Source organism: Escherichia sp. WS3063 (genome assembly GCF_046486595.1).
GTDB classification, from domain to species: domain Bacteria; phylum Pseudomonadota; class Gammaproteobacteria; order Enterobacterales; family Enterobacteriaceae; genus Escherichia; species Escherichia coli.
On the sequence record NZ_JBJQKY010000020.1, the window covers coordinates 1 to 89,147 of the forward strand.

Genomic DNA, 89,147 nt, shown 5'->3' on the forward strand with positions numbered 1-89,147 from the left:
GAGATATTCCCCTGGCCAGGCTGGGTTAGTTCAGTCATCTCCGAACATATTTTCAGCGTTTCTTCTGGTCTGGTCTTCACCGTCATTTCTCGACAGACTCTGCTCTGTAAGAGGAGTACTGCAATCCACAGACGTATGGAGACCAGATTGTTTTTCCAGTAATTCAAGCAATTTCTTTTCAACCGAAAAAGCACCTGGTATTACGCTGGAAATCACCTTATTAATATCATCCAGAGTCGTATTTTCTGTCAGTAACTCCGATATCAGCAAAGGAAGACGTTTATCTATAGCTGCAAACGCCGCACCAGTAACTAACATCGCGCGCATGAAACGTCCCCGCTCCTTCAGTTTTTCATTTGCAATGAGCTCATCTGCTATCTTATCTCCTGTCCGTTCATCCGGGAAAAGTTCAAATGAGCAGCGTCTGGATTTATTTTCATCACTCATTAGTCACACCACCTTTCATTTTTATCATTCCCATGACTAAATCAAACTGCGGGGATGAGCTCAGATAAAAGCGCTCATCAGGAACCTTAGTCAGGTTCTTCACAGCCTCGGCCACAATTTCAGCCCCACCACCAACACACATTACATGTGTATAGTCGGTGAAACGGCTGATGACATCATTAACTCGTTTAATAAGCAACTTCTGCCGTTCATTGATAACATTAATGATAGACTCACGCTGTTCAGCATTATAAATGCGACGGGAAAGGTAGTCAGGTTCATTACGGTGCACAATGATATTGTCAGCCTGGTATGAGCTCACTCTTGTATTAGCATGTACAGCCATCTGTTCCTTAACCCCGGATGTAATCAGGGACACGCCGATATTCGGATCACACCAGGTTTTTGTAATCCCTGTCATTTTGCTACGAACATGCGACACATCAAGAGTTGTACCACCGAGATCTACGATCAAAAGGGATTCATCATCCTCAAGCCCCGCAAGAACACTGAAACCAGCGGGAATACTTTCAGGAAGAACGGAAACACTGCGAATAACAAATGCATCACTCCCCTGCACCCGTACTTCACGCATCACATTTTTTTTCTTTCTTTCAATGTTTTGCTTATTTTTCTGATTGTTGGCGTCAAGGTATTCAGAGATCGGCAATGTGACGATGACATCAACAGGCTGCGCTTTCAGGCCGGTCTGCTGTAGCGCATGCTGAATGGCCACAACATTCACATCACTGTACTGATAGCGTGTTTCAGTCGTTACGACAGCATCAGCACTTAATGGATCAAATGAAAACTTCTCGCCGTCGATCTCGTAATTAGCCGGGGCAGCATCATCCAGTAAACTAAAAGACCATTCCGGTTTAAAGCTGTTAGGGCTGATTAACGTTTTCACGTCACCATCCTCCAACCAGGCAAGTTTAATGTTGGTAGAACCATCATCAATAAAGATTTTCATAACCAGTCTCCGTTGCTCATAAACAAATAGAAAAAACAAACATGCTTCATACATGCAATGTATATTCAATTATAATGAAAAAACGGTCTTTCTGAAAGGACAAATGCAACATAAAAACACGATAAATTGCATGTACATTGTACACACAACTTTAAGACCAGAGGAAATCATAGATACAAAAACATTATGAAGGTTATATGTGATACATAAATGCAATATAAAAACATCGTGGACATCATGGTTCAGGTTAGGGGAAAAGGAATGAAATGGTGAAACTGAGAGGAAAGGAAAGCGGTGACGAATCATGTCACCATAAACAGAAAGATGTCTAATGGGGACTCTTTAGGTACGTGAAGAATCCCCATAACGCATTTAAAAGACACACATCAGATACCCTTAAGATATCCGATAGTTTATTGACCTATTGCACCATCACGTTCAAGCTTCTCTCTTATAGCCTCAATAATATATGAGCTAAAATCCAGAGATGTTTTACTGGTCGCTTTAAGTTCCGCATGAGCTTCAAAATACGACAGCGGTATGGCCTTAAGATTCTTAGCCTTCGTCCTGGCAGCCACGGGACGACCTGAAACTTCCTCTGCACCTTCATTTGGCTGAGACGGGGCTGTTGCTGTTACGGCAGAAGAAGAAGTTTGTAATCTGGCAGAATCCACCAGGTTTTTCAGTTTTTCAGCCTGTGCACTAAATTTCGCTTTGCTCATGAGATAACCCAGGATGTTTGTTAGATACTTAAAAGATATCCATTAAAAGCCCAAAGGATACTATATGGATACCCAATAGACACACCTTACTGTTTGTTATTTTCAATCAGATGATTGATTTCTTCGATCAGGGCAATAACTTCCTTACCTCCTGCCGAATAGCGCCCATGAACAGACTCAGTGATTCCCATCCCAGTCTCAATGACATCCTCAAATTCTGCACGAGCAGAAATGCGGCTCTTCATCAGCTTCAGATGTTTGAACGATGGCAGGATTGCATCAAGCTTAGGGAATTTCTTCTTGTTAGGATTAACTTTACAGAGATACAGGTGAGCAGTTATATCGGTCCCCATGATAGAGCTGATTTCGTCCAGTACTCCATCAAAATGCATCAAACCAATACGTTCAGTCAGGGAGTCTTTTGAAGGGACAATAACGCAGTCTGCAAAGGCAATCGCAGTACGGGTAAGATCTGAGTCAAATCCCCCACAGTCAATAAGTAACGTCTTATCGCTGTTCTTGTAGGGAGTCATAATTTCGATTAACTCATCCACTGTTTTGGGTACTTTCACGGAAATTTCTTTTCCTTCAGGTCTCAGCCCCAGAATGATAGAAAGCCCGGTATGAGTATCCAGATCAACTGTATCAGACTTCATTTCACCAACAATGTTTACGGATGAAGTTGTCTTACCCACACCACCTTTGGGATGCGTATTAGCAATAACAGGCATAGTGTATCTCCAGAATCCACATGTAATACCCATAAAGACCCCATAAGACACCTTTCGGATATCCAAGAGGTACTCAATAGATGTTTTTTTACTCTATACCGGTCCTGCATGTCAACAGAATATGAAATACCGATAATATATCCATGAGATATCCGAAAGGGATTTAAAAAAGTCAGAGCTTATGGAATTCTTTTGAGCATAGACACCGCATCGGACTCAGGCATCGAAAACTGCACCCGGTGCCGTGCAGCCACATCCAGTGCAAACACCTTCGTGTAGACCTCCGTTGAGCTGATGGACTTATGCCCCATCAGACTCTGCAGGACCTTCAGCGGTATACCGGCATACAGCATATGCATCGCATAGGAATGGCGGAACGTATGTGGCGTGACCGGGACAGAGAACGTCACACCATCAGCGGCAGCGGCGGCAACCGCCTCCCCAATCCAGGTCCTGACCGTTCTGTCCGTCACTTCCCAGATCCGCGCTTTCTCTGTCCTGCCTGTTCGTTTATTACGCCGTTCCATGGGGATTTTCAGTGTGGCCACCATCGTCTGCAGCTGGCTGACGTACCAGGCGTCGGAGAGCGGAACCAGACGGTGAGTCTGCTGACCGGCGGGCATCCTTCCTGCCGTCCTGGCGGCTTTTTCTGTCCGCTGCTTCAGAGTGGCCAGCTGCACAAACGGATACGGAGGCGTGAGCGAAAAATCCCCCCGCGTCAGCGCCAGTGCTTCATTAATGCGCGCACCGGTGTTCCACAGTGTGGCCAGCAGCATTTTGCGGCGCAGATCCGGCACGTAATGGAGCAGGGCGCTCACTTCAGGGGCCAGCAGGTATTTTGGCAGTTCATCATGAACCATCGACATCTGGCGGAGTGCCAGCGCAGCCGGGTAATCAATGGCAACAGGTAATGTTGCCGGAGACGTTAAAAAAGAACCAGGCAGGGAAAGCAATTGTGGACCACTCATGATGTCCCCTTTATGAAATCCTCAATCTCTTGCTCGGTCTTTTTAGACTTCTTTACCATTTCGTACTCCTTTTGGAGTGTTTTACCTCTGGCTTTCAACAATACCAACCTCGTTGGCGATAGTGTATCGGAAAGGCCGTGCAGAGGGAGGCCACATAACATTCTCAGTTCTCGTGATAACCGCAGTGCTTTTACTCCCAACATAGCTGCGTTTTTATGCAAACTATATTCACCCGCTCCACCATAAGGAGTATCTTCAACAAACACATTATCTACACACACGACAGCTTCGTAGCTGAGAACAGAGAGTTCGCTGAGCCTATACATCAGGCCAGAAGGAAGGGAGCGCCAGTTACCAGATACCGGGGAATAATCGATTTCCGGTAATAAGAACTCAGCTTCTCCTCTGCCATCCTGATCGTGCTCCACAGTTGCTGTTGCTGCTGGAGCACAACGCTGCGCAAACCTCTCCAGCAGAAAAACCAGCTCCGTGGCAATAAAGAGACGTTCGCTGACCAGCTTCGCTGTTGCAGCTTCCTCCTCTCGCTGTGTTATCCGCCACTGCCCGTACCACACACCACCAAATGCAGTACCGGCAGACAAAACCGCCGTGATGATCTGCGGCCACAGGCTGGCACTATCTTTCACCACCTTCACACCTTCAGTTGCAATAAACCAGTCAGCCATGTTTTTTCCTTTGTTGAGACAGCTGCCTGCAGTGATCCTTACGCCCGGCAGAGTCAGGTTTCCGGTCTAAAACCATCTCTCCTGAAGATGGTTTCCTTACTATCCACGCCGTAATTAATGTTTTCAGTACCTGTATTATCAGAGCCAGGAATATCAACGTCAGCACCTGAGTCATTGCAGATGCATTCATAAATTGCAGAACGGCCTCCAGTAATTGCTGAGCAATTTTCATTAAAAGAGCTCTCCTTAAAAATTTTTGCATCGGGCTTCCTGCCATTGGTTGTGGATGCCGAAATTCTAAAAGAAGTCACTTGTCAGCCTTGCGGGCAAAAAAAATTTTTACTGGTCAGTAAAACGTGGTGGTCTGAAAATCCTCACTCAACTGATACCGGAAGCAACAGTCGCTCAGAGTTATTACGCATGGCAACACAACACTCTGTCAGCATGAATTATTTTCCCCTAAATAAATCATCACCTGTCAGATAATAAGCAGGCATATAACCACGCTATTAAATTACTGGATGCCCATTTCAGGCAGATCCGATTTTTTTCCTATTCATAACTTTCCGGAAGTGTACCACGCTGAGAAAATCATCATATCGCTGTTTTCCGCCCCTGCGCGGCGCATCACAGGTCAGGGAGATGACACAACATATAGTGTCATCAGCAGCTGAATTCAGCACTACATGTTGTGCTGACAGGAGGTGGCGTTGTGTGGGGGGAGAGGAAGATCCGTAACCGCCGGAAACCGGATCTGCACGACGGGAAACGGGCAAGTGATATGATAATTGAGCAATACACACAAAATCATATCAGATATGATTTTCATCATTGATGATAAAACCATATCTGATATTATCAGAAATCAGGAGCACACAAATCATGCGGGATATTATTTTTACCTGTCAGAACATTATCAGATGGAGCGTGCAGGATGGATGAAGAAAGGGTGTTTTCACTCAGCTATGAGCAACTAACCCGAATAGCGGAAAAAAATATCCGTGAATGTGGGCTGGACAACCAGAGCGCCAGGTGTATCAGTGAACTGAAGGCCTCAGCTCTGCTGTGGTTGTGGTATGAACTGGCCATTCATGGTGCGCCACAGAACAATCACGCACAGGCCCGGGAACGCATCGATACCGATTATCAGCGCCTCAAAAAACTCATCTGGTCGGAGGGTGACAGTTAATGACTCAGAGCCGCCGACCGTCGCCACTGCAGCGGAGAGTGCTGATTGTGCTGGCTGCGCTTGATGAAAAACGGCCGGGCCCCGTGCTGACGCGGGACCTGGAACGGGTGCTGGAGCGAAGCGGGGAAGCCCCGGTCTACGGGCCAAACCTGCGCGCCTCCTGCCGTCGTCTGGAGGATGCCGGCTGGCTGCGTACCCTGCGCGCCCCGAACCTGCAGCTGGCAGTGGAGCTGACGGACGCCGGCCGGGCCGTGGCACAGCCTCTGCTGCTGGCAGAACAGGACCGCCTCCGGGCAGAACAGCGTGCGGCAGAAGTCGTCGTACTGCCGCTGGTCCCGGCAGCAGGTCTGCCCGCAGACGGCACTTCTGCCACTGATCTGGCGGTGGAGCTGAACGGCATAACGTATCAGGCCTGCCGCGGGGATTTTGTGGTGCGTCTCGACGGCAGCACCTGTCTGCAGTTATGGAATAAAGAAGGCAGGGTGGTACGCCGGGAGGGCGATCCCCTGGAAGTGGCGCAGTGGCTGCAGGCCTGTCATGACGCAGGAATAGAGGTTCGCGTACAGATAAATGAAAGTGCCGCTCCGTAAGAACACGCCTGTGCACGGTTTACACATCATCCCATGGTGGCAGCCGGTTAACTTTCCTGCGCCACCAGTGGAAAGAGGCCATGCACAGTCCGAACAAAAAACCACCCGTGATACTTATAATAATGGCCTCACCTGCCACCATTCCTGACGGCCCCCAGTAGGTAAACCACATTACACATCCCCAGGAAATGCCCCATAAGCCCCCCGTCAGCACCGTGACCTGCCAGAACGGCATAAAGGGTAATGGCGGAAGCCGGATACCCAGCCGCCATAGAATACGCAGAAGAGGAGGGGCATAATTGCTCCGCCACATCTTTTTGCTGTCCATCAGGGCAATGGCCCGGGCTTTTTTCTGCTCAAAGGTCACAGGAGCACCTCCGTTCCATGATGTAAACGTGACACAGCTTATTGTTATTGATTATTATTATCATGCTGTGGTTATGTTGTCATGCATCAGTACACTGACAAAAGTGCAAAAGAAAGGAAAACTGGCAGATGAACAGAAAATATTATTTTAATAATATGTGGTGGGGATGGGTGACGGGGGGATATATGCTGTATATGTCATGGGATTATGAGTTTAAATACAGATTACTGTTCTGGTGTATTTCTCTCTGCGGAATGGTTTTGTATCCGGTTGCAAAATGGTATATTGAAGATACAGCTCTGAAATTTACCCGGCCTGATTTCTGGAACAGCGGTTTTTTTGCTGATACACCTGGAAAAATGGGGTTGCTTGCGGTTTATACGGGTACTGTTTTCATATTATCTCTTCCGTTAAGTATGATATATATTCTTTCTGTTATTATAAAAAGGCTGTCTGTAAGATAGACAGCCTGTCTTATATTTTATTTAAATACCCCAGAACTTATTCGCTTTTTCCACAAGCGATTCATCAATCAGCGCACCGGTGACAGCCATCAGTAAACCATACCCGATAATGCCTAAAGCGCTTCCGGTAAGAATACTGAAGACCAGTGCCACAAGAGCCGTTGCGGCATTGCCTGCTATGATGGTTTCTGTTTTAACAAAAAGAGGACGCCAGTTCTCTGTCCGGACAGCCTTACCAAACTCAGTGATCCAGTCAGCAAGACTTGTAAATTTTCCTGCATATCCCAGTCCCCGACTGAATCTGTTCAGATTAGACGATATATCAGACAGCTTCACAGACTCAAGGGCTGCGGCAATCGCTGCACGATCTTTTGCATTAATTTTTTTGTTAATGTCAGCCCGGTACTTTTCATACGTTTTTAATGCCTCTTCAACATTACGTATTTTCTTCCCTTTAGCCTGCCCGGCCATCTCTCTGGCTAACTGCTCAGCTTTTGCACCATATTTTTCTGAAACTGATTTCAGGAACTCTGTTGTGAAATTAATTGCGTCTTTCGTTGCCTTCAGTTCATCCTGTTTTCTTTTCTCTTCCGCTATCTTCTGATTGATGCCGGAAAGCTGGTTACGGATATTCTCTTTTTCCTTCAACAGGGCATTAAGAGCGTCATTTGCATGCTTTTGCTCATTTGTTCTGGCACTGAGGTTATTTCTCGCCGAATTTACCGCAGATTCAGCAGAGGTGATTTTATTTCTGGCATCAAGCAATCTTTGCCGTAACTTATCCCATTCAGCAACTTCAGCATTATAAATTTTCTTGTCACCTTCCACATCCTCTGTCACCACCGGATTCCGGTCATTCAGAATATTGCGTTTATAGTCCAGACCGGAATGGCTCAGAAGATAATTCAGGTTTGCACGGTTATCGATGACTGCGCTGGTTGTGATTTTTATCGTACCGGCAAATCTCGGATCACCGCTCACAACAATAGAATGATTTGTTGATGAACGCCCCGGGAATTTTTCAGGGGAAACTATCGTTTTGCCGTCAGGCGTGTTTTTCTGTTGCGTCAGCTGTTGTTCAGCTCTGGTTAATGCATTACGGGCCGTGTTAAGCGATTCCGTCACTGAACTGAGTTTATTCCGGGCCTCTGAAATGGCCCTGTCATTCCGTGTCTGCTGCCCGAGCAGACGGGCCTGTTGTGCATCAAGAACGGCAAGGGCTGCCCCGCCATTTTTTTCCAGCTCTGACAACCGGGTGTCCAGAATACCTTTTCTGCGCTCGTATTCAGCAAGCATATCAGCGGCCTTCTTGTCTGCGTTCTGCGCATCCTTCTGCCGTTTTTCAGCCTGTTCGATTAACGACCTGGCCTCCCGGGGAGATATACGAAGAGAATCAGCATCAGCAAACAGCATCCGGCTCTCTGTATGCAGCCGGAGGGCGTCATATCCGGCGATTTCAGTACGGAATCCGTATTCTCTCAGCTCTGCCTGCAGGAGTCTGAACTCCTGTCGTGTAATATCAGCGGCATCTGCGTTTCCGGCACGGAGTGTTTTCAGTGTGTTTTCATCTTTTTCCCTTGCAGCAATCGCCGCAGAGAGGCGTTTTCCGGCTTCAGTACGCTTATTCTCATTCTCTTTCTGCTGCGCGCTGAGCGTGTTTTTGTACGCTGTGATTTCCTTGTCCCTTTTTTCGATATCACTTCGGGTTGGGGAATCATCAACCCACTCGTTTCCGCCCCAGATGGTTTTGTTCCCGAAGGAACTCCATGCAGGCGGGGTACCATGAAAGACATCGACACGTGGAGGGTTTACATAAATATCAACGGCCATAATTTCATGGCCATCTGAATCATACCCCAGCGATTCTGCACCGGGATTTGTAATACGTACAGGGTCAGACATTCGGTATCTCCTTCATCCTCTGAGGAAAACAAATGAATTAACTGCTTACGCATATGGATACATATACAGTATTAATTTATTAAGGAGAAAATGGCATGTCAAGATTTGATGATAGTGATTATCATTAACATGAAGTGATGTTACACCGTTCAGAAAGCCTGCTGACGCTGTGGCAGCATCACAGTCTGGGTATTCTCTGGTGCAATACAAAAACCGGACTTTCCCGTAACAACAGACAATGTTACGGGAAAAGTTACAGAACTGAGCCACAAAATATCTCAGTACCTGAGATGCATAAAAACACCGTACATATGTTTCTTAAAAGGGGGATGATCGTTATCCAGCCATTTCGGTGGATCGGTATGCAGAACACCAATCTGCTTCATGCCGGTATGCTGCCTGGATTTTCTCGCGCAGTAATCACTGTCTTCATATCCCATCGTTTCGATGACCACTCTGGCCGTCTTTCCGTCAGGAGCCCTTGCTGTGACAATGAAATCCGGCAGTACATATTTCTTTTCACCATTAACATAAACTTCTGTATCAAACAGGGGCCTTTCCAGACTTAATTCCGGCGTACCTGGCTTTCTTTTAAGCCAGCTGGCCACATTCAGAAGAGCAGTGAGCGTGTTTCGTTCCAGTTTGCTGTCCACAGGCACCGGACATGTCAGTTGATAAAGAGCATGAGCATACCCTTCACTGCAGATGATTCTGCCATCGGCACTCCGGCAAAAAGCAAGAATAACCCAGTAAGGGGGACGTATTCCGCCCTGCGCTTCACCATTAATACTGATCCCCCGCACAGGTCTGATGACCTGAATATTACCGTTCGCCCAGTGAATTTCCACAGCATCACGACAGATGTGCTGCGCCATAAAAATCTGAAAGAACATATGCTTTCTTCTGGCAGGCCAGTGTCGTTCTGAATTCTCCAGCGTTTCCATTAACCGCTCCTGAGACCTTTCAGACATTCCTGGCCGGAAATGGATAATTTCAGATAAGGCTCTTCCCCGAATATACTCCTGCTGTAGTGTAACCTGCCGTATGGCATCAAGACACTCACGATAATTAGTCCGGATACGGGGATTAGCCAGGGAATCCAGTTTATTCAGCCCTGCATCTTCAATAAGCGACAGGAGTAAACGGCCAAGGCGCGGACGTTTCTTGCGAACGGAGGAGCGCTCACCATTATGGTAAGCAGAGCGGGCCTGCAGTCTGATAACAGAATTACTGTCATCAGGTGGTAAAAAGTTTCTGTAATTTATACGGGTGCTAACGGGATGCCGGCTTGCTCCGAAGGATGTTTCCTCTTCATTTCCGGATAACTGACGATACATGGGGCATTCAGGTGCATGCTCATGATTAAAACTGGACAGATAAAGAGTACCCGTATTGTTTTTAAGAGCAGCAAAATTCATGGCCGGCGAATCTCCCGGAATACAGTCACACTGTAACCATGCATCATACTCACGCATTTCCCGGAGAAGATCATTGGCCAGGTTATGTTGTGCCATGGTTGCTGGCCTTTTCAGTCCACAGACCGTCTTTACTGCAGTCTCTTCCTCACTGCTAAGCTCCCGAATCACTTTGCCCCGGGGATTCTTCTTTACAAGTATCATTGGCATAATGAAAGCACTCCTTATGTACATGCTTAAACAGTAAGTAAAATATACAAAGACCCCCCCATGAAACAAAGGCAGAGATGAACTGTGCGCCCCGATATCTTCTTCTGATATCCTTTCAAATGAATTGTTTTTATTTATATCATGACAACATTAAAGTGAGAGAATATATCAACCATGTTTCTGTCAGGGTTCAGTAGAATATCAATTCGACTGTCACGCCATAACTGTAACTACCTCGAGTATAAATATTCAGAGAATGGACTTATTAGCCATGAAAAATCACCTGATGGGAAATTTACTAATTTATGGATTGTGATATTATTAAAGAGTAAAACCAGCCAGCCGAGGTATTTATGGGAAAAAATCAGGAAGAAAGGAAAACTCCCGTCATTGTGGTGAAAAAACGTCGAACTTTTTCGCCACCGTCCTTATCCGAAAAAACAGATATTATCGCACCTGTATTTACTGAACAGACGGCAGAATCAGCCCCCGCCGGAATAAATTCATCTGCCGTCGAAACACATATCCCCGAAGCGCCAGCCAGGAAGAAGAAAAAGAAAAGACACCGTTTTCCACGTCCCTCCCACTGGACCCGTGAGTATACTCACGAGTGCGTGGAAAAAATAAAGGCCCTGTTTCCTCATCTTCGTGCTGAAGGTGGTGGATTTATTCCCCTGAAAATTGGCATAAGCAATGATATTTCGGCATTTCTGGCAGAACACCCGGAGACAGAACTGACCATGGACGAATGGCTCTGTGCAGTGTCCTGCATCACATCCCGCCGCGTATATCTGCAGCGGACAGCTGTCGCCGGCGTCCCACGTTATGGCCTGGATGGTCACCCCAAAGGGCAGGTCTCAGACTCTGAAGCACAGAGTGCCGGTCGCAGACTGGCGACATTAGAACAAAAGTGGCTCAGGACGCAGGCACAGCAGGAGAATATTTCTGGGCAATAAACACTCCTGATAACAGGTGGACATTACGTATCAGAAAAAATGGGAAGAGAATGTTATGTGTGATTCAGAAGCGGAGAAGATTTTATTCATCCTGAATAAACATGAACGGGCATACAGACGCCTGATCCCCGTATATATTTTTTTAGCTATAGTATTATGGATTTTACCTATTCTCCTGATTGTATACTTGTATTTCTGTATAGTTGACAATGAGTTTCTCAGAATCGGTTTCTGTATTGCATGGACAGCATACTACTTTCTTTCGCTTTTCAAGTATTTTGTAAAATACTTCTTTCCTCTCGATCGTGAAGATTTGCTTAAACTGATGGATCTCGCCAAAGATTCTCCTGATGCGAAACAGGAGCTTCTTGAGCGTCTTTTGTCCGGAAAAAGAATGACCGGGCGGGATGAAATGGATATCAAGCACATTCTAAAAACAAAGGAAGCACTTGATAACATCAGGAATTTTATTGATAAACAGCAGTTAACGAATAGTGATACTCCGAAGAAAAGCACGGTCCCAAATGAAGATAAAAAAGGCATAAGATGATGATCACAGGAAATGGAATAAACACTGTAACTGTCAATGGAAAAGTGAAACACATCACAGAACTGGATGATATAACACTTTGTTTAGAGTGGACAAAACTACGAGAGGAAAACAATCGTCTTTATGAAATTAATAACCAGGCAAACAGAGGATGGCGTGGTTTCATCCTAAGATTGATAGGGGTTAACCTGCCAGATAAAAGGACTGAGTTTACACAATGTCTCTTATTGACGCGCAATATTTCTGGTTCGGTCATGAAAAAGTAACATATTCTATGCTGGAACAGACCAATTTTGCATTCTCCGTCCAAGAGTTTGAGGGGAAAGTAGTCAGTGTTTTACGCTCAGTCAGGGAAAGTGTGCAATGATAAATGACACGAAAGGAATCGTAGTACATGGGCACCGCGATTCAATATTCAAGGAAAACACAATACAGCAATGTACTTGTACTGTTTCTATTATTATGGCGATTTCAATAAAGGCACTTGCTCGCGCTCTGTCATTTTCTGAAACTCTTCATGCTGCATTTCGATTTTCCTTCTAAGATCATAACTCGCATACCCGTTCTTTTTATGCATATCCATATCTATTTTTGTGACGAGTTCAAACCACAATGTTCGCACTCCCCATGCAGCGTTATGAAACATTTCCGCAACGGCAATAGAGTCTGTATTAACTGCTTCAGTCATGTAGTCGCTAATACGTTCAGCGGTAATTTTCGTTATTTCATCGTAATTCATTTTATCTCCTACAAGATTATTTAATGGAATGCAAAATATCTGGCGTGATAATAATGTTCCAGAATTAATATCTGCAGGCTATGTTAAGTTGTCCCCACACACAATCTACCTGTTTTCTCGTGTGTGCCACAGGCGCAATACATAAATAGTCTGGTCATTAAGTTCGTAACGGATTTCGTACTCGCCAGCAAAAATCCGTCTGACCTCCCTGGGTTCAAACTGAAACAACTGTTCTCCCATACGTGGATGAGTTAACAGAATGACTGGTGCCTGTGTCAGGGACTGTACCGTTCTGGCGGCAGCAGGTTTACTGGCCAGCACCAGAAAATCATATAACCGCGCCAAATCAGAAAGCGCCTTACTGGTCCACTTCAGTTCCATCAGCGTGGCACCGGTAACGGATTGTCAGTACTGAGGCTGTCCGCCCAGGCCTGTACAGCCTGATGGTCGATAACCTGTCCGGATGTCACATCGTCCAGGGCTTCCAGCGTCAGGCGATTACGCTCCTCCTCCTGGGCAAGCCATGCAGAAAGCGCCTGTTTGATAACCCAGCCCCGGGAGCGTTCCAGCCTGGCGGCCATCTGGTCGACTTTATCAGCCATAGGTAATGGCACATGCGCGGTAATTACTTTTGTTGCCTGTGCGGTATTGTTTTTCATTTGCATATCCGATTAGTTGTTAATCATATTTAATCATAGTGATTACTTTCAGACGGAACAAGGCAAATAATGCGCGTCAGCGCATGTAAGGCGGCATACGGTGGTTACATGTAGCACAGGTGTGAAACCGCCGAAGCCCGGCGTAAGCCGGTACGGATTGATAGATTTCACCTTACCCATCCCCAGCCCTGCCAGACCATACCCGCTTTCAGCCATGAGAGAGTTTCTGTGCGCGGTCGGAGTGGTCCCGACGAGGGTTTACCCGAAGCCGGGGCGTATCTCCGCGTTAGCGGGCCGTCAGGGCCGCTTACGAGCGTGTACTCGATACTTCCAGCCAGAACACTGACAGCCATGATGAGGTGTAGTTACAACATTCATAATTAAAAGCGATGTTGTTCCCGCCCTTTGGGCGGGGGCGGCCTCGCTTTTCAGTTATGAGGGGTGGGCACGGTGCTGCGTTTGTGTGGTGTTTTTATTCCTGATGTCTTTTTGTTGTGGTTTCAGAACGGTGAGGTTCGGGGCCCGCGCGTCAGCGTGGGAGGTGCTTTTAGATTCTGAGCGGCGCGGCCTTGGCCGCTGCAAGCGAAGGCCTCTTTGTATTTGTTCACAGTGGTCTCAGAGATAAAGATTTTCCCTGCGGCGAAGCAACGCAGGGGATTAAATAATGGGGTTAAGACTATATTGCAGGTTTGCTGTTTCAGGTTTGCAGCTTCTTAAAGTTCTTTGTTTGCGGATTTATGTGGATAACTGAAACAACGTGGCCATGTTCTGATGACTGATGCGTGGTTTTATGGGCAGATATGCCCCTCTGAGGGGATTTAAGGTGATTACTGCGGATTTTGGGCTGAGCGGAACCAGCGCCGAAAGCCCCGGAGGGGCTGGTGATGATTCAGTGCTGAGGGAATGGTGCTGTCTAGTGCGGTGGCGGGGCAGCCAGCGTCAGTTCAAGCTGACGCAACTCCCTGATGGCCATTCGCTTCAGATGGTCATCGGAACAAAAATAGGCTTCATCCGGAGGCAGACGCTTCCTGAGATACTCTGCCATCTCATGAATCTGCTGGTCGGCAGGCAGTTTCTTCAGGCGTCTGGCGCGCTTACTGGCTGCTGCTTTCGCACGACGGTGTTTCAGCGCATCCTGACTGCGCTGCAGATACCAGCGTTTTCTGGCCGCATGTACGGAGATATCTTCATCCTCACGCAGAACACCTTCCCGAATGAGCTGCTGGCGGATTTCACTTTCACGCAGTCGTTTCTGCTGCTGTTCGTGAAGTTTTACCATGTCGACGCCCAGCATCTGCCAGCCTGCCGGTGTTATCCAGACGTAACGTGGCAGACGCTGGCGGGTTTCACGGTCCCACAGGGTTTCCTCTGAAACACCCAGCACACCAAAACGTACCTGTTCGGCCAGCAAACGGGAAAGGCGGGAGACCGTCACTTCCAGTTCCGGAATAACCTTCCCCTTGCTGTCTTTCGGGCTGATTTCTCTGGCCAGACGGGAAACACTCATGCCTACGGTATGTGTGCCCGCATCACTGAAGCTGACCAGAACCGGCCAGACGGCATCGAGGAGGCGTTGTTTTTCCGGACGGAAAGCATATTTGCGACCGGCATACGTTCGTTTCTGCACGTAAAAAGGATGCAGAGACATGTGCATGCGCAGGCTCTGCTCGCCGGTCACCGGGTCCTTTTTCACCAGACGGTTGTAGGCGTGCCCGAGCTGCCCGCTCAGCGCCTTATAGCGCTCAGGACGATACCAGGACGGATTTTCGCATTTGGGTTTGGTGGAGTGCTCACCACGACGACGCTTCGTGCGCTTCCTTTCCGGTTCAACCAGGAAAGTGGTCGCCCTTCCCGCTTCATAGTCTTCCCAGAAACGGATCTGCTCTTCGGGTGCTAACTGACTCCAGTGTACTGCGTTATATGGAGTATTCTTCAGACCTGCCACAAGCTGTCGCTTATGGCGGAGCGATTGTGCCGTGTATTTATACACTGCACAGGGTTGAATCTCTGGTACGGTTTCATTATACTTTACCCGTATTCTGTGAGGCCCCCACTATCTTTCGTCGTTCCGCCAAGTTCGTAAGAAAGATAGTGGGGGTTTTCCTTTTATGGCTTCCGGAACATCTTCAGTCTTCTGACTTACTGCCCGTACATGCCATCTCTCCTGAATGCCTTATGGCGCATTCTGCCGTCCGGCTTTCGCCGCTTTGCTCCACAGAGTGCCACCCTCTGCACAGCTAATAACAGCCGAAATATACCCGCTTTACGTTAATTTGAAAAGCATTACAACGATCTCTTCTCTTCCAGTGCCTCCTCACTGATACCTCTAATAAGTTAATCTTGACCTGCGTCAAAAAAATAAAATCTATTTTTAAAAGCAGATTTTTCTGCTTTAGATCTTTCTTTTGGATTAAAAGATCGACTTTTGTCCTACTCACGATCATTTATCTTACAACCGATCTACCTAACAGAATAATATTCTGTTTTAATGCAATTAAACGATCTAAATAACCTTTAAAAAATCATTTTGTAGATCATTCGATCGTAAATAGAATGATTCTTAGATGATAAAACCATTTGTTACACAACCCGCCAATTGTGTAACAACAGCCTCTACAAGAGCATATTTGTTCATATGTTCGTCAGAACTGCGGATTGTCTGGACGAGGGTCAGACACCGTTTCGTGCATATGGACCAGCATGTTCGAACGCCACAAAGCAGAAGCATCATGCCTGGATCGCTTCGGCGCGGAGCGTTAAGTTTTGACGCTTTTTTGTATGTTTTTTAAGCTGTTAGTTGACTCGGTGCGTTATACTAAGTACCCTTTACTGGTCACAGGCAAAACTGTGATCGGGCGTAGGAACCCGCGTAGTCATCGTCGGCGCAGAAGTTAATTTCTTCATTTGGCGTCGTTTTTTGCCATACCATAAAGACAGGAACTTGTATTTCTTGTCGTCATCTATGGTAGCTCAGGCGGGGCAGGCATTAGCCTGGCCGGTTTCCGATGACGCCGGTATTCCTACCCCCGTCTGGGCTATCACCAATGAGCGTAGGAACTCGGTGATAGCGTTTTTAGTTGTCATCGGAGACCTTTGCTATGTCACCTCAACTGATACAGAAACTCCCGGCCATCACTCTGTTGGAAGGCATGTTTCCCGAGCTATCAACAAACCAGCTTAAAGTCTGCGTTTTTTACGCAATGGGTGTTCCTTACGACGCCATTGCTCAGAACTGTCGGCTTTCTCCCGAAACGGTACGAACCTACCTGAAGCGAAGCCTGAAGAATTTAAATCTGGAAGGATATGATGCACTTCGCTCTGCTGTGCTGATGCGAACTTTCGTTTTCATGATTAGCAATACAGCTAAAGAAAACGAAAAAATGTGAACAGGTGTCCCCATTAAAGGGGACACTTTCATGGAAATTGCATTTTGCACTTTACAGGCGATCCCAAATTGATAAACATAAACACCAAGCACAAGTTACTTTAATAAAGCAAATCACTTCAGACGGTGTCCCAGTTATTTGTATCTGGCTCATGCCCGATATATGGCGACCTTACTCTGAACTGACGTGCTGATGTTTTATTTCGCGTATCACAATACTGTGCCACTGTATTGCTGATATTAGTGCTTAGCCGTTCTTTATCTGTGAGTTCGCCAAATCACCGATACAGAACGTACTAGAGTCTGCTGGTTATATGCCTGTCAGAACTGCAGTTTATCCAGATATGGGCTGGACACTGCTTCAGACATATGATTTAGCATATTCGCCTGACATCGCAAAATCGTCCATCATGGATCGGTTTTGCGCGGAGCGTTGAACTTCGTGAATATAGAACACCTGAATAACCGGAACTGGTATCTTGCGCAATATAATACAGCCGGCAAAAACAGAGAATCTTTATTCTCATGGCTGAATGAGCAAAACGTCGTACCATGGACTCCATTAATAACAAGAAAGATAAGACGGGCAGACTCCAGGTGCTGTTACCGTGAAAGAATATTCGCTATTTTTCCAGGGTACTTTTTTATTCTGGCTAATTTTGACATTCACCCAGTATCAGCATTACGTCGACATAGCGCCTTCATTGATTTCGTGAAGTTTGGCGGTGAAATAAAACCCGTCAATAAAGATATTGTTGATGGATTAATGAAGATTTACCCGGACCCTGTGCTAAATCCGGGAGCCAGGGAAGAGCTGAATGCGGCTTCCAGCATATGGCTGACAAAAGCACAATATCAGTATCTCCTCAGAATGGAAAATACTCTCCAGCCTGAGTCGAGGATATCCCTGCTCCTGGAACTGGTATCAAATGCCGAACATCACGGCTTTATGGAGCGCCTTGTAAACATCCCATAGCCAGTATTTCCCGGCCTTCGGGCCGGGCTTTTTTCAATTCAAGAGAATATTCCGGAGTGAAGCCTGCACGAAGCCATCCCCACCATGGACTCCCCCTGTCTTTTGATGGAACCGTGTATTTCTTAATGGCGAAAGAAATAAAAGGCTTCACCCCAGAGTATTGATTCGTTTTATCAAAGGCCGGCCCGTGCCATCACGTGTGGCGGAGAGAACGGATACCGGTCTTCTTTTCATCTCACAGTAGGACATTCGCATGACCACGACAGAACATCCCGTGCGCCAGTTGCTCTGGTGTGCACTGAATGCCCTGAAAACGGCACAGGAAAACCACAATATAACCAGTGAAACCGGATTACGGCATTACCTGCTTGAATGGCTTTCTGGTGCCAGCAGACATCCTGAGTTCCGTAGTCTCCCTGGCGAAATCATGGCGTTAAAAGCATTGACCGAAAAAGATCGCAATATTCCCATCATCGGAACGCTGAATACGCTCTTTCTCAGCTCTGCCACTGTCGGGGAATGTCCGTTGTTTCGTTTTCGGGCTGCACTGGGTAAATTACAGAAAGCAGGCTGGCGCACATATGTCTGCCCATGGCCTGAGAGGGTGTTCAATGAATCCATTGAACGGGCCTGTTCCGGGAAACGTCATCTGCTACAACTAAGTCGCACCGAAGAGTGTTTTCTACCGACAGGCGATATGAGGGCACCAGTTACGTTGCAGCTGATCACTCCACTACACCGCAAAACTATGCAGCTTCTGGAAGCGGCAGAGTTAATATTCTCCGACGAAGGATTTCAGGTGGTGAGAGGATACGAACATCAATTCGGGATCGAACGCAGAGAAACCCTCTTTCACACCTTATTTATCGGGCTGCCCAGCCTGCCAGAAGATGTCTGGGGTGCAACACAGGAGCAGACGACTATCACATTACACTGAGGAAGAGCAATACATGAAACTCCAATATCGTATTCCATTAGCTATATATAGCGTCTGGTGCATTATAGCGATTTTGCTCTGCAAGGATGGCTTGTACCAGATGAACATATGGACGCTAGTAGAGATATTGGGGATGATAGCTCTCCCGCTGTTAGTCCGTCCGTTTTTCATTCTGCTTAGAATAATATTTAGGAAAAATAGTTTTAAAACCAAAGACATGTCTGACAATCACACAGTATGTGTTTTCCTGAGCGCACTCGCAGATACTTCCTCAAAGAAGGCGATAAAAAAACACTTCAAGCAATTACTCGAAAAGCTGCCCCCCTTATTACGCCAGAAGAAACGTATCTACATGAAATCCCATCTTCTGACTGAAGCCAGGACACAAAAGCTGATTTGCTCTCTGCGCCGAAAAGGGCTGGATGTAACAGCGGAACGAAGGGAATCCGCCATGAATAGCGTCATGTTCCGCATCCTCATCGTCAGCAGAATCTTATCTCAGTGGAAAGTGCCTCACATAAATCCCCGCTGTGGTATTGTCATTCTGACCCTGAAAAACGATTCTGGAAACAGGGAATAACAGTTATAAGAGCACCACGATTTCCGACAGGAAAACATACATGAAAATCAACGTAGATGACCCTGGCAAAAAGAGCTTCGCTCTCATTACGCCTCACGTGCGTTAATTCCCGACACACCCCGTGACCCGTCTTCGCAGCCTGTACCACCCTTTCTGCCGTTCCCGGGATTCTTTCTGTCACTACTCGCTTGTGCCGTTTTTTCGCAACCGGTACGTGCAGTTACGACGGTACAGCTGCTTCTTTTCCCGTTCCGAAAGGAGTCTTTGATGCCACAGCAACATCCCGGACGACTACAGGTACTGGTCGTCGACACGCACTGCAAACGCAAGCTGTTTTCAACGAAAACACAGACAGATCCCGATGAGCTTGCCCGACGCTTCTGCACGCCGGATAACTGCCTTGTGGTGGTACTATGCAACAACCGATTTCTGTTCCGCCTGGAACGTGCACCCGGTAGCCACTGCCGCTGGCGCAAGGGTAGCCGCTCCCGCCATCAGCACCTGCAGGACTGGCTGTCGTAAAAACAACAAAAACAAAAGACCTCGTCAAAACAGGAGGGGACCATGTCGTTTTTATTTAAATTAACCATCGCGATTTTGATTGTCTTTGCAATCCTTTTTCCGATTTTAATTTCATCAGATAACAAACTGTCCGCACTTTTTTGGAAGATACCAAAAGATTTCTGGGTTTTCCTGATTATCATGTACGGGGCAATCATCACGGTGGTGTTCATAGAAAGCAGTGAACAGGCACGTATCCGCCGCCAACAATATTTGCAACAGTACAAAATGCCAAATGAGATACATGAAAATGTGGTGATAGAAAACAGTATTATTTCAAGAGAAACAACAGATGACGAATCTGACATTAACACCCTGTACCTTGATTCATTTAAAAGTAAAAACAACTGCAAATCTTTTGAAACCAATTCAAATTTACTGGATAAAAATGGTAAGCCTGTGGAAATAATGGTGTGTGATGTTCAGGAACTGCATTTTTTCGTTCCAAAGAATTAAACAGTTAATCCCCCTTACTCTGTTATCTTAGTCGCCGGCATCAACTAACATGAAAAATAATAACGTACCATTATATCTATGGTTACTTTGGTGTACGTTTTGCCTGTACATCACTACCCCGTGGCAATACTTCCGTTATCTATACACTGACCACATATCACTATCTTATATATTATATTTCTGTATAGTGGTTATTATCTGCTTTTCCCCACTACTTTTCAGATGCGTGCTTCTTATCGTAAGGTCTGTATCTAAATACAACTTCACATTCTTTGCGAAAAAAAATGGCAGTAAAGAATCAAGCATACATCTTAGCCCCTATGCCGATACACGTTGCCCGGAGTCAATGAGGAAACACTGGGATGTGTTACTTTCTCTGATATCAAAAGCAATTAATAATGATGAAACCATTGTTATGCATTCACATCTCTTTACTCCTGCAAGAATAAATAAACTTATAAAGAGACTGGAATCTTATGGTTTGAATTTCTCTGTTATTACATGCCCACGGAAAACAAGTCTGTATGAAAGATTATCAATTCCTTTTGTATATCTCTTATTTCAGTGGTCTCTCCCGCATTTGCATTCGGACGGAATGACAGTCGTCATTCGTCCTCTCCAGCCGCCTCACACCAATTAACAAACACGTATATACGAACACGGAGTCTCCGTTATGAAAAAAAACTATCTGACACTTATACTGCCGTCATTATTGTCCGGCTGTGCCGGAATTTCCGGCAGCAATAACGTGGCACCATCAGATACGCCTGCTCTGGTTTTTGTTGACGGACAAATCAGTGAGAGTGCTGGCGTTCTGGCACTTACGCAACAACGTCTTTCTCCACCTAAAATAACTCCCCCCCCGAGAGTCAGCGTGCCAGAGACAGTAAAAACAGCACATCCAGTCAGCGAATCCCGACCGTTACCTTCACCAACAATAAGTCAGAATTTCTCCCGGTTAATCATTACAGGCAAGCCTGGTAGCGCCCCTGTAACACTATCGCCGACGGCCCGTAACCGGACCGTCAGTCAGTGGATAAAAACATTACTACCGGAAGGATGGAAATTCAGACAAGAGAATGCAGCCACGCCCAAGCTGAATACCAAACTGGTTTCATGGTCTGCCAATGATCAGTGGACCCGTTCTCTGAATCGGTTGCTGGAAGAACAACACCTATGGGGCCATCTGGACTGGGATAATAAAACGTTGACCGTCACAACATCAGCTGCTGCACCGGCACAGGACACGGCAACCACTATCTCGCCAGCAGCCATGGTAACCACATCCACTTCCCCTGAATCTCCAACAACAGCAAATAGCCAGAACAAACCACGAAATCCATTCAGAGGAAACAGCGTATCTTCGTCAACCCCCGCCGCCACCCCGACTCCAACCGGCTCCACAGTCAAGTCTATCCCGCTCATGACCGGAACGCCTGTTAAACCGGTATCTCAGGGTAAAGAGTGGCGTGCGCCGGCAGGCACCACATTAAGAGAGAACATTATCAAGTGGGCAGAAGAAACAAAATGCGAAAGCATGGCATCAACGCACTGGATGGTCATATGGCCACTTTCTGTAACCGATTACCGTCTGGATGCGCCTTTAATGTTCCGGGGATCATTTGAATCAGCCATGGAGCAGGTATTTGAGTTATATCGGACTGCGCAAAAACCTTTATACGCACAGGCTTCTCGCATGCAGTGCATCATTACAGTTTCTGATACAAGGGATGGTCGCTAATGGGATGGCTGGTCATGGCCGTCGGCCTGACCATTCTGATTATCACTGGTAGCTACCAGAATCAGAAGATGTCTGAAACCACAAACGCCCAGCAATATGCAAGTGCGTCTGTATGGGCAAGTCAGATACTGATGATTGCTAACAGAATCAATGATATCAGATACGTATCAGGCCAGCAGGACGGAGTAATTTCCTCAGATAAACTGGCTCTCCCTGTCACTCCGGACTCCCGAATTAAACATCAGTTACAACAGGGGCGTCTGTGGGTATGGATGCCTGAACAACCAGGTCTTGTTGAAACTTTGCGTTCAAAAAGTCGTGGTTCTGCACTAATAGGGATCTTCCAAAACGGGCAACTCACCTGGCTATCAGGAACTGCAACCGGTCTGACACCCCCGGCAGGCATTACTGCTGGTTCTGTCGTCTACGTTAACTAATCTGGATATATTCATGAAAAAATCACACCAGCGTTCAATGAAGCTGGCGGTGCTCCCCTGCATGATCGCCGTCGCTCTTTCCATCTCCGGATGTACTTTCAGCGAAATCAACAAAATGCAGAAAAAAGCACAGGAAGACTCAGCACATGCACGGGAAAAGGTATCAGCCCTTTCGGCCCGTAAATCGCAGGCTCTTACCTGGCTCGATAATCAATGGATAAACCCTGTTCCGGTCGCTCAGGTATCAAGAGAGAAAAAACAAACAGCTCCGGCCTGCTACATCACGCAGGCAAGAAAAGGAGAGATCACTCTGCAGGAACTGGGGCAACGTATTACTGCCGTATGCGGCATCCCTGTGATCATCACGCCTGACGCAGCCAATTCAACTCTTGAAGGAGGCGCTACCCGCCAGATGACAGGAACACTACCAGCACCAGATGAAAATGGGCGTCTACCGTTAAGCAGCCTGGGCAGCACAACAATGACTACCTCCACTCAGCCATTAACGCTGAATAACCTCATGTGGCAGGGAGATATCAATGGTCTTCTGGATCTGATGGCCAGCCGGAGTGGTCTGTACTGGCGCATGGATAATGGTCGGATTGTATTCTATCTGACTGAAACCAGAACGTATCCACTTCATATGCTGAACACCAAAACCAGCAGCAGTTCCAGTGTCAGCTCTGGCTCAACAAGCACAATGGGGGCAACAGGAGGCCAGGATAACTCAGCATCCGGTGATGCAACGTCCTCTCAGAGCACAACCGTTGGTCAGGAATACGATCTGTATGAAGACATCCGGAAAACTATTGAAGCAATGCTGACACCAGAAAAAGGCCGTTACTGGTTATCTGCATCGAGCTCAACGCTGACTGTCACTGATACTCCAGCTGTCCAGGAAGCCGTCGCACGATATGTGGACGAACAAAACAGTATTATGAACCGCCAGGTAGCCCTGAACGTACAGGTTCTGAGCGTCAGCAATACCAGAAACGAACAGTTCGGTCTGGACTGGAACCTTGTTTATAAATCGCTACATTCCGCCGGAGCAACGTTGAACAATGCAAGCGGAGATTTTACAGGCGCTACATCTGCAGGCGTATCAATTCTGGATACGGCAACAGGGAATGCCGCCAAATTCAGCGGTTCCAGTCTTCTGATTAAAGCGCTGAGTGAACAGGGCGATGTCAGTGTTGTGACTTCACAAGAAAGCACTGTCACAAACCTGACGCCGGTACCTATCCAGATGGCAGATCAGACGGTTTACGTCGCCCAGTCAGCAACAACAACGACTACGGATGTAGGAGCAACAACAACATTAACGCCGGGCATGATCACCACCGGATTCAATATGACCCTGCTGCCTTTAATTCAGAAAACGGGCAATCTCCAGTTGCAGATGAATTTTAATCTGTCAGATCCCCCAACAATCCGTAGCTTTACGTCAAAAGACGGAAACAGTTACATCGAAATGCCGTATACCAAACTGCGTTCACTGAGCCAGAAGGTCAATCTGAAAGAAGGGCAATCACTTGTCGTTACTGGTTTCGATCAGAACAATACGACGACAAGTAAAGCCGGTACGTTTACGCCAGCAAATCCATTATTTGGTGGTTCACAAACCGGGAAAAATGAACGCAGCACGCTTGTAATCATCATTACCCCGACTTTCCCGTCAGGAGGCAACAATGGCTGATGAAGATATCAACCCGGTTGTACTTCTCGCAGATCCTAAAGTAAATCATCGCGTGTGGGCAGCCTGTCTTAAATGGAGTCCTGTCGTAAAAAAACAGCGAGTCCCTTCTCATCAGAAACACAAGCCCCATGTAAAATCCAGACGGCTTACCTCTCTGAAAGTGACTGTAGGCAGCAGAAGTTCCCGTGGGAAGATCAGCCGCATTACCGGCACAGGAATACTGGCCAGGCCGGAGCGCAATCATTATTTTTCCCTTGCTCTGGCTTTCTGCTCATGGGTGAGAAATGGATACGGCGTCTTCCGGTACAGCGATAAGGAGCTTTTATTCCTTGCCTCCATTAATGGCCAGCCTGCCGTTATGGCTGATCTGTCAGGAAATGATGCTGATGTTGCTCAAAAGGTCAGTCTTTTTCTGACGATGAACGAAGAGCCCCCCGAAAAATGGCAGGTCGTATCTCCTCTGGAACATCCTGATAACTGGGAAAGTATTATTACCCGGTTATCATCAGCAGATCTCCGCCGTTGCAAACTTACTGTCGGCAATCGCAGCAAATTCACACTGCCTGCCGTACTTTTTTTAGTAGCAGCCAGCGCAGGCACTGTATTCTGGATGACTCAGCCAGAGCCGGATGTCGTACCGACGCCCGAGGAGATAGCTGCACGGGCAAGATTGCAGTTTAAAAAGCCCGATCCACCGCCAGAACTCCCGCATCCATGGGCATCACAACCTGTAATCAGTGATTTTCTGAAAGCCTGCGCGGACCTTCGAAAACCATCACCGGTCGCGCTAGAAGGCTGGAAACTTACCGGTGGAACATGTACTCCCGAGACATTCACACTGATTTACGAACGACAGCCAGGAGGAACTATTGAAGGCTTTCTGGCAAGAAGCAAAGAAATCTTTAATGTTATTCCTGACTTTAACCTTAAAGATGGTGCACGCCTGGCTTCTGTAACCCGGCCACTGCCTTCCCTGCCCCGCAGGGATGAGGCAGTCCCTACCCCCTCAGAACAACTGATGCGGGTGTTCACGTGGTTTCAGAAAAAACAGTTAACGCCGGCCATTAATGAAATAGCCATACCGGAACCATTACCAGGTAACGATGGTGAACCAGCCCCTGTTCAGAAATGGAAAGAATATCAGTTCAGTTTATCAACGCCTGTAAATCCTGATGAGTTGTTCCCTTTATTTCAGGATACCGGCGTTCGTCTGAGCAATATCCATTTTGAATTAAACGGCGGTACTTTCAGTTATTCCTCAGAAGGTCATATTTATGCGTCCAGGTAAATTACTCATTATTCCATCCATATTTTTCTTCTCCGGTTTTTCATTTGCAACAACACAACCTCTTGTCACAATAGGAGAACTTGAAGCACAACAAAACCGGAATATTCTTTTACAGGCAAAAGTTCAGGGCGCACAGCTACAGAAACAACTCGAAGAATCAGATGTTACTTCATCATCTGAAACTGTTTCAGGTTTCTCTGGTGTGACTGCCTCTTTGCCATCAGTTTCAGAGCAGCCGACATCTAAAAACAGAAAGGAATTGCCCGTTATTATGGAAATAAACGGCAAAGATAAACGTCTTAATGCCGTTCTTCGCATGGCTGATGGACGTCAGACAAGCGTCACCACTGGCAGCCAGCTTCCAGGCACATCCGTCACAGTGAAGTCGATCTCATTGTCTGGCGTCACGTTAAGTGATGGCACCACCCTTACTTTCTGAGTAACGTGATATGGATAAATATAATCTGAAGGATGCTCTCCTTTTTATATCCAGGGGAGACACCCATGAAATTCTTATAGAAACAAACCAGCGGACAAGGCCTGACGTACAAAGTAATCTCCAGGAGCTGCTAAAATTATATCCGGATATCAACCCAAAAGTAGTCTCGTTGTCGGAGTTACAGGAGGCAGGTCAGGATGAGAAAAACAGAGGCCCGAAAGAACGAATTATTCATCTGAAAGACCTTGCTGATGTCAGTGAAAGTGAGAAGAAAGTTCTATCTTATTTTGAAACTGCCAGAAAACTTGGTGCTTCAGATATTCATTTCTTAATTTCAGAGTCTATTTTCAAAGTTCGCATGAGAATATTCGGTGAACTGCAGACTGTAGATGAAGATCAACCAGCACTGGGCTATTCACTTTGCGCAACAGCCATTCTGTCAATGGCTGATGTCACTGAAACCAGTTTCTTCCCTCAAAGGGAGCAGGATGCGCGCCTGTCCCCACAATTAATGCGAAAAATAGGAATATTTGGTGCACGCTACAGTCACAGACCTACGGGAGACGGTCTGATTGCAGTTATGCGCCTGATACCCGATGACGGAGATAAAGTTCCCACGTTTAAACAACTGGGCTTTATCCCGGAACAAATCCGGTTGCTGAACATAATGCTGCGCCGCCCGGAAGGAAAAATAGTCCTGTCAGGTCCAACCGGTTCCGGTAAATCGACAACGTTACGCAGCGCCTGCCGTGTATATCTTGACGATAATCAGGGGCGACACCTGCTAACAATCGAAGATCCGCTGGAAGGACAGATACTGGGAGCAACACAGACTCCGATTATCTGCGACAAATCCGACGAAGATGCCGTCAAACTGGCATGGAGTCGGGCTATTTCATCGGCAATGCGACTTGACCCTGATGCCATCATGGAAGGGGAAATGCGCGATCTTATCTCGATGATGTCAACCACCTACGCGGCACAGACCGGGCACATAGTTCTGACGACATTACATACAAACTCAGCTCTGGGTATACCGGAGCGAATGATTACGATGGGTATGAATGCCGATCTTATTTGCGATGCGCAATTACTGATTGGGATGATCAGCCAGCGCCTTGTACCAACTCTGTGTCCCTCCTGCCGTATTCCATGGGAAAAGCGAGCACCTGAACTTAGCGACGACGAGCGTGATTACCTTGAGCGGCACTGCAATAAAGATTCACTCTGCAGTACAGATAATATCTGGTTCCGAAATCATCACGGATGCTCTGAATGTAATCACGACGTAATCATTAACGGCAGAAAGCGCGGTGAAATAGGTAAAGGCCTCACCGGCAGGACTGTAATTGCTGAGGTGATAGAACCTGATAACCGCTTATTTCAGATTCTGAAAACACGCGGCAAAGTTGCAGCACGTAAATACTGGCTGGAAAACATGAAAGGCATCAGTCGTGTAGAGCATCTTCTTCGCCGTATCAATGAAGGTCTGGTAGACCCTCTTGAAGCCGACAGAATCATCCCTCTGGACGAAGACGAGCGCCTCAGCATCGATGATGTCTAACAGGAGAACAACATGCGTGAAATGAATTTCAGTCAACGGCTGAGGCGTTTCATTGTCAGAAAAACGTTCAGCGCCCCCTACAGGGTGCAGTTTTACGAAGCCCTGCGTTTTCTGCTGGAAAATAAACAGCCATTAAAGACCGCACTGGAACAGATGCGGGATGCCTGGACAGACTTTGGACGAAAATGGCATCCCTTTGCTGAACTGGCCACAGACTGCATTGAGTCTCTTCGTGAAAACAGTGGCGAAAACTCTCTGGAATATACTCTTAGTTTATGGGTTCCTCAGGAAGAGGCCGCAGTAATCAGCGCCGGGATAAGAAGTGGTTCAATTGTGGATGCACTGCAATTCGCCACCACTCTTACAGATGCAAAAGAACAAATCCATCAGGCTATATGGCAAATGGCTATTTATCCGGTGGGATTGTTAATCATGATGACGGGGACATTATATGTTCTGAATACAGAGCTAATACCTGAACTGAGCAAAATAAGCTCCCCCGATTCATGGAGTGGTGCTCTTGGTTTTCTTTATGGATTATCTGTTTTTGTCGATAATTACGGCGCTATATGTGCCGTTCTTTTTGCAGTGATCACAGGTTTAATATCATGGTCTCTGCCAAACTGGAAAAGCCCTGACAGTGTTCGTACTTTTGCCGACAAGATAATGCCATGGAGTATTTATCAGGATATACAGGGAGCAACATTTCTCCTGAATATGGCTGCACTTCTGAAAGCCAAAATGACGACGCTCAACTCGCTAAACATTCTTCAGGAGTTTGCATCACCATGGTTAAGCACACGTCTTGACAGCATTATTTACCGCGTCCGCCAGGGGGATCATCTTGGACTGGCTTTGCGTCAGTGCGGTTATCAGTTCCCATCCAGGGAAGCAGCCAACTTCCTGTCTTTATTACAGGGAGATGGCGCAACAGAGCTAATCAGCAATTATGGTCAACGATGGCTTAGTCAAACACTTCAACGTGTAAAGAAACGGGCAAACGTGATTCGTTTAATTATGCTGATATTTCTTGTCATGTCTCTCATGTTACTGGTTTTTGCCATTATGGATATTCAGTCTATTAGTGACAACAGCATGGGTAACTTTTAAACAAAACGAGGATATTTATGTTAGTAGAAAATATTAATACCACTTTAACTGGAAATAATAAGAAGAATGAGCCTCATGATAAAGGATGGGCAATTTTGGAGCAGGGAACAATAGCGCTCGTTGTTCTTTTTGTTATAGTCGTTGTTCTGGGTAGTTTGTATGCGTTGCGTACAAGAGCCAATGTGGCAACTGAAACCGCAAATATACAAACAATTATCACAAGTGCCCAGAGCCTGCTAAAAGGTAGCGATGGATATACATTTACCAGCAGTGCCAAAATGACAGGTGCCCTCATTCAGATGGGTGTCATTCCCTCTGGGATGACCGTACAGGGCGACAAAACATCTGGTACAGCAACGCTCTATAACGCATGGGGCGGTGCTGTAACTGTTGCCCCGGCTTCAACATCAGGGTTCAACAACGGTTTTACCGTTACCTATGATAAAGTCCCACAGGATGCCTGTATCCAGATTGCCACACGAATCAGTAAAACTGGTTTAACTAACGGCATTACCCTGAACAGTACTGCTCACAGTGATGGAAAAGTCACTACTGAAGAAGCCAGTACGCAATGCAAGGCAGATAATGGCAGCACTGGTACAAACAAACTTATCTTCACCATCAATGGTTAAGGAGTTTTAATGTCAGGGGGTACAGTACCCCTCAGACTTATTTCATTAATCCTGCTTTTTTCTCTTATTCCACCCGCCCGAGCTTCATACGTAGCTCCCAAACAGATCTGGACCAACAAGTGGGACAATTGCTTTGCCGCTGCCGGCGCGCGCTATCAAATTGAACCATTATTATTGAAGGCTATTTCTGCCGGGGAATCTTCGTTGAGGCCGGGCGCAATTAATATAAATAAGGACAAAAAAACAGGTAAAGCCAGTAGCACGGATTATGGGTTGATGCAAATAAACTCAACCCATATTCCAAAGCTGATAAATATGGGCGTAATAAAAAAGTCTGAGGATTTAATTACCAAACCATGCCTTAATATCCATATAGGAAGCTGGATACTGGCAAGACATTTTCAGATATGTGGCGTCAGCTGGAATTGCCTTGGGTCATACAATGCCGGATTCCGTAAGGACAGACATGAAACAAGAGAGCAATATGCCAATAAAATATGGAGAATTTATCGTGACATGAAAGGGATATGTCTTCCCGGACAGGGAGGCAGGCAATGCAGACAATCGTAGGCATAAGTCTATCCCCTGTTTATATACTGCCATTGATGTTCACATTTTCCATTATTGGACGAACTCTGCTATTCAGAGTTCGTTATTTTTTATCTGATACGGGACATCTCTGGTATAAGACACACCCTGCTGTTCTGTCAGGAATATGGCTATACAGTATAGCTGTGGCGTTAATTATTTTATCATCATCACCACTGCTCTACCGTATTCATGCTGTCCTTATTCTTTCGTTCATACTGCAAATGGCGGTAACGGATGCACTGACAGGTTTATTACCAGGAACATTCACCCGACGTTTTTTAATTGCAGGAATGCTATCACAAATCACGACTGATATATGGTGGTTCCGCACAACAGAATTTGCCACTGCTGCAATTGTCTTATTCTGCCTTCATAAATTAGTTAACCGCCATCGTCTTAATATTGGCACTGGAGACCTGTGGCTTATTGCAGGTATTACCGCATGGTCAGGGTTATATAACGCCATATGGTGTGTGTTGCTGGGCACAGGAGGATTTGTCTTATGGCATTCAACATGGTGCATAAAAGGGCATAAAGAAGGCCCTCTGGGTCCATGGCTATGTTTTGGCCATGTCCTTTTGCTGCTGGATAATCTTTATCAACCACTATGGGTAATCTGATGAAAAAATATGACCGAGGCTGGGCATCGCTGGAAACTGGCGCGGCTTTACTGATTGTTATGCTCCTGATTGCCTGGGGAGCGGGCATATGGCAGGACTATATTCAAACAAAAGGATGGCAAACTGAAGCACGTCTTGTCAGCAACTGGACCAGTGCGGCCCGCTCTTATATAGGGAAAAACTACACGACTCTCCAGGGCAGTAGTACCACAACAACTCCTGCCGTTATCACGACAACCATGCTGAAAAATACCGGCTTTTTGTCCAGCGGGTTTACTGAGACAAACAGCGAGGGGCAGCGGTTACAGGCATATGTGGTTCGAAACGCCCAAAACCCGGAATTACTACAGGCAATGGTTGTATCCAGTGGTGGCACACCTTATCCAGTGAAAGCACTTATCCAGATGGCTAAGGATATTACCACTGGTCTTGGTGGATATATCCAGGACGGCAAAACAGCCACAGGTGCATTACGTTCCTGGTCAGTAGCTTTAAGTAATTATGGTGCCAAAAGCGGTAACGGGCATATTGCCGTATTGTTATCGACAGATGAACTTAGTGGTGCAGCTGAGGACACTGATCGTCTTTACAGATTCCAGGTCAATGGTCGCCCTGACTTAAACAAAATGCACACGGCCATTGATATGGGATCAAATAACCTGAATAACGTTGGGGCAGTAAATGCCCAGACAGGTAATTTCAGCGGCAATGTGAATGGTGTAAATGGCACTTTCAGCGGTCAGGTAAAAGGCAATAGCGGAAACTTTGACGTAAATGTCACCGCTGGCGGTGATATCAGAAGTAATAATGGTTGGTTAATTACTCGTAACAGTAAAGGCTGGCTCAATGAAACTCACGGTGGCGGATTTTATATGTCCGATGGATCATGGGTTCGAAGTGTAAACAACAAGGGCATCTATACCGGCGGTCAGGTGAAAGGCGGTACTGTTCGGGCTGATGGTCGCCTTTATACTGGTGAATACTTACAACTGGAAAGAACTGCCGTTGCTGGCGCATCATGTTCGCCTAACGGCCTTGTAGGCCGCGATAATACAGGGGCAATACTTTCGTGCCAATCCGGTACGTGGGGGACAATAGGTGGAAAACTCAAAGTTACTCAGCTTTCCACCACAGGTTATCTGGGGCAATTCGACTTCTGTGCCATTGCCAGAATGGGCAACGCAGAGGATGCCCACTACTGCCAGGTAGTTGAGAGCCCAGCAGGTTCACGCAAATGGTACAAATACGAGCATAAGACAGGTTGTATTGCGTCGTGTGTAACGCTCAATTAAGTTTGATATCCAAATACTGAAAATACCCCGGCACCACATGATGTATTTTCTGTTGGATAGGATGTTATCTGATAGGAAGTACCTGCAGGTACAGCAAAGCTGATAAAGGCTGTTTTTCCATATGCAGGGTTATTGCTGGCATTCACGCTAATTAGCGTCCCACCAACATATCCCTGCAGTCGGGATGTATTTGCACATGCACCTCCGGCAGATCCTCCATTACCTCCAGATGCATAAATAAACAATGTACTGCCCCCTGAATTCCGCCCTGAGAATGAACCTCTATGTGAACCTAAGTTTGTGTAAGAACCATTGAGCGAACCAGAAGTCTTCCACGTACCGGATTGGCACGTAGGCCAGCAGCGCCAGCAATTTAATCTCAGTTCTGACACGCGACGACATAACTACATTTTCCGGTTAAATCAGCTCTAAATGTCCCTTTATGGAAATTGTATTCATCATAAAAACCACATTTAACAATTCGATTTGCATCATAAGTTGCAACTGATCCTGCAAAGTAATTCGGCTTCCAACCTTGAGGGTTTTCTGCATTGCTCACACTCCATGAGCACTGACTGGCAGAAAATCCTGTTGGCAGCGGTATTTGCTGACCATTTGCTATACGACCAGTTATCACCGTACTACCAGAATTGCTTTTACGCCAAGTACCGGATTGGCACGTAGGCCAGTGCCAATCCGGTACCTGGGGCGCTCCTAAAATTCAATTCACAACGCAGACCTACAACATAGCTAAAAACACTCGTAATTTAAGGCTCGGGGTCCATGCATATTGCTCATGGACTTACCTGAATGGCTCACCCTTTGGTGGTTTTCAACAGGTATATTCCGACCAAAACAACGTTTGGTATGTGAGTAATTATGCTTGGGGAAATTATGAGTCTGGTGGGACCATATCAGTCACATGCCTCAATCTTCCTGGTGCTGGAGCTTAATTAAAGGGGCAACAGTAGGCATCGACATGTTCCTCATCAACACCATCACCAATACCGTACATGCGTGTTCCAGTCATAATGTATCCAGTCGGACATTGAATCGGCTTGTAATAGATCGAACCACCACTCTTACCGCCGATAAAGTGATTCATTGCTACGGATGATTTGTACCAATTACATGCTGAGTAATTAATTTTATTACCCCCTGACCACCGACCGGATTGGCACGTAGGCCAGTGCCAATCCGGTACCTGGAGAAAGGTAGGATCTGGTGAGCTTCAAATTGCTACAGCACAGGCCACAGGTTGGCGCTTTCCTGGAGCAACAGCTACTTGTCCAACTGGAAAACGTGTTACAGGTGGCGGCGGAATATGCACCTCACGAACTGGTTACATATGGCTTACCAGGTCATTCCCATCAGCCAATAACTCATGGTCGGCTGCGTGCGATACAACCGAAGATCAGAATGGTTCAATAACTGTATATGCCATTTGCCAATAAGCTATTTCAAGCAAGTAATCTTCATAAAGTAGGACGAATACTGTGTGTAGTTTTTGGCTTGCCAAGTCATCTCGCCGTTAGAGTCAGGCATGTCAATAGGAACGACTTCTGTTTCTGCCATTTCACGCCCGTCAATACGATAGGTGTTAATACACAGTTTAAACCTCCCTAAGACCTGTGTGTTTTTGGGATATAACGTAAATGTTTTTATATTCGTCCATATCGACGCTGATGATGATTTCCAGGTACCGGATTGGCACGCTTGCAGAGAATGATTGTTGGCATTATTTTTTGCCTCTTTTGAGGTTAGCATGCCGTCTCCACGCATCCGTAAAATGTCCCTGTCACGCGCACTGGATAAGTACCTGAAAACAGTTTCTGTTCACAAGAAAGGGCATCAACAGGAGTTTTACCGGAGCAATGTTATCAAGCGATATCCCATTGCCCTTCGGAATATGGACGAAATAACAACCGTTGATATTGCTACATACAGAGACGTTCGTTTAGCAGAAATCAACCCCCGAACGGGTAAACCCATTACAGGTAATACTGTACGTCTTGAACTCGCCCTTCTGTCATCTCTGTTCAATATTGCTCGTGTTGAATGGGGAACCTGTCGTACTAACCCGGTTGAACTGGTTCGCAAGCCGAAAGTATCCTCGGGACGAGATCGCCGGCTAACGTCTTCAGAAGAACGTCGCCTTTCTCGCTATTTCCGCGAAAAAAATCTGATGTTGTATGTCATTTTCCATCTTGCCCTTGAGACAGCCATGCGGCAGGGCGAAATACTGGCCTTACGTTGGGAGCACATTGATTTGCGCCACGGTGTGGCTCATTTACCTGAAACCAAAAACGGTCACTCACGGGATGTTCCTCTGTCCAGACGTGCCCGTAACTTTCTTCAGATGATGCCCGTTAATCTCCACGGCAATGTTTTTGATTACACCGCATCCGGCTTTAAAAATGCCTGGAGAATAGCCACACAACGACTTCGCATCGAGGACCTGCATTTTCACGATCTACGGCATGAAGCAATAAGCCGCTTCTTCGAACTGGGTAGCCTGAATGTAATGGAGATTGCTGCAATATCAGGACATCGTTCCATGAATATGCTGAAACGGTATACTCATCTTCGTGCATGGCAACTGGTCAGTAAGCTTGATGCCCGCCGGCGGCAGACACAAAAAGTGGCAGCATGGTTTGTGCCGTATCCTGCCCATATCACGACCATCGATGAAGAAAATGGGCAGAAAGCGCATCGTATTGAGATCGGTGATTTTGATAACCTTCACGTCACTGCCACAACGAAAGAGGAAGCAGTTCACCGCGCCAGTGAGGTTTTGTTGCGTACACTGGCCATTGCAGCACAGAAAGGCGAACGTGTCCCATCTCCCGGAGCGTTACCTGTTAACGACCCTGACTACATTATGATTTGCCCTCTGAACCCGGGCAGCACCCCGCTGTAAACATCATTCAAAACACATACAGAAAGGCGAGTTGCAACAACTCGCCAAACACATTCGATCTGCATGATCGAAATTATTCGTTTCACCAGAAAAAACACCGAAGATACAATAACCACATGAGCTGAAAAGACTTTTTCAGTCGGAGGAACAATGAGACTGAATACGACCGGTATTGCGGCCCGAATGATGCTCTCGCTGGACAAAAAAGCAATCGGCGAAAAACTCATCAACGGTCGTCAGATAAACCCGACACCTCTGCAGGTCCGTTACCCCCAAGGGGTAAGAGAAGTTCTGGGGATAATGAGCGAACAATTAGCCATATCCACCGCTGATTTAACCCGAATCCTGCTTGAGGATGCTCTTCATAATATGTTTATGCCTGCGGATAACACCACAGGAAACATAATAAGCAGAATTGAATACATCATGCTGTCGCATGATATAAATGCGCCATTACTGGCAACATTGCTGTCGCCATGGAATATCCGCTCCACGGTTATACAGGACCCGGCCAGACTTGCAGACTATCTTTCAGCTGACGCTCTCGAACATCTTGCTGAATGTTTTAATCTCAATCCGGACTGGCTGAATGGCCATGAAAACTATCCGATAGCGTTGTCCGGTGAATGGCCAGATACTGCTGATAATTTCAGAATGCTTATTAGTGATAGCAGCAACACTGAAGTTATTTTCTGGCATAGTTTCCCCTTCGCAGGAAATACGAAAAGAGAATATTGCGGGGTAATATTGAGACAGAAAAAAGAAATAAATGGCTCTGTAATATATCCGGCACTATCATTATCACCAACACTTCTGAACGATGAAAAAAGAAAATGGTTAACTGAATATACAACCAGGCAGAATACAACAATGTCTTTGCGACGCGTCACGTTGAGACCTGGCCTTGCCGGGAACCTTATTACAGGGCAAATACTACCTGTTAGCTTATTTAATACGTCTTTATTACCCTGGTAAATACCAGATAGTACCAAAGTAAAAATTACGGCACATCCGTGTCATAGCGTTGTTTTGTCTAAATTCTGATAAACAGGAAATTAAATGATGAAGAAAAATCATATTACCCGCACCATCATTGCATCTGCTGTATTATTTTCCTTTAACGCTGCAGCAGCGACGTCATATTTTGAAGCGCGTAACGATGCAATGGGTGGTACCGGGGTAGCATCTTCCCATTATGGTGTGGCACCTCTGGCAAACCCGGCTTTACTGACAAAGCACAACAGCAATGATGATTTCAGCCTTCTTCTGCCGTCTGTTGGGGCACAAGTTGCTGATCCTGATGATGTATCAAATAAAGCTGATGATGTTAAAGATGACTGGGATTTGTTTGACAGTGCTGTAGATAACCAGCATGGCGTACAACAGGCAGCGGCAAATCTTAAACATCGTCTGCAGGAATTCCGCAATATCAATGCAGATGCTCAGGTAGGTGTATCAGCTGTAGCAGCCATGGCAAATGACACTCTGCCGTTTGCCCTTATGGTCAAGTCTTACGGAACTGTCAGCGTAAACGGAAAAGTAAACGATGCAGACCTGGATTATCTGGACAAAGTTGCCAATGGAACAATTACCGACGTCGATAAGAATGCCCTGACCTCACGCGCATTCGGGCGTGCAGCTGTAATTACCGACGTCGGAATTTCATTTGCCAAAGAACTGGAAACGGCCGGACAAAAATGGTCTCTTGGCGTCACACCAAAATATCAGCGTGTGGACCTGTTTAACTACAACGTAACGGTTCGTGATTACGACAAAGACGATTTTGACGGTGACAAGTACCACAACACGAAAAACGGATTCAACGCCGATATTGGTGCTTATACAGACCTGAATGACAACTGGACTGTCGGTCTTGTTGCCCAGAACATCATTCCACGCAGTATTGATACTAAAGTCGTCAATGGCTTTAAAGAAACCTTCAAAGTTCGTCCGCAGGCAACCGCCGGTGTATCCTGGCATAATGACCTGTTTACCACTGCTCTTGACATTGATCTGACTCCTGCCAGTGGCTTCACTTCTGACAGCAAACGTCAGTTTGCAAGTGTTGGTGCTGAATTTAACGCATGGAAATGGGCGCAATTGCGTGCCGGTTATCGTCAGAACATGGCATCAAACTCCGGAAGCGCCTTCACCGCTGGCGTTGGTATCTCTCCATTTGACGTCGTACATATCGATGTTTCCGGCCTGGTAGGAACTGACCACGATTACGGTGCAATGGCACAACTTCAGTTCACTTTCTGATTACTGTCCCCGCCCCCGGCACTAAACCCGGGGGTATTTTTATATTCAGTTTAAATAACATGATGAAACCACGTTCTTCTTATTCAAAAACAGCATTCATTCTTTTATTTTCTGTTTTCCTGGTAGCGGCAGTGACAAAAGCAAAAAGCTCGCTTCCCGATATCACCCTGGAACAGGCAAAAGAAATTAATGCTGATAACACCGTTATTTTCCTTTTCCGCCATGGAGAACGTTGCGACCGTTCAGATATGCCATGCTATTCGGATAAAAGCGGAATCACTATTACCGGTACAGAGAAAGCACAGCAGGAAGGTATTAAGTTCGCAACAATCTTCAGTGAATATGATATTTACTCCAGCAATGCGGTAAGAACCATACAAACTGCAAAATTCTTCTCCGGTAAAGAACCCGTCGTTATGGACAGTTTATCAGACTGCAATAATGATCTTTATAAGACGCTTGAATCAATCGCAAGAGAATCTCATAAAAGGAACATAGTAATAATGACACATAATCATTGTTTATCATTTCTGGCCAGAGATAGGCTCGGCAAGAAATTCAAACCGGCGTACCTTGATGCCCTGATCATGCATTACGATGGTACCCGGCTCATACTTGACGGAAAATACAACAAAGAGGCATAGAGGATATTTGAATTTACATAAATTCTGATATACTCAGTAAGATACAAGAGTGTACGGGCACATGTGCCTGTCTGAATTGCAGGTTATCCGGACGAGGGCCGGGAACTGTTTCAGGGACAAGCGCCGGTACGTTCGATTCATAAATCGTCGAGTCATCCATCATGGATCGATTCGGCGCGGAGCGTTAAAGATTACGCTCATATTCGTTTTATGTCTGACGACACATCAACCAGCCAGTATCAGGAATAATCACCTTCAGTAAACTATGAGGCTATTTACCTGGCCACACTGGCATTTATTTCCGGTAACGCAAGTATAGCCGGAAACAAACATCATCCTGTCTGTACCGGAGCACCGGTATATCCCATTCTGATTTAACTGCTCAGGAATTATTATGAACCGTATTATACCTGCGGGGTGTCTTGCCGCCCTTTTTCTGGCTGGCTGCAACTCCCCTTCTCAGCATACTCCTGTTCCGCGTAACTACGGTGCTGCCTCTGATGTGGCGGTTACCCGGCACACTCAGTACACATTATGGGACAAAGGTGTATTTTCCGGCCAACTTCCGGTTTCAACGGGGTCTCATCTTCTGACAGCTAACAGCGATCGCCTTTCCTTTGACTGGGAAGGTGATGCAATTGAATTACTGAACGAACTGGCCAGAGTCAGGGGGATGCAGTTTAACTACAATGGTGTCCGCCTGCCGTTACCAGTCAACCTTCACGTCCGGGATATGACGTTTTCCAATACGTTGAGACTTATTGAAGCCCAGACAGCCTGGAGAGCAACAATCCATCAATATCCGGGCTTGTTACAGGTCAGCTTCATGCAGCCGGAGAACCGGAAAAAATGAAAGCACTCACCTCTCTCCTTTTGCCAGTAATACTGCTTACTGGTTGTTCTTCTTCCCCTACCATCTCGCCAGGTGGTGTCAATACGCCACCACCTGACATTAATGCATGGCTTAAACCACGAAGTGAAAAGCCGGATAGTCTGTCAGAAACACGCTGGAAAATGCTGACAGACGCAGGTAAAACGCTTGGATTTCGTGGTGGCAAGGCTCAGCGTTCATGGGAGCTGATTCAGGCGCTCAACGCCCGGGAAAGCACACTTAATGCCTTATACGATTTCCGGCCACTGATTAGCCCGGAAGGCTGGCTACCACCGGTTATTGATGAAGCACAGGACGTAGCTCATATCACGCCAGATCAAATCCGGACCTCTTCCCGGGTCTGGACCATCATTCGCCCTGAACGCTTTGTCAGCAATCCACCGGGCTGGCGTGACTGGCTTCTCCGGGGGCTTTCAACAACAGCCACTCCGGGTACAGAAGGCAGCGTCGTTCCAGAAGACAGCGTGCAACGAAAAGTGTGGGAAACCGCATTACGGCAGGGATGGCAGGAAGGAAGACAAAACGCCGACCTGACGCTTGAAGCCAACCAGAAAACCCTCACCCGTGATTACCGGGGCATGATGCTGTACTCACTTCTCTGGCGTCAGGGCATGATCACCCGTCCGGATGTTTCTGATCAAATGCAAACCGTTACAGGTGACGGGAAAAAACTGGTCACTGGAGATCGTGTTCGTCGCCTTAAAAATCATGCGGAATTCAATCTTCAGAAATCTCACTGGCGTCCGCTTATAGGCACTGAAGGAGGCTCCCGATGAATATTCCTGATGAGTTTGGTCTTTTTCCGTTTCAGCGTTTCACTGCAGATGAACTACGGCATTTCTTTGTCTGGTGTGCCGCACATAAAGTCAGTGATGTGGATCTGACCGGCGGGTCACCTGTATCTGTCAGTCGCTTTGGCCGACGGGTGCGTTGTTCCAGTGCAACGTTACCAACCACACTCATGTCCTCCCTGATTGATGAACTGTTCGGTCGGGAAGTCATTCCCCGCGTTCTGGCAGGCAATCCGGTTGACAGGACGATACAGATTAACGGGGATGCATCCGGGCGCTATGGTCTTAAACGCGGAGAACGCATCCGGTTACGCTCTCACCTCATTCAGGGCACATCTGGTGCGGAGGAGAAAGCAATCTCAATAACCATGCGTGTCATCCCGACAGAAATACCGGACATTCTCTCCATGAACATTGAACCAGACCTGCTTGAAGCAATGGTCTGCAAAAGCGGTCTGGGATTTGTATGTGGTGAAACCGGGTCAGGAAAATCAACGCTGTGTTCAGCACTGTACCGTTACATTATGGACAATTTCCCCGACGCCAAAATCGTGACATATGAAGACCCGGTGGAATATATCCTGGGAAATGAAAACGATCTGCTCCCACCGCATCAGGCAGAAATCGGGCGTGATGTGGTCAGTTTTGCTGCCGGACTGCGTTCTGCTGTACGACGTAATCCCGAAATTATCGGTGTTGGTGAGATCAGGGATAACGAAACCGCCGACGCAGCGGTACAGGCAGGCAACACCGGACATTACTGCCTGAGCACCATGCATACGAAATCTCCTGGTGAAACGCTGGCACGTCTTCTTGGGCTGTTTCCCCCTGTCATCAGGGATTCGATGGCCTGGGCTGTCCTGTCACTGTTGCAGTTCATTCTGGTTCAGGTTCTGGTCAGAACAAATGACGGTGGTCGTAAAGCCGTCCGGGAATATATCGTCATTAACGATGAGCTTCGCGACAATCTTTCCGGAATGCCACATGCAGAGTGGGGGCATCACATTGATGCCATAATCCGGCAGGAGAAGCGCCGTATCCGGGACCAGATTCTGGAAATGTATATCCGGAATGAAGTTGACCGAAGAGAAGCGATTCTTTTTATCCCGCCAGGGGAGTTACGGTCATGAAAAGAGAAGGTTTCTGGCGATATGCAACACCGCCAGTCAACATCCAGGGCGTACCTCTGCCGTTCACCATGATTTATCTGTTTATATGCCCCTTTCCCTCCAAAACAACCTTCTGGATTTGCACCGGCATCATTTTATTTTTCGTTATTCTCGACCGTTCAGGCTGGACTGTCAGGACGATCTGTACTCGCATTTACAGCATTCTGAGAGGGGCCATCGCCTCCGGTCGTCCATGGTGGTATCGCCACCATACGGAATCACCACGAGACTGGACTGGCCTCGATTAAATTCTGGAGTCTTTATGTCAGGTAAAAAAACTATCGTTACTCTGCTCCGGGTATCGCTACTGGCATGCCCGTTACTGTTCACGACACCATCGTTTGCAATGATCGACACGCCATCCGTGAAGGTCGGCTTTTCTCCTGAAGGAAGCGCATCCGCTCTGGTGCTTGACACAATCAACAGTGCGGAAAGCTCCATCAGGATGATGGCATATTCCTTCACCGACCCGGATGTAATGCATGCGCTGGCAAAAGCGAAAAAACGCGGAGTGGACGTCCGTATTGTTGTTGATGACAAGGGGAATACGAACCGGGCAAGTCAGGAAGCGATGAAATATATCAACCTGCTGGACATTCCTCTCCGGACTGTAGATGCCTTCCCCATCCATCACGACAAAGTCATCATTGTTGACGGAAACACGGTTGAAACCGGCTCCTATAACTTCTCTCGTGCTGCTGCACGCAAGAATTCAGAGAATGTCGTTGTGCTTAAGAATATGCCGGATGTAGCCGCACAATATCTTGAACACTGGCAGGATCGCTGGAATAAGGGTACAGACTGGAGACCCTGACAAACATTTCTCCCCCGATTTTCTATCCCCCCAGCCACCCCCGGCTTCCGGCGGTGGTTTTTTTCCGTCTTTTTTCAGGAGAAGCACTCATGCCGTCTGTATCCCGCTACCGCACCTGGCTTGCCGTGCCTGCAGATGAAATAGAAGATCTCAAAAAAGCACATCCCCCGATGAACGGGCACACGCCCGTCCTCTGGGATAAAGAGCACAAACTCTGGTTTGCCCGCCCGGGGGCGGACCTGTCCATGCTGGACCGCTGGCTGCCCCGACCGCAGGAAGTCTCCATGAACGGCAGTGATCCGGTCACCGAGTTTGCCCAGGTACTGGAAAATGCCGGACTGGTTCTGAAAGAACTGCCGGCCATGGACGGTAAAATCCACCGGGTTCCGACCACCGATGACAAAAACGGGCAAAAAAGTGGCGCATATCGCGGCTTCCTGGACGGCAGACCTGCCGGCTGGTACAGGGATTATCGCAGCGCGGATGATTCGCCGGTCAACTGGACCTTCTCCGGCGGAGAGCAGACAGATCCCCGCGCAAGGCTTCACCTGAAAGCGCATTCGCTGCAACGCAGGGAGGACGCTGAGCGGGAACTGAAAGCACAGTACAACCGACAGGCTGCTTATGCCCGCCGCTATGTCAACAAATGGCCGCAGGCCACGGCACATGAATACCTGACCCGGAAAGGCATTCAGGCTGCGCCGGGGGTGCGAATAAACGACAAAAATGAGCTCGTTATTCCTTTCCGCAACCGTAACGGCGCAATACGCTCCTACCAGCGCATTCCGGTCACCGGCGGGAAGGATGCCCGCATCCTGAAAGATTCCGAGAAAACCGGTAACTGGTTTGCGCTGGGTACACCGCGCAACGGCCAGCCGGTGCTGTTTGCCGAGGGCTATGCCACTGCCGCCTCCCTGCACGAAGCCACCGGCCTTCCGGTGCTGATGACAGTGGATGCGGGCAACATGATTGCCGTGGCCGAAGATGCCCGGCAAAAATGGAAGCAAAGCCCCTTTATCTTCTGTGCCGACAACGATCATGCACGCCAGGTTAACAAAGGTATCGTCAGTGCAACAAAAGCCGCAGAACTGACAGGAGGATCGGTCATCTTTCCTGCGTTCACCGATGCCGAAAAAGCGCAGGGACTGACCGATTTCAATGACCTGGACGCCAGCCGGGGACGGGCCGCTTTTCAGCATGTCATCAACGCCCAGTTAGAACATATCGGGGTTTCCACCCCCAACAGTAACACCCCGGAAATCCGGGAGGCACTGGTGATCGGCAACCTCGTTTTTACACCGGTCCACACTGAGGAAAAAACCATGACTCCGACAGAATATCCTGAAACATCACCCGATACAGGGCACAGCCATGACCAGGGACCTTCTCTGCCGTCCGCTACGCAGCAGGAACAACCAACTGCTTCCAGCAGTAACATTGCTGATGAAACACTGTCATTTACCAGTCACGCCACTGAAAATAACGGCAAAGATGAGCGGCACCCTGATAACGTTCAGGCGCAAACGGAAAGCTCTGTAGTTCAGGACTCCCCTGCAGAATCACCGGCATCCCCGGAAAGTACAACGGCGTCTGCCCCTGATGAACCCGCTCATCCGGCGGAACCTCCGGAAAAAGTTGTCTCTGTGGCCACAGATAAAGACTGGCGTGAATTTGAAGCCGAACTGTCACAACCGGAAAAAAACGAGTTACAACAGGAGTCCGGCACTTCACCAGAAATACCGGCCCCTGCTGCTGCCCCCGCCGCCCCTGAAGACAGCCCCTCATCTGAAACCATGAATGAATCAGCCGAACCATCACCTTCCCCTGATGCAGTCAAAGAGGAAATGACCGTGATGACGGAGCCTGATGACAAACAAAGCACCGGAATATCCCCGGATACTCCCCGGGAAGAGGCGGTCAGCCATGTAACTGAAGACATTCCCCTTCAGCCAGAGCCGTTCCTTCCTGAGTCAGATGGCCCTGAAGAATACGAAGACTACAGCGCATATCAGGAGCTGATGAACAATGAAAATCCTGAGCATCTGCAGGAAAACAGTGATATGCCGTCGCAACCGGACACAGGCCCCGTTCAGGCAGATGAGTCAGAACTTCAGGCCACAACAGCCACTATAGAACCGGCTGTCCGGGATGAACCCACTCCGCAGCAACCTGTTCAGAGCACATCACCTTCTGATAATACTTCATCGTTTCTCGACAAAGCGCGTGGCCTTTTTACGCGTAAAAAAACGGATTCACAGGCGCATGAGAACAGTGATCCCACGCCCTCAGCGGAAACCACGACGACTCCACCGATACCTGACAGTATTGTCTACGCCCCGGAACGTTCTGATGCACCGATATCGCTCAACATGGACGAAATTCTTAAAGAGCTTGACTGGGAAAAACGAGCAGACAGAACCGTCCTGTACAAACTGGATGGCAAACCTGCCTTCATTGACCGGGTAAACCGGCTGGAAATGGTCAACGGTGCCAGCAATGACGATCGCAGCGTTCTGGCCGCACTTGCTGTGGCCACCAAATTTTATGGGGGCGTCATAGAGCTGACGGGCAGTGATGCCTTTAAGCAAAAAGCAATGCAGTTGATTATCGAGCACAACATCGATGTCCGGATGAAATTGCCAGATCAACGGGCTGAACTAGAAAAATTACGCAAGGAAATGGCTGTCAGTAAGGATGCAGTTGTCACCCATCAGCCAACACCGGAACTTAACCGGAATACCCCAGAACAACCGGCTGTCCCTGACCCCGTTCAGGAAAAAGAAGCCACACAATCCCCGGCGTCCCCAGTAGCCCCTGAAGCATCAACCGTCAGCACCGCCTCTGCACCATCACCGGCTGAACCAGGCAAAACGGCAGATGTGGCACCAGACGAAGAACCACCAGGAAAACTTCGCCCGGGAGAGAGCGTGACTGCCGTACTGCACAATTTTGGTCGTGCTGAATATGCACCCGGCAAAGGAGAGAGTTTCTTTGTTGAGCTTAAAAACCGCAGTGGCAGCAAACTCTACTGGGGGGAACAACTGGAAAGTCTGGTCAAAAACCATCAGAAAGGTGACGTGGTGACACTGACACTTCAGAACCGCGAACAATTCATCCTCCCGGGAGAGCAAAAAGCACGTTTCCGGAATAAGTGGTCCATGGAGTCAGTTACCAACGGGATCTCGGTATCACATGATAATCCGGATAAAGGTCAGCGTATTCAGGCGATTCCGGTCGAAACCTTTATGAAAGTGGCTGCGCAAATCAGCCAGGGGTGGCCCGAAGAGATGAAAGCGTTACGTATGCCAGAAAACGTCGGCTCACATCTGTTTATCGGTGAAGACCGACATCCGGTCTCCGCGCCACAGAACGCAAATCAGGTAACAGAAATAACCAGCGCAGCCCCTGACAAGCTGACACCTGTTCTGGGATCAGTGGATAAGGATACGCGTGAACTCAACCTGCTACTTGTCCAGAGTGCCGATGAACATCTGCAGGGTGTGGTCCGGCTGAACGGCACATTGTATCCGGCACTGGCCACCCCATCAGCCGACAACAGTCAGCTGGTTATCAATGCGCTGACCGACAAAGGTTTACGCTTTGCAGGTTATGGTGAAGCGGTAAACCACGATGCTGACAGCACGAATCGCCCTGCACCGGAGCTTATGCAGTTTCATCTGAAAACCCGGGAAGAACCGCTTTTTGCTGCTGTCTACACGCCGGAAAAACAACCTGATGCGTTGTACCGGAACCTGGGCTTCGAGCAGTCATGGCAGCAGTGGTCCAACAGCCAAAAGCCGGAGGACAGGCAGGAAAAAACTCTGCATCAGGATCTCTCCCACAGCCCCGGCCGATGAGCCGGTAAGGAAGCCATATGAACATGCATAAGTCTCTGGTTGCCGTGCTCGGCCTTATCCTGATTTCATCCACGGCAAGTGCTGCAACCTGTCGTGCGGGTAGCGCGGCACAGGCCGGTAGTAATACAGGATATGAGCGAGCACGTGCAGCTGCGGATGCATGGTCACAACGTGAAAACGATGTTTCCTCATCCCTGCAGTCCTGTCTGTCACGAATCAAAAAAATCAGCATAAACCTCCCCCAGTTCCCCAGCCTTGACGACATTCTGTCGCAGCTGGAAAACCAGGTCTGCGACGCGGTCGTGGACAAGGTGAATGAAAAGCTGCCGGGGAATATTGATCCCTGGAAGGACTACAACCTATGACCGAAAATACCGAGCCATCCTCGCCATCACATCCGGCACCTGACCCGGAAATACTGAAGAGCACAATCAGGGCTATGAAGCAGTCAGAACAGCGGGCAAATAATGTCCCTGCGCTGATAAAAGCGCTTTTATGTACGGGCACATGTCTTCTTATCAGTATTACTGGTAACGCCATTCAGTACTGGCACTCAACGAATGTGGAGCGCGAATATTTCGCTACAGACAATGGTCGTCTGGTCAGGCTGGCACCAACAAATCAGCCAGCATGGAGTCAGAATGACGCAATGGCCTTTGGCAGCCAGGCACTGGCGACCGCATTCAACCTGGATTTTGTGCACTATCGTTCACAGATTTCCTCTCTGTCTCCGCGTTTTTCTGACGAAGGTTTTGCCGGATATGTGAATGCATTACAGGCATCTAACATTCTGGAGACGATCAAGAAAGAGAAGATGAATCTGACCGCCACGACAGGCGCTGGCGTTCTGGTACGGCAGGGACAAATGTCCGACGGCGTATGGTTCTGGACATTTCAGTATCCTGTCCGTATGCGTCTGGTCGGCCAGACAACCAGCAAGCCAGAACAGTCTTTTGTTTTCGAAATCACCATCCAGCGTGTTGACCCCAGACTGAAACCATCCGGTATGGAAATCCGGCAGATGATCTCCCGTAACGCCGGACCGAACTCCTGAGATAAGTAATATGCAATCACGTTATTTACTGAGCACACTGCTCCTGGTGTGCAGCGCCGCCACGTCTGCAGATAACGCAGGATGGCAGAACGCACGCACACCACAAACGACAAATTCTGCCAGCGATCACGTTCAGAACGCCTCCCAAAACACCGGAGGTGTTCCGGCAACACTGGTAAAAGGTGAGCTGCCTGCCCCCGGGCAGGCCAGCCCGCTGGTACAAGATGCGGCAAGACTTGATTCTGAGCTCTCCGCCGATGAGATTCGCTCACTACGCAGTCTCATGGCGGATAACGAGCGGGCCATCAATGCGCCCATCACCAGTGTTGTACCCCGTATCAGCTCTCTGACAGTTAATCTGTCCCCCGGTGCCAGTCTTCCTCTTGTTCGCACAGCCATGAACAACCTGAGCGTGGTGACATTTACCGATATCAACGGTTCACCATGGCCACAATCCGATCCTCCTTATAACGCGGCACCAAAACTCTTTGATGTGCAGTACAACGAGAACATGGTGACAATCACACCATTGCGGCCATGGGCATCCGGAAACATTTCTGTCTACCTGAAAGGTCTGTCGGTACCGGTCATCCTGAACGTAACCAGTGGCGAAACAGATACGCCGTCATCCAGTCAGGAAATGGACAGTCGTCTGGATCTGCGAATACCACGGCAGGGACCAACCAGCCCGGTTGTCTCCATCCCGACGGATAAGATCGCCCTGCATGATGCAACATTACAGGCATTTCTGGATGGTATTCCTCCCCGGGACCCTTCAGTTAAGAGGCTGAAATTCACAGGTAATGTCCCGGATACAACGATCTGGCAACACGGCGATGACCTTCTGGTTCGTTCCCGGGCGATGTTGCGCGATGAATTTGAACAGACCTTGTCCTCTGCCGACGGAACTCATCTCTGGAAGCTTCCCGTCACCCCACTACTGACTTTCTCTGTGAATGGCCAGTCCGTTCACGTGACACCAGAACTGGAGTAATCATGAGTGCTGAACAGGATGCCGGTAAATCCGGAAAGAAACTGGCTGCCCTGCTTGGACTGGGCAGCATCATCTTATTTGGCGGCGGCTATATCGCGTTTTCCAAACTATCAGGGAGTAACAGCGATATGCAGTCAGCCGTGAACATTAACAGTGCAGCAAGCGGCGGAACGCGCAGCGTTACCGAAACACCTCACTATCGTGAACTGTTAAGAGCGGATAATGAACGAGGGGCCGCAGCTGCAGCCCGCAATAATCAGACGTTCATTGCCAGTCTTCCACAGGGGCTTGATATTCCGGACACTCCGGAAAAGCAACAACAGCCTGCAACAAAACCGGAAAACTATGCTCATCGCCAGGCTTCCGGCACACCACAGGAGGATCGAGCAGCCAGTGAAAAACGTATGGAGCGGCTGCAAAAGCTGATTGTAAGAATAAAAGATCAGCATCCTGCCGGTAGTACACCAACCATAGCAACGGCTATGTGGAATAAATCTCCGGCAGAAACAACAGGGCAGAATGGTACGCAGCAATTCGCATTACAGAATGCCAGCCTGTCCACGCCGGTAGCAGAAAAAGGGATACAACTGATACCTGCTCTGACCCGTATACCGGCATATATTGATACTGCAGTGGATTCTGATAACCCGTCATCCAAGGTTATCGCAACCATTCCCGCTGGCCCCTGGGCAGGGGCAACACTGTTCAGTCCGGGAGTCAAACTGGTGGGTAACGGCGTGGAGATCCATTTCGACCGGATGAGCTGGAACGGCATGGACCTTAAGGTCAATGCATATGCTCAACGGGAAGACAACCTGATGTCATCCGTGGCCAGCAATGTGAATACACGCTGGTTTAAACATATCATTCTGCCGTCAGTGTTAGGAGGTGTGGGCAGTATTGGCACACTTTATAAAGATGCCAACACGCAGGTTATTCAGGGTAACTATGGCACGGTTACCGGACGCGTGGGAATGCCCAGTGGTGAAGCTGTTGCGGGCGTTATTGCCGGTGGTATGGCGGAAAGAGGAAGTCAGATATTAACCCGCCAGGCAGAAAGTGAGCCCTATAAACAGGTAGAAGTGTATCAGCATGAAGTCGTATCAATTCTGTTTGTTGACCCGGTAATGACAAACGACGCCAGGTCCTCTTCCCTTTCCAGTGGCATTTCCCCTTCAGTTAATCGTACATCACAGGCGGAACAACGCTCGCAGGCACGAATGCAGACAGCCATGGAGCAAAGAAAAGCTGTGATGCAACGTCGGTATGATGAACAACCGGAGACACCATAATGAAACCTGAAACAGAAATAGATGAAACCGGCAGCTTCGGTGAACCCGAAGAGAAACCCGCCCCCTTCTGGAAACGTTCCGTCTGGGGGATATCTGTAGCAACATGGGGGCTATGTGCAGTCGTGTTGCTCGCAGCCATATGGTATCTGTTCCTGAGAGCGCCATCGGAAACAGGCATGCCTCCGTTTAATGATGCGGATGCTGGCGTACAGACCTGGCAAACCACACAAGAATCATCACCTTCCGTTCAGTCCACTGAGACTATGACTGTCCGGACAGGAGAAGATATGAGCCAGCTTGCCCGGGATGTAAAAACAGAGCTGGATAACCGCGATGAAAAAATTCAGGCAACACTGAATATGCTTCACGACAGCATTAACAAGCTGGGCGAAGCTATAAAAAAGGATGAAGAATACGCACAGGAAACACGCCGTCAGCTGGATGATATCCGGAGCCGCCTGAACGGAATAATGACACAGAAAAGCGTCACTGAATCCTCTTCCACACCGCATCCAGCAAAGAAAAAAACGTCGTCTGTACTTAACGGAATGAAAATCATGTCGATGGAAACTGGTATGGCCTGGATTCGCTGGCAGGGTAGTACCTGGGCTGTCAGAGAAGGTCAGACGCTGGGCAATGTGGTGATCCAGCGGATTGATCCGACGACCCGGACCATCATCACCAGTGCAGGGACGTTACGCTGATGAACATGGATGCCCTGACCGCCATTGAGAACTTTGCCAGCAGTATTTTCAGTGCCGGAATGGATTTCCTGTTTACCTGGGGAGAATTCATCGGGGTGATCAGCATGATTACCCTGTTTGCCCGCGCCCGTTCAGCCGGTCCGGTAAAAATGTCTCCCGGAAAATTTATTGCGGGGATGTTAACCAGCTGCATGCTCGTATCACTCCCGGCAATGATTAACGCCGGAGGCGTACAAATGGGATTCAGGGCTGACTCATTTGGCCCGATTGCATATGTACAACCTCAGACGTTTGGCGCTGCTGCTGGCGCAGCAAATGCAGTTCTGTCGCTGGCCAAGCTGGCCGGTGTTGGATTTGTAATGAACGGGATATCCATCTGGCGCAAGGCCGGACTCGATGGACATACCGCACTGAGTGCCAGTGAATCCGTCAGTAAGGGAAACGTCAAATTTATTGCCGGCGTCCTGCTGGTCTTTATCGATCGTGTCCTCAATGCCCTGCTGGCAAGCATTGGAATCGTCTTCTGATTTTTTTCACCTTCATATAAACCACTGATATATCCATTTAAGGAGAAACTATGTCACGTATTCGTGTCGTAGCGGCCCGTCTGTACGCCGCATTTATCCACGCACAACTGTTTGTAATGTCATGCCGGAGCAAACTGACTAAGTTCCTGCTGCTCATTCCCATGATGTTGCTGCCCAAAGCCGTTCTTGCCGATGGAGATCTTGCCGATATGGTTCGCAATGTCGAACAAGGTGCCAAAACAGCACAGTCATCATCACTGACTATTGCGCAGTTCATCGGCGTAATTCTGTTTCTCGGGGGCCTGATTGGCCTGAAAAAAGTTGGGAAACAAGGGGGGATGGGACTGGCTGGTTGCATTGTATCTATCGTCATTGGGGCGCTACTTGTCGCCGGACCTGAAATGATGAGTCGCAGCCAGAAACAGCTGGGGATTTCCACAATTTCCATTGGCTAATCTTGACCAGGGCACTGGCATTTATCCGGTGCCCTTCCTGTTCGGCAATACAAGGAGGCACATATGTCTGCCTGGAGCCCGGAGCACATAACGTTACGACGAACAGAAAACGGCAATGTGATTGCCCACGACAGTCGGGACGATCAGGAATTCATTTTTGCAGAATGCTGTTCCGATGAAATCGCAAACATCATTCTGGAAGCCGTGAAACGTTACACCAGTACGGAGCCTGCTCATGCAACACAGCATTAAAGACTTGTGGTTGTATCCCTTTCCAGAAATTGATGTGGTTCATACACAGGAGCCACTGTTACCGGAACCGGAATTAACAACGCCCGGTCGATGTATCTGCTGCCGGCAAAACGTCAGGCACCGTTTCAGACTGGATGACTCATGGCCACTCAGACAGCTTACCGACACAATCAGTGACACACGAGTTCGTCTTAATAAGGCCACAGAACATCTGGATAAGTTAAAAAAGCGTGGTGAACCAGTCGCAACCGGCGAAAAGGAAAAGTACAACACGGCAGTAAAAGCCGCTGAACGGGCGCTTGAGCAGGCCCGTCTGTCTGCCAGACGTCTTTCACTCCGCCATGTACAGAAAGCTGAAATCACCAGTACAGAGTCGTTGTCAGAGAAAGAGCAGGAACTGTTTCATGAAGACGGCCCGCCTTACAGCTTATGTGCTTTCTGCCACGCCTGGCATTCACTGAATGGTTATGCCGCAGCACAGGGCGTTATGGTGTGGCTACCCGACCTTCATCCATCCACGGTCGTGGCCCTTAACCGTCGTTCATTACAGGAAGTTTTCAGTAATGATAAGTTCCGGGTCCGGCGGGGACGGGAAGCGCTCTCTGCACTGATGCAAAACAGACTGGCGGTTGAGGATAAATTCCGCAGTTTCCGCCCGGCCGATTTCGCTGACGTTTTTCGTCGCTATCCACCTTCCGGTCGTTCGCCCCTGCGTGAAAAAATGAACGGGATTGCCCTGATTCTGACACCAGATTCATTCATCAAAAAAGAATACGTTGATTGATTTTTCTTCATGCCACTCCAGCGCGGGGTGGCATTAAAAAAATCAAACTGCACAAACCTCCCTCCTGTAAGTCCGGAGTTCCCTCACCTATGAACATAAACCGTTTAATCTTCACTATCGAAGACTGTCTGAACACGCTATCCCGTTTCTCTGTCGCAAGCAGTTTTGTTGAGTATTGCGATTTACGTACTGTAATTGGTCTGGACAGACAGGATCGTGAACGTCGCCCATGGCTGAATTCGCCCTATATTGCAGCCACAAAGCGTGGAGAATATCTCTCTGTCTTTGAAGTCAGCGGTGCTTTCAGGGAAATGGATGAAGCATCCGACCAGACTGGCCCAGGTTCACTGGAATCGCTGATCACCAGCATGAGTGACAGCCTGAATACGGCATATAAAAACAGCGGTCATAAAATCAGCTTCGTTTTTGAGCGTGATCCTGACATGGGGAAAGAAGAAATCGAAGACATGGTCGCCCCACAAAAGCGCTCACTGGCTAATACAGGTATCCAGTTACAGGATGTGGTCGATGAGAAAGTCACAACACTGTCCCCATGGCTGGTCCGGGAGCGTTGCTGGCTGGCGATCTGGAGTGGACCCGATCTTATCAGCAACAGCGATCGCACCGCCCATGATGAGCTTGTCAGAAGACTGGCTGAACGGGTACCGAAAGCACGCTTTGCCCAGTCCCCCTGGCAGTGGACCTTATCTGCACTGAAAATCCGCCACGAAGCTTTTCTTGATAATGTGGAACAGGCACTGAGACATTCATCTGATGGCCTGATTCTCCGGCTACTGGATATACACGAGGTCGGGCGTGAAATACGTCGTCAGACAGAACGGCACAGCACACCGCGTAACTGGCAACCCCACCTGCCTGAAGATGCCCAGCCAGCGGGATATCGCTGGACTGACGATGAATCCGTACTACATGCTCCTTCATTGCATTTGCAGTTATTCAACACTCAGGTGACCACACAGGGCAACCTGGTTCAGGCGGGCGGACTCTGGCACGGAATGGTATCGATTACTTTACCTCCGCAAAATCTGCAGACGTTTAACGAACTGGTCCGTGCCGTCCCCCGCGCAGTCCCCTGGCGCATCAGAATGGATCTGATGCCCGGCGGGATGAAGGCTCTTAATCTGAAGAAAACGCTTCTGACTTACAGCAGCTTCATTTCTGCCGTTCGTCCAATGTATGAATCCGTTATGACCCTGGCGGCAACGGATGAAAAAGAACCTGTCTGCATAATGACCATCATGGCCTCCACGTGGGGAAAAACACGTGAAATATGCACACGAAACCAGGCCATTCTGAAATCGGCCATTGAAGGCTGGGGCGTATGTGGCACCACGACAACATTTGGCGATCCCCGACGCGCCTGGGTGAATACCATTCTCGCGGCATCCGGAGGCTCCGGCCCGGTTCCCCTGTATCCCCCGTTGTCACATGCCATCTCGCTTTTCCCGCTTAACAGGGCAGGCTCTGTCTGGCGAGGTAAAGGGAATCTTATGTTACATACAGAAGACGGTTCCGCAATTGAGGTTGGTCTGGCGTCATCCCAACAAAATAAACATACAGAACTGGCACCAGGCGATCCGGGACTGGGTAAATCAGTTCTGATTAATACGTTGTCGGAAATACAGATATCATCTGCTCAGAAAAACCTGCCCTTCATTGCCTATATCGATAAGGGATACAGTGCTCAGGGACTGGTTCAGCTTATTCGCGACAGTCTTCCTCCGGAAAGAAAAGACGAAGCTGTCGGTATTATTCTGAGCAATGATCCGGAATACACCCGTAACCTTTTTGACGTGATGTACGGCGCTAAAAAGCCTATTACGCCGGAAAAGAATTTCATGTCATCGGTGCTGTGTGCTCTCTGTGTCGATACCGGTACCGGTCAACCCTGTAACCCCGGAGACACCCGACAAATTATCAACCAGCTTATCGAGCTGGCTTTTAAAGAGTACGGTGAAAATAATCCGCGACTTTATCGCGCCTCAACGGAAGAACTGGTGGATTCAGCACTGCAGGACTCGGGATTGTATGAAAAACATGATGCAACCTGGTGGGCCAGATCAACCTGGTTCGAAGTCCGGGATATGCTCCACAATGCCGGGTATATCATGGCGGCTCAGCGGGCACATTATCAGGCAATGCCCCAGCTTCCCGAAGTGTCCTCGATGCTGGGCCATACCAGTCTCAGGGATGTTTTCGGTACTGTTCAGCGTGATGGTTCAAACGAACTTCTGCTGGACTACATCCGCCGCGCTCTCGAGCAGGGACATAACGACTACCCCATGATATCCGGGTATACCCGGTTTATGATCAACCCGGAAACCCGGGTCATCGCTGTCGATCTGAATAATGTTGCCGGTGACAAAACGCCTGCAGGCAGGCTTAAAACCGGCATCATGTACCTGCTTGCAGGTCAGATCGCCGGTGGTGACTTCACCCTGCCACAATACAGGGATGAAGTGTTAAAGCAGCTTCCACGGGAATACCATGAAATCGCTCTTAAACGTATTAACCAACTTGATCAGGAGGTTAAGACAAAAGTTTATGATGAACTGCATAACGCCCGGGGCATTGACTTCATCTGGGAAAATCTGGATACCCAGGAGCGTGAGCAACGCAAGTTTGCTATCCGCACGGTTCTGAGTACGCAGTATCTGAGGGACTACCCGGAAAGCGTTCTTAAGTCAGCAAATACTCTCTGGTTACTGCGCTACAAACCCGAAGATATCCCCGTACTGAGGGATAACTTCAACGTTCCTGAATTTATGCTGAAACGCTTCCTGAAAATGCCGGAAGGCCCGGCACCAGATGGTAGTGGTGTTCCTGTTCTGGGAGTATTCAGGGTAAAAAGTGGCACGCTTGCGAGAATACTCAAATTTACCGTCGGTCCACTGGAGCTATGGGCGCTGAACTCATCGCCAAAAGACAGTGCCCTGCGTAAAACACTGACAAATAAGTTAGGTTCAGTTCGGGCACGTAAGATTCTGGCCGAAAACTTCCCCAGAGGTTCTGCAACGTCATTAATTGAGCACCGGGCGGGCCAACATAACAGTGACAATGTTATTGAAGAACTGGCCTCGGAGCTCATCCGAAAACAGGGATACAATCTCTGATGTGTACAATTCATATCACCCCACGCTGCCGGAGACCTGCCAGAGGGCAGGTATTTCTTAAAAAACTTGAGGTAAAAGGTGACAGTTTCTCATTCACTCTGCCGTCACGTGTCTTCAGGTTACATCCGGCCCCCAATCCCAGAGTGATATACGCCTCGGATGCCAGAACACAGGGAAAGGTCACAGGCATGCGGCTGTTGTTGCCGTCCAGCACAGATGAGCTGATAACAACGGCAATATGGCAGGTTTCTGTCCCGGATGAAGCACCATTCGACGTTCAGCATGTCATCCAGTGGATACTCCCTTCACCGCTGGCTTCGCTGATGTCCGATGATACCTGGTTATGGCCATCCGTTCCCGGAACGCCGGCACTGAGTGCCGGTGACTGGCCTGTTATGGATACTGACCCTTCCACCTTACGGCGCGTCAGACGTCGTTCTTTCAGCATCATCGATAACCGGAACAGGAAAGGTTATATCACCAGGCGATATCAGTGTTTCCCACTGGCCCCACTACCTGAAGACAGAAAATACGACAGCCTTCCTGACCTTGTGCTCCATCCCGAGCAGGAGACAATAAAATGCAAAGAAAAACATTACTCGCAGCCCTTATAGCCACCCTGAGTGGAACGGCATGCCAGGCTCATGCTTATTCAGTCACCGTCGTCGCCAGCCGGCCTGTTGAAGAGCAGGTCATCCCCAGAATGGAAGCCATCAAAGATGTCCTTGGCAACATACTGAGTACCCAGACAGCCACGGGTACCGCTATCAATCAGAACTCTGAAAAGCTGGCAAGTGTCATTGCCCAGAACGGACAGGCGACACGTCAGCAGATGATTTTCAGTAATGAAACTCAGCGCCTCGAGGAGGCACGGAAAAGTTTCACCGTGCCAGACTCCATCTGCAGTGAATCCGCATCAGGGATTGCAACAGAAAGCAAAAGTGCCTCAGCATCCGCAGCCTCAAAACTCAGTAAAGGTGGCGGTGTGAGCAACCGTAGCATCCGCGACCGTCTGGCCAGCGCAGCAAACTCTCCCGTGCGGGAAGCTTATGATGGCGCGGCCATACACGCCAGTTACTGTACAGAAGCAGAATATGCACGTTTTGGAGGAACCGCCGTTTGTCCTTCTGTGGGCGAAATACCAGGTGGAGACAGTCAGGTACGCTCGATTTACCACGGCGCAGGTACAGCGGACACACCTGCGGCACTGACATGGGATCAGAAGCAAATAGATGCAGCGACTGCTTACATGAAAAACACTTCCCGCCCCTCTGCCGGTCGTGCTCTGGGTAAAGGAGAAGTAAATACCCAGAGTGGACGAACCTACGTCGGACTCCAGAACGAATACAACGGCATCATTGATTCTGCGTCGAATCCCCAACTGACGCTGATTGCTGACAGCACGCCTGATGAAACCACACGTAAAGCACTGGCTGAAACACTGCAGTCAGACTCAGCGGCCGCTTACTTCGACCAGGTGGCTTCACCAGAAGCAAAAGCACGGGGATATATGAGTACCCGTGAGTTTGAAGCTTTTGAGGCTGGCCGGCGCTACGCCAACACAGCATACCTGGTGGATTTACAGGAAATGCAGGGGGATAACCTGCTCCGTGAACTGGTAAGAATCACTGCGCAAATGAACTGGCAGCTGAACGATCTGAAAGAACAGATCCGCCAGGGTAATGTTATCTCTGGCCAGCAACTGGCTCTGACTGCCCGCCAGTATTATGAAAAACAACTCGGTAGCCTTGAGAAAACAATCAATCAGGCAAACGCACGTTGAAAGCTGACGTCAGAACAGGACTGAAAAAATGAATAAGTTACCGGAAAATTCAGACCAGACGAAAAACGTCAAAAAATCACCATCCATAACCCGCATAGCCACCCGGGGGATTATTAACATTTTTGTTCCTCTGATGGAGACTCGCCTGATAACGAATTCTGTACAGCATATGCTGGAACAACAAAAACGCAGGCTGGACAGATTTCGTCAGGTAAATAATAAAAAGGCGCAACTCCACCTCACGTGGGAAGAAGCTCTGCAGGCCAGCCATATGTCAGTAGACGATCTGGATCGTCGTTTCCGCCGGCGCAGAACAGTATGGCGATTCTGTTGCTGGAGTCTGCTGGCCATCGCTTTGTTTCTCAGTGGTATGCTCTTTGCCGCCTCTTCATTACCTCTTACGACTCTGGTACGCGCCATCAGCACTCTTGTGTTGATACTGTCAGGCGTCGCTCTTTGTGCTTCCAGAGCACTGATTGTTACATACCGCCTCTGGCAGTTGCATGAACGAAAAGTCAGCGAACCCGAGCAGGGGACTTTCCGTGATTTTCTGAACGACCGCAATGGCTGGCGCAATGCCACATTAATTGCCGTAACCAGTAAACAATACTGATCACGTCCAGATGCCAGTACCACTGGCATGTCGCCATCCCCCTTAATTAAATCCTGTGTGGCCTTTGCCCATACGCAATTCTATTCCGGAGTTACTGTGAAAATTTTACTTCGCGCACTCTGTGCAGGCCTTGCTATATCCTCACTGCCGGCAATGGCTTCAGTGACCTATCAGGATATTGTGTCTGCCGCCACCAATCCTGACGATCTGTCCCGCCAGGCGCTGGTCACGATATTCGGTGATGTAGTCACCAATCCACTGTCAACCAGCGCCCCCACTCTGATCGGAAGCATGTTCGGGGCGTTCAACAGTATCATCGCCGTACTTGCCGTTGTCTGGTTTATGTTCATTGGTATCCGTCATGTTGTGCGTTCGGGGCATCAGGGACAGGTATTCAGCACCGGACGCGATATCGTCGGCACACTGAGTGTCGTTGCAGGTTTTCTGATGATCGTTCCAACCGGAAATGGCTGGAGTATCGCTCAGCTCATTATGTTATGGGGCGCATCGATAATGGGGGTTGGGTCCGCCAATGTGATGGTGCAACTTGCCGCTGATAATATCGCAAATGGTTATTCAATGACTGTACAGCCAGTTCAGGCATCCACACGAACAGCAGCGCGTGGCATTTTTGAAATGGAACTGTGTAAGTATGCGGTTAACGCAGGACTAAATGATTTTAATCAGACGGCCAAATCCTCGACTTCACTGATGACAGAATCAGCTAAAACCGCCAGTGGTAATTACACTGTCACGGTATCCAATGGCAGCGGTATCTGTGGTACAGCCAGCCTGTCAGTAGAAGGAAACGGAACAACAGATCAATCGACGATTGGAAAATTCTTTAATCCCTTCAGTAAAAACGAATACAGCGGTGTTATCTCAGCACAACGTGCAGCCATGGATAATATGATTAGCGACATGGACAACGCTGCCAGTGAGTTTGTGACAACATTTCTGGAAAAAAGAAATTCTGGCAACGGAACATTGCCGGATATCGAGACACGGATTCAGAGAGCAGCCGACGAGTATGAGCGTGCTGTACAAAAATCGCTACCTATTGATAACGGAGAACAATCCAGGAAAGAAGCTCTCAAGTCTTATCTCACAACCTATGGATGGGTAACGCTTGGCGCGTGGTATCAGACCTTTGCCACTGCTAACCAGCGTCTGGCAGAGCTGGCTGACAGAGCTCCAGCTGTAACTTCAATGTCATCACTTGGGGAAGTTGGCGATACTGATTTATTTAGTGCTGTTATGGGGGCATACAAGACTCAATTGCAGAATTCAACTTATACCCCACCTTTAGGTACTATAACTTCAGCAGACGAACAACTACTTTCAAAAACAAGCACGCCACAAGATGCTTTAATCAAGCCCACAGAGAAGTTTGGGCAATGGCTTACGAACAATATTGCCACCGAGTGGACTGATTCGGGTACAAGTAGCAATCAAGTTAATCCACTGATAAAAATGAAAAATATTGGTGATAAAACTATGGTCGCTGCAGAGGGTATTTGGATTACTTATACATCTGCTAGAGTTATTACTTCAGGAACTGGGAGTTCTATATTTGGTAAATTCATAGATTTGACGACAAGTGCTATTTCAACACTAAATGCCTTACTTGAGGCCTTAGCGCCCCCCGTATACTTTCTGTTACTACTGCTGTTTTGTGCAGGATTCTCTTTATCTATTTATTTACCATTTATTCCGTTTATTTTCTGGATGACTGGGATTGGTAACTGGGTCATTAGTGTATTAATCGGATGTACAGCTGGACCTCTGTGGGGGGCAACTCATCTAGGCACATCACAGGACAGAGGGAGTCGTGCTGCCTACGGTTATATATATTTAATAGACAGCATGATAAGACCACCTATCATGGTTTTCGGATTCTTTTTTGCCTCTGTAGCCATTATAGCAATAGGTACTATATTAAACTTTTTATTCGGTGCTGCACTGACCAATGTACAAATAAGTTCATTTACAGGTATATTTAGCCTCGCAGGTTTCTTACTTCTTTATGCTAGAAGTTGCACAACCATTGTAGCCGCAGCATTTGCCTTACAAGCATACCTCCCAGACCATGTAATTAATTTCCTAGGAGGACGTGATGGTGTAAACACGCTTGGCAATATGGCTGGTTCAATAAAAGAGATTTTTGCTGGCAGCAATAGAAACATAAGACACGCACCTAATATAAGAGAGGAGCAAATTAAAAGGATGAATAACGACAACAATAAGGATGGAATAAAGGGATAATAACTTAATATATGACTTGCCATATACACTTGGAGAGATTAAAATATCAAAAAGTGTTTATGGAGGTCATATATAATGATTGGAGCATATGCAAACCGTGGCGGCACCCATTCTAAAAAAGAAACATGCGTGATCGCATTCGCACTTTTCTACATTATTTTCGCCGTCCCATTACTAATCATTTGGAATACACCTACCAGTTGGGGACTAGCAGTAATCCCAACTGGATTCCTGCTATACTCCGGATATAAAAATGGAAGAAAGAAAAGAGCAATCGTAAATAATATCCTAGAACAGATAAAGACTGAATATCATGATGTATTCGATCCAGATCCATCTTACGAACACAAATCAATATCATCATTATATTTCGGAATTGATATCAAAAAAGGTACTGCGTTATATATTCGGCTTTACCCCAATAAAACATTAGATGTCATTGGCATTGATATTGATAATTTTACACGGACAGTAGTAAGAGAAAACTGTATGGAAATACACACAAAGTATGTCAATATGCCAATGTTAGAATTGCCTATTGGTGTTAACTCTGCTCGTTCTATTGCAAACACATTGCACGCAATGGCAAGTCGAGGATATGATTACCCTGTCGACTTTCCTCGCCTGATTCAGGAAAAGCGTAAGGAGTGGGAGCAGATTGCAGGTATGCCTGTAGCTGAAGTATTTTAAGATAAGCAGCCTCCATAACTGCCGGTTCAGATGAGCCGGCTTTTGTTTGCAACAACACATAGCTTATGCCGTATTAAATAAACCCAAGGACCTATTTATGGCAAAAACAAAACAGGAATGGTTATATCAGTTACGTCGCTGTTCCAGCTTAAAGACACTTGAGAAAATTATTGCTAAAAACCAGGGCACTTTGACCTCAGATAAAATAGAAACATTCAACTCTGCAGTTGATCATCGCCTTGCGGAACTGACAATGAACAAATTGTACGACAAAGTACCGGCTTCTGTCTGGAAGTACGTAAAATAACGCCAACAAAAAGAGCAGGGAATCCCACACCTGCTCTCATTCCTGAATAAACACATCCAATATATTCCAATGCGAAGAAATAATCTCCGTAGAAACACCCATGAGAAAAATATCATATGGGAGAAAATCGCAATTATCACAGCCAGTGCATTCATTATTTTCGCTGTGCTCTGGCATTAATTATTTTCAACATAAAAAGGAAAAAATAATGAATCTGGTAGACGCCTTTGTCAAAAAAGTAATATCCGGGCCATATAAAGAATATGGAAAATGGTGGATAGATGTTGAATACATTTCATGGGGCGTTCCCGGGAAAACAAGACTGATGTTTGAGTCAAAGGAGCAGGCACTGGAAGTTAAAGAAGGGTACAAATTTTTAACGTGAGATCTCTTTTTGTTAAAGGGCAGGAAGCGGTAACTCCCTGCCCTTAGTTACGTTTCCAGGCTTATCAGTCGATAAGTTCCCGGATCAGTTCCAGAACAGCAATCAGCGCGTTTGCAACGGCAACTACTGCCCTGAGAACGATGATTAACAGATTAATCATCCGCTTCTCCATCACTGGAGAAAGAACCCCGTTGTTCGCTCTTACACTGCCTGTCACAACGGTTTCTATAGTGTCAGTTATAGACAGTTCTTCTCCGACCAGAGCACCAAAACCAGCACCACCTGATGTTTTGGCCAGGACTTGTAACCTGTTCTTCCCGCTGAACAATATGCCGGACAGAACATGCCTCAGAACTGACATGCCGAGTATACACTTATCCAGTACTTGCAGAAATATAATTCCAGACGTACTATCTACAGGTCAGTTATAGACAGTTCTTTTCCGACCAGAGCCACCCACTCTGTAACGGAACAGTAAAAAAACCGACCTCACCAGTCGGTTTTTTTACATCTGTTGTTTCTCAAAATCCGCCCGACATGCCCGTCACACCGGGGAAACTCATGTTTTGAATCAGAACCAACCATCTCAACTTTGCCGTCTCCTGAAAAAACTGGCACATTCAGTTCGATAACTACCCATAAATACAGAGAGAAAATCCGATGTCAGAAAAGTGGAGTAAAGAATTCGACTCTTGCTTTCAGGTGGGGAGCATAGAAGAAATTGCCGATGCTCTCGAGAAACGCAGCGGAAGCGAGGAAAAGGCGTTAGCCATGCTGGCAATGACAGCCTTCACACTCATGACCCGACGTGGTATCTGCGAAATGCAGAACGTGGCCCCCGATGGCAAAGGCATTCGGCTGGAGCTAATCGGCTTCAGGGAAAATGAAACAATACCGGATACGCTTCAGTGAAGAAGAAAGGGCGCAATGAGGTCAGCCTTCGCAACAAAGCGGCGGCAGAAAACCTGCCGCCGTGTTGCCCGTTAACGTTTAACTTCGTAGGCTAACGTTGCCACAAGCACTGTGTTTCCCTGCTGGAGCCGGAGTCCGCAAAGCGAATCCCTCACCATCCAGACAAAACACAGAATCGTCACACAGATGACGATTAACATCATTAAAAACGTTCGCTGTGGCATCATAGCCCCTCCATTGCCTTACGGCGGTTATCGGGCTACTATAATGTTGTCTAGGCATTACAGTAGAGCCCTTGGTTGATTGATAAAAAAATCTCCAGGGGCTTTCTGCTGTATACCGTCCACAAAACGCTTTTGGCATACAGCCTCAAGCGCCCGCAGCTATTCTAACGACTTTCGTATCTGCAACAATCCTTTTATCGCACGGCTAATTCCTCTGGTTAGCTCTTATCGCCTGCAAATAAATTTTTAACCTTTCCGTTTGATTTAAATTCCAGAAATGGAGACTTTGTCATGTCTTACAATCGACAGCCTGTCGCAGAAGATCCTATGCAGATATGGGGCGCTGTTGGTGTCCTTCTTATCCTGCTGCTATTCGTCATATGGTTATTCTTGCCGGAAGTGGTTTACGTCAGCTGCCTGATTCTTCATACCTTATGGGGACTGGTCGACTGGGGGCCATTTCATAACTATGCAGCACCACGATACAACCTGCTTGCCATGACCGGTAACAACGCCGCCAACATAAGCTATAGCCAGTGGGTTAACGTCATGGAGCAGACCATAGGTATTCTGTGGATGTACCTCTTACCTGTGACACTCTGGTGTTTGTGGGAATGGTATCAACATCCGGGACAAAGCCGTTTCACCCGCAGACCAGTAGATATTACCCGACTGCCACACATCTTTGCTTCGTTGTCCCCTGCTATCGCCCCTGTACTGGCAGATGGTGATCCGGAAAAACTCTTTCATGGTGGCAAACGACCTGAACGGCGGGTTGCTCTCACCCCGGAAGCATTTGTCGAGCAGCATACTCTCATCACCAATATGCAGCTCGATGTTGCAGCTGCAAGACGATGTTTCATGGCCCAGTTGGGTAAACCTTTAACGTCCTGGAAAGACATGGCACCACATGAAAAAGCGCTCTTTGCCATATTTGGTCTTCAGTATTTCCTGGATGATCGTAAGGCAGCATTAAAGCTCATGGATACACTGAACCTCTCATGCAGAATTAAAAGCAAACGGGACAGTGGGAAATTCTGTACCCCTGTTTATTCACTGGCCAAATCAGCTTTCCAGAGAGTGATTAAAAGCAACGAAGCACAGCAATGGCTGAAACAACATCGCTACGTCCGCAGTGGGCTGGTCTGGCTGTATGCACATGACCTGCGGCTTACGCCACCCAACTGGATTTGGCTGAAAGGCGTGGACAGGACGCTGTTTTATGCATTACACCGCGCCAATACCACGAAAGGATTTATTGAAGGCGCTGGCGTGGTGGCCGTTGCACGTGCAGAGGCCGAAGCCATGCGTTTTGGCCTTCCCTGCCCTGAACCCTGTGTTGATGAAGCGGTGGAAGGCTTACGGCGGGATATGCTCAGTCTCGGTCTTATCTGGGATGAACCACAACCAGATCGCGACCGGAAACGCCGCATCCTGACCAACTGGTCCCTCACCGACGACATCCTGCCCCGTACACCTGCTACAGACAACGAATTCTGATTATCCGGAGAACTGAAAATGACAATCGAGTACTTTGCAACACGCATTGCAAAACATATTTCCGTGCAGGCAATCTGGCCGAATGGCAGGACAGAAATTATTGCCGTCCTTCCACGGGATGCCCTGTCAGGGCTGGTAACACGAAATAATCAACTGATTCATATAGCCTTTGACGCCATGGGCACCCGTAACAGAGAAACCGTCCTGATTGATAAACAGGAGCATAACGCTGACCAGATACTTACAGCTATTGATTCCTGCCTGCGTCTTGAATACCTGATGGAACGCCGCTTCAGCAGAACACCTTTGTTCCGTGGCATAATCGCCAGCGTTGTGCTGTTCGTAATGGCAACGATTGGCTTCTCTCTGTTCCGCTATGTTGATCGTGTATTCTGGGATGATACAACGCCTGAAGCAGTACAGACAGCAGGTGAGCCACGACTGCTTCCCCCTCACCTGAATCACACTGTACCATTAAATGAAGGCATTCAACTCCCGGTTCCCCCGAAAAAAGACGTCCAGGTACCGGAGAAAACAATCACAAGCAAAAATCCGGAAGCCGCAGCTGCGCGACATAATCTGGCTACTGTTCTGAAGCGGAACGCCGATCGGGGCATGTTTACCATCAACCTGTCATCCGGTCATGAACGAACCCTGTACGCATTTCTCGATCCTGCCTGTCCTAACTGCAGACTTCTGGAGCCGGCCTTAAAACGCCTGGCCAGCGACTTCAATGTCGTTATCTACCCGGTTTCAGTTATTGGTGGAGAGGAATCCACCGACCGTGTGGCACCACTGCTGTGTGAAAAAGATGCTCAGAAACGTGCTGCCGGCTGGCACCGACTGTATTCCGCAGATAACGGAATGATGACGCCATCAGAAGAAACAACGCCTGCAGATGAAACATGCCTGAAAGCGGCCAGAGCTGCAATTGATGTAAACAATGTCGCCTTCCGTAAGTTCGGATTTGCCGGTACCCCATGGGTGCTGTCCGACACCGGCTGGCATCTGCCTACAGGAATTCTGCAGGAAACTGGCACGCTTAATTTATTCCTGAAAACCACCGACAGCGAGTCTGGCCATGAGTGAACATCGCGTTAACCCCGAGCTTTTACACCGTACAGCCTGGGGAAATCCTGTCTGGAATGCACTCCAGAGTCTCAATATCTATGGCTTTTGCCTGGTGGCAAGTCTTGTGGCCAGTTTTATCTGGCCACTTGCATTACCGGCATGTCTGTTGTTCACACTGATAACAATGCTGGTATTTAGTCTGCAGCGATGGCGCTGCCCTCTTCGTATGCCCATGACGCTGGAATGTGCTGACCCGTCACAGGACAGAATGATTAAAAGAAGTCTTTTCAGCTTCTGGCCAACCCTGTTCCAGTATGAGGTCATTCTGGAGTCACCGGCCAGCGGCATATTCTATGTTGGTTATCAACGCGTCAGGGATATAGGTCGGGAGTTGTGGCTGAGTATGGACGATCTGACCCGCCATATAATGTTTTTCGCCACCACCGGTGGTGGTAAAACGGAAACCATCTTTGCCTGGGCGATTAACCCGCTTTGCTGGGCAAGAGGATTCACCCTTGTTGATGGCAAGGCACAGAATGATACGGCAAGAACAATCTGGTATCTGGCCAGACGCTTTGGCCGTGAAGACGATGTGGAAGTCATCAACTTCATGAACGGAGGAAAATCCCGCAGTGAAATCATTCTGAGTGGTGAAAAAACGCGTCCTCAGTCAAATACCTGGAATCCCTTCTGTTACAGCACTGAGGCATTCACAGCGGAGACAATGCAGTCAATGCTGCCCCAGAACGTCCAGGGGGGCGAGTGGCAGTCCCGGGCCATAGCCATGAACAAGGCACTGGTATTTGGTACTAAATTCTGGTGTGTGCGCGAAGGCAAAACAATGTCACTGCAGATGCTCCGAGAACATATGACTCTCGAAGGGATGGCCAAACTTTACTGTCGTGGCCTCGATGATCAGTGGCCGGAAGAAGCTATCGCACCATTACGTAACTACCTTCAGGACGTTCCCGGTTTCGACCTGTCGCTGGTCAGGACACCATCAGCCTGGACGGAAGAACCCAGAAAACAACATGCTTATCTCTCCGGGCAGTTTTCTGAAACTTTCAGCACATTCACGGAAGCATTCGGGGATATTTTTGCTGAAGATTCCGGTGATATCGATATCCGTGACAGCATTCACAGCGACAGGATTCTGATGGTAATGATCCCCGCTCTGGATACATCAGCGCATACAACGTCTGCTCTGGGACGAATGTTTATCACCCAGAAAAGTATGATTCTCGCCCGTGATTTGGGCTACCGCCTCGAAGGAACTGATTCCGATGCACTGGAAGTCAAAAAATATAAGGGGCGTTTCCCTTATCTGTGTTTCCTTGATGAAGTGGGGGCATACTATACGGACCGTATTGCTGTGGAAGCCACTCAGGTGCGTTCACTGGATTTTGCTCTGATTTTGATGGCACAGGACCAGGAACGTATAGAAGGACAGACAACAGCCACGAATACTGCAACACTGATGCAGAACACGGGGACAAAATTTGCCGGCAGGATTGTCAGCGAGGGTAGTACGGCCAGAACGCTGAAAAGCGCCGCCGGAGAAGAAGCCAGAGCGAGAATGAACAACCTGCAGCGTCAGGACGGCATATTTGGTGAATCATGGATTGACAGCCCACAAATCAGCATCCTGATGGAAAGCAAGATAAATGTTCAGGAGTTGATTGAACTTCATCCTGGCGAGTTCTTTTCTATTTTCCGGGGAGAAACCGTACCATCAGCATCATTCTTCATCCCTGACGATGAGAAAAGCTGCAGCAGCGATCCCATTGTTATAAACAGGTATATCAGCGTGGATGCGCCACGCCTGGACCGTCTCCGCCGTCTGGTTCCCCGTACTGCTCAACGTCGAATCCCGTCACCGGAAAATGTCAGTGCCATCATTGGCGTCCTGACTGCAAAACCCTCCAGAAAAAGACGAAAAATTCGCACAGAGCCACACACGATCGTGGATACATTCCAGCAACGCATTGCAGGACGTCAGGCGGCTATGGCAATGCTGGAAGAGTACGACACGGATATCAACGCACGTGAAAGTGCCTTATGGGAAACAGCGGTGAATACGCTTAAAACGACCACCCGGGAAGAGCGACGAATTCGCTATATCACACTGAACAGACCAGAACTACCTGAAACAAATGAGGAAAATCAGATATCAGTGAGAGCAGAAAGAGCCGGTATAAACCTGTTAACGCTTCCACAGGACAATAACCACCCGACAGGGCGTCCTGTAAACGGGTTTCATCATAAAAAAAACAACCGTCCGGACTGGGACGGAATGTACTGAACTGTGACCATACTTTGGTCTTCCCGCAAAAAACCTATTTAAAAATGCTGGTACTAGATACCAGCATTCAGATTACAGATTAACCACATCATTGTAGGTACATATGGAACGTCTAATTTTTATATTCTTTAACCCTAGATCATCTAATTTTGACCGAAGCTGTTCATCAGATTGTTCAAATAAAGGCCCCAACACAATCTCTCTAATTGCCGTAATATTGTTACAGGTAAATTTCACCTTAGTATAATACGCAATTCCGTAATCAGTACTACGTTTTTCAAGTTTGTATGGTGGGAATGTACGTTCATCTACTTCAATAAGTCCTCGGACCTCATTTTCACATTCAAAACTCTCTCTCTTATATAATGAACATAGTCTGATAAGATGTGCATGAAGTATGCCACGTGCATATTTAATATTTAAACTTGAGCGATTAATATAATCATGCAATGCGTTTCTTACATATTCTCGAAACAGTTCTTCTGAATAGATAACAGGATGAAAGACAACTCTACCACTAATAGGTTGAAAATGTTCTTCAAACCGAGCCAAAATATGATTTTGGGTTATAATATTCTTATCATAACCAATAGCAACGCCTTTGCCATTATCACCATACTCGCTCCACATGTTGGAACGATCTCCATCAGAACAGAAACAACAAATTAATATCTTAAAATTTTCGTCTATCTTATTAGGTGATACTTCTTCTAATAGTCTAATGCAATCTGGAAATTCCTCATTTATTATTCTCTTGACTATTTCATAGCCAGCCGAGTATTCTTCCGGATCATTCATATTCCGAAGATCGGTAAACCATAATTCTTGGTTTTCAATCATTTTAAAAAAAGTTTCAACACTTGCATAACGAAAAGCAAGATTAGTGCTCATAAAACATGATTCCGTCAATAGAGTTACTTAACATTGCCTAACATATTTATTTTTACCACCACACCCATATTTAATATTGGTGATTTTTTCATTCTATAACGAAACTAATAAAGCTTCATCTGTCATCTCATCGGAGAAGGCGGTTCCCAGAGTTTATCCTGCTCCGGCGGAGGCAGTGACGCATCATCATTGCTGTTCGCCGCGATATAATCGCGGTAGTAGCGTTCACTTCCTTCACGGTGATGATCCACGTCCGGTCGCGTAATCCTGTAGTCTTCGTGACCGGTACGGCCTGTCACATTATACCAGGCAACCATTTCAGCAAAGACCTGGTTAAATTGTTTGTCGTTTCCTTCTGGTTCAAAACCCATGCGTGGATCACGCCCGAATAATACCGGTGCAATCAAATCCAGTTTATCTGCCAGCGCATTGCGGTCATGGTGATTACGGAAAACAATCCTGTCACCATAATCCGTACAGACAAACTCTCCCGTCCGACGGTCACGGAAACGAACACTCCCGTTCTTCTGCAAACGGGCCTCGAGATCACCAGTATTACCGTATACCGGCGTTCCGCCCGGTTCACAAAGCACGACACAGCGGTCTGTTGTCGTTGTGCGTGACTTATCTTTACGGCGATCGCGATAATCCCAGCCTCTCAGCTGCGATACAGCAGCCCTGTCTCCCTGAGCAGCCTGAATTTCAACCCACTGACGGTAAGAGGGTGGATACCACTTCCCGTCAGCAATAAGTTTCTGCCGCTCATCCCTGATGTCTTCTTTCAGCCTGATCAATGCCTGCATTCGCTGAACTTCTGCAATGTGATAATGCAGCTTACGTAATGCCGGATCATCGTACTGCGCACGAATGTGTGACTTCCGCAGACGGCATGCCTGATGAATTTCCCGACAACGTTCCCCATAACGCAGATCTGGTTTACGCCATTGTTCACGCCATGCCAGATAGCGGGCACGCAGGTCAGCACGGGCCTCAGCTCTGGCTTCACGTCGCTGCCGGCGCAGCATTGGGTCACGTTTACTGCTGACCCCGTACCTGTCACTGACAGCCAGCTCCGGGTTATAGCGACTTTCAGGTTGCACCCTGTCAAACAAATCTGCTGGGGCACTCACAAAAGGTCCGGCCTGTGGCTCTGCACGCCCCAGTGTCAGATCAGGATGAATGCTGCTGGCCTTCACCGGCGTTTGCTCATGATTAAAGGCATCAACGACAACAAGCCCGTGATGTTGTTTCTGTAGCATCAGTCCCTGTTGTGCAAACAACTCATGACAACGCTGCCAGGTAAACTCACCCTGTGTGATCATTTCTTCAATCTGAGGGCTACAATGGCTGATGCTGTATCCCCACAGACTTTCTTTGTCAGAAAACAGTTCGCGTTTGATAGCCCCCTGCGGCCCCGTACCTGTACGCATACGGTGCCATTCTTTATCGGTCGCAGGACAGCTCTCCATACGACGACCACGGAAGCGTTCTGTTGGCGTAACCTGGCGGAAAATATCTGTTGGTACAGGCTGCCAGCCACCATTGAGTTGATTCACATTGTCGAGCGTCAGCAGTGACCATACGCTGTCAGCACGAACGGGAGTCTGGTTATGATCATAACCATCACAGATAACCAGGTGACCATGCTGAACACGCATCCATAATCCCGCTTCAGCCAGTGTGCAGTGAATAGCCTGGCAGTTTTCCAGCCGTCCTTCCCGTGCCATTTCCGGCAGACGTTCTCCAAGATGACGACAGGCATACTGCTGCAGACTTTCTGTTTCAGCGATTTTTTCCGGGCGAACATCAGCTGCAATGAAGTCCGGGTTATAGCGTCCGGGTGCGTCCACCTGGCTGAAAATATCTTTTGGTACTGGCGTGTAGTCACCCATTTTTTTCATGAGTTTTTCTGCACACCAGGAGGGACCAAACGAGTCAAGCTGTACACCTTCCCTGTTGCGATCCCAGCCATCCATCACCAGAAATTTTCCGTCCATCTGAGACAGGTACAGACCATCTTCCGCAAGACGACGATGCAGGGATAACCAGTCATGTACAGGTTCACTGCGTAAACCAGCGACCGCTGTCTGCGCAACATACTCGCGAAAAGTTTGTTTTTTTCCGCGTGTCCAAGCGTTCTGGCGATCACGTTCAACGGCAGTTTTGCGAACGATACGATTTCCCGGCGCATGGACCCAGCAACCGTTATCCGGAGCAAAACCATGCTTCAGTTCAAGCTCACGGCAGGCACGGCTGAGTTTTTCCTGACTCCATGAAAGGCAATTGAGATAACCTGTAACCGGATGTACCCGGTTGACCGCAACGTGAACATGCAGGTTATCAGTATCGGTATGTACGGCAGAAACATACTGATGTTCACCCAGCCCGAGGGATTTCAGGGTATGGCGTACACTGTCATAAATCTGTTCCGGACGCGGGCTTTCATGGGCCTGCCAGGAAAGAATGTAGTGAAAAACAGGATCAGTATTATCTTTCGCATAGTGTGCCTGCTGTGCAATGTACTCCATATCTGCAGCAGCAGTTTCAAGCGATGTACAGTTGTGAAAACAGGTCACACCGTAAAAGTCAACCCATTCGCAGCCGTCCTTCATGACATCAACCAGCGCCACGAATGACTCATTTCGAAGGCGTGTCGCATAATCAACAAGACGACTGAAACGGCTCCGGTGCGGTTGTTCAGCCTGCGAAGAAGAAGATAAATTCAGTTCCTCATCGGTCATGTCATCCCGGACCGAGACGTAGGACACCAGGTCTTCGAACGAAGACTTGCCGTCCCTTCTCTTTTTCGGAATGACTGCATTCACCGGAGAATCCTCAACCTTCCATTAACTGTTTACGCAATGTATTTGTAAGTTCGGTTATGGCAACAAGTACTTCTGCGTATTCCTTGTCACCGGTTCTTTTTCCCTGAACAAACAGATGCTTCTGCATCCTTCCCAGTCTCATTAACTCCTTCAGAAAAGCATCATCTGTACGGGAGTTAATTCGCTTATTCAGTGCTGCATTTCGGATGTAAGCAGATACAGTAAGTCCGGAATCTTCAGCTTTTTTCCTGATGGTTTCATCCTCAACAGGAGAGAATCTGAGTGTCCTGACAACTGTCTTTTGCCGTACCTCACTTTTCTTTCTTACCGCACTATCACTCACTTCAGGCTCCTTACGGGGTGTCGGGGCGAAGCCCTGACCAGATGGTAATTGTAATAGCGTCGCGTGTGACGGTATTACAATTACACATCCTGTCCCGTTTTTCAGGCCATTATAGCCTGTTATTTTTGTGCATCATAGTCTTATGCAGACGGCAGAGGCAGGGCGCAGCCCTGCCAGGAGTCAGTTTTTGATGATAAAATCAGACTTCAACATGAAACGGAGAGAAAGTGCCAATGGCTTCTAAAAAATTTTACTCAGATGATGACATCCAGCTGGCAAAAGCTGCTTTATCGGAATTGCCAGATCTCACCGCTCAACGGAAAACATTGCGTGATTTTCTTGATGCCATTCGTGATGACATTATTGTCCTGGTAAGGACAAAGGGTTATACACTGGCAGATGTTCGTGACACGCTCAAAAATGCAGGGTATGAAGTAGGAGAGAAGGCACTTCGTGACATTATTCGGGAAGCAGAATCGAAAAAACCATCCCGCCGTTCTTCCTCTAAAACAGCACCTAAAAAGACAGATTCAGGCAGGAAAGATGGCATCGATATGAACAACAATTGATGTGACAATGTCACATCGTGTTCTGAGATTATGATGATTACAGAAAAAAAAGCCCCGGCATAAATACCAGGGCTTTTCTGTTTAATCAGACTCGTGGCGGCAATGCACCTGGATAATGCCGTGCAATAATATCATTCAGTTTTTCAACAAGGTCAGAACGCTTAAAGACAATGTGTACGGTCCCTTTCTGGTAGCCACGCACCGTAAAATATTCCCCTTCTAACAGCTTACCGACATTGTCGCCGTTCCCGAGAAATTCACCATACTGCGCCCCGATGCTGTTCCTGAAGTCAGGAACGTTGCGCCCCTCCAGCAGATAAAACGGACGTACCAGGTCATCCAGTGCCTCCCGTCCACTGCAGTCCAGCGTCACACGCCCGTTACTCCAGCGGTACAGCAGGTTTTCAATAATGATTTTCTTACCCAGACGGCAGGGATTATTGGTTCTGTAATCCCATGACAATTTCCGGTAGACATCAATCAGCCCCTGTTCAAACGTCTGCATCTTGCTGGCATTAAGATGGCGGAATGTTGCCAGTACATTGTCCAGGGTGATTTCAGGACAGGTGTCGCTCATCAGCTGGCTGTTCCACTCATCACGCTGGCATGAACTCATGAAGGTGTACATGCCCGTATCTGTCATCAGGCGGTCCCAGATTTTCCGGTCGGCAAGACGGGTGATATTCCTTTTCGCTTCTTCCTGCTTATCCATGCGACGAACGGAATCAGTCACGCAGTCTTCAAACCCGTAAAGAAAAATATCACCTGACGCATCGAGCAGAATCTTGCGCGCTGTCGCCAGGCATTCCATCGCCTGCATGAACAGTGCAATACCTTCGTTACGCTGCGCGATGATGCGGTCGATAGCCACAGACGGAATAACATCTGTCGTGCCGGCAGTATTCAGGTCAGCAGTGGGTAAAGTCTGATTCATCACATTGTCTCCTCATCGTCACGACTGCCGGGTCAGCCAGGTCATTTCCCGGAGGAGCGAAGCTCCTTCTGCCGTCCGGGTCTTCGGGGATTTCCCCGCAGTGGACCTTTCCGACGGGGGACGCTCACCACGTCACGGGGCAGTTGTCCGGGGGCAGACGCAAAAGTTTTTGACGCCTGCGGCAAAAAGTTTTGTGGCTGGTACATCTCTCCCCTGGACGACTGAAACGGGATGTGGTCATGTATGTACCCCCGGAAAGTCCGTCTGCGGAGAACAGGCCGCAGTGCGGCGGCAGACAGGCAGAGACAGCTGCGCCATCAGGCGCAGTGGCCTTACACACCGTAAGGTGTGCAGGGAGCGCCGCATACGGCGCGACTGAAGAAAAACGACGGCACAACAATGGCATGTGGTGGTCACTGGCACACCACTCCCGCACAGGTGAAAACAGAGAAAACCGCACGACATTTACAAGCAAAAAAAAGTGAAATTTCTTCATTTTTTTACACTTATTTATCGCGCTGATTTGGCAATTGTGATGATAAAATAAAGTGAAGTTTTTTCACTTTTTCAAAGGTATTTTATGACCGGCTGGGAACTGCGAATCTGGCGAAAAAGCATGCTCTGGTCACGCGAAAAAGCGGCCAGAGAATTTGGCGTGACGCAGAGAACATGGCACGCCTGGGAAAATGCGGAACAGGTGGACGTCACCGTCTGGAGGACCACCCAGGCACTTTCAGTCCGTGACCTGCTGCCTCACATGCAGGGGATGCGTAAGGCAGATATCATCAGGCGACTGGAAAATGAAATGGGGGAAACGGCAGGGAATGTGTGAGCGTGATTCACAGCCTGGCTGAATGCCAGGCTACTGCTCATCAGGAAACAGCTTTTTCAGTTCTTCACCGGAAAGTCCCGTGACCTCCTGAATCCGTTCCGGCGGCCAGCCTATATCCCGAAGCCGGCAGGCTATTTCCCGCGCCACTTCAAGAGCCCCTTGTTTAAAACCCTCGTCGAAACCTTTCTGTATAAGACGTTCTGCAATCGTCATGCTGTTTGCTCTGCTCCTGCTGACAAAAAAGCCCGGCATTTTGCCGGGCTTTGTGGTTCTCATCAGTGAGTGATTTTCTTCAGTTCGTCATCGGAAAGTCCGGTAGCCTGCTTAATCTGCTCCGGCGTCATCCCCATTTTCTGAAGCTGGCACGCAATAGCCAGGGCTTTTTCAAGCGCTCCTTCCATGCGTCCTTCCATGCGTCCTTCCATGCGTCCTTCCATCCTGCCTTCCTGGCGACCTTTTTGCTCAAGACGTTCTGCGATAGTCATCAGTTTATCCTCATGCTGCGGCAGACGCTCAGCCAGCGCCCGCATAAATTCCGGTGATACAGAGTCCCCTGCGTTAACGATGTAATGAATCAGAACACGCACCTGCTCGTCTGAAATTTCCACCATGACCTGCGGGAGTTTGTCCAGCAGCTCCATCATGTCACGATGGCGGATATGCTTCATCAGCAGCGTCAGTGCGGCCATCCGGCGATGGTTCATGATTTCATTGTCATCAACGACAGTGATATCAACCAGCGGAAACGGCTTTGTGTATATTTTAGCCGCAAGCGCCGGATTCTCAAAACAGTCCAGCCAGTTCATGCTGTACGGGTACGGGCTGCGCTCACCGTGATAGAACAGCACCGGAATGACCAGTGGCAACGTTTTGTGCTGCTCCAGATGTCTCTGCATCGCCGCCACACTGTAACGTAACATGCGGAAAGGCATGTACAGATTTTCGGTGCTCTGGTGCTCGATGAGCGTATAAACATAGCCATCTTCACCCCCGGTGGTTTTCACGCTCCAGAGGATATCGCTGGCGTACTGATGCAGGTCCGGCTCAACAAAGGTGGCGGGTTCCAGCTTCAGCGTGGACAGGTCGCACAACTGCCGGTACTCCGCAGGAAGATGCAGTTCCAGAAAATCTCTGGCGACGTCGGGATTCGCCAGGAACGACCGGAACGCGGCATCATGCGGCGTGGGCGTTGTGGTGTTTTTCTTCTTACTCACGGTTCCTCCTGGTGAGATGTCTGAACGTATCCTGCCGCCTGCACAGGCAGACGGCAAGGGTTAATCAGTGGCAGACCCGCTCAATTTCAAGCGCGCGGAGCAGGTGGCCCCATTCGCTGACTTTCATAGCGGGGATACGCACCCGCTTCTGCTCACTGCAGCGTCTGGCGATATGGCCGCTCATCGCCAGGACGTCCGGGTTAATCTCATCCTGTGCCAGCTCCTGACGTCTGAAGCGGGTATGGCGGTGCAGGGGTTTATTCTCCCGCAGGCACTCTTCACGCAGACGCTTTACATACTCGGCGGTTGCGAAGATAATTGATGGTCTCACAAATATTTCTCCTTATGTTGTTGATGACTGCCGCTCTTCCTGGCGGGGAAGTAACGGCGGAGAGAGGCAGGGTTTATCGCCCTGCCTTTTTTCATTTCGGACAGCGACGCAGTGCCAGCGCGAGCGCTTTCATCTTCCAGCCTTCCGGCGTGCGGTACATCACCTTCCAGTAGCCGTCGATGAACACATAATGGAAGCGCACCTCTTCAGTGCTTTCAGTGGCAATAGCCTCCCTGAAAGAACGGTACTCACGCGCCTCACTGTCCATCCGGAAACCACTGTCACGTCCGTAATAAGCCGTCACACCGTCCACCGGGTTCTGAAGCGTATGCCCGGCGGGTTTGTCGCAACGGGGACCGAGGCAACGGATATCACCGTGTTCAACCAGGGCTTCGGCCTGCTGACCGGTGGCATAGTGGGTATGCAGGATGCGACCGTTCCAGGTCGGCTCCCCGTGCAGGTGGCAGTAAACGGTACGGAACACCCCGTCGCGGCAAAAAACGGAAATTGTGCTGCTGACTGTCATGAAAACGTCTCCTTCTGCTGAATCAGGTCGCCGGGCCGACCGGTTGCTCCCCGGAGGGGCGAAAGCCCCTTCTGCCGTCCACTTCTTCGGGGTTTCTCCCCGCAGTGGACCTTTCCGATGGGGCGTCCGTCACCACGTCACGGGGCAGCTGTCCGGGGGCGGACGCAAAATTTTTTGCCGGGTTTATGGCTAAAAATTTTGTGGACGGTATATCTTCCCCTGGACTGCTGAAACGGGATGTGGTTACTCCAGCCCCCGGAAAGTCCACAGCGGGAAACAGGCCGCAGGGGTGGCGGCGGAAGGGTTGACTGCGCCATCAGGCGCAGTGGCCTTACACACCGTCAGGTGTGCAGGGAGCGCCGTTTCCGGCGCGACAGGGGCGGCGCGACCGGAACGGTCGCTGCAAGCCTGGTTTTTCAGACATCGGACCGTAGCGGCAGCCCGAAACCGCGCCAGCGGGTTCGGCGGAGACTGGCGGGTGCGCCAGCAGCTGCCTGTCGGAGTCGGGCCTGACGACCGGATGCCGCCAGGCAGCCGGGAGCCGAAGGTGTCCCCGCCTCCGGAAATCAGAACAACAGAAACGACATAACAGAAAAATGCCTCACACCATGACGGGCAGGAAGGGCAGCGCCGCAGGCGCGGCCCTCCTGCATTTCAGGCAGGCGTAAGCCTGCCAGGGTTTTCCGGCGGCCTGGCAGGCCATACCCCCGCCGGAGCGGGGGAGTAAATCACCGACGGAACACATGACCGTCAATAAAGGTGAAGGAGTCCAGGAATAAATCCCGCGCATACGCCTCATAGTCAAAATAGAGCGCCACCGTCTCCGGCACGTCAGCCAGCAGGCCGGTATCACTGGCGAACTCAACCGCAAAAGCCTCCTCACTGTCAGCCTCGCCCCACCAGGCATCGCGGAAGGTGTCAAAATCCGTCTCACCGGTATCCTCCACCCAGAGACGATAAGCCTCTTCGCAGCCTTCATCCCGTGCCTGGCGGAAGCCTTCAACCCAGGCCCAGTTGATATGGCATTCAGAGGCCATATTCCCCGGGAATCCCTCATAATCCTGAAACATCAGTTCAGGATCGGCTTCATCCTGGTGAAGAGCACGGCAGGCGGCGAAAAAGTCGCGCTCATCATCAAACGTGGTCAGGTCAAACCAGCGTCCGGCGATGCTTCCACAGTTGTATTTGTGCCAGGTTCCAACGTATACAGCAGGTGCAACAACAGACATTCCCGAATCCTCCATAGTCACATGTTCTGCGGCACCGGGCGGTGCCGTGCCTCCATAAAAGCCGGGCGATAAGGCGGGGATGCACAGGGCGCAAGGGAAGCCGCAGCCTGACGCACACGGCTGGCGGGAGTTGGAGGGTGAGACCGCGAAATCTGAGCGGGTGAACGACCGGAAAATCACGGCAGACGGGAAGGAGGGACCGGGTGACCGCAGCGGCGAAGCGTACCCTTGCATCCCTGCCAGCCCGGCTAAGATGGAGGCACGGCACAGCCCGCACACGACGCTGAGGCCACAGAGCTGAAAACCCACAAGGCCATGCCCCGCATGGCCGGGTAAAAGCGGAGCCGCCGGCGACTTCCTTATTCCGGCGAGTGCAGAGGACACGCCGCATGACCTCCAGACCACCCCTGATATGAAACGATCATGATCGGCGTGTCCCTGCGTAAAATATACATGTCTGGTTCACCGGAGAATATCTGTGATATCCGCAAGTTTTCTGTCGCACAGCCAGTCCTGCGCTTCACGCACCACGCTACTGTCGGGTTTCACCGCTTTCAGCGATGATGCCAGTCGCTTGATCAACATAACCAGTTCCCGTGTCTGTATGTCCGGCATTGTCTCCGGCGGAGCAGAGGGACTCTCATTTCCGACGCCCATCCCATGCGCTTCCAGTGTGGCACGGACAAACCAGGCGGCATCGACCAGTTGCTGGCGAATCCAGGTCAGATCGGCATTTCTGTCACGGGCTGCCATTCGCTCACCCGACAGCGCCTTGCTGATATGGCTGCGCACCAGATTATCCAGGAGTTCCTGCGCTTCTTCCGGTGAAAAGCCACCTGGTATCTCTGTGCGCAACAGTCCTTTCCTGTACAGTAGCTGCAGCAGATCAATCTGCGACCGCACTGCAACTATCAGTACATAACGGACAATATTCGCACTGGCGGTGGTTTCTGTATCATTCAGCAGTTCCTCCGGATCATTACCACCGGTATTGCAGAGCAACGGCAACAGAGGTCGCATCCACACGGGAACCTGATATTGTTCGTCTGATTTCATCATATTGCGTTCTCCAGCTTGTTCGGGATCATCCACTGCTCAAGTGCACGTACCTGTACCGGTGCACCACGACCGGCCTCACCGGCTTCAAAAATCAGCCGCCAGAGTGGTTCCTCCTGCCAGAAAAACCGGTCAAATGATGACAGTGATGGAAAACGCCCGCACCACCCCCAGAAAATCGTTTCCAGATCATGCTCCTCAACAACACCAGACCAGCGGGACAACCAGCTTCCGACCGTGGCGGGAGTATGAAACGCAAGGTCAATCTGCGCCTGAGCAAAACATGTCTGGTATTCCAGTTCCCGTCGTTCTGCCTCACGTTCCCGCTGGCGGCTGTATTTCTGCTCTGTCAGCGTGGTTTTCTGACGACGCCGCTCACCTTCACGAAAAGGAACGGACGGGAACAGACGATGCCCCGCATCGGATGGCAGGGGAAGAACACAGACTTCACCAAAACTTTCAATCAGTTTATCCACGGCAGCCAGCCACAGGAGACGGTTGCCATGAAATTCCTCCTTCGTCAGCGCAGGGGCAAAAAAGCGGAGATCGGTCAGCGAAATCCGGCGACTGCCATTCAGGCAGCGAAAGAAAGCGCTGGCATAAGGCCATGCTGAAAGTGTGCGTCCCTGACGACGACGTTGTTCGGTGACAGCCACAGCCTGCATGGCGGCCTGTTGTTCTGCGCTGAGGGGGATCAGTGCCCGTGAACGTGCGCTCATGCCTGACCTCCTTCTGCCATCAAAATATGAATGATGTCGTTAACACTGTATCCCTGCGCATCAAGTGTCGCGGCGAGCGCCAGCGTGTGACTGATCGCGACAGGCGTGAAGATATGTTGCACCTGAACGACGGCGAAAGGCTGTCCACCACCATTCACCAGAACCAGCATCCAGAGTTGAGAGACGTCTCCCGGCGAACATAATGCCAGGTGGAAACGTTCGTGGGCTGGCGTGAAACGAACCTGGACGGGGAAAAAGCCCCCGAACTCACTGCCATACTCGCCATTCATCATCCAGTTAACCGGTGCGTCCACTTCACGCATCACCTCGTGAGTGAGATTACGGCGCATATCGCTTCCCGCAGCACGGATATCTTCATATTCCTGTGCGTTCATGGACTGCAGGGCATTCAGGGTCAGTTCAGTTTTCATCACGGTATCTCCCTTGCTGCCGCCCCGTCTCCGGCGGGGCGGTGTGGTTGTTCATCAGGCGGCATCAGCCAGGTTAGTGGTGTGTTCAGTGGCATCCATCTGTGGACGTGGTGCACACATCCAGCCAGGCACCCAGCGGTTGTCTTTCATATGGAACTCTGCATGTTCAGCCGCATCGCCTTTCTTCATCTTCTCCGCGTCCCGTGCGGCACCGGACAGTCCTGCCTCATTCAGGGCTGCGATAACCTGCGGCTTTTTCAGGTGTCCGAAGAAGTTTGCTTTTGTCGGCTGCCACCAGTCGCGCATGTGAAAACCGATGGCGCTCTCCAGCGTGTCCAGCGGGCTGCGTGACGTGTGACCACACTCGCGGGTCTGAACGCCGTGGATGCTGCACGCGGTGCAGAAACTGAGCAGGGATAACAGCACCTCCTGACTGAGTGACAGGAACGTCGTCATGTCCCGTGACCATCCCTCCGGTAACAGGGCCGCAAGACGGGCTTTTTCTGCCATCATCGCCATGAACGCGGCACCTTCCTTCCCTGACGGCGCATCGCTGGTCAGCGAATAATGTTTACATTCCAGGCTGATTTGTGCTGGTTTACTGTACGCTCCGCTGCCAAACACATTCAGGCAGAGCGTCCATGCCAGCAGTGCCAGAGATTTGTCCGGTTGCTGCATGAGTGCCGCCTGGACTGCCAGCGTGCGTTCGGAAGACATTTTCGTCAGCAGTGGCAGACTGATTTCCTCCACTGACGCTTTCTCCTGCATCTGTTCCGTGCGGTCAGCGTCGTCAGCCACGTCATCCTCACTGCGCAACTGCACACCACGCTGGACACACACGTTGCCATAACGCCAAGACACCACCACACCGCTTCCGGCACGCATCTCCGGCGTCCACGCTCTGACCTTCGCCATGCAGCGCATCAGCTTCATTTCTGCTTCCAGCAGGTCAGATTCCTCACACTGGTTTTCCAGTGCGTCGTAACGTGCCATCAGTTCGTTCAGGCGTTCTTCTTCCGCCTCCGTCAGCACTGCTTCCGGCTCCGGCAGGTTGCGGTATGCCCGGGAATCTTCACGGCACTCACCGACAGGCTCCATGCGTCCGGCGCACCATTCCCAGCCTTCGGCTTCCCGAAGGTGTTCAGCGACAGCCTGGAGTTTTTCCAGCAGGGCGGCATCGAGCGCCACGCAGTCCACATAGCCACCCTCGTCATCGCTGAACAAATCAGTACGCAGTTCGTCAGGTGAGAAAGCATCAGCCCCCACGAAGCGGAATTTAGTGTTGTCCTTCACCGCCACTTCACTTTCCGTAATCAGATTGCGGATAACCCGCACATCCGGTTTACCGCCCCATCCTGACTGGCAGGCCGCTTCAAACACCTGCACCTGACGCGCGGTGTCGTTCTCCAGCGCCAGCGCCTGACAGTGCTCGGTGGTGATGCGGTCTTCTGCCAGCGCATCGAGGATGACAGGCGCAAGGTCTGCCAGTTTCAGCATTCGCTGAACGTGGCGGGGCGAATAACCCAGCAAATCACCGATTTGTGCAGGTGTTTTGCCTTCCTGCGCCATTGCACGGAATCCGGCAATCTGTTCGGCAGGGTGCATATCCCGACGATGACCGTTCTCGGTCATCGATGCGGCAGTCGCCAGCTCCTGCGGAATGACCTTCACCCGGACAGGCCAGTCAACCTGAATGATGTCACGCTCTGCCAGCATGTTGAGTGCTGCCAGTCTGCGACCACCTGCGGCGACACCGTAGCGCTCACCAGGCAGGGTATGCACGACCAGATTCTGCAGCAGTCCGACGCCCTGAATGGACCCTGCCAGTTCGCTGACGGACTCCGCAGAATACGGCACCGTGCGCACATTCAGCGGTGACTTAATCAGTGAGGCCAGCGGCACGCTCACTTCCTCCGTCTGCGCCAGCAGGGCAGACAGGACTGTTTCCTGCGTTTTTGCAGATTTACGGCTTGCTTTGCGGGTGGTTTCTGGTTCACACTTCGTTACAGGCATAATCATCCCCTTATAATTGCTTATGTCCTGCCGGACGTTCGCGCGTCCGGCACCTCTCTTACTTAAGAATCCCGAAATCCCTGATGGCATGATTCATCCAGTACCCGGCACCGTCCTCAAAATTCCAGGTACGCCAGACCAGGGCACCGTTATTGCGGACAACCAGGCGAAAATGTTCCCCGTGGTCATCCTCGATAAAGACGTTCCGGTACTGTGCGGCAACGGCTTCCGCCTGTTCGCGGGTAAAGGAGCCGTCAGGCAGCCCCTGAAGTATTCTGAAATATTCGCTCATCCTCATATCTCCGGTGATGCCCCGCGCAGGGCGGGGCGGTTATCACAGTCAGGCCAGTCAGAACGGGATATCGTCTGAAAACCCGTAATCCTCCCCCTCCGGCGGTTGCGGCTGAGGCTCGGGCTGCGCGGCCTTACGTCCACGGCCTTTCGTTTTCGCGCCACCTTTTTTCGTCGCGTCAGCACTCTGTGGCTGCCCATTCTGCTGAGGCTTCGGTTGCGCCTGAGCGTTCTGCTGTGGTGCACTCCCCAGCATCTGCATGGTGCCCGTGGTCTTAACAAGAATTTCAGTGACGTAACGGGTGATACCGTTATCTTCCCAGCTACGGGTACGGAGTTGCCCCTCGATGTAGACCTGCGCGCCCTTGCGCAGATATTCACCAGCCACTTCCGCGAGCTTGCCGAACAGCACCACGCGGTGCCATTCCGTCTGCTCCCGCATCTCCCCCGTCTGTTTGTCGCGCCAGCTTTCTGACGTAGCCACCTGCAGGTTTGCCACTGCGCCCCCGTTGGGGATGTAACGGACTTCCGGATCATTGCCCAGACGCCCGACGAGGATGACCTTGTTGATACCACGTGCACTCATAAGAACCTCCTGACTGAAAGATGTGAGATAAACCGGATACCGGCGACGGGACGTTCATGTGCCCCTTCAGAGGAGCGAAAGCTCCTCCTGCCGTCCACTTCACAGGGGTTTCTCCCCGCAGTGGACCTTTCCGATGGGGGCCCGTTTACCGCCTCACGGGACAGCTGTCCGGGGGCGGACGCAAAATTTTTTGCCGGGTTCATGGCTAAAAATTTTGTGGCCGGTGCATCTCACCCTGGACAGATGGAACGGGAGGGGGTTACGTCTGCCCCCCGGAAAGTCCACAGCGGGAAACAGGCCGCAGAGGTGGCGGCAGGAGGGAAGACTGCTGCGCCATCAGGCGCAGTTTCCTCACACACCGTCAGGTGTGCAGGGAGCGCAGGTCACGGCGCGACAGGGGCGGCGCGACCGGAACGGTCGCTGCAAGCCCGGGTTTTCACGCATCGGACCGTAGCGACAGCCCGAAACCGCGCCAGCGGGTTCGGCGGAGACTGGCGGGTGCGCAAGCAGCTGCCTGTCGGAGTCGGGCCTGACGACCGGATGCCACCAGGCAGCCGGGAGCCGAAGTGGGCGCAATAAAAGACAGCCAGAAACGGTGACAGTGTCACGGAATATCACACCTGTTCCCTGCATACAGCCATACACTACCTTCTGACCGGAAAGCCGGGCCGGCAGCGCCGCAGGCGCTGCACCCCGCATTTCCGGCAGGCGTCAGCCTGCCAGGGGTTTTCGCGCGGGCTGACAGGCGGCCTCCACCGCCTGCCCCTGTATCACCTGTTTATGCTGCCCTGAAGGATGTAGTGACCGCCGAGGAATACAGCCTGCTGATTCGCCACAAAATCGCAGATTTCATCAACAATCTGCGCAGTGGTGAGCGGTTTCTGCCCCATTTCACGACGCCGCGCATTAATCACGGCTTTGTAATTGCGCAGAATTTCGCGGGTTTCTGTGCTGATATTCATGACATGTGCTCCCCGTCCAGCGCCTGTAACACAACGTCCATTGCTTCGCGTTCTTCCCTGACGAATGCGTCACCGTCGCCCCCGTTCTCGCTCCCGACGGCATACAGGCGCTTCATTTCACTGCCTGCCAGCGCCATCACTTTTTCCAGCATCACCGCCGGAACTGTCACCTGACGGCTGGCGCGCTTTTCTTCCATCAGCTCACGAACAACGTCGTGAACAATGCTGACATCCGCACCATGCTCAAAGGCATCGTCCAGTCGCTGCATGACGGTTTCCAGCTCATCGTCTGTCAGACTCCAGTCCTGGGCTATGTGACGCACATCCCCACGGGTCAGCACCACGGCAAAAACGCATTCACTGTCCGGCACGTCTGTGTTCAGCACTTCGCGGATAATTTCTTTAACAGTACAGTACATGTTCTCGTCTCCTTTACAGGGGCGGCATTGCCGCCCCGTCCGTTAATCAGTCCAGTGCCGCGTAAATCGCGTTGCATTCGGGGTGAAATTCGATGTGACGCCACAACTGCGCATCGCGCATCCGGTAAAGCTGGGTCAGTCCTGCATCCCCGCTGTCGTGGTACAGCCACAACTGGCGGTTAATCACAAGGGAAGTCAGAATGATGCCTGCGGCATCAGCACTCACGGTACGGTCAAACCAGTTTGCACCGTTCACCATGTGGAAACGGTCGCCATCCGGCATCATGTAACCGCCACCGTCCGGCAGGCGGATGAAGTGCCAGAAGCCTCCCTGATATTCCGGCATCATTTTTTGCGCCAGCGCGTACACATACGCCTCGGCATACAGAAAATCGTTGCCAAACAGATACGGTAGAAAGGAGAGACGGTCGCACTCTTCAACGTTCAGAGTGACAGGTTTCGCATATTGCATGATGTTTTCCTCCGTTGTTCACATATTCCGCGACACCGGGCGGTGCCGTGCCTCCATAAAAGCCGGGCGATAAGGCGGGGATGCACAGGGCGCAAGGGAAGCCGCAGCCTGACGCACACGGCTGGCGGGAGTTGGAGGGTGAGACCGCGAAATCTGAGCGGGTGAACGACCGGAAAATCACGGCAGACGGGAAGGAGGGACCGGGTGACCGCAGCGGCGAAGCGTACCCTTGCATCCCTGCCAGCCCGGCTAAGATGGAGGCACGGCACAGCCCGCACACGACGCTGAGGCCACATAACTGAAAAACCACAAGGCCATGCCCTGCATGGCCGGGTAAAGCGGAGCCGGCGGCGACTTCCTTTGTGCTCTGTCCGGGGACCGGCAGGAAAAAGGCGGGGATTTACCCCGCCAACGTCATCATTTCCGGATTTTTGCCAGGGCATCCGCCATGCTGCGGATTTCGGCCCGGGCTTCCCGGACCACCTCCCGCAGAACACCACGGTCAAACCAGCGGCGGGGCGGTTCATCCGGTATACGCAGCACATCGCAGGCCAGCCCACTGGACAGGATATGCTCAATACAATCGCTGACCAGGTACATTTCCACCGACGAAAAACGTGCTCCCCGGTTCACGATGGCATCGAGCACCACGGGCAGGTTTTCGTCATCTTCATCGAGCCAGCAGGGGTGATCGCTTTCCTTCACAACCAGACGAAAGCGGCGCGTCTGGCGAGTCAGCAACGTCTGACCGGTGGTGGTCAGCGCCGCCCGGATACGCCGCGCATCGTCTGCCACCTGGTAACAGATGCTTCGTACTGCATTGCGCACCGCATCAAGAACTGCCCTGATTTCGTCTTCGGTCAGCCACTCACCGGCATACGGGAAAGACACCTGCGTTCCGTCTGCCGGAAGTACCGGCAGCGACTGCCACTGACTGCCGGACAGAACAAGTTCCGCTCCGGTTCCGGTCAGTTTCTGAATGGCGGAGGCCAGGAGCGGCGGCAGTACGCCGCCGTGACGGTTGATAAGTAACGTCGCCAGCCGGGGCGCATCCAGCAGAACATAAATGCTGATCCAGCCCGGATACTTCGGGTTACGCTGGTCAACATCCGTCTCTTCCGGCCAGCCCTGCGCCAGCAGCAGGTTGCGGGCGTGACGACAAATCAGTGCGTTCAGCGTGCTGTTTTCGTTCATGATTAAGCGTTCTCCCTGTATCGCCGCCCGCAGGGCAGGCGGCGATAACATCAGTCGTTTTCGTGTGTGTTGTTTTTCAGCAGGGTGCGGGCCTGATTAACCACCTCCTGACGGCGGGTGACGCATTCCGGGACGGCGAGGCCATGATCCCGGGCGGCCCATTCACGTTTCCACAATGCCTGTTCAGCGGTCTGAATCAGGGACGCCAGCAGTTCAGCAGGGACGGTCACCAGGCGGTTTTCGCTCTCGTTGCGGATAATCTCCATCACCGCAGCGGAAGAAATACCGGACTCAATCCGCTGGTCTTCCGGGATGTCCTCCAGGCGTGCCAGGACGGTCCTGATTTCATGACCGGTCAGAGAAATTTCCATACCGTCAGCCAGTGCCTGAATCTCTTCCGGGGACCAGACAACCAGCATCAGCGGCGTGTTCTCCGTATACTGCGCTGCCAGCTCACGGCAGAGCGTTTCGCATGTTCCGTACATTCTCGTCTCCTTCTCAATCTTTGAAGCAGGAATCCAGTTCCAGAATTTCGGTATACGCCTCCATGAACAGGCGATTGGCGCGATACAGCGTCTGACGTGTCAGGCGTTCAACAAGCACATCGGAATCAAAGCGACAGCGATGCTCCATATCGTTCAGCCTGGCCCGAAGGTCACACATGGTATTGGCCACCTCCGCCACTTCGGCACGCAGTTTTTCGTGTCCGGCATAGTTCATTTACGCAGCCTCCGGCATAAACCAGTCATCATTCGCGGCCCCCTGCTGCATGGCCCGTTGCACGGCGGCAAGGCGTTGCTGCCCGGCACGGTGATACTGCTCAAGCAGCTCGATACCGATATACCGGCGTCCGGACTGGAGGGCGGCGACGCAGGTTGAGCCGCTGCCTGCAAACGGGTCCAGCACAATTGCGTTCGGGTGTGTGAAGCTCTCAATCAGCGGTTGCAGGCTGGTAACGGGCTTTTCCGTCGGGTGATGGCGATTGCCCGAATATTTCCAGCCCAGCACGTCCGGCAGCGGGTTTTGTGGCAAACGTGGACGGCCTTTTGCCAGGATGTAGGCACATTCGTGGCGATAGCCCACATATGCGGCCTTCGATGTGTAGTTTTTGGTGAAGACCAGGTGACCAACAACGCTGAATCCCGCATTTTTCCAGGCGGCCATAAAGCGATCGACGCGGTTCCAGCCGTAGAAGCTCACCATTAACGCGTCTTTTTTCAGCACGCGGAACATTTCATTACAGGCCGGTTGCAGCCACTCATCGGTTTTATCGCCGGCGATGGTGCGCCCGGAACGGTCACGGAAACCGACGAGATATGGCGGGTCGGTGAGGATGAAATCAATGGCGTTATCAGGAATACGGGCCATAACATCGATGCAGTTACCGAGGACAAAACGGGACATACGAAACTCCTTCTCTTACAGAGGGCACCGGGAGGGCACCCCTGTGGTGCCCGTTCCCCGCTGCCTGTGGGCTGTTCACCGCGTCCGGTAACGGGTCAGGCCGACCGTGGAATACCGCAGCCGTCGTCTTTCTGACGGCAAGGTTATGCCGCGAAAGCGGCTTGAAGGGCGTTCATCAGAAAAGGGCGACGGGCTGGCGTACACTGTCACCGACGCCAGCCGGGAGCGGTAAAAGCGCCCGTCCCGTGCCCGCCGGACGCGGGACACTGACCACAGGCAGCGTTTATGCCGCGCCGCGTCAGCCGGCGCAGTAAAAAGAGGAGCACGGCGACATCCTTTGTCGGAAAAGAAACGGGCGGTTTCCCGCCCGTCTCCGTCATACTTCATCCGCCATAATGCGCCACATTGTCGACTATCCACGCAGGTCCGGTGACTTCCGGCAGCTCATCGTCATCTGTCGGGGAAGACCATTCCAGTTCCCCCCACAGCACATCAACGAGCTCTCCGCGCTCATACAACTGCCAGCCACAGAAATCACAGCCCTGTTCGGCATACCAGTGCTCCAGCGTGCAGCTGAAACGGCGGCTTAATTCTGCAATAACGTCGCTTTCCGGCTGACACCACGGCGTGTCGAAATCAACCTGAATGAAGTTGTCTCCCTGACTGCTGATATTCACCTCATACCCCACAGGCCACTTCACGCCATACTGTTCCGTATACCAGTGATATGCAGAAGGAACACCGTTCAGAACACCACCGTTAAAGCCATTCACTTCAACATCCAGGCGGGTGGGCAGAACCGTCAGCAGGTCAAACGGCATGGTTTTTTCCGGCAGTACGTTGTCACACAGACGGTTCCACCACACCGATACATCCTCGTTACTCCAGAAGCCACACCAGTCACCTCTTTTTGCGGTGAAAAGTGCGGTGATGGTATCCCTGACATCGTCCGGTAATCCTTCCCAGCGACGCTGTCCAGTACCGCTCTGCAGCCAGAGTTCATGCAGCATCAGGCAGTTTTGTTCATCCAGTAGCACACCATTCTGCAGGTGTGTCAGCCAGCGTGTGAACGCGATATTCTCCGGCGATACAACACCACGTCCGGCAGCCGTCAGTCCGGGGCACGGTTCAAACTGCACATCTTCAGTGGTCTGCAGAAGTCCGGCACTTCCGGCCAGAAACAGCTGAATACCTTCATTTGTGGCGCGGCGATAAAACGGTGTGACTGCGCCGCTGGCCAGTCGTTTAATCTCAGCGATCTGTGCCGGTTCACCAGAAAAATACATACGATTCGAGCACCAGTTTGGCATGGGAATTCTCCTCTCACATGCGGCCTCCATCAGGCCGTGCCGCACCTGTAACCGGGCGACCGCATACGAATGCAGGTGCGGCCCCGAAGCCGCAGCGCGTGGAGGAGGAACGACGAAACGTGACCGGGTGAGGAGGCCGGCGACAGCGACACACTTGCATCGGATGCAGCCCGGTTAACGTGCCGGCACGGCCTGGGTAACCAGGTATTTTATTCACAGAACCGTGCGCAAAATGCTGTGGATAAGCTGGACACAGCAGTCCACAGCAGGCATACAGCCACACTCTCAGAGAATTGAGCGTTTTTTAGTCACAATAATGACATTTGACTGTGTGTGGATTCAGTTATTAGAATACTGTATATACATACAGCAATAGAAAAGGGAGATGAGAACATGATCCGCATTGAAATTCTTTTCGACCGCCAGAGCACAAAAAACCTCAAATCAGGCACACTTCAGGCGCTACAGAATGAAATCGAACAACGTCTGAAACCACACTACCCGGAAATCTGGCTGCGTATAGACCAGGGCAGCGCCCCGTCTGTATCTGTCACAGGAGCCCGCAACGACAAGGATAAAGAACGTATCATGTCTCTGCTGGAAGAAATCTGGCAGGACGACAGCTGGCTGCCTGCAGCATGAGTACCGTTTATCACCGTCCGGCTGACCCTTCAGGCGATGACAGTTACGTGCGACCGTTGTTTGCCGATCGTTGCCAGGCCGGTTTTCCTTCGCCTGCCACTGATTATGCTGAGCAGGAACTGGATCTGAACAGCTATTGCATCAGCAGACCTGCAGCCACCTTCTTTCTGCGCGCCAGCGGTGAATCGATGAACCAGGCTGGCGTGCAGAATGGTGATCTGCTGGTAGTGGACAGGGCCGAAAAACCACAACACGGGGACATCGTTATCGCTGAGATCGACGGTGAGTTCACCGTCAAACGACTGCTGTTGCGCCCACGCCCGGCACTGGAGCCGGTTTCAGACAGCCCGGAGTTCCGCACACTGTATCCGGAAAACATCTGTATTTTTGGTGTTGTCACTCACGTGATACACAGGACGCGGGAGTCACGCTGATGTTTGCACTGGCTGATATCAACAGTTTCTACGCCTCATGTGAAAAAGTTTTCCGCCCGGACCTTCGCAACGAACCGGTCATCGTACTCAGCAATAACGATGGCTGTGTGATCGCGCGCAGCCCGGAGGCAAAAGCCCTTGGCATCAGAATGGGGCAGCCCTGGTTTCAGGTGAGACAGATGCGCCTGGAGAAGAAAATACATGTATTTTCCAGCAATTATGCGCTGTACCACAGCATGAGCCAACGGGTTATGGCTGTTCTGGAGTCGCTTTCTCCCGCAGTTGAGCCCTACTCAATTGATGAAATGTTCATTGATTTGCGGGGGATAAATCATTGCATCTCTCCGGAGGTTTTTGGTCATCAGCTCAGGGAACAGGTAAAGAGCTGGACAGGACTCACCATGGGGGTGGGCATTGCGCCTACAAAAACGCTGGCTAAAAGTGCACAGTGGGCAACAAAGCAATGGCCACAGTTTTCCGGAGTGGTCGCGCTGACGGCAGAAAACCGTAATCGGACCTTGAAGCTACTGGGGCTGCAGCCAGTTGGTGAGGTCTGGGGAGTAGGACGCAGACTGACGGAAAAGCTGAATGCGCTGGGTATTAACACAGCACTGCAGCTGGCGCAGGCTAACACGGCATTCATCCGGAAAAACTTCAGCGTCATTCTTGAGCGTACGGTACGCGAACTCAACGGCGAGTCCTGCATATCCCTGGAAGAAGCACCACCGGCAAAACAGCAGATTGTCTGTAGTCGCAGTTTTGGTGAACGAATCACAGACAAAGATGCCATGCACCAGGCTGTTGTTCAGTATGCAGAGCGGGCCGCAGAGAAACTACGTGGGGAGCGTCAGTATTGCCGGCAGGTGACGACATTTGTACGGACATCCCCCTTTGCAGTAAAAGAACCCTGTTACAGCAATGCCGCTGTGGAAAAGCTTCCATTGCCCACACAGGACAGCCGGGACATTATTGCCGCCGCATGCAGAGCCTTAAACCATGTCTGGCGTGAAGGGTACCGCTATATGAAGGCAGGAGTCATGCTGGCTGATT

General features: G+C 49.7%; 101 protein-coding genes and 1 pseudogene. 61 read left to right on the forward strand and 41 right to left on the reverse strand.

Annotated features, from left to right (window positions below; genetic code table 11):
* Positions 1–30: 30 nt before the first annotated feature.
* The 7 genes from ACJHYW_RS17735 to ACJHYW_RS17765 form a co-directional block, all read right to left on the reverse strand.
* Positions 31–447 (reverse strand): plasmid partitioning/stability family protein, encoded by a 417-nt coding sequence (locus ACJHYW_RS17735; protein WP_001278818.1) that lies wholly within the window; start codon positions 445–447, stop codon positions 31–33.
* Entirely contained in the window at positions 440–1,420 is a 981-nt protein-coding gene (locus tag ACJHYW_RS17740; RefSeq protein WP_000688519.1) for a plasmid segregation protein ParM, read from the reverse strand. Before ACJHYW_RS17740 ends, ACJHYW_RS17735 begins: the two co-directional genes overlap by 8 nt.
* Before the next feature lie 413 nt (positions 1,421–1,833).
* On the reverse strand, positions 1,834–2,142 hold the full coding sequence (locus ACJHYW_RS17745; RefSeq protein ID WP_000030199.1) for a hypothetical protein: 309 nt from the start codon (positions 2,140–2,142) through the stop codon (positions 1,834–1,836).
* A gap of 86 nt (positions 2,143–2,228) precedes the next feature.
* Positions 2,229–2,873: a ParA family protein gene (locus ACJHYW_RS17750; protein ID WP_001144036.1), complete on the reverse strand. Its 645-nt coding sequence runs from the start codon at positions 2,871–2,873 to the stop codon at positions 2,229–2,231.
* 179 nt (positions 2,874–3,052) lie between these two features.
* Positions 3,053–3,841, reverse strand: a complete 789-nt coding sequence (locus ACJHYW_RS17755; RefSeq protein ID WP_410233371.1) for a site-specific integrase — start codon at positions 3,839–3,841, stop codon at positions 3,053–3,055.
* A complete protein-coding gene (locus ACJHYW_RS17760; protein WP_000796232.1) occupies positions 3,838–4,527 on the reverse strand; it encodes a hypothetical protein in 690 nt (229 codons plus the stop codon). The genes ACJHYW_RS17755 and ACJHYW_RS17760 overlap by 4 nt, the downstream gene beginning before the upstream one ends.
* Positions 4,520–4,789 (reverse strand): hypothetical protein, encoded by a 270-nt coding sequence (locus ACJHYW_RS17765; RefSeq protein WP_001168933.1) that lies wholly within the window; start codon positions 4,787–4,789, stop codon positions 4,520–4,522. The genes ACJHYW_RS17760 and ACJHYW_RS17765 overlap by 8 nt, the downstream gene beginning before the upstream one ends.
* Positions 4,790–5,461: 672 nt before the next feature.
* Here ACJHYW_RS17765 and ACJHYW_RS17770 point away from each other — a divergent pair.
* A complete protein-coding gene (locus tag ACJHYW_RS17770) occupies positions 5,462–5,716 on the forward strand; it encodes a hypothetical protein (RefSeq protein ID WP_000343103.1) in 255 nt (84 codons plus the stop codon).
* Entirely contained in the window at positions 5,716–6,306 is a 591-nt protein-coding gene (locus ACJHYW_RS17775) for a hypothetical protein (protein ID WP_000194572.1), read from the forward strand. Before ACJHYW_RS17770 ends, ACJHYW_RS17775 begins: the two co-directional genes overlap by 1 nt.
* Positions 6,307–6,325: 19 nt before the next feature.
* Here the strand turns inward: ACJHYW_RS17775 and ACJHYW_RS17780 are convergent, their stop codons facing one another.
* Entirely contained in the window at positions 6,326–6,673 is a 348-nt protein-coding gene (locus ACJHYW_RS17780; RefSeq protein WP_001582578.1) for a DUF6404 family protein, read from the reverse strand.
* A 128-nt stretch (positions 6,674–6,801) separates the two neighbouring features.
* On the opposite strand from ACJHYW_RS17780, the gene ACJHYW_RS17785 reads away from it, so the two are divergent.
* On the forward strand, positions 6,802–7,137 hold the full coding sequence (locus ACJHYW_RS17785; protein WP_001080734.1) for a colicin 1A immunity protein: 336 nt from the start codon (positions 6,802–6,804) through the stop codon (positions 7,135–7,137).
* Between the two features lie 21 nt (positions 7,138–7,158).
* On the opposite strand, the gene ACJHYW_RS17790 is transcribed toward ACJHYW_RS17785, so the two are convergent.
* The gene (locus ACJHYW_RS17790) at positions 7,159–9,039 is read right to left on the reverse strand and encodes a colicin Ia central receptor-binding domain-containing protein (RefSeq protein ID WP_001582575.1); all 1,881 of its coding nucleotides are present in this window, start codon (positions 9,037–9,039) and stop codon (positions 7,159–7,161) included.
* A 278-nt stretch (positions 9,040–9,317) separates the two neighbouring features.
* Positions 9,318–10,664: a protein YagA gene (gene yagA / locus ACJHYW_RS17795; RefSeq protein WP_001132032.1), complete on the reverse strand. Its 1,347-nt coding sequence runs from the start codon at positions 10,662–10,664 to the stop codon at positions 9,318–9,320.
* A gap of 353 nt (positions 10,665–11,017) precedes the next feature.
* Here yagA and ACJHYW_RS17800 point away from each other — a divergent pair, with 353 nt between their 5' ends.
* From ACJHYW_RS17800 to ACJHYW_RS17810, 3 genes are read left to right on the forward strand one after another with little or no spacing between them, the layout of a single operon-like run.
* Positions 11,018–11,620: a ProQ/FINO family protein gene (locus tag ACJHYW_RS17800; protein ID WP_000517695.1), complete on the forward strand. Its 603-nt coding sequence runs from the start codon at positions 11,018–11,020 to the stop codon at positions 11,618–11,620.
* Between the two features lie 55 nt (positions 11,621–11,675).
* A complete protein-coding gene (locus ACJHYW_RS17805; RefSeq protein WP_001582574.1) occupies positions 11,676–12,170 on the forward strand; it encodes a hypothetical protein in 495 nt (164 codons plus the stop codon).
* Entirely contained in the window at positions 12,170–12,436 is a 267-nt protein-coding gene (locus ACJHYW_RS17810; RefSeq protein WP_000627829.1) for a hypothetical protein, read from the forward strand. Before ACJHYW_RS17805 ends, ACJHYW_RS17810 begins: the two co-directional genes overlap by 1 nt.
* A 269-nt stretch (positions 12,437–12,705) precedes the next feature.
* Here the strand turns inward: ACJHYW_RS17810 and ACJHYW_RS17815 are convergent.
* From ACJHYW_RS17815 to repA, 4 genes and pseudogenes are all read right to left on the reverse strand, one after another.
* Positions 12,706–12,909 (reverse strand): annotated as a pseudogene (locus ACJHYW_RS17815) (hypothetical protein); the annotation flags it as partial.
* A 105-nt stretch (positions 12,910–13,014) separates the two neighbouring features.
* On the reverse strand, positions 13,015–13,290 hold the full coding sequence (locus tag ACJHYW_RS17820; RefSeq protein ID WP_001582571.1) for a type II toxin-antitoxin system RelE/ParE family toxin: 276 nt from the start codon (positions 13,288–13,290) through the stop codon (positions 13,015–13,017).
* Positions 13,290–13,574, reverse strand: a complete 285-nt coding sequence (locus ACJHYW_RS17825; RefSeq protein WP_001178089.1) for a CopG family ribbon-helix-helix protein — start codon at positions 13,572–13,574, stop codon at positions 13,290–13,292. The genes ACJHYW_RS17820 and ACJHYW_RS17825 overlap by 1 nt, the downstream gene beginning before the upstream one ends.
* A gap of 907 nt (positions 13,575–14,481) precedes the next feature.
* On the reverse strand, positions 14,482–15,513 hold the full coding sequence (repA, locus tag ACJHYW_RS17830; protein ID WP_000907873.1) for a plasmid replication initiator RepA: 1,032 nt from the start codon (positions 15,511–15,513) through the stop codon (positions 14,482–14,484).
* Positions 15,514–16,485: 972 nt separating this feature from the next.
* On the opposite strand from repA, the gene ACJHYW_RS17835 reads away from it, so the two are divergent.
* The 19 genes from ACJHYW_RS17835 (at position 16,486) to ACJHYW_RS17925 (ending at position 31,873) form a co-directional block, all read left to right on the forward strand.
* A complete protein-coding gene (locus tag ACJHYW_RS17835) occupies positions 16,486–16,749 on the forward strand; it encodes an ash family protein (protein ID WP_001324596.1) in 264 nt (87 codons plus the stop codon).
* Complete coding sequence (locus ACJHYW_RS17840; protein WP_000074849.1) at positions 16,667–16,954, forward strand: helix-turn-helix transcriptional regulator; 288 nt, start codon at positions 16,667–16,669, stop codon at positions 16,952–16,954. Before ACJHYW_RS17835 ends, ACJHYW_RS17840 begins: the two co-directional genes overlap by 83 nt.
* Positions 16,955–17,395: 441 nt before the next feature.
* The gene (locus ACJHYW_RS17845) at positions 17,396–17,929 is read left to right on the forward strand and encodes a transcription termination/antitermination NusG family protein (protein ID WP_001303319.1); all 534 of its coding nucleotides are present in this window, start codon (positions 17,396–17,398) and stop codon (positions 17,927–17,929) included.
* 253 nt (positions 17,930–18,182) lie between these two features.
* Positions 18,183–18,866, forward strand: a complete 684-nt coding sequence (locus ACJHYW_RS17850) for a conjugal transfer protein TraC (RefSeq protein WP_000213857.1) — start codon at positions 18,183–18,185, stop codon at positions 18,864–18,866.
* 13 nt (positions 18,867–18,879) lie between these two features.
* The gene (gene traD / locus ACJHYW_RS17855) at positions 18,880–19,446 is read left to right on the forward strand and encodes a protein TraD (RefSeq protein WP_000776428.1); all 567 of its coding nucleotides are present in this window, start codon (positions 18,880–18,882) and stop codon (positions 19,444–19,446) included.
* 267 nt (positions 19,447–19,713) lie between these two features.
* Entirely contained in the window at positions 19,714–19,968 is a 255-nt protein-coding gene (locus tag ACJHYW_RS17860) for a PilI type IV pilus biogenesis protein (RefSeq protein WP_001136192.1), read from the forward strand.
* 42 nt (positions 19,969–20,010) lie between these two features.
* Positions 20,011–20,463 (forward strand): hypothetical protein, encoded by a 453-nt coding sequence (locus tag ACJHYW_RS17865; protein WP_000008892.1) that lies wholly within the window; start codon positions 20,011–20,013, stop codon positions 20,461–20,463.
* Between the two features lie 49 nt (positions 20,464–20,512).
* Positions 20,513–21,103, forward strand: coding sequence for a hypothetical protein (locus tag ACJHYW_RS17870; RefSeq protein ID WP_001334619.1), 591 nt, complete (start codon positions 20,513–20,515; stop codon positions 21,101–21,103).
* A gap of 33 nt (positions 21,104–21,136) precedes the next feature.
* Positions 21,137–22,204: a type IV pilus biogenesis lipoprotein PilL gene (pilL, locus tag ACJHYW_RS17875; protein ID WP_000742600.1), complete on the forward strand. Its 1,068-nt coding sequence runs from the start codon at positions 21,137–21,139 to the stop codon at positions 22,202–22,204.
* Positions 22,204–22,641, forward strand: coding sequence for a type IV pilus biogenesis protein PilM (gene pilM / locus ACJHYW_RS17880; RefSeq protein ID WP_000539807.1), 438 nt, complete (start codon positions 22,204–22,206; stop codon positions 22,639–22,641). Before pilL ends, pilM begins: the two co-directional genes overlap by 1 nt.
* Before the next feature lie 13 nt (positions 22,642–22,654).
* Positions 22,655–24,337 (forward strand): PilN family type IVB pilus formation outer membrane protein, encoded by a 1,683-nt coding sequence (locus tag ACJHYW_RS17885; protein WP_000748143.1) that lies wholly within the window; start codon positions 22,655–22,657, stop codon positions 24,335–24,337.
* The gene (pilO2, locus tag ACJHYW_RS17890) at positions 24,330–25,625 is read left to right on the forward strand and encodes a type 4b pilus protein PilO2 (protein WP_000752774.1); all 1,296 of its coding nucleotides are present in this window, start codon (positions 24,330–24,332) and stop codon (positions 25,623–25,625) included. The genes ACJHYW_RS17885 and pilO2 overlap by 8 nt, the downstream gene beginning before the upstream one ends.
* Positions 25,612–26,064 carry a type IV pilus biogenesis protein PilP gene (gene pilP / locus ACJHYW_RS17895; protein ID WP_001247336.1) on the forward strand — a complete coding sequence of 151 codons (453 nt, stop codon included), beginning with the start codon at positions 25,612–25,614 and terminating at the stop codon, positions 26,062–26,064. Before pilO2 ends, pilP begins: the two co-directional genes overlap by 14 nt.
* Positions 26,065–26,074: 10 nt before the next feature.
* Positions 26,075–27,628, forward strand: a complete 1,554-nt coding sequence (locus ACJHYW_RS17900; protein ID WP_000362202.1) for a GspE/PulE family protein — start codon at positions 26,075–26,077, stop codon at positions 27,626–27,628.
* 12 nt (positions 27,629–27,640) lie between these two features.
* Positions 27,641–28,738, forward strand: a complete 1,098-nt coding sequence (locus ACJHYW_RS17905; protein ID WP_001208805.1) for a type II secretion system F family protein — start codon at positions 27,641–27,643, stop codon at positions 28,736–28,738.
* A 17-nt stretch (positions 28,739–28,755) separates the two neighbouring features.
* Positions 28,756–29,370, forward strand: coding sequence for a type 4 pilus major pilin (locus tag ACJHYW_RS17910; RefSeq protein WP_000959785.1), 615 nt, complete (start codon positions 28,756–28,758; stop codon positions 29,368–29,370).
* 9 nt (positions 29,371–29,379) lie between these two features.
* Positions 29,380–29,940, forward strand: coding sequence for a lytic transglycosylase domain-containing protein (locus ACJHYW_RS17915; RefSeq protein ID WP_000014116.1), 561 nt, complete (start codon positions 29,380–29,382; stop codon positions 29,938–29,940).
* Entirely contained in the window at positions 29,925–30,581 is a 657-nt protein-coding gene (locus ACJHYW_RS17920) for a prepilin peptidase (RefSeq protein ID WP_001193553.1), read from the forward strand. The genes ACJHYW_RS17915 and ACJHYW_RS17920 overlap by 16 nt, the downstream gene beginning before the upstream one ends.
* A complete protein-coding gene (locus ACJHYW_RS17925; protein WP_001417545.1) occupies positions 30,581–31,873 on the forward strand; it encodes a shufflon system plasmid conjugative transfer pilus tip adhesin PilV in 1,293 nt (430 codons plus the stop codon). Before ACJHYW_RS17920 ends, ACJHYW_RS17925 begins: the two co-directional genes overlap by 1 nt.
* On the opposite strand, the gene ACJHYW_RS17930 is transcribed toward ACJHYW_RS17925, so the two are convergent.
* A complete protein-coding gene (locus ACJHYW_RS17930; RefSeq protein ID WP_001349157.1) occupies positions 31,870–32,118 on the reverse strand; it encodes a hypothetical protein in 249 nt (82 codons plus the stop codon). The two genes, ACJHYW_RS17925 and ACJHYW_RS17930, sit on opposite strands and share 4 nt — an antisense overlap.
* Before the next feature lie 1,520 nt (positions 32,119–33,638).
* On the opposite strand from ACJHYW_RS17930, the gene ACJHYW_RS17935 reads away from it, so the two are divergent.
* The 27 genes from ACJHYW_RS17935 (at position 33,639) to ACJHYW_RS18065 (ending at position 60,461) form a co-directional block, all read left to right on the forward strand.
* Positions 33,639–34,793, forward strand: a complete 1,155-nt coding sequence (locus ACJHYW_RS17935) for a tyrosine-type recombinase/integrase (protein ID WP_001139957.1) — start codon at positions 33,639–33,641, stop codon at positions 34,791–34,793.
* Positions 34,794–34,943: 150 nt separating this feature from the next.
* Positions 34,944–35,768 carry a conjugal transfer protein TraE gene (gene traE, locus ACJHYW_RS17940; RefSeq protein WP_001238939.1) on the forward strand — a complete coding sequence of 275 codons (825 nt, stop codon included), beginning with the start codon at positions 34,944–34,946 and terminating at the stop codon, positions 35,766–35,768.
* 84 nt (positions 35,769–35,852) lie between these two features.
* Entirely contained in the window at positions 35,853–37,055 is a 1,203-nt protein-coding gene (locus ACJHYW_RS17945) for a conjugal transfer protein TraF (protein ID WP_000976351.1), read from the forward strand.
* A gap of 59 nt (positions 37,056–37,114) precedes the next feature.
* The gene (locus ACJHYW_RS17950; RefSeq protein WP_000977522.1) at positions 37,115–37,699 is read left to right on the forward strand and encodes a histidine phosphatase family protein; all 585 of its coding nucleotides are present in this window, start codon (positions 37,115–37,117) and stop codon (positions 37,697–37,699) included.
* 394 nt (positions 37,700–38,093) lie between these two features.
* Positions 38,094–38,552 (forward strand): IncI1-type conjugal transfer lipoprotein TraH, encoded by a 459-nt coding sequence (gene traH, locus ACJHYW_RS17955; RefSeq protein WP_001079808.1) that lies wholly within the window; start codon positions 38,094–38,096, stop codon positions 38,550–38,552.
* The gene (gene traI, locus ACJHYW_RS17960) at positions 38,549–39,367 is read left to right on the forward strand and encodes an IncI1-type conjugal transfer lipoprotein TraI (RefSeq protein WP_000646098.1); all 819 of its coding nucleotides are present in this window, start codon (positions 38,549–38,551) and stop codon (positions 39,365–39,367) included. The genes traH and traI overlap by 4 nt, the downstream gene beginning before the upstream one ends.
* Complete coding sequence (gene traJ / locus ACJHYW_RS17965) at positions 39,364–40,512, forward strand: plasmid transfer ATPase TraJ (protein ID WP_001024972.1); 1,149 nt, start codon at positions 39,364–39,366, stop codon at positions 40,510–40,512. Before traI ends, traJ begins: the two co-directional genes overlap by 4 nt.
* On the forward strand, positions 40,509–40,799 hold the full coding sequence (locus ACJHYW_RS17970; RefSeq protein ID WP_001372180.1) for a hypothetical protein: 291 nt from the start codon (positions 40,509–40,511) through the stop codon (positions 40,797–40,799). The genes traJ and ACJHYW_RS17970 overlap by 4 nt, the downstream gene beginning before the upstream one ends.
* A gap of 14 nt (positions 40,800–40,813) precedes the next feature.
* Positions 40,814–41,365, forward strand: coding sequence for a phospholipase D family protein (locus ACJHYW_RS17975; RefSeq protein WP_000014584.1), 552 nt, complete (start codon positions 40,814–40,816; stop codon positions 41,363–41,365).
* An 89-nt stretch (positions 41,366–41,454) separates the two neighbouring features.
* Positions 41,455–45,222: an LPD7 domain-containing protein gene (locus ACJHYW_RS17980; protein WP_001141542.1), complete on the forward strand. Its 3,768-nt coding sequence runs from the start codon at positions 41,455–41,457 to the stop codon at positions 45,220–45,222.
* Between the two features lie 17 nt (positions 45,223–45,239).
* Positions 45,240–45,587, forward strand: coding sequence for a conjugal transfer protein (locus ACJHYW_RS17985; RefSeq protein ID WP_001055900.1), 348 nt, complete (start codon positions 45,240–45,242; stop codon positions 45,585–45,587).
* Entirely contained in the window at positions 45,584–46,276 is a 693-nt protein-coding gene (locus ACJHYW_RS17990; protein ID WP_000138550.1) for a DotI/IcmL family type IV secretion protein, read from the forward strand. Before ACJHYW_RS17985 ends, ACJHYW_RS17990 begins: the two co-directional genes overlap by 4 nt.
* A gap of 10 nt (positions 46,277–46,286) precedes the next feature.
* Positions 46,287–47,270: an IncI1-type conjugal transfer protein TraN gene (traN, locus tag ACJHYW_RS17995; RefSeq protein WP_001191879.1), complete on the forward strand. Its 984-nt coding sequence runs from the start codon at positions 46,287–46,289 to the stop codon at positions 47,268–47,270.
* Positions 47,271–47,272: 2 nt separating this feature from the next.
* Positions 47,273–48,562 (forward strand): conjugal transfer protein TraO, encoded by a 1,290-nt coding sequence (gene traO, locus ACJHYW_RS18000; protein WP_001774189.1) that lies wholly within the window; start codon positions 47,273–47,275, stop codon positions 48,560–48,562.
* Positions 48,562–49,266, forward strand: a complete 705-nt coding sequence (traP, locus tag ACJHYW_RS18005) for an IncI1-type conjugal transfer protein TraP (protein WP_000801920.1) — start codon at positions 48,562–48,564, stop codon at positions 49,264–49,266. Before traO ends, traP begins: the two co-directional genes overlap by 1 nt.
* Positions 49,266–49,793 carry a conjugal transfer protein TraQ gene (gene traQ / locus ACJHYW_RS18010; protein ID WP_001055569.1) on the forward strand — a complete coding sequence of 176 codons (528 nt, stop codon included), beginning with the start codon at positions 49,266–49,268 and terminating at the stop codon, positions 49,791–49,793. The genes traP and traQ overlap by 1 nt, the downstream gene beginning before the upstream one ends.
* Positions 49,794–49,843: 50 nt before the next feature.
* Positions 49,844–50,248: an IncI1-type conjugal transfer protein TraR gene (traR, locus tag ACJHYW_RS18015; protein ID WP_000086959.1), complete on the forward strand. Its 405-nt coding sequence runs from the start codon at positions 49,844–49,846 to the stop codon at positions 50,246–50,248.
* Positions 50,249–50,311: 63 nt separating this feature from the next.
* A complete protein-coding gene (traS, locus tag ACJHYW_RS18020; protein WP_001277255.1) occupies positions 50,312–50,500 on the forward strand; it encodes a putative conjugal transfer protein TraS in 189 nt (62 codons plus the stop codon).
* Positions 50,484–51,284, forward strand: coding sequence for an IncI1-type conjugal transfer protein TraT (gene traT / locus ACJHYW_RS18025; protein WP_001164788.1), 801 nt, complete (start codon positions 50,484–50,486; stop codon positions 51,282–51,284). Before traS ends, traT begins: the two co-directional genes overlap by 17 nt.
* A gap of 89 nt (positions 51,285–51,373) precedes the next feature.
* Entirely contained in the window at positions 51,374–54,418 is a 3,045-nt protein-coding gene (traU, locus tag ACJHYW_RS18030) for an IncI1-type conjugal transfer protein TraU (RefSeq protein ID WP_001024786.1), read from the forward strand.
* A complete protein-coding gene (traV, locus tag ACJHYW_RS18035) occupies positions 54,418–55,032 on the forward strand; it encodes an IncI1-type conjugal transfer protein TraV (protein WP_000337399.1) in 615 nt (204 codons plus the stop codon). The genes traU and traV overlap by 1 nt, the downstream gene beginning before the upstream one ends.
* On the forward strand, positions 54,999–56,201 hold the full coding sequence (gene traW / locus ACJHYW_RS18040) for an IncI1-type conjugal transfer protein TraW (protein WP_001385654.1): 1,203 nt from the start codon (positions 54,999–55,001) through the stop codon (positions 56,199–56,201). The genes traV and traW overlap by 34 nt, the downstream gene beginning before the upstream one ends.
* Positions 56,202–56,229: 28 nt before the next feature.
* The gene (gene traX, locus ACJHYW_RS18045) at positions 56,230–56,814 is read left to right on the forward strand and encodes an IncI1-type conjugal transfer protein TraX (RefSeq protein ID WP_001037987.1); all 585 of its coding nucleotides are present in this window, start codon (positions 56,230–56,232) and stop codon (positions 56,812–56,814) included.
* 96 nt (positions 56,815–56,910) lie between these two features.
* Positions 56,911–59,079 (forward strand): IncI1-type conjugal transfer membrane protein TraY, encoded by a 2,169-nt coding sequence (gene traY / locus ACJHYW_RS18050; RefSeq protein ID WP_063267537.1) that lies wholly within the window; start codon positions 56,911–56,913, stop codon positions 59,077–59,079.
* A 75-nt stretch (positions 59,080–59,154) separates the two neighbouring features.
* A complete protein-coding gene (gene excA / locus ACJHYW_RS18055) occupies positions 59,155–59,769 on the forward strand; it encodes a plasmid IncI1-type surface exclusion protein ExcA (RefSeq protein ID WP_000578649.1) in 615 nt (204 codons plus the stop codon).
* Between the two features lie 97 nt (positions 59,770–59,866).
* Positions 59,867–60,076 (forward strand): hemolysin expression modulator Hha, encoded by a 210-nt coding sequence (gene hha / locus ACJHYW_RS18060; protein WP_001140545.1) that lies wholly within the window; start codon positions 59,867–59,869, stop codon positions 60,074–60,076.
* Between the two features lie 208 nt (positions 60,077–60,284).
* Positions 60,285–60,461 (forward strand): hypothetical protein, encoded by a 177-nt coding sequence (locus tag ACJHYW_RS18065; protein ID WP_001054904.1) that lies wholly within the window; start codon positions 60,285–60,287, stop codon positions 60,459–60,461.
* Between the two features lie 64 nt (positions 60,462–60,525).
* Here the strand turns inward: ACJHYW_RS18065 and dqlB are convergent, their stop codons facing one another.
* On the reverse strand, positions 60,526–60,621 hold the full coding sequence (gene dqlB, locus ACJHYW_RS18070) for a DinQ-like type I toxin DqlB (RefSeq protein ID WP_000609148.1): 96 nt from the start codon (positions 60,619–60,621) through the stop codon (positions 60,526–60,528).
* A 500-nt stretch (positions 60,622–61,121) separates the two neighbouring features.
* On the opposite strand from dqlB, the gene ACJHYW_RS18075 reads away from it, so the two are divergent.
* Positions 61,122–61,373: a hypothetical protein gene (locus ACJHYW_RS18075; RefSeq protein WP_113388377.1), complete on the forward strand. Its 252-nt coding sequence runs from the start codon at positions 61,122–61,124 to the stop codon at positions 61,371–61,373.
* A 71-nt stretch (positions 61,374–61,444) separates the two neighbouring features.
* Here ACJHYW_RS18075 and ACJHYW_RS18080 read toward each other — a convergent pair whose 3' ends face one another.
* Positions 61,445–61,597, reverse strand: coding sequence for a Hok/Gef family protein (locus ACJHYW_RS18080; RefSeq protein ID WP_001331364.1), 153 nt, complete (start codon positions 61,595–61,597; stop codon positions 61,445–61,447).
* 291 nt (positions 61,598–61,888) lie between these two features.
* On the opposite strand from ACJHYW_RS18080, the gene trbA reads away from it, so the two are divergent.
* From trbA to trbC, 3 genes are read left to right on the forward strand one after another with little or no spacing between them, the layout of a single operon-like run.
* Positions 61,889–63,097: an IncI1-type conjugal transfer protein TrbA gene (trbA, locus tag ACJHYW_RS18085; RefSeq protein WP_001535704.1), complete on the forward strand. Its 1,209-nt coding sequence runs from the start codon at positions 61,889–61,891 to the stop codon at positions 63,095–63,097.
* 18 nt (positions 63,098–63,115) lie between these two features.
* Positions 63,116–64,186, forward strand: a complete 1,071-nt coding sequence (gene trbB / locus ACJHYW_RS18090) for an IncI1-type conjugal transfer protein TrbB (RefSeq protein ID WP_001535705.1) — start codon at positions 63,116–63,118, stop codon at positions 64,184–64,186.
* The gene (gene trbC, locus ACJHYW_RS18095) at positions 64,179–66,470 is read left to right on the forward strand and encodes an F-type conjugative transfer protein TrbC (RefSeq protein ID WP_001289272.1); all 2,292 of its coding nucleotides are present in this window, start codon (positions 64,179–64,181) and stop codon (positions 66,468–66,470) included. Before trbB ends, trbC begins: the two co-directional genes overlap by 8 nt.
* Positions 66,471–66,542: 72 nt before the next feature.
* On the opposite strand, the gene ACJHYW_RS18100 is transcribed toward trbC, so the two are convergent.
* From ACJHYW_RS18100 to nikA, 3 genes are all read right to left on the reverse strand, one after another.
* Positions 66,543–67,361 carry a DUF2971 domain-containing protein gene (locus tag ACJHYW_RS18100; RefSeq protein ID WP_000106196.1) on the reverse strand — a complete coding sequence of 273 codons (819 nt, stop codon included), beginning with the start codon at positions 67,359–67,361 and terminating at the stop codon, positions 66,543–66,545.
* 122 nt (positions 67,362–67,483) lie between these two features.
* A complete protein-coding gene (nikB, locus tag ACJHYW_RS18105; RefSeq protein WP_001493820.1) occupies positions 67,484–70,186 on the reverse strand; it encodes an IncI1-type relaxase NikB in 2,703 nt (900 codons plus the stop codon).
* Between the two features lie 10 nt (positions 70,187–70,196).
* Entirely contained in the window at positions 70,197–70,529 is a 333-nt protein-coding gene (nikA, locus tag ACJHYW_RS18110) for an IncI1-type relaxosome accessory protein NikA (RefSeq protein ID WP_001283947.1), read from the reverse strand.
* 233 nt (positions 70,530–70,762) lie between these two features.
* Here nikA and ACJHYW_RS18115 point away from each other — a divergent pair, with 233 nt between their 5' ends.
* Positions 70,763–71,098: a molybdopterin-guanine dinucleotide biosynthesis protein MobC gene (locus ACJHYW_RS18115; protein WP_000157095.1), complete on the forward strand. Its 336-nt coding sequence runs from the start codon at positions 70,763–70,765 to the stop codon at positions 71,096–71,098.
* An 85-nt stretch (positions 71,099–71,183) separates the two neighbouring features.
* On the opposite strand, the gene ACJHYW_RS18120 is transcribed toward ACJHYW_RS18115, so the two are convergent.
* A complete protein-coding gene (locus tag ACJHYW_RS18120; RefSeq protein WP_001077033.1) occupies positions 71,184–72,032 on the reverse strand; it encodes a DUF4942 domain-containing protein in 849 nt (282 codons plus the stop codon).
* Between the two features lie 580 nt (positions 72,033–72,612).
* On the opposite strand from ACJHYW_RS18120, the gene ACJHYW_RS18125 reads away from it, so the two are divergent.
* Positions 72,613–72,864, forward strand: coding sequence for a helix-turn-helix transcriptional regulator (locus ACJHYW_RS18125; protein WP_113388375.1), 252 nt, complete (start codon positions 72,613–72,615; stop codon positions 72,862–72,864).
* Positions 72,865–72,894: 30 nt separating this feature from the next.
* Here ACJHYW_RS18125 and ACJHYW_RS18130 read toward each other — a convergent pair whose 3' ends face one another.
* The 20 genes from ACJHYW_RS18130 to ACJHYW_RS18225 all read right to left on the reverse strand — a co-directional run bounded on the left by ACJHYW_RS18130 (position 72,895) and on the right by ACJHYW_RS18225 (position 86,997).
* Positions 72,895–73,140 (reverse strand): hypothetical protein, encoded by a 246-nt coding sequence (locus ACJHYW_RS18130; RefSeq protein ID WP_001260884.1) that lies wholly within the window; start codon positions 73,138–73,140, stop codon positions 72,895–72,897.
* The gene (locus ACJHYW_RS18135; protein ID WP_000038336.1) at positions 73,140–74,078 is read right to left on the reverse strand and encodes an Rpn family recombination-promoting nuclease/putative transposase; all 939 of its coding nucleotides are present in this window, start codon (positions 74,076–74,078) and stop codon (positions 73,140–73,142) included. The genes ACJHYW_RS18130 and ACJHYW_RS18135 overlap by 1 nt, the downstream gene beginning before the upstream one ends.
* Positions 74,079–74,142: 64 nt before the next feature.
* Positions 74,143–74,409 carry a hypothetical protein gene (locus ACJHYW_RS18140; RefSeq protein WP_001247862.1) on the reverse strand — a complete coding sequence of 89 codons (267 nt, stop codon included), beginning with the start codon at positions 74,407–74,409 and terminating at the stop codon, positions 74,143–74,145.
* Positions 74,410–74,500: 91 nt separating this feature from the next.
* Positions 74,501–74,935, reverse strand: coding sequence for a hypothetical protein (locus ACJHYW_RS18145; RefSeq protein ID WP_000218863.1), 435 nt, complete (start codon positions 74,933–74,935; stop codon positions 74,501–74,503).
* Between the two features lie 728 nt (positions 74,936–75,663).
* A complete protein-coding gene (locus ACJHYW_RS18150; protein ID WP_000117622.1) occupies positions 75,664–76,164 on the reverse strand; it encodes an antirestriction protein ArdA in 501 nt (166 codons plus the stop codon).
* Positions 76,165–76,626: 462 nt separating this feature from the next.
* The gene (locus ACJHYW_RS18155; RefSeq protein WP_001535708.1) at positions 76,627–77,223 is read right to left on the reverse strand and encodes a hypothetical protein; all 597 of its coding nucleotides are present in this window, start codon (positions 77,221–77,223) and stop codon (positions 76,627–76,629) included.
* Complete coding sequence (locus tag ACJHYW_RS18160) at positions 77,220–77,939, reverse strand: plasmid SOS inhibition protein A (RefSeq protein WP_001276261.1); 720 nt, start codon at positions 77,937–77,939, stop codon at positions 77,220–77,222. Before ACJHYW_RS18160 ends, ACJHYW_RS18155 begins: the two co-directional genes overlap by 4 nt.
* A complete protein-coding gene (gene psiB / locus ACJHYW_RS18165) occupies positions 77,936–78,370 on the reverse strand; it encodes a conjugation system SOS inhibitor PsiB (protein ID WP_001535709.1) in 435 nt (144 codons plus the stop codon). Before psiB ends, ACJHYW_RS18160 begins: the two co-directional genes overlap by 4 nt.
* A 54-nt stretch (positions 78,371–78,424) precedes the next feature.
* Positions 78,425–80,383 (reverse strand): ParB/RepB/Spo0J family partition protein, encoded by a 1,959-nt coding sequence (locus ACJHYW_RS18170; RefSeq protein ID WP_349394568.1) that lies wholly within the window; start codon positions 80,381–80,383, stop codon positions 78,425–78,427.
* 58 nt (positions 80,384–80,441) lie between these two features.
* On the reverse strand, positions 80,442–80,675 hold the full coding sequence (locus ACJHYW_RS18175) for a DUF905 family protein (protein ID WP_000006012.1): 234 nt from the start codon (positions 80,673–80,675) through the stop codon (positions 80,442–80,444).
* 57 nt (positions 80,676–80,732) lie between these two features.
* Entirely contained in the window at positions 80,733–81,260 is a 528-nt protein-coding gene (locus tag ACJHYW_RS18180; protein ID WP_001276114.1) for a single-stranded DNA-binding protein, read from the reverse strand.
* A gap of 770 nt (positions 81,261–82,030) precedes the next feature.
* Positions 82,031–82,222: a hypothetical protein gene (locus ACJHYW_RS18185; protein ID WP_001027493.1), complete on the reverse strand. Its 192-nt coding sequence runs from the start codon at positions 82,220–82,222 to the stop codon at positions 82,031–82,033.
* On the reverse strand, positions 82,219–82,641 hold the full coding sequence (locus tag ACJHYW_RS18190) for a DUF1380 family protein (RefSeq protein ID WP_000271763.1): 423 nt from the start codon (positions 82,639–82,641) through the stop codon (positions 82,219–82,221). The genes ACJHYW_RS18185 and ACJHYW_RS18190 overlap by 4 nt, the downstream gene beginning before the upstream one ends.
* Positions 82,642–82,687: 46 nt before the next feature.
* Positions 82,688–83,113, reverse strand: coding sequence for an antirestriction protein (locus ACJHYW_RS18195; protein WP_001198928.1), 426 nt, complete (start codon positions 83,111–83,113; stop codon positions 82,688–82,690).
* A 417-nt stretch (positions 83,114–83,530) separates the two neighbouring features.
* On the reverse strand, positions 83,531–84,307 hold the full coding sequence (locus ACJHYW_RS18200; protein WP_024135924.1) for a hypothetical protein: 777 nt from the start codon (positions 84,305–84,307) through the stop codon (positions 83,531–83,533).
* A 50-nt stretch (positions 84,308–84,357) separates the two neighbouring features.
* Positions 84,358–84,876 (reverse strand): DUF1380 family protein, encoded by a 519-nt coding sequence (locus tag ACJHYW_RS18205; protein WP_225089741.1) that lies wholly within the window; start codon positions 84,874–84,876, stop codon positions 84,358–84,360.
* A complete protein-coding gene (locus tag ACJHYW_RS18210) occupies positions 84,806–85,027 on the reverse strand; it encodes a hypothetical protein (RefSeq protein ID WP_001104893.1) in 222 nt (73 codons plus the stop codon). Before ACJHYW_RS18210 ends, ACJHYW_RS18205 begins: the two co-directional genes overlap by 71 nt.
* Positions 85,028–85,711 carry a DNA methylase gene (locus ACJHYW_RS18215; RefSeq protein WP_000086148.1) on the reverse strand — a complete coding sequence of 228 codons (684 nt, stop codon included), beginning with the start codon at positions 85,709–85,711 and terminating at the stop codon, positions 85,028–85,030.
* Between the two features lie 75 nt (positions 85,712–85,786).
* Entirely contained in the window at positions 85,787–86,098 is a 312-nt protein-coding gene (locus ACJHYW_RS18220; protein ID WP_014640311.1) for a hypothetical protein, read from the reverse strand.
* On the reverse strand, positions 86,095–86,997 hold the full coding sequence (locus tag ACJHYW_RS18225; RefSeq protein WP_000273912.1) for a DUF1281 domain-containing protein: 903 nt from the start codon (positions 86,995–86,997) through the stop codon (positions 86,095–86,097). The genes ACJHYW_RS18220 and ACJHYW_RS18225 overlap by 4 nt, the downstream gene beginning before the upstream one ends.
* 417 nt (positions 86,998–87,414) lie before the next feature.
* Here ACJHYW_RS18225 and ACJHYW_RS18230 point away from each other — a divergent pair, with 417 nt between their 5' ends.
* The 3 genes from ACJHYW_RS18230 to umuC form a co-directional block, all read left to right on the forward strand.
* Positions 87,415–87,663, forward strand: coding sequence for a DinI-like family protein (locus tag ACJHYW_RS18230; protein ID WP_000618111.1), 249 nt, complete (start codon positions 87,415–87,417; stop codon positions 87,661–87,663).
* Complete coding sequence (gene umuD, locus ACJHYW_RS18235; protein WP_000109072.1) at positions 87,660–88,097, forward strand: translesion error-prone DNA polymerase V autoproteolytic subunit; 438 nt, start codon at positions 87,660–87,662, stop codon at positions 88,095–88,097. Before ACJHYW_RS18230 ends, umuD begins: the two co-directional genes overlap by 4 nt.
* A partial coding sequence (gene umuC, locus ACJHYW_RS18240) for a translesion error-prone DNA polymerase V subunit UmuC (RefSeq protein WP_213219479.1) occupies positions 88,097–89,147 on the forward strand: 1,051 nt, incomplete at its 3' end. The genes umuD and umuC, both read left to right, overlap by 1 nt.

What these genes read in the sequence shown, in the direction of transcription:
- traD (WP_000776428.1), top strand. Translation starts at nt 18,880, where the DNA reads ATGAAACTCCAATATCGTATTCCATTAGCTATATATAGCGTCTGGTGC.
- traP (WP_000801920.1), top strand. Translation starts at nt 48,562, where the DNA reads ATGAAACCTGAAACAGAAATAGATGAAACCGGCAGCTTCGGTGAACCC.
- hha (WP_001140545.1), top strand. Translation starts at nt 59,867, where the DNA reads ATGGCAAAAACAAAACAGGAATGGTTATATCAGTTACGTCGCTGTTCC.
- ACJHYW_RS18210 (WP_001104893.1), bottom strand. Translation starts at nt 85,027, where the DNA reads ATGAACTATGCCGGACACGAAAAACTGCGTGCCGAAGTGGCGGAGGTG.
- ACJHYW_RS17915 (WP_000014116.1), top strand. Translation starts at nt 29,380, where the DNA reads ATGTCAGGGGGTACAGTACCCCTCAGACTTATTTCATTAATCCTGCTT.
- ACJHYW_RS17870 (WP_001334619.1), top strand. Translation starts at nt 20,513, where the DNA reads ATGAAAAATAATAACGTACCATTATATCTATGGTTACTTTGGTGTACG.
- ACJHYW_RS18175 (WP_000006012.1), bottom strand. Translation starts at nt 80,675, where the DNA reads ATGAGCGAATATTTCAGAATACTTCAGGGGCTGCCTGACGGCTCCTTT.
- ACJHYW_RS17925 (WP_001417545.1), top strand. Translation starts at nt 30,581, where the DNA reads ATGAAAAAATATGACCGAGGCTGGGCATCGCTGGAAACTGGCGCGGCT.
- ACJHYW_RS18215 (WP_000086148.1), bottom strand. Translation starts at nt 85,711, where the DNA reads ATGTCCCGTTTTGTCCTCGGTAACTGCATCGATGTTATGGCCCGTATT.
- ACJHYW_RS18225 (WP_000273912.1), bottom strand. Translation starts at nt 86,997, where the DNA reads ATGTATTTTTCTGGTGAACCGGCACAGATCGCTGAGATTAAACGACTG.
- ACJHYW_RS18145 (WP_000218863.1), bottom strand. Translation starts at nt 74,935, where the DNA reads ATGACAGTCAGCAGCACAATTTCCGTTTTTTGCCGCGACGGGGTGTTC.
- ACJHYW_RS18220 (WP_014640311.1), bottom strand. Translation starts at nt 86,098, where the DNA reads ATGAAGTATGACGGAGACGGGCGGGAAACCGCCCGTTTCTTTTCCGAC.
- ACJHYW_RS17950 (WP_000977522.1), top strand. Translation starts at nt 37,115, where the DNA reads ATGATGAAACCACGTTCTTCTTATTCAAAAACAGCATTCATTCTTTTA.
- ACJHYW_RS17735 (WP_001278818.1), bottom strand. Translation starts at nt 447, where the DNA reads ATGAGTGATGAAAATAAATCCAGACGCTGCTCATTTGAACTTTTCCCG.
- ACJHYW_RS17810 (WP_000627829.1), top strand. Translation starts at nt 12,170, where the DNA reads ATGATCACAGGAAATGGAATAAACACTGTAACTGTCAATGGAAAAGTG.
- ACJHYW_RS17885 (WP_000748143.1), top strand. Translation starts at nt 22,655, where the DNA reads ATGAAAAAATCACACCAGCGTTCAATGAAGCTGGCGGTGCTCCCCTGC.
- traU (WP_001024786.1), top strand. Translation starts at nt 51,374, where the DNA reads ATGAACATAAACCGTTTAATCTTCACTATCGAAGACTGTCTGAACACG.
- ACJHYW_RS17935 (WP_001139957.1), top strand. Translation starts at nt 33,639, where the DNA reads ATGCCGTCTCCACGCATCCGTAAAATGTCCCTGTCACGCGCACTGGAT.
- traI (WP_000646098.1), top strand. Translation starts at nt 38,549, where the DNA reads ATGAAAGCACTCACCTCTCTCCTTTTGCCAGTAATACTGCTTACTGGT.
- pilO2 (WP_000752774.1), top strand. Translation starts at nt 24,330, where the DNA reads ATGGCTGATGAAGATATCAACCCGGTTGTACTTCTCGCAGATCCTAAA.
- ACJHYW_RS17840 (WP_000074849.1), top strand. Translation starts at nt 16,667, where the DNA reads ATGTCACCTCAACTGATACAGAAACTCCCGGCCATCACTCTGTTGGAA.
- ACJHYW_RS17765 (WP_001168933.1), bottom strand. Translation starts at nt 4,789, where the DNA reads ATGCAAAAATTTTTAAGGAGAGCTCTTTTAATGAAAATTGCTCAGCAA.
- ACJHYW_RS17755 (WP_410233371.1), bottom strand. Translation starts at nt 3,841, where the DNA reads ATGAGTGGTCCACAATTGCTTTCCCTGCCTGGTTCTTTTTTAACGTCT.
- ACJHYW_RS18130 (WP_001260884.1), bottom strand. Translation starts at nt 73,140, where the DNA reads ATGAGAACCACAAAGCCCGGCAAAATGCCGGGCTTTTTTGTCAGCAGG.
- ACJHYW_RS17985 (WP_001055900.1), top strand. Translation starts at nt 45,240, where the DNA reads ATGAACATGCATAAGTCTCTGGTTGCCGTGCTCGGCCTTATCCTGATT.
- ACJHYW_RS17975 (WP_000014584.1), top strand. Translation starts at nt 40,814, where the DNA reads ATGTCAGGTAAAAAAACTATCGTTACTCTGCTCCGGGTATCGCTACTG.
- ACJHYW_RS17970 (WP_001372180.1), top strand. Translation starts at nt 40,509, where the DNA reads ATGAAAAGAGAAGGTTTCTGGCGATATGCAACACCGCCAGTCAACATC.
- pilL (WP_000742600.1), top strand. Translation starts at nt 21,137, where the DNA reads ATGAAAAAAAACTATCTGACACTTATACTGCCGTCATTATTGTCCGGC.
- ACJHYW_RS18120 (WP_001077033.1), bottom strand. Translation starts at nt 72,032, where the DNA reads ATGAATCAGACTTTACCCACTGCTGACCTGAATACTGCCGGCACGACA.
- ACJHYW_RS17860 (WP_001136192.1), top strand. Translation starts at nt 19,714, where the DNA reads ATGCCACAGCAACATCCCGGACGACTACAGGTACTGGTCGTCGACACG.
- traE (WP_001238939.1), top strand. Translation starts at nt 34,944, where the DNA reads ATGAGACTGAATACGACCGGTATTGCGGCCCGAATGATGCTCTCGCTG.
- trbA (WP_001535704.1), top strand. Translation starts at nt 61,889, where the DNA reads ATGTCTTACAATCGACAGCCTGTCGCAGAAGATCCTATGCAGATATGG.
- ACJHYW_RS17790 (WP_001582575.1), bottom strand. Translation starts at nt 9,039, where the DNA reads ATGTCTGACCCTGTACGTATTACAAATCCCGGTGCAGAATCGCTGGGG.
- ACJHYW_RS18155 (WP_001535708.1), bottom strand. Translation starts at nt 77,223, where the DNA reads ATGATGAAATCAGACGAACAATATCAGGTTCCCGTGTGGATGCGACCT.
- ACJHYW_RS18200 (WP_024135924.1), bottom strand. Translation starts at nt 84,307, where the DNA reads ATGAACGAAAACAGCACGCTGAACGCACTGATTTGTCGTCACGCCCGC.
- excA (WP_000578649.1), top strand. Translation starts at nt 59,155, where the DNA reads ATGATTGGAGCATATGCAAACCGTGGCGGCACCCATTCTAAAAAAGAA.
- ACJHYW_RS18125 (WP_113388375.1), top strand. Translation starts at nt 72,613, where the DNA reads ATGACCGGCTGGGAACTGCGAATCTGGCGAAAAAGCATGCTCTGGTCA.
- traW (WP_001385654.1), top strand. Translation starts at nt 54,999, where the DNA reads ATGCAAAGAAAAACATTACTCGCAGCCCTTATAGCCACCCTGAGTGGA.
- ACJHYW_RS18170 (WP_349394568.1), bottom strand. Translation starts at nt 80,383, where the DNA reads ATGCCTGTAACGAAGTGTGAACCAGAAACCACCCGCAAAGCAAGCCGT.
- ACJHYW_RS17770 (WP_000343103.1), top strand. Translation starts at nt 5,462, where the DNA reads ATGGATGAAGAAAGGGTGTTTTCACTCAGCTATGAGCAACTAACCCGA.
- ACJHYW_RS18195 (WP_001198928.1), bottom strand. Translation starts at nt 83,113, where the DNA reads ATGCAATATGCGAAACCTGTCACTCTGAACGTTGAAGAGTGCGACCGT.
- ACJHYW_RS18075 (WP_113388377.1), top strand. Translation starts at nt 61,122, where the DNA reads ATGTCAGAAAAGTGGAGTAAAGAATTCGACTCTTGCTTTCAGGTGGGG.
- ACJHYW_RS18065 (WP_001054904.1), top strand. Translation starts at nt 60,285, where the DNA reads ATGAATCTGGTAGACGCCTTTGTCAAAAAAGTAATATCCGGGCCATAT.
- ACJHYW_RS17800 (WP_000517695.1), top strand. Translation starts at nt 11,018, where the DNA reads ATGGGAAAAAATCAGGAAGAAAGGAAAACTCCCGTCATTGTGGTGAAA.
- ACJHYW_RS17820 (WP_001582571.1), bottom strand. Translation starts at nt 13,290, where the DNA reads ATGGAACTGAAGTGGACCAGTAAGGCGCTTTCTGATTTGGCGCGGTTA.
- yagA (WP_001132032.1), bottom strand. Translation starts at nt 10,664, where the DNA reads ATGCCAATGATACTTGTAAAGAAGAATCCCCGGGGCAAAGTGATTCGG.
- ACJHYW_RS17910 (WP_000959785.1), top strand. Translation starts at nt 28,756, where the DNA reads ATGTTAGTAGAAAATATTAATACCACTTTAACTGGAAATAATAAGAAG.
- traR (WP_000086959.1), top strand. Translation starts at nt 49,844, where the DNA reads ATGTCACGTATTCGTGTCGTAGCGGCCCGTCTGTACGCCGCATTTATC.
- traV (WP_000337399.1), top strand. Translation starts at nt 54,418, where the DNA reads ATGTGTACAATTCATATCACCCCACGCTGCCGGAGACCTGCCAGAGGG.
- ACJHYW_RS17805 (WP_001582574.1), top strand. Translation starts at nt 11,676, where the DNA reads ATGTGTGATTCAGAAGCGGAGAAGATTTTATTCATCCTGAATAAACAT.
- trbB (WP_001535705.1), top strand. Translation starts at nt 63,116, where the DNA reads ATGACAATCGAGTACTTTGCAACACGCATTGCAAAACATATTTCCGTG.
- ACJHYW_RS17740 (WP_000688519.1), bottom strand. Translation starts at nt 1,420, where the DNA reads ATGAAAATCTTTATTGATGATGGTTCTACCAACATTAAACTTGCCTGG.
- ACJHYW_RS17865 (WP_000008892.1), top strand. Translation starts at nt 20,011, where the DNA reads ATGTCGTTTTTATTTAAATTAACCATCGCGATTTTGATTGTCTTTGCA.
- ACJHYW_RS18115 (WP_000157095.1), top strand. Translation starts at nt 70,763, where the DNA reads ATGGCTTCTAAAAAATTTTACTCAGATGATGACATCCAGCTGGCAAAA.
- umuD (WP_000109072.1), top strand. Translation starts at nt 87,660, where the DNA reads ATGAGTACCGTTTATCACCGTCCGGCTGACCCTTCAGGCGATGACAGT.
- traT (WP_001164788.1), top strand. Translation starts at nt 50,484, where the DNA reads ATGCAACACAGCATTAAAGACTTGTGGTTGTATCCCTTTCCAGAAATT.
- ACJHYW_RS18160 (WP_001276261.1), bottom strand. Translation starts at nt 77,939, where the DNA reads ATGAGCGCACGTTCACGGGCACTGATCCCCCTCAGCGCAGAACAACAG.
- trbC (WP_001289272.1), top strand. Translation starts at nt 64,179, where the DNA reads ATGAGTGAACATCGCGTTAACCCCGAGCTTTTACACCGTACAGCCTGG.
- ACJHYW_RS18230 (WP_000618111.1), top strand. Translation starts at nt 87,415, where the DNA reads ATGATCCGCATTGAAATTCTTTTCGACCGCCAGAGCACAAAAAACCTC.
- dqlB (WP_000609148.1), bottom strand. Translation starts at nt 60,621, where the DNA reads ATGATTAATCTGTTAATCATCGTTCTCAGGGCAGTAGTTGCCGTTGCA.
- ACJHYW_RS17980 (WP_001141542.1), top strand. Translation starts at nt 41,455, where the DNA reads ATGCCGTCTGTATCCCGCTACCGCACCTGGCTTGCCGTGCCTGCAGAT.
- ACJHYW_RS17775 (WP_000194572.1), top strand. Translation starts at nt 5,716, where the DNA reads ATGACTCAGAGCCGCCGACCGTCGCCACTGCAGCGGAGAGTGCTGATT.
- ACJHYW_RS17850 (WP_000213857.1), top strand. Translation starts at nt 18,183, where the DNA reads ATGACCACGACAGAACATCCCGTGCGCCAGTTGCTCTGGTGTGCACTG.
- ACJHYW_RS17945 (WP_000976351.1), top strand. Translation starts at nt 35,853, where the DNA reads ATGATGAAGAAAAATCATATTACCCGCACCATCATTGCATCTGCTGTA.
- ACJHYW_RS18080 (WP_001331364.1), bottom strand. Translation starts at nt 61,597, where the DNA reads ATGCCACAGCGAACGTTTTTAATGATGTTAATCGTCATCTGTGTGACG.
- traQ (WP_001055569.1), top strand. Translation starts at nt 49,266, where the DNA reads ATGAACATGGATGCCCTGACCGCCATTGAGAACTTTGCCAGCAGTATT.
- pilP (WP_001247336.1), top strand. Translation starts at nt 25,612, where the DNA reads ATGCGTCCAGGTAAATTACTCATTATTCCATCCATATTTTTCTTCTCC.
- traS (WP_001277255.1), top strand. Translation starts at nt 50,312, where the DNA reads ATGTCTGCCTGGAGCCCGGAGCACATAACGTTACGACGAACAGAAAAC.
- ACJHYW_RS17825 (WP_001178089.1), bottom strand. Translation starts at nt 13,574, where the DNA reads ATGCAAATGAAAAACAATACCGCACAGGCAACAAAAGTAATTACCGCG.
- ACJHYW_RS18190 (WP_000271763.1), bottom strand. Translation starts at nt 82,641, where the DNA reads ATGTACTGTACTGTTAAAGAAATTATCCGCGAAGTGCTGAACACAGAC.
- ACJHYW_RS17785 (WP_001080734.1), top strand. Translation starts at nt 6,802, where the DNA reads ATGAACAGAAAATATTATTTTAATAATATGTGGTGGGGATGGGTGACG.
- ACJHYW_RS17920 (WP_001193553.1), top strand. Translation starts at nt 29,925, where the DNA reads ATGCAGACAATCGTAGGCATAAGTCTATCCCCTGTTTATATACTGCCA.
- ACJHYW_RS17905 (WP_001208805.1), top strand. Translation starts at nt 27,641, where the DNA reads ATGCGTGAAATGAATTTCAGTCAACGGCTGAGGCGTTTCATTGTCAGA.
- ACJHYW_RS17990 (WP_000138550.1), top strand. Translation starts at nt 45,584, where the DNA reads ATGACCGAAAATACCGAGCCATCCTCGCCATCACATCCGGCACCTGAC.
- ACJHYW_RS18180 (WP_001276114.1), bottom strand. Translation starts at nt 81,260, where the DNA reads ATGAGTGCACGTGGTATCAACAAGGTCATCCTCGTCGGGCGTCTGGGC.
- traH (WP_001079808.1), top strand. Translation starts at nt 38,094, where the DNA reads ATGAACCGTATTATACCTGCGGGGTGTCTTGCCGCCCTTTTTCTGGCT.
- ACJHYW_RS17750 (WP_001144036.1), bottom strand. Translation starts at nt 2,873, where the DNA reads ATGCCTGTTATTGCTAATACGCATCCCAAAGGTGGTGTGGGTAAGACA.
- ACJHYW_RS18185 (WP_001027493.1), bottom strand. Translation starts at nt 82,222, where the DNA reads ATGAATATCAGCACAGAAACCCGCGAAATTCTGCGCAATTACAAAGCC.
- traX (WP_001037987.1), top strand. Translation starts at nt 56,230, where the DNA reads ATGAATAAGTTACCGGAAAATTCAGACCAGACGAAAAACGTCAAAAAA.
- pilM (WP_000539807.1), top strand. Translation starts at nt 22,204, where the DNA reads ATGGGATGGCTGGTCATGGCCGTCGGCCTGACCATTCTGATTATCACT.
- ACJHYW_RS18100 (WP_000106196.1), bottom strand. Translation starts at nt 67,361, where the DNA reads ATGAGCACTAATCTTGCTTTTCGTTATGCAAGTGTTGAAACTTTTTTT.
- ACJHYW_RS18150 (WP_000117622.1), bottom strand. Translation starts at nt 76,164, where the DNA reads ATGTCTGTTGTTGCACCTGCTGTATACGTTGGAACCTGGCACAAATAC.
- traO (WP_001774189.1), top strand. Translation starts at nt 47,273, where the DNA reads ATGAGTGCTGAACAGGATGCCGGTAAATCCGGAAAGAAACTGGCTGCC.
- ACJHYW_RS17745 (WP_000030199.1), bottom strand. Translation starts at nt 2,142, where the DNA reads ATGAGCAAAGCGAAATTTAGTGCACAGGCTGAAAAACTGAAAAACCTG.
- traJ (WP_001024972.1), top strand. Translation starts at nt 39,364, where the DNA reads ATGAATATTCCTGATGAGTTTGGTCTTTTTCCGTTTCAGCGTTTCACT.
- psiB (WP_001535709.1), bottom strand. Translation starts at nt 78,370, where the DNA reads ATGAAAACTGAACTGACCCTGAATGCCCTGCAGTCCATGAACGCACAG.
- ACJHYW_RS17760 (WP_000796232.1), bottom strand. Translation starts at nt 4,527, where the DNA reads ATGGCTGACTGGTTTATTGCAACTGAAGGTGTGAAGGTGGTGAAAGAT.
- traN (WP_001191879.1), top strand. Translation starts at nt 46,287, where the DNA reads ATGCAATCACGTTATTTACTGAGCACACTGCTCCTGGTGTGCAGCGCC.
- ACJHYW_RS17900 (WP_000362202.1), top strand. Translation starts at nt 26,075, where the DNA reads ATGGATAAATATAATCTGAAGGATGCTCTCCTTTTTATATCCAGGGGA.